This is a genomic window from Burkholderia sp. BCC1977 (genome assembly GCF_905339595.1).
GTDB lineage: Bacteria > Pseudomonadota > Gammaproteobacteria > Burkholderiales > Burkholderiaceae > Burkholderia.
Window position 1 is genome coordinate 1 of sequence record NZ_CAJPGQ010000035.1, and the last position, 82,923, is coordinate 82,923.

At 68.1% G+C, this 82,923-nt stretch carries 76 protein-coding genes and 1 pseudogene; 47 read left to right on the top strand and 30 right to left on the bottom strand.

Annotated elements, in window-relative coordinates; all coding sequences use genetic code 11:
- Positions 1 to 289: 289 nt before the first annotated feature.
- Positions 290 to 1,678, bottom strand: a complete 1,389-nt coding sequence (locus U5771_RS25010; protein WP_322026441.1) for an MFS transporter — start codon at positions 1,676 to 1,678, stop codon at positions 290 to 292.
- Between the two features lie 330 nt (positions 1,679 to 2,008).
- Here U5771_RS25010 and treA point away from each other — a divergent pair, with 330 nt between their 5' ends.
- A complete protein-coding gene (gene treA, locus U5771_RS25015) occupies positions 2,009 to 3,730 on the top strand; it encodes an alpha,alpha-trehalase TreA (RefSeq protein WP_322026442.1) in 1,722 nt (573 codons plus the stop codon).
- Between the two features lie 91 nt (positions 3,731 to 3,821).
- Here treA and U5771_RS25020 read toward each other — a convergent pair whose 3' ends face one another.
- Positions 3,822 to 5,312, bottom strand: coding sequence for a carbohydrate porin (locus U5771_RS25020; RefSeq protein WP_322026443.1), 1,491 nt, complete (start codon positions 5,310 to 5,312; stop codon positions 3,822 to 3,824).
- Positions 5,313 to 5,423: 111 nt separating this feature from the next.
- A complete protein-coding gene (locus U5771_RS25025) occupies positions 5,424 to 5,693 on the bottom strand; it encodes a hypothetical protein (protein WP_322026444.1) in 270 nt (89 codons plus the stop codon).
- 1,066 nt (positions 5,694 to 6,759) lie between these two features.
- On the opposite strand from U5771_RS25025, the gene U5771_RS25030 reads away from it, so the two are divergent.
- Positions 6,760 to 6,897: a hypothetical protein gene (locus U5771_RS25030; protein ID WP_322026445.1), complete on the top strand. Its 138-nt coding sequence runs from the start codon at positions 6,760 to 6,762 to the stop codon at positions 6,895 to 6,897.
- Positions 6,898 to 7,004: 107 nt separating this feature from the next.
- A complete protein-coding gene (locus tag U5771_RS25035) occupies positions 7,005 to 8,651 on the top strand; it encodes an Nramp family divalent metal transporter (protein WP_322026446.1) in 1,647 nt (548 codons plus the stop codon).
- Positions 8,652 to 8,758: 107 nt separating this feature from the next.
- Here the strand turns inward: U5771_RS25035 and U5771_RS25040 are convergent, their stop codons facing one another.
- Complete coding sequence (locus U5771_RS25040; protein WP_322026447.1) at positions 8,759 to 9,664, bottom strand: helix-turn-helix transcriptional regulator; 906 nt, start codon at positions 9,662 to 9,664, stop codon at positions 8,759 to 8,761.
- A 280-nt stretch (positions 9,665 to 9,944) separates the two neighbouring features.
- On the opposite strand from U5771_RS25040, the gene U5771_RS25045 reads away from it, so the two are divergent.
- The 15 genes from U5771_RS25045 (at position 9,945) to asnB (ending at position 26,317) form a co-directional block, all read left to right on the top strand.
- Positions 9,945 to 10,778 (top strand): helix-turn-helix transcriptional regulator, encoded by an 834-nt coding sequence (locus tag U5771_RS25045; RefSeq protein WP_322026448.1) that lies wholly within the window; start codon positions 9,945 to 9,947, stop codon positions 10,776 to 10,778.
- A 238-nt stretch (positions 10,779 to 11,016) separates the two neighbouring features.
- Positions 11,017 to 13,230 (top strand): type III secretion system export apparatus subunit SctV, encoded by a 2,214-nt coding sequence (gene sctV / locus U5771_RS25050; protein ID WP_322026449.1) that lies wholly within the window; start codon positions 11,017 to 11,019, stop codon positions 13,228 to 13,230.
- Positions 13,227 to 13,505: a type III secretion system export apparatus subunit SctS gene (gene sctS / locus U5771_RS25055; protein ID WP_006751731.1), complete on the top strand. Its 279-nt coding sequence runs from the start codon at positions 13,227 to 13,229 to the stop codon at positions 13,503 to 13,505. The genes sctV and sctS overlap by 4 nt, the downstream gene beginning before the upstream one ends.
- On the top strand, positions 13,505 to 15,553 hold the full coding sequence (gene sctC, locus U5771_RS25060) for a type III secretion system outer membrane ring subunit SctC (protein WP_322026450.1): 2,049 nt from the start codon (positions 13,505 to 13,507) through the stop codon (positions 15,551 to 15,553). Before sctS ends, sctC begins: the two co-directional genes overlap by 1 nt.
- Positions 15,534 to 16,901 carry a type III secretion system inner membrane ring subunit SctD gene (sctD, locus tag U5771_RS25065; RefSeq protein ID WP_322026451.1) on the top strand — a complete coding sequence of 456 codons (1,368 nt, stop codon included), beginning with the start codon at positions 15,534 to 15,536 and terminating at the stop codon, positions 16,899 to 16,901. The genes sctC and sctD overlap by 20 nt, the downstream gene beginning before the upstream one ends.
- A 151-nt stretch (positions 16,902 to 17,052) precedes the next feature.
- Positions 17,053 to 17,262: a hypothetical protein gene (locus U5771_RS25070; protein WP_059468365.1), complete on the top strand. Its 210-nt coding sequence runs from the start codon at positions 17,053 to 17,055 to the stop codon at positions 17,260 to 17,262.
- Between the two features lie 124 nt (positions 17,263 to 17,386).
- On the top strand, positions 17,387 to 17,869 hold the full coding sequence (locus U5771_RS25075) for a hypothetical protein (RefSeq protein WP_322026452.1): 483 nt from the start codon (positions 17,387 to 17,389) through the stop codon (positions 17,867 to 17,869).
- A gap of 53 nt (positions 17,870 to 17,922) precedes the next feature.
- On the top strand, positions 17,923 to 18,807 hold the full coding sequence (gene sctJ / locus U5771_RS25080; RefSeq protein ID WP_322026453.1) for a type III secretion system inner membrane ring lipoprotein SctJ: 885 nt from the start codon (positions 17,923 to 17,925) through the stop codon (positions 18,805 to 18,807).
- Positions 18,804 to 19,544 carry a SctK family type III secretion system sorting platform protein gene (locus tag U5771_RS25085; RefSeq protein WP_322026454.1) on the top strand — a complete coding sequence of 247 codons (741 nt, stop codon included), beginning with the start codon at positions 18,804 to 18,806 and terminating at the stop codon, positions 19,542 to 19,544. Before sctJ ends, U5771_RS25085 begins: the two co-directional genes overlap by 4 nt.
- Complete coding sequence (gene sctL, locus U5771_RS25090; RefSeq protein ID WP_322026455.1) at positions 19,526 to 20,155, top strand: type III secretion system stator protein SctL; 630 nt, start codon at positions 19,526 to 19,528, stop codon at positions 20,153 to 20,155. The genes U5771_RS25085 and sctL overlap by 19 nt, the downstream gene beginning before the upstream one ends.
- On the top strand, positions 20,152 to 21,537 hold the full coding sequence (gene sctN, locus U5771_RS25095) for a type III secretion system ATPase SctN (protein WP_322026456.1): 1,386 nt from the start codon (positions 20,152 to 20,154) through the stop codon (positions 21,535 to 21,537). Before sctL ends, sctN begins: the two co-directional genes overlap by 4 nt.
- Positions 21,530 to 22,234, top strand: coding sequence for a hypothetical protein (locus U5771_RS25100; protein WP_322026457.1), 705 nt, complete (start codon positions 21,530 to 21,532; stop codon positions 22,232 to 22,234). The genes sctN and U5771_RS25100 overlap by 8 nt, the downstream gene beginning before the upstream one ends.
- Complete coding sequence (sctT, locus tag U5771_RS25105) at positions 22,228 to 23,037, top strand: type III secretion system export apparatus subunit SctT (RefSeq protein ID WP_322026458.1); 810 nt, start codon at positions 22,228 to 22,230, stop codon at positions 23,035 to 23,037. Before U5771_RS25100 ends, sctT begins: the two co-directional genes overlap by 7 nt.
- 24 nt (positions 23,038 to 23,061) lie before the next feature.
- Positions 23,062 to 24,093 carry an EscU/YscU/HrcU family type III secretion system export apparatus switch protein gene (locus tag U5771_RS25110; RefSeq protein WP_322026459.1) on the top strand — a complete coding sequence of 344 codons (1,032 nt, stop codon included), beginning with the start codon at positions 23,062 to 23,064 and terminating at the stop codon, positions 24,091 to 24,093.
- A 256-nt stretch (positions 24,094 to 24,349) separates the two neighbouring features.
- Positions 24,350 to 26,317: an asparagine synthase (glutamine-hydrolyzing) gene (asnB, locus tag U5771_RS25115; protein WP_322026460.1), complete on the top strand. Its 1,968-nt coding sequence runs from the start codon at positions 24,350 to 24,352 to the stop codon at positions 26,315 to 26,317.
- Between the two features lie 70 nt (positions 26,318 to 26,387).
- Here the strand turns inward: asnB and U5771_RS25120 are convergent, their stop codons facing one another.
- The 4 genes from U5771_RS25120 to U5771_RS25135 all read right to left on the bottom strand — a co-directional run bounded on the left by U5771_RS25120 (position 26,388) and on the right by U5771_RS25135 (position 29,871).
- Entirely contained in the window at positions 26,388 to 27,182 is a 795-nt protein-coding gene (locus U5771_RS25120) for a lytic transglycosylase domain-containing protein (protein WP_322026461.1), read from the bottom strand.
- Positions 27,179 to 27,853, bottom strand: a complete 675-nt coding sequence (gene sctR / locus U5771_RS25125) for a type III secretion system export apparatus subunit SctR (protein WP_044847619.1) — start codon at positions 27,851 to 27,853, stop codon at positions 27,179 to 27,181. Before sctR ends, U5771_RS25120 begins: the two co-directional genes overlap by 4 nt.
- A gap of 3 nt (positions 27,854 to 27,856) precedes the next feature.
- Entirely contained in the window at positions 27,857 to 29,029 is a 1,173-nt protein-coding gene (gene sctQ, locus U5771_RS25130) for a type III secretion system cytoplasmic ring protein SctQ (RefSeq protein WP_322026462.1), read from the bottom strand.
- A 443-nt stretch (positions 29,030 to 29,472) separates the two neighbouring features.
- A complete protein-coding gene (locus U5771_RS25135; RefSeq protein ID WP_322026463.1) occupies positions 29,473 to 29,871 on the bottom strand; it encodes a winged helix-turn-helix domain-containing protein in 399 nt (132 codons plus the stop codon).
- A gap of 435 nt (positions 29,872 to 30,306) precedes the next feature.
- Between U5771_RS25135 and U5771_RS25140 the strand changes: the two genes are divergently transcribed.
- Positions 30,307 to 31,509, top strand: a complete 1,203-nt coding sequence (locus tag U5771_RS25140; protein WP_322026464.1) for a Fic family protein — start codon at positions 30,307 to 30,309, stop codon at positions 31,507 to 31,509.
- Between the two features lie 110 nt (positions 31,510 to 31,619).
- Here U5771_RS25140 and U5771_RS25145 read toward each other — a convergent pair whose 3' ends face one another.
- Complete coding sequence (locus U5771_RS25145; protein ID WP_322026465.1) at positions 31,620 to 33,830, bottom strand: xanthine dehydrogenase family protein molybdopterin-binding subunit; 2,211 nt, start codon at positions 33,828 to 33,830, stop codon at positions 31,620 to 31,622.
- Between the two features lie 2 nt (positions 33,831 to 33,832).
- A complete protein-coding gene (locus U5771_RS25150) occupies positions 33,833 to 34,294 on the bottom strand; it encodes a (2Fe-2S)-binding protein (protein WP_322026466.1) in 462 nt (153 codons plus the stop codon).
- A gap of 179 nt (positions 34,295 to 34,473) precedes the next feature.
- On the opposite strand from U5771_RS25150, the gene U5771_RS25155 reads away from it, so the two are divergent.
- The 7 genes from U5771_RS25155 to U5771_RS25185 all read left to right on the top strand — a co-directional run bounded on the left by U5771_RS25155 (position 34,474) and on the right by U5771_RS25185 (position 42,686).
- Complete coding sequence (locus U5771_RS25155) at positions 34,474 to 35,400, top strand: AraC family transcriptional regulator (protein ID WP_322026467.1); 927 nt, start codon at positions 34,474 to 34,476, stop codon at positions 35,398 to 35,400.
- Between the two features lie 1,907 nt (positions 35,401 to 37,307).
- A complete protein-coding gene (locus U5771_RS25160) occupies positions 37,308 to 37,631 on the top strand; it encodes a hypothetical protein (RefSeq protein WP_322026468.1) in 324 nt (107 codons plus the stop codon).
- A gap of 108 nt (positions 37,632 to 37,739) precedes the next feature.
- The gene (locus tag U5771_RS25165; protein ID WP_322026469.1) at positions 37,740 to 38,330 is read left to right on the top strand and encodes a hypothetical protein; all 591 of its coding nucleotides are present in this window, start codon (positions 37,740 to 37,742) and stop codon (positions 38,328 to 38,330) included.
- A gap of 75 nt (positions 38,331 to 38,405) precedes the next feature.
- Complete coding sequence (locus U5771_RS25170; protein ID WP_322026470.1) at positions 38,406 to 38,678, top strand: hypothetical protein; 273 nt, start codon at positions 38,406 to 38,408, stop codon at positions 38,676 to 38,678.
- Between the two features lie 44 nt (positions 38,679 to 38,722).
- A complete protein-coding gene (locus tag U5771_RS25175; RefSeq protein ID WP_322026471.1) occupies positions 38,723 to 40,411 on the top strand; it encodes a chemotaxis protein CheA in 1,689 nt (562 codons plus the stop codon).
- Between the two features lie 156 nt (positions 40,412 to 40,567).
- Positions 40,568 to 41,152 (top strand): hypothetical protein, encoded by a 585-nt coding sequence (locus U5771_RS25180; protein ID WP_322026472.1) that lies wholly within the window; start codon positions 40,568 to 40,570, stop codon positions 41,150 to 41,152.
- 112 nt (positions 41,153 to 41,264) lie between these two features.
- Entirely contained in the window at positions 41,265 to 42,686 is a 1,422-nt protein-coding gene (locus U5771_RS25185; RefSeq protein ID WP_322026473.1) for a sigma-54 dependent transcriptional regulator, read from the top strand.
- 57 nt (positions 42,687 to 42,743) lie between these two features.
- Here U5771_RS25185 and U5771_RS25190 read toward each other — a convergent pair whose 3' ends face one another.
- Entirely contained in the window at positions 42,744 to 43,235 is a 492-nt protein-coding gene (locus U5771_RS25190; RefSeq protein ID WP_322026474.1) for a hypothetical protein, read from the bottom strand.
- A gap of 376 nt (positions 43,236 to 43,611) precedes the next feature.
- Between U5771_RS25190 and U5771_RS25195 the strand changes: the two genes are divergently transcribed.
- Positions 43,612 to 44,289: a response regulator transcription factor gene (locus U5771_RS25195; protein WP_322026475.1), complete on the top strand. Its 678-nt coding sequence runs from the start codon at positions 43,612 to 43,614 to the stop codon at positions 44,287 to 44,289.
- Positions 44,290 to 44,413: 124 nt separating this feature from the next.
- Here U5771_RS25195 and U5771_RS25200 read toward each other — a convergent pair whose 3' ends face one another.
- Entirely contained in the window at positions 44,414 to 45,967 is a 1,554-nt protein-coding gene (locus U5771_RS25200; RefSeq protein WP_322026476.1) for a methyl-accepting chemotaxis protein, read from the bottom strand.
- Between the two features lie 254 nt (positions 45,968 to 46,221).
- Between U5771_RS25200 and panE the strand changes: the two genes are divergently transcribed.
- From panE to U5771_RS25240, 8 genes are all read left to right on the top strand, one after another.
- The gene (gene panE / locus U5771_RS25205; RefSeq protein ID WP_322026477.1) at positions 46,222 to 47,160 is read left to right on the top strand and encodes a 2-dehydropantoate 2-reductase; all 939 of its coding nucleotides are present in this window, start codon (positions 46,222 to 46,224) and stop codon (positions 47,158 to 47,160) included.
- Positions 47,161 to 47,469: 309 nt separating this feature from the next.
- The gene (locus U5771_RS25210; RefSeq protein WP_322026478.1) at positions 47,470 to 48,429 is read left to right on the top strand and encodes an AraC family transcriptional regulator; all 960 of its coding nucleotides are present in this window, start codon (positions 47,470 to 47,472) and stop codon (positions 48,427 to 48,429) included.
- Between the two features lie 118 nt (positions 48,430 to 48,547).
- Complete coding sequence (locus tag U5771_RS25215) at positions 48,548 to 49,513, top strand: substrate-binding domain-containing protein (protein WP_322026479.1); 966 nt, start codon at positions 48,548 to 48,550, stop codon at positions 49,511 to 49,513.
- Between the two features lie 61 nt (positions 49,514 to 49,574).
- Complete coding sequence (locus U5771_RS25220; RefSeq protein WP_322026480.1) at positions 49,575 to 51,095, top strand: sugar ABC transporter ATP-binding protein; 1,521 nt, start codon at positions 49,575 to 49,577, stop codon at positions 51,093 to 51,095.
- Entirely contained in the window at positions 51,082 to 52,095 is a 1,014-nt protein-coding gene (locus tag U5771_RS25225) for an ABC transporter permease (protein WP_322026481.1), read from the top strand. The genes U5771_RS25220 and U5771_RS25225 overlap by 14 nt, the downstream gene beginning before the upstream one ends.
- A 46-nt stretch (positions 52,096 to 52,141) precedes the next feature.
- Positions 52,142 to 53,230, top strand: coding sequence for an alcohol dehydrogenase catalytic domain-containing protein (locus U5771_RS25230; protein WP_322026482.1), 1,089 nt, complete (start codon positions 52,142 to 52,144; stop codon positions 53,228 to 53,230).
- 31 nt (positions 53,231 to 53,261) lie between these two features.
- Positions 53,262 to 54,809 (top strand): FGGY-family carbohydrate kinase, encoded by a 1,548-nt coding sequence (locus U5771_RS25235; RefSeq protein WP_322026483.1) that lies wholly within the window; start codon positions 53,262 to 53,264, stop codon positions 54,807 to 54,809.
- A complete protein-coding gene (locus U5771_RS25240; RefSeq protein ID WP_322026484.1) occupies positions 54,806 to 55,564 on the top strand; it encodes an SDR family oxidoreductase in 759 nt (252 codons plus the stop codon). Before U5771_RS25235 ends, U5771_RS25240 begins: the two co-directional genes overlap by 4 nt.
- Before the next feature lie 433 nt (positions 55,565 to 55,997).
- Here U5771_RS25240 and U5771_RS25245 read toward each other — a convergent pair whose 3' ends face one another.
- The 5 genes and pseudogenes from U5771_RS25245 to U5771_RS25265 form a co-directional block, all read right to left on the bottom strand.
- Complete coding sequence (locus tag U5771_RS25245) at positions 55,998 to 56,582, bottom strand: nucleotidyltransferase family protein (protein ID WP_322026485.1); 585 nt, start codon at positions 56,580 to 56,582, stop codon at positions 55,998 to 56,000.
- A gap of 361 nt (positions 56,583 to 56,943) precedes the next feature.
- Positions 56,944 to 57,177, bottom strand: a pseudogene (locus U5771_RS25250) (type II toxin-antitoxin system Phd/YefM family antitoxin); the annotation flags it as partial.
- Between the two features lie 33 nt (positions 57,178 to 57,210).
- On the bottom strand, positions 57,211 to 57,894 hold the full coding sequence (locus U5771_RS25255; protein WP_322026486.1) for a Fe2+-dependent dioxygenase: 684 nt from the start codon (positions 57,892 to 57,894) through the stop codon (positions 57,211 to 57,213).
- Positions 57,891 to 58,646, bottom strand: a complete 756-nt coding sequence (locus U5771_RS25260; protein WP_322026487.1) for a tetratricopeptide repeat protein — start codon at positions 58,644 to 58,646, stop codon at positions 57,891 to 57,893. The genes U5771_RS25255 and U5771_RS25260 overlap by 4 nt, the downstream gene beginning before the upstream one ends.
- A gap of 3 nt (positions 58,647 to 58,649) precedes the next feature.
- Positions 58,650 to 60,893 carry a TonB-dependent siderophore receptor gene (locus tag U5771_RS25265; RefSeq protein ID WP_322026488.1) on the bottom strand — a complete coding sequence of 748 codons (2,244 nt, stop codon included), beginning with the start codon at positions 60,891 to 60,893 and terminating at the stop codon, positions 58,650 to 58,652.
- 322 nt (positions 60,894 to 61,215) lie between these two features.
- On the opposite strand from U5771_RS25265, the gene U5771_RS25270 reads away from it, so the two are divergent.
- Both U5771_RS25270 and U5771_RS25275 read left to right on the top strand, forming a co-directional pair.
- Complete coding sequence (locus U5771_RS25270) at positions 61,216 to 61,455, top strand: FitA-like ribbon-helix-helix domain-containing protein (protein WP_322026511.1); 240 nt, start codon at positions 61,216 to 61,218, stop codon at positions 61,453 to 61,455.
- Positions 61,452 to 61,871 carry a type II toxin-antitoxin system VapC family toxin gene (locus U5771_RS25275; RefSeq protein ID WP_322026489.1) on the top strand — a complete coding sequence of 140 codons (420 nt, stop codon included), beginning with the start codon at positions 61,452 to 61,454 and terminating at the stop codon, positions 61,869 to 61,871. Before U5771_RS25270 ends, U5771_RS25275 begins: the two co-directional genes overlap by 4 nt.
- 147 nt (positions 61,872 to 62,018) lie before the next feature.
- Here U5771_RS25275 and U5771_RS25280 read toward each other — a convergent pair whose 3' ends face one another.
- The gene (locus U5771_RS25280) at positions 62,019 to 63,314 is read right to left on the bottom strand and encodes an aspartate carbamoyltransferase (RefSeq protein WP_322026490.1); all 1,296 of its coding nucleotides are present in this window, start codon (positions 63,312 to 63,314) and stop codon (positions 62,019 to 62,021) included.
- A gap of 234 nt (positions 63,315 to 63,548) precedes the next feature.
- Between U5771_RS25280 and U5771_RS25285 the strand changes: the two genes are divergently transcribed.
- Positions 63,549 to 63,683, top strand: coding sequence for an entericidin A/B family lipoprotein (locus tag U5771_RS25285; protein WP_059449563.1), 135 nt, complete (start codon positions 63,549 to 63,551; stop codon positions 63,681 to 63,683).
- Positions 63,684 to 63,778: 95 nt separating this feature from the next.
- Here the strand turns inward: U5771_RS25285 and U5771_RS25290 are convergent, their stop codons facing one another.
- From U5771_RS25290 to U5771_RS25300, 3 genes are all read right to left on the bottom strand, one after another.
- Positions 63,779 to 64,327 (bottom strand): permease, encoded by a 549-nt coding sequence (locus U5771_RS25290; RefSeq protein WP_322026491.1) that lies wholly within the window; start codon positions 64,325 to 64,327, stop codon positions 63,779 to 63,781.
- A 143-nt stretch (positions 64,328 to 64,470) separates the two neighbouring features.
- A complete protein-coding gene (locus U5771_RS25295; protein WP_322026492.1) occupies positions 64,471 to 65,430 on the bottom strand; it encodes a DMT family transporter in 960 nt (319 codons plus the stop codon).
- Positions 65,431 to 65,618: 188 nt separating this feature from the next.
- Positions 65,619 to 66,413 (bottom strand): AraC family transcriptional regulator, encoded by a 795-nt coding sequence (locus U5771_RS25300; RefSeq protein WP_322026493.1) that lies wholly within the window; start codon positions 66,411 to 66,413, stop codon positions 65,619 to 65,621.
- 170 nt (positions 66,414 to 66,583) lie between these two features.
- Here U5771_RS25300 and U5771_RS25305 point away from each other — a divergent pair, with 170 nt between their 5' ends.
- A complete protein-coding gene (locus U5771_RS25305) occupies positions 66,584 to 67,417 on the top strand; it encodes a molybdenum cofactor biosynthesis F family protein (protein ID WP_322026494.1) in 834 nt (277 codons plus the stop codon).
- Complete coding sequence (locus tag U5771_RS25310; RefSeq protein WP_322026495.1) at positions 67,414 to 68,223, top strand: SDR family oxidoreductase; 810 nt, start codon at positions 67,414 to 67,416, stop codon at positions 68,221 to 68,223. Before U5771_RS25305 ends, U5771_RS25310 begins: the two co-directional genes overlap by 4 nt.
- Positions 68,224 to 68,295: 72 nt before the next feature.
- Here U5771_RS25310 and U5771_RS25315 read toward each other — a convergent pair whose 3' ends face one another.
- Positions 68,296 to 68,973, bottom strand: coding sequence for a dihydrodipicolinate reductase (locus tag U5771_RS25315; protein ID WP_322026496.1), 678 nt, complete (start codon positions 68,971 to 68,973; stop codon positions 68,296 to 68,298).
- A gap of 355 nt (positions 68,974 to 69,328) precedes the next feature.
- Between U5771_RS25315 and U5771_RS25320 the strand changes: the two genes are divergently transcribed.
- On the top strand, positions 69,329 to 70,042 hold the full coding sequence (locus tag U5771_RS25320; RefSeq protein WP_322026497.1) for an SDR family NAD(P)-dependent oxidoreductase: 714 nt from the start codon (positions 69,329 to 69,331) through the stop codon (positions 70,040 to 70,042).
- A gap of 33 nt (positions 70,043 to 70,075) precedes the next feature.
- Here U5771_RS25320 and U5771_RS25325 read toward each other — a convergent pair whose 3' ends face one another.
- Positions 70,076 to 70,486, bottom strand: a complete 411-nt coding sequence (locus tag U5771_RS25325) for a RidA family protein (protein ID WP_322026498.1) — start codon at positions 70,484 to 70,486, stop codon at positions 70,076 to 70,078.
- Between the two features lie 88 nt (positions 70,487 to 70,574).
- On the opposite strand from U5771_RS25325, the gene U5771_RS25330 reads away from it, so the two are divergent.
- Positions 70,575 to 70,784: an oxidoreductase-like domain-containing protein gene (locus U5771_RS25330; protein ID WP_415859431.1), complete on the top strand. Its 210-nt coding sequence runs from the start codon at positions 70,575 to 70,577 to the stop codon at positions 70,782 to 70,784.
- Between the two features lie 69 nt (positions 70,785 to 70,853).
- Here U5771_RS25330 and U5771_RS25335 read toward each other — a convergent pair whose 3' ends face one another.
- Positions 70,854 to 72,314: an MFS transporter gene (locus U5771_RS25335; protein ID WP_322026499.1), complete on the bottom strand. Its 1,461-nt coding sequence runs from the start codon at positions 72,312 to 72,314 to the stop codon at positions 70,854 to 70,856.
- Between the two features lie 161 nt (positions 72,315 to 72,475).
- Between U5771_RS25335 and U5771_RS25340 the strand changes: the two genes are divergently transcribed.
- From U5771_RS25340 to U5771_RS25355, 4 genes are all read left to right on the top strand, one after another.
- On the top strand, positions 72,476 to 73,348 hold the full coding sequence (locus U5771_RS25340; protein ID WP_322026500.1) for a LysR family transcriptional regulator: 873 nt from the start codon (positions 72,476 to 72,478) through the stop codon (positions 73,346 to 73,348).
- A 777-nt stretch (positions 73,349 to 74,125) separates the two neighbouring features.
- Complete coding sequence (locus U5771_RS25345; RefSeq protein WP_322026501.1) at positions 74,126 to 74,599, top strand: type VI secretion system tube protein Hcp; 474 nt, start codon at positions 74,126 to 74,128, stop codon at positions 74,597 to 74,599.
- A complete protein-coding gene (locus U5771_RS25350; RefSeq protein ID WP_322026502.1) occupies positions 74,596 to 74,985 on the top strand; it encodes a DUF3592 domain-containing protein in 390 nt (129 codons plus the stop codon). Before U5771_RS25345 ends, U5771_RS25350 begins: the two co-directional genes overlap by 4 nt.
- Positions 74,986 to 75,065: 80 nt before the next feature.
- Complete coding sequence (locus tag U5771_RS25355) at positions 75,066 to 75,557, top strand: hypothetical protein (protein WP_322026503.1); 492 nt, start codon at positions 75,066 to 75,068, stop codon at positions 75,555 to 75,557.
- A gap of 138 nt (positions 75,558 to 75,695) precedes the next feature.
- On the opposite strand, the gene U5771_RS25360 is transcribed toward U5771_RS25355, so the two are convergent.
- Positions 75,696 to 76,595 (bottom strand): LysR family transcriptional regulator, encoded by a 900-nt coding sequence (locus U5771_RS25360; RefSeq protein WP_322026504.1) that lies wholly within the window; start codon positions 76,593 to 76,595, stop codon positions 75,696 to 75,698.
- Between the two features lie 99 nt (positions 76,596 to 76,694).
- On the opposite strand from U5771_RS25360, the gene U5771_RS25365 reads away from it, so the two are divergent.
- Complete coding sequence (locus tag U5771_RS25365; protein WP_322026505.1) at positions 76,695 to 77,675, top strand: NAD-dependent epimerase/dehydratase family protein; 981 nt, start codon at positions 76,695 to 76,697, stop codon at positions 77,673 to 77,675.
- Between the two features lie 77 nt (positions 77,676 to 77,752).
- Here U5771_RS25365 and U5771_RS25370 read toward each other — a convergent pair whose 3' ends face one another.
- The 5 genes from U5771_RS25370 to U5771_RS25390 all read right to left on the bottom strand — a co-directional run bounded on the left by U5771_RS25370 (position 77,753) and on the right by U5771_RS25390 (position 82,788).
- Positions 77,753 to 78,454, bottom strand: coding sequence for a DUF2848 domain-containing protein (locus U5771_RS25370; protein WP_322026506.1), 702 nt, complete (start codon positions 78,452 to 78,454; stop codon positions 77,753 to 77,755).
- 49 nt (positions 78,455 to 78,503) lie between these two features.
- Entirely contained in the window at positions 78,504 to 79,823 is a 1,320-nt protein-coding gene (locus U5771_RS25375; protein WP_322026507.1) for an MFS transporter, read from the bottom strand.
- A gap of 88 nt (positions 79,824 to 79,911) precedes the next feature.
- Positions 79,912 to 80,598: a DUF4286 family protein gene (locus U5771_RS25380; RefSeq protein WP_322026508.1), complete on the bottom strand. Its 687-nt coding sequence runs from the start codon at positions 80,596 to 80,598 to the stop codon at positions 79,912 to 79,914.
- A 99-nt stretch (positions 80,599 to 80,697) separates the two neighbouring features.
- Positions 80,698 to 81,774, bottom strand: a complete 1,077-nt coding sequence (locus tag U5771_RS25385) for a LysR family transcriptional regulator (RefSeq protein ID WP_322026509.1) — start codon at positions 81,772 to 81,774, stop codon at positions 80,698 to 80,700.
- Positions 81,775 to 81,996: 222 nt separating this feature from the next.
- Positions 81,997 to 82,788, bottom strand: a complete 792-nt coding sequence (locus U5771_RS25390; protein ID WP_322026510.1) for an SDR family oxidoreductase — start codon at positions 82,786 to 82,788, stop codon at positions 81,997 to 81,999.
- Positions 82,789 to 82,923: the final 135 nt, after the last annotated feature.

Here is an 82,923-nt window from a genome sequence, read left to right on the forward strand (position 1 = left end):
CGCGCACGCGACGCGTCTGACAATGGTTGACAGATGCGCGGCGCGACTTTCCCTATAGTGCAGTCATGGCGCGACGAAACACGCGCGCAATGATTCGGCTTCCGACGCACATATGTCCATGGCACGCAGGAAGCAGATCCGGGATTCTCAACCCCCAACGAGAGACCCGTAGCCCTGAGCGGACATCCATGCGGCTGTGCACCGGCCCCGTGTGGATGTCCGCTGATTTTTTTTGTAGTCCGATTTTTCCGCCGCCTGCCTGTTCCCCGCCAGCCCGTTCATTGCCGCTTCATTGCCGCCTGCCGCGCGCGACGTCGTCGCCGGCGCCGGGCGGCAGCCGCCGCGTGATCGGAATCGACGCGAACGAACACAGCCCGACCACCACGAACGCGGGCCAGAAATCCGACCACACCATCGTCTGATGCCCCTGCAGCCAGTGCGACACGTGCAGCACGAGGCCGGCGACCGTCACGCCGAGCCCGAGGGACATCTGCTGCACGACGCTGCCGAGGCTCGTCGCGCGGCCTGCATCGGCCTGCGAAATATCTGCGTAGATCATCGAATTCAGGCTCGTGAACTGCAGCGCGGGGAAGATGCCGCCGACCAGCACGATCGTCCAGATCGCCCAGGTCGCCATGCCGGGATGGAACACGCCGTAGGCGGCGATCGCGAGCCCGGCGAACGCGGCGTTGTAGATCAGCACCGTGCGAAAGCCGAAGCGGCGCAGCGTATGGGTGGCCGTCGAGCGGCTCACCGCGCCGCCGAGTGCGGACGCGCAGGTGATCAGCCCCGAGTGGAATGCGCTCATCCCGAGGCCTTCCTGCAGCGCGAGCGGCAGCAGGAACGGCACCGCGCCGAGGCCGATGCGGAACAGCGAGCCGCCGACCACGCTCGCGTGGTAGGTCGGGATCTTCAGGAAACTGAGGTCGAGCACCGGACGCGCCTTGCGGCGCGCGTACGGCACGTAGAGCGCGAGCATCGCCGCGCCGGCCGCGCACATCAGGATCGCGTTGCCGCGCGACGTGAGCGAGCCGTCGATCAGCGTGAGGCCCATCAGCAGCAGCGCGGCGCCGCTCGCCGACAGCAGGAAGCCGAACCAGTCGAGCGGGCCGGGATCGGCCTCGTGCGTGTTCGCGATGTGCTTGCTCGCGAGGTAGATCCCGTAGATGCCGATCGGCACGTTGATGAAGAAGATCATCCGCCAGTGCAGGTAGGTCGTGATGAAGCCGCCGACGAGCGGCCCGACCGTCGGCCCGAACAGCGCGGGAATCGCGAGGTAGTTCATCGCGCGCACGAGATCGGAGCGCGGCACCGCGCGGAAGATGATGATCCGGCCGACCGGCACCATCATCGCGCCGCCGACGCCCTGCACGAAGCGCGCGAACGTGAGCACGCCGAGGGAGTTGGAGGCCGCGCACATCAGCGAGCCGGCGACGAAGATGCCGATCGCGGTACGGAAGACGGCGCGCGCGCTGAAGCGGTCGGCCAGCCATCCGCAAATCGGGATGAAGACGCCGAGGCCGACCACGTAGGCCGTGATCGCAATGTTCAGTGTGACGGGATTGTGCCCGAAGTCCCTCGCCATCGCGGGCAGCGCGGTGACGATGATGTTCGCGTCGACGCTTTCCATGAACAACGCACAGGCAACGATGAGCGGTGCTAGAAAGACGGGCGACATGGGCAGGGCGCGCGGTAAAGGCGCCATTATGCCCACAATGTGGTCGTTGCGTCACGCGAGACAACGCTTGTTCCGCATGTTGCAACAGTCGTTCCTGTTAGCGCATGTGAAAGAAGAGACGACCGGGTTGCCGGGCGCGGCCCATGACATGACACATGACGTGCGTCTCCCGGCCCGGCCGCGAAACTTGCGTGCGATGCGCGTTTCGTGCGAAAGTCGGCACTCATCTGTGGAATACAACGACGCGCATCGATCGACGGCCATCGAGACGAGCGCCCGCGCGAACGAGACCCCTGCGATCCACTCACCATCGAAAGGAGGGGACACGTCATGACGTCACGTCGTGCCGCATCGACCGCATCACATTCCGCATCACATTCCGTATCGCATCCGTCCGCGCCGCGTCTGCGCTGGGCCGCCGTCCTCGCCGTCGCTTACCTCGCCGTCGCCGGTTGCGCCGCACAGGCCGACAGTGCGAATCAGGCCGCGTTGCAGGCGGCCAGCCAGTCCGCCGCGCCTGCCACGGCGACGCTCGCGAGTCCGGCTTCCGGCACGCTGCTGCCGCCGCCGAGCCAGCTCTATGGCGACCTGTTCGTCGCGGTGCAGACGGCACAGCTCTACCCCGACCAGAAAACCTTCGTCGATGCGACGCCCGATACCGATCCCGCGACGATCGTGCAGTTGTATCGGCAACAGAAGTCGCAGCCGGGTTTCTCGCTGAAGGCGTTCGTCGACCAGCACTTCACGCCGCCGCCGGAAGGTGGGGTCACGCCGCCCGCGAACCAGACGCTGCGCCAGCACATCGACTGGCTGTGGCCGCAGCTCACGCGCACCAGTGCGACGGTGCCGCCGTACAGCTCGCTGATTCCGATGCCGAAGCCGTACGTGGTGCCGGGCGGCCGCTTCCGCGAAGGCTATTACTGGGATACCTATTTCACGATGCTCGGGCTGCAGGTGTCGGGGCGCGAGGATCTCGTCGACGACATGCTCGACAACTTCGCGCATCTGATCGACACGATCGGCCACATCCCGAACGGCAACCGCACCTACTACGCGAGCCGCTCGCAGCCGCCGTTCTTCGCATACATGGTCACGCTCGCCGCGCAGGCCGAAGGCGACAAGGTCTACCAGAAGTACCTGCCGGCGCTGCGCAAGGAGCATGCGTACTGGATGCAGGGCGAAACCGCGACGCCGCGCGGGCAGGCCGCGCGCCACGTGGTCGCGATGCCGGACGGCGCGCTGCTGAACCGCTACTGGGACGCCAGCGACACGCCGCGCGACGAGTCGTATCTCGAGGACGTGACGACCGCGAAGGCCGTGCCGGATCGCCCCGCGAACGAGGTGTACCGCGACCTGCGCGCAGGCGCCGAAAGCGGCTGGGACTACAGCTCGCGCTGGTTCGGCGACGGCAGGACGCTCGCGACGATCCGCACGACGTCGATCGTGCCGGTCGATCTGAACAGCCTGATGTTCCATCTCGAGACGACGATCGTGAAGGGCTGCACGGTCACGCGCGACTTCGCGTGCGTCGCGGACTTTTCCGGACGGGCCGCGCGGCGTGCGGCCGCGATCAACCGCTATCTGTGGAACCGTCGCGGTTATTACGGCGACTACGACTGGCAGTTGCGCAAGCCGCGCGACGGCGTGACGGCCGCCGCGCTGTATCCGCTGTTCGCGGGTGTCGCGTGGCCCGAGCGCGCGAAGGCGACCGCGCGCGAGGTACGCAAGACGCTGCTGCAGCCGGGCGGCCTCGCGACGACGACCGAGAACACGGGCCAGCAGTGGGATGCGCCGAACGGCTGGGCGCCGCTGCAGTGGATCGCGCTCGACGGGCTGCGCCGCTATGGCGAGCCGGCGCTCGCGAAGGACATCGGCACGCGCTTCCTGTCCGACGTGAAGCATGTGTATGCAACCGAAGGCAAGCTCGTCGAGAAGTACGTGGTCGAGGGCGCCGGCGCGGGCGGCGGCGGGGGCGGCGAATATCCGCTGCAGGACGGCTTCGGCTGGACCAACGGCGTCACGCTGAAACTGCTCGGGCTGTACGGCGAGTGACGCGCGGCGTGCGTTGCACGCAGGCACGTGAACGAGCACGGGCCGGATCGCCGCGCGAGCGGCAGTCCGGCCCGTGTCGCATGCGCGGGTGTCAGAACGTGATCGTCGTGCGCACGCCGACCACCGTTTCGTCGCCGATGCGCGCGCCGGCCGCGTTCGGGTTCGGAATGCCGCCGCCCGGCCGGAAGAAGTGCTGCAGGTCGGCCTGCAATTGCCACCACGGCGTGACCTGGTACTGGTAGGTCGCCTCGATCACCGTTTCCGCACGGCGCACCGGATAGCCGGGTGTCGTATACGTGCCGGTGTCGCCGTCGAGCGCCCGTGCATGCGAGCCGATCTTCGTGTAACCGACCGCGATGCCGGCCGTATCGTTGTCGCGGCCCTTGAACGGCGCCTTGAGCGTCACGCCCGCATTCGCCGCGAAATCGACGACGTTACGATCGCCCGGCGCGCCCATCACGCGCGCGAACACGCCGACCGAGCGCGGGCTGTCCGCCGACGGCCGCCATACCATCTGATCCGCGACCGCATAGAAACCGTAGTTGCCGCGGTGCGTGGCGGGCATCCCGTTGCTGGCCGGATTCGCGAGCGACAGCCCGTCGGTGCCGATGCGCGGATCGTTCGCGTGCTGCGACTGATACCAGAAGCCGAGCTTGTACGTGCCCGGCAGGCCGGCCGGTTGCGGGGCCTTCGGATCGGCGGGCGATGCGTTCAGCGCGTACTGGAGTTCGCCGATCACGAATGCGCCGCTGCGCAGGTTGAAGTTGGTGCCGTGCGCATTCAGCGCCTGCGGGTCGCCGTCGCTGCGGCCGGCCGGGTTGCCGTCGAACACGCCGACCATCGCGGTCCACGCGTCGGCCGGCTTCACGCGCAGCCGCACGCCGAGCGACGACAGCGGATACGCGGGGCCGCCGGCGGGCAGGTCGGCCGCCGGCAGCACGGGCCAGCCGAACGTCGCGTTCATGAACGTCGCCGCGTACTGGCTCACCATGAATTCCTGGTCGACGCTCTGCTGGCCGACCTTCACGTCGGCCTTGCCGTCGAGGAACGCCTGCTGGTACCAGAGCTCCCACAGCCGCGTGGTCGAATTCGCCTCGATGCCGGTCGCGGTCTGCAGCGTCTGCAAATAACGCTGCGTGAGGTTGGTGCCGTGGATCTGCAGCGCTGACACGTTGAAGGTGCCGCCCGGCAGCCCGATCGCCTTCTCCGTATCGACGTTGAAGCCGAATTGCGTGAGGCCCTGATAGGCGCCGCCGCGCTGCGTGCCGCCCGCGGCGTTGTACAGGTATTCGCTGGTTTCCTGCAGGTTCAGCGTGACGCCATGATCGCCGAGCACGTCGCGCAGGCCGCCCATGTTGCCGAACAGGTTCGAGCGCTCCCAGAAACCGGTGGGAGCGGGCGCGGCAGCATCGGCGGCCTGGGCGGGAGCGGCGGCAGCGTCGCTGGCGCCGGCCGCCGGTTCGGCCGCGGCGGCCGGCGTCGACGACTGCGCGAACGCGGGCGCGGCGGCGAGCGACAGCAGCAGCGTCGCGAGCGCGTCGAGGCGTGGTTTGCGCAGCGCGGGTTCGAAACGATTCTTCATGTTGGCTCCGTTGTTTGATTGATTAGTTAGGCTGAAGAAGGGGTGGTGTGAGGCGATGGCACGGGGGCGGGCGGTGCGTGGGCGCATCGCTGCTCCGCGCCGCGCCGCCGGTTACGGCAGCCAGCCGCCGATCCGCCATACCTGCGCGAAGCCGAGGCGTGACGCGGCCGTGCAGAGCAGCGCGACGAGCGCGACGGCGGCCGCCATCGCACCGGCCAGCATCCAGTCGAGCGGGCGCGGTGCCGTCGGCAGGTGCGCGAGCGCGCTGCCGCGCCAGTTGCCGAACGTGTGGACGAGCGGCGAAAAGGCCGAAACGAACGCGCGGTCGCACGCGACGTGAGCGAGACGCTTGAGTCTGACCGCGAACGATTGAAAGAACATGACGACCCTCCGTCCGGTCCGGCGCATGCCGGACGACGTGATCGAACGCGGGGGCATGACGCGACCTGCGATCGGCGATTGGAACGTAACGGAGCGTGCGACGGACGAACCGGCGATGCCGGCCCGGGGGCGCGCGCTAACCCGGCGAATGCGAGCTAGCGGCGAATGACATGCGTCTGGCTGCTATCTCGCGATGGCTTGGCCGGCCTGGACCGGCATCGAACTGCAACTGGAGCATGTGTCCACGGAGGGACTCCCGTGATGAATTGGGGCGGATTGTAGTCGGGAGCTTTGCTGCGGTGCAAGCAAAAAAGCGGCGGCGTTGCGCATATCGCACCGGCGGCGCCACCGCGCCGCAGGCCGCCCGATGCCCGCTACGACCGCCCGCCGGCGGCGCGCGGCGACTGTTGTTCGCACGCATCGGCGGCGCAAGCCCGCCGGCGCGTTGAAAGGTTGCGGCGCGTCATTGCGGGCGCGAATCTTTCAGTGGGCGGATAGCGGAAAAAATATTCCCCGGAGGACGCTTCAAAGGGTTGACTTCCGTTTCGGCCGGTCCATAGAATCCGCCATCTTCACTCTTGGGGCCGCCGCCTTGGACGCCTGCAGTAGTCGATCTTCGAACGAAGTTTCCGCCTGAGCGACCGACGTCCGCGCCTCATCGAAGCCGCCGTTTGTCATCCAGGCAAACGGTGCGCGCAGCAGTATTCCGCAGTAACCCCCTACGTGCACCCTGATTCGCGCCGGTCAGCGTGATGCGTTCGCGCATGCGCCGTCCGGTTTCGCCGCCGCCCGGCGCGCGGCCGCGTTCGCGCATGCGTTTCGCATGCACCCGAACGGCGGCCCGCTCTCCGTGCGGCGGTCAATCGTGTTCTCCGGAACACCGCACAGGAGCCGCCATGAACGACAGTGACAGTTGTCCCTTATGCCCGTTGCACCAACAGACCCTTTTGAACCCGGGTCGCAGGGACACTCCGGCCGACTAGCCTGACACGTCGTTCAGGCCCCGGACTGGCCCCGCGCCCACCACGCGGCCGGCGCGCATGCCGTCGCCGCCAGGAGCCAGACCATGAACTTCGGCCTTCTGCTGTCGAATCTTCCGCACGTCACGGAATCGCGTCCGCACTACGACGCGATGCTGATGCTCGACGCCCGTCCTCGGGTGTTCTCCCGTTTGTTCGCCCGGTTGAAATCGCTGCTCGACTGAACCGAAACGCCGAGCGCGTCTCGGCATGCGCGCACGGACACCGTCCGCGTGCGTATTCCAAGACCACACGCTTGCCGGATAAAAAAACCAGCCGTACGGAATTCATCATGTCCACGCCATCCAACGTCTCTCCACCGATCGCCGTCGAACGCAGCGCCGTGCTCGACGAAGCCCACCTGGGCGACATTCGCGGTGCGCTCGGCACCATCGCGCATCACGACACCGCCGCACGCGGCACGTGGTGGGCGCGCCTGCGCACGCTGCTGGCGATCATCGGCCCCGGCCTGATCGTGATGGTCGGCGACAACGACGCCGGCGCATTCGGCACGTATACGCAGGCCGGCCAGAACTACGGGACGACGCTGCTGTGGACGCTGCTGCTGCTCGTGCCGGTGCTGTACGTGAACCAGGAAATGGTGCTGCGCCTCGGCGCGGTCACGGGCGTCGGTCATGCGCGCCTGATCTTCGAGCGCTTCGGCAAGTTCTGGGGCGCGTTCAGCGTGATCGACCTGTTCCTGCTCAATGCGCTGACGATCGTCACCGAGTTCATCGGCATCACGTTCGTGCTGGCTTTCTTCGGGCTCCCGAAGGTCGCGGGCGTGTGCGTGGCGGCCGCGCTGACGATGGCGGCGGTGAGTACCGGCGACTTCAGGCGCTTCGAGCGGTTCGCGATCGTGCTGTGCGTGCTGAGCCTGCTGCTCGTGCCGGTGCTCGTGTCGATCCACCCGCCGGTGGCGCAGATGTCGCGCGACTTCTTCGTGCCGAACTGGCCCGCGCACGCGAAGCTGTCCGACGTGATGCTGCTGGTGATCGGCATCGTCGGCACGACGGTCGCGCCATGGCAGCTGTTCTTCCAGCAGAGCTACGTGATCGACAAGCGCATCACGCCGCGCTTCATGAAGTACGAGAAGGTCGACCTGTGGATCGGCATCGCGTTCGTGCTGATCGGCGCGGTCGCGATGATCGGCTTCAGCGCCGCGCTGTTCGGCGGCCATCCGGAAGCGGGCGGCTTTACCGACGCGGGCGGCGTGATCGCGGGCCTCGAGCAGTATGCGGGTCGCACGAGCGCGACGCTGTTCGCGGTCGCGCTGCTCGACGCGTGCATCATCGGCGCGGCGGCGGTGTCGCTGTCGACCGCGTACGCGATCGGCGACGTGTTCAAGATTCGTCATTCGCTGCATCGCGGCGTGTCCGATGCGAAGGGCTTCTATCTCGTCTACTTCGCGATCGTCGCGGCCGCTGCCGCGCTGGTGCTGATCCCGGGCAGCCCGCTCGGCCTGCTGACCGAAGCGGTGCAGACGCTCGCGGGCGTGCTGCTGCCGAGCGCGACGGTGTTCCTGCTCGTGCTGTGCAACGATCGCCAGGTGCTCGGCCCGTGGGTCAACTCGACGAAGCTCAACATCTTCACGGGCGCGGTGATCTGGGTGCTCGTGCTGCTGTCGATCATCCTGACCGCGTCGGTGATGTATCCGGACATCAGCGGAGAAGCGATCGTCGACGTGCTGGTCGGCGGCACGGTGCTCGCGATTGCCGGTTATCTCGCGACGGTGCTGATCCGCCGCAACAAGCGCGTCGTCGAGCCGGGCATCGATCGCGCGCTGCGCGCCACGTGGCGCATGCCGCCGCTCGACACGCTCGAGCCGCAGAACATGACGGTCGCGACGCGCGTCTGGATGGCCGTGCTGCGCGGCTATCTGGTGATCGCGGTCGGTCTCGTGATCGTCAAGGTCGTGCAGATGACGCTGCTGAAATAACGGCGCGTTTGCCAGGAAGCGGCGCCGGACCCGGCACCGCGCCGCAACCCGCACATGCCGGCCCGCGAGGCCGGCATGTGCGTTTACGCGGGTTCGTCGCGCGCGCGTCAGATCAGTTCGAGCTTCGACGTCAGGTACGTGAGCTGGATCCGGTTCGCGACGCCGAAGCGCTTGCGCAGCTTGCGCAGGTGATAGTCGACGTTGTGCGCGCTGGTGTCGAGGCGCCGGCCGATCTCCTTGTCGGATGCACCTTCCGCGATGCCCAGCAGCAGTTCCTGCTCGAACGGCGTGAGCCCGTTCACCGCGCGTTCGCGCGACGTCGCGATCAGTTGCGGCGACGCGAACTTGTGCACCGACAGCCCGATCGACAGCGCCTGCTCGATCGTCGCCGGCGTGATCCATTCGCGCGTGCGGCGCGGGGCGGTGAAGCTCATGAACGCGTGCAGCCGCGTGCCGGGCACGGCCATCGAATACATGATGCCGCTGCACATCCCGTCGTCCTGCATCGTCCGCAGGAAGCCGTCGAGCGCGGCCGGCGTCACGCACGGGCCGCCGTCGCGCTCGCGATGTTCGCGGCGCAGCTGCTGCAGGTCCCACACGATCGGCATGTTGCACACGCGCGCGTCGAGCGTGCGCGGATCGATGTCGTGATGGTTGTGCCGCACGTAGTCGCCGCGATAGGTGGCCGGCGTGAACGCCTCGTGCAGGTAGAGACTTTCGACGCGCTCCCGCGAGAATTCGAGCGCGAAATACGCGAACGTCGAGAAGCCCGTCAGGTGCAGCAGGCTGGCGACGATCCGGTTGCGTTCGGCCGTGCTCTGCGCGTGCGCGAGCGTATCGGCGACGCCGAGCTTCGGCGCGTGCGGCTGCGCGATGTCGCCGCGCTTGACGTCGTCGCACCAGACGACCTGCACCGGGCGCTCTCTCGACGCGTCGGTGCAGGCGGCCGTCCGCCGGGGCGGACGGGACAAGGTTCGGGCGACCGCTTCTTCTTGCAATGCAATATCGGACATGAGCCATCCCTCGGAATCGACGCGCATCGCGTCGCGGCAGCCGTGTCGTGCACGGCGCTCGCGACGAGGCGGTCGAGCATCTTTATGATATGCGCCGATCGTCATCCAGACGAAACGCGGGGGCATTGTACAAAAATGCCTGTGTGCGCGTAATATGCCGTAATACTAATTCGGGCGAAAGGTTCATATTCGCGCCGATATAGCGACGACCAGAAAATCATAAAGAAAAGACCAAATCGTGACGGGGCAGGTTCACATATTGGGAAGGGGTGGGCTCCTCATGACATATGCTGACGGCGCGCCACGCGTCGAGTGGTTCTCGCAAGCCGATATCGCGGCCGCTGCCGCTTATTCGAAAGAAATTCATGCGTTCGAGCGCGACGTTTTTACCGGCATTCAAATTGCGCCCGGTAAATCCGACTCGACTCCCGTCGATTTCGCCCAATGCCATGCGCGATTGCGGCAAATCGGTTTCAGCACGCTCGGCTACGGTGCATACGAGATGATCGGGCGGCGCATCCTGTGCGCGCATCTGCTGCGCGACCTCGCGCCCGCGACGTTCATGCAGCCGTATATCGAGGGCATGCTCTACGAGAGCGACCCGCGTTTCGCGCAGGTGCGGCAGAGCGGCTTCCCGGTCGCGTGGCGGCTCGACGAGATCGAGTCGGCCGCGCAGGGCAGCGGCGACCGCAAGGTGCTCGCGCTGGCCGGCCATCTGCGTGCGCATGCGATGAACAGCGGGGTAATCTTCAGCCTGTCGGCGCCGCGGCTCGACCTGCGCGTCGCGGTGAACGTGACGTCGGAAGCCCACGGCACCGAGTGGATCGACGATCGCGTGATCGGCGGCGCGCTGTCGGTGAGCCTCGCCGTGCATCGCGTCGCGCTGCCGTTTCTCGAGGCGCGCATCGCGCGCATGCGCGGCTTCTCGCTCGGCGACGAGCAGCAGCAGGTGCTCGAGCGCCTCGTGCACGGGCTGTCCGACCAGGAGATCGCGAGCGCGCTGCGCACGTCGCTGCACAAGGTCGGTCACCATATCCGTTCGCTCGAAAAACTCTTCAACGTCCAGAATCGCGCGCAGCTCGCGTATCTCGCCGCACGCCGTCTGGAGTCCTGACCCTGTTTGCCCGCGCGGCGCCCGCCGCGCGATGGAAGCGGTTCCGGCGAGGTGCGCGCGCAGGCGCCGCCGGGTTTCGTAGTCCGATCCGATCGTCACCGGAAAACTGCCGCGACGCTACGAGGCGCATCCGTTTCCATGCGGTTTCGCGTCGCTACACTCGTCCCATTCAACGGTCCGCGCGACGCGGGGCATGACGGCCCGCGCCCGCCGGCGACAACGACAGGACGACGGCACGATGGCAGAACCGAAGGCGCTCCCTCGCGACTGGCAGCGGATCTTTTCCGCCGGCCGCAGCGTGTCCGGGCGACGTCTCGGGGCATCGCCGCGCGCCGACCTGTTTCTCGCCGCGTTCATCGTGTCGGTGGTCGCGCTGTTTATCCTGCCGCTGCCGCAAGCCGCGCTCGACGGGATGATCTCGCTGAACCTCGCCGCGAGCGTCGTGCTGCTGACGGTGTCGACCTACGTGCCGTCGGCGGTCAGCTTTTCGTCGTTTCCCGCGCTGCTGCTGTTTACGACGCTGTTCCGGCTCGCGCTGAACATCGCGTCGTGCAAGCTGATCCTGCTGCACGCGAACGCGGGCCACGTGATCGACGCATTCGGCCGGCTCGTGGTCGGCAACAACGTCGTGGTCGGCGGCGTGGTGTTCCTCGTGATCGCCGTCGTGCAGTTCATCGTGATCGCGAAGGGCTCGGAGCGGGTCGCCGAAGTCGGCGCGCGCTTCTCGCTCGACGCGATGCCGGGCAAGCAGATGAGCATCGACGCGGATCTGCGCGCGGGCATCATCAGCGCGGACGAAGCGCGCGAGCGCCGCGAGAAGCTCGAACAGGAATCGCAGATGCACGGCGCGATGGATGGCGCGATGAAGTTCGTGAAGGGCGACGCGATCGCGGGCCTCGTGATCGCGTTCATCAACATCGTCGCGGGCATCGCGGTCGGCACGCTGATGCACGGGATGGATATCGGCGAGGCGCTGCAGCGCTACGCGATCCTGACGGTCGGCGACGGAATGGCGTCGCAGATCCCGTCGCTGCTGGTGTCGATCGCGGCCGGCATCGTGACGACGCGCGTCGCGACGCGCGACACGCGGCAGCGCCAGCTCGGCGAACAGCTGGGCGAGCAGCTCGGCGCGCATCCGCGCGCGCTGCTGATCGCGGCGCTGGTGCTGGCCGGCTTCCTCGTCGTGCCCGGTTTTCCGAAATGGTCGTTCGCGCTGATCGCGTTCGGCCTCGGCGCGTTCGCCTTCACGCAGTTGAAGCGCAAGACGACCGCACCGAGCTTCAACCTGATTCATATCGCGGGCCGCATCGGCGCGACCGACGACGGGCAGCCCGCGAAGGTGTCGCATGCGGCGGGTGTCACGTCGCTGATCGCGGTGTCGCTGTCGGACGACCTGCGCACGACGCTGAACCTCGCGCAGTTGCAGACCGCGCTGTCGAGCGCGAAGGCGCGCGTCGACGCGGATATCGGCACGGTGTTTCCGCGCATCACGCTGAACGACGACGAAGGGGCGGCGGCCGGCACGTACCGGATCTATCTGCAGGACGTGCTCGCCGCGCATGGCGCGCTGAAGCCGGGCTGGCTGCTGTGGGACGGCGTCGCGCCGCTGCCGGAGCGTGCGGAGCGCCAGCCGGCCGAGGCGTTCGGCCCGTTTGCCACCGCGCTGTGGATCAAGCCCGACGGCGCGGCGCCGGACGGCAAGTGGCTGACGAGCGAAGGCGCGCTCGCCGCGCACGTCGAGCAGATCGTGCGCCAGCATGCGGACGAGCTGCTCGGCATCCAGGAAACCCAGGCGCTCGTGCATCTGGTGCGCCGCGAGCACCCGGAACTCGTCGGCGAACTGACGCGGCTCGTGCCGCTGCAGCGCGTGACCGAGGTGCTGCGCCGGCTGCTTGCCGAACAGGTGCCGATCCGCAACCTGCGCGTGATCTTCGAGAGCCTGATCACGTGGGCGCCGAACGAGCCGGATGACGTGATCGCGCTGGTCGAGCTGGTGCGCGTCGACCTGCGCCGGATGATCACCGATCGTCATGCGGGCGCGACGCGGCAACTGCGCGTCGTGCTGTTCGAGCAGAACCTGCAGGAGCGGATCGAGAACGCGGTGATGCGCACGAAGCAGGGCAATTTCCTCGCGCTGTCGAGCGCGATCAAGCAGGACATCGGCGAACAGGTCCGCGCGATCGTGCAGGCCGCGACGGCGGCGCAGGCGGCCGGCTCCGGCGGTCACGGCAACCCGCAAGGCGCCGCGCGGCTCGCGGTGATGGTCGCGCTCGGCGCACGCCGCTACGTGAAGACGATCCTGCAGCCGGTGCTGCCGGAACTCGCGGTGCTGTCGTACCAGGAGGTCGAGGAGGACGTGCAGCTGCATACGGTCGGCTGGGTGAAGAACCCGCCCGACGACGGCACGCTTGGCGCGGGCGCCGGCGTGCGTGCGCCGGGCGTCGCGCAATGACGAGCTCGACGATCCTCGACCTGACCCGGCAGGCGCTGATGCTGGTGCTGCTGCTGTCGTTGCCGATCGTGCTGATCGCCACCGTCACGGGCCTCGTCGTCGCGATCCTGCAGGCCGTCACGCAGGTGCAGGACGCCAACATCGGCATCGCGGTGCGGCTGATCGCCGTGATGGTCGCGCTCGTGCTGCTGTCGGGCTGGCTCGGCAGCGAGGTGCTGCGCTTCGCGCAGCAGGCGCTGGAACGCATGTTCGTTTCTTCAACAGGAGTGCTTTGATGCGTCGACGCGTCGCCCCGATCCGGTCTCAACCGCGCCGCCTGCAACGGGCCGCGCTCGCCATGTGCGCGACCGCGCTGCTCACGGCCTCGCTGTGCATGACGGTCGCGCAGCCGGCGCGCGCGGCGGACCTGCGCTGGCGCAACAAGCCGTTCACGATCGTCGCGAACGGCAAGAAGATCGGCGACTTCATTCGCGAGCTCGCATCGTCGCAGGGCGTGACGGCCGTGGTCGACCCGAAGGTCGACGGCGTGATCAGCGGCCGCTTCTCGGGCACGCCGCAGCAGACGCTCGACACGATCTGCTCGACCTACGGGCTCACGTGGTACTACGACGGCTCGTTCCTGTACGTCGATCCGGCCGACCAGTCGCAGACGCAGATGATCCCGATCCCGCCGAACGCGGCCGGCGAGATCGGCCGCGCGCTGCAGGCGATGCAGATTCCCGACAAGCGCTACACGCTCGTGATCAACGACCGCGCGAACAGCGTGTACGTGGCCGGCCCGCGCCGCTACGTGGAGCTCGTGCGGCAGGCGGTCGGCTCGGTCGGCGATCCGTCGGCGAACGGGGCGCATGCGGACATCCGCGCGTTCCGGCTCAGGTACGGCTGGGCGTCCGACTTCACGATCAACCGCTCGGGCAAGGAAGTGACGGTGCCGGGTGTCGCGACGATCCTGCGCCGGCTGTTCGGCAAGGGCGGCGGCACGAACGAGCTGCCGTCGAGCACGCCGCTCGGGCAGGCCGCGCGTCAGGTGAAGCTCGGCTCGGGGCTGACGATCGCGGTGCCGCGGCTCGACTTCCCGGACATCTCCGGCGGCCCGCGTCAGGGCGGCTATGGCGGTGCCGACGGCGCTGCCGGCGCTGCTGGTGGTTTCTCGCCGTTCTCGAATGGCGGCGGCGACACGCTGCCGCAGATCGTCGCCGATCCGGCGATCAACGCGGTGATCGTGCGCGACCTGCCGGAGAACATGTACCGCTACCAGTCGCTGATCAACCAGCTCGACGAGCGGCCGCGCATCGTCGAGATCAACGTGACGATCATCGACATCAACGAGGATTCGCTCGACAGCCTCGGGATCGACTGGCGCCTGCACACGACGCACGGCGACGTGCAGATCGGCAACGGCCAGAACCCGCTGAACGGCAACACGCAGTTCAACGGCGCCGGCAATCCGCCGCTGACGTTCGGCGTCGGCGCGTCGGAGACGGGGCAGACCGGCACCTTCATGCCGACCGGCATCGCGCTGACCGCGTCGATCGGCGGCTCGCTGCGCAACTACCTCCTCACGCGCGTGAACGCGCTCGCGCAGAAGGGGCAGGCGCAACTGCGCTCGAAGCCGAAGGTGCTCGCGCTCGACAATACCGAGGCCATTCTCGAGAACCTCACGCAGTTCTACGTGCAGGTGCAGGGCTATCAGGATTCGTCGCTGTACAGCGTGACGACCGGCACCAGCATCAAGGTGACGCCGATGATCGTCGACGAGGCGATCCGCAACGCGGCCGCCGTCTCCGGCAATCCGCAGAGCGTGATGATGTCGATCGACATCCAGGACGGCAACATCGTGCCGGGGCAGGCCGTGTCGAACGTGCCGGTGATCCAGCAGCGCAACATCGTCACCAAGACGATGATCGACGAAGGCAAGAGCCTGCTGATCGCGGGCTTCAACGACGACGAGGTGCGGCTGAACAAGAGCGGCGTGCCGTGGCTGTCGGACATCCCGCTGATCGGCAACCTGTTCAAGTACACCGACAAGTCGGGCAACCACATGGAGCGGTTCTACCTGCTGACGCCGCGCGTGGTGACGACCGCGTCGATGTACGCGCCGGACGGCTCGCCCGTGAACCCGGGCGCGGACGGGGCGGCCGGTTCGAACGGCACGTCGATGTATCGCCCGCCGGACAACGACATCGCGGTGCCGCTCACGCCCGCGCCGCTGCCCGGCACGAAGTTCGGCCCGCCCGCGCTGCCGCCGCCGCCGAAGGATTCGGCGGCGCAGCCCGTGGCGACGACCGCAGGAGCGTCCACCCATGTCGACGACCATCATTGACCCGCACGGCGACGGCGCATTGTCCGGCGGCACGGCGGGTGGTGCCACCGGTTCGGCCGGGTCGGCCGCGCTCGCATCGCCGTGGAACCTGTGCTTCCTCAGCGGGCCGATGTACGGCCGCACGATGTCGCTCGCGCGCGGCGCGAACTGGGTCGGCACCGCGGCCGACTGCGAAGTGATCCTGCCCGATCGCGAGATCGGCGCGAAACAGGTGTGCCTGCAGGTCGGCGCGCTTGCGGTGACGGTGCAGAACCACGGCGGCGACGGCGGCGCACCGGTGCTGTTCAACGACGAGCCGCTCGGCGCCGGCCGCCGCTCGCTGACGCCGCAGGACGTCGTGACGGTCGGTTCGATCCGGCTCGGCATCGCGCGTCACGCGCAGGCAAGCGTCGCGGTGCCCGACGAGGCCGACGCGCCGGCCGCCGCGCGCGAGGCCGCGTGGCTCGGCTGGCTCACCGGCGGGCTGCGCCGTCTCGGCAGCCGGCGGCTCGTGATCGCGGTCGTCGCGCTGTGGATCGGCGTGCTGCTCGGCGCGCTCGGTTACGGCTTCGTCGCGTGGTCGGGGCGCCTGCCGTGGCAGCACGAGTCGGTGCTCGCGCGCACTCACCGGCTGCAGCAGTTGCTGCATGGGTATCCGGAACTCGCCGTCGCGCCGCGCGACGACGGCGTGATCGTGTCGGGCTACGTGAGCGATCCGGCCGGGCGGGAACGCGTCGCGCAGATCGTCGCGGGCGTCGACAACGCGGCGCTCGGCAACCTCTACGTGGTCAGCGATCTCGTCGCGACCGCGCAGACGTATTTCAGCGACACGGCGCTGACGGTCACTTATCTCGGCCGCGGCCGGATCGAACTGACGGGGGCGGCGGAGCGCGCGCAGATCGAGCCGCGCATCCGCAACTACATGAAGGATGCGCGCCCCGCGCTCGAGGTGGTCGACGACGTGCGCGACGCCGATGCCGCCGCGCCGCGCACCGCGACGACGCTCGGCGGCGTCGCGGGGATTCCGGAAATCACGACGGTATTCGCGGGCGACGGCGATCAGCGCTATATCGAGACGGCCGACGGCAGCCGCTATTTCGAGGGTGCGCGGCTGAAGGAAGGGCCGACCGTCGTGTCGATCGGCCCGGACGAAGTGGTGTTCGAACGCAACGGCCAGCGCATCACGATGCCGCTCGGCGGCGCATCCGCGAGCGTGCCCGGGCGGGCGCCGGCGCCGCCCGTGGCGCCGCTCGCGAGCGGCGCGGCGGCCGGCGTCGCGCAGCCGGTGCCGGGGCCGACGCTGTTGCCGGAGGCGCCGGCGGTACCGGCGGTTGCCGCGGCCGGCGCATCGAAGGAAGCGGCGCGCTAGCGTCGCGACAGGACCTGCGCATCGCGTGTCGCGCGGTGCGCGCATTACGCGACACGCCGCGCGCATGCGGCGCGTCACGTCGCCGGCGGGGCATGGGGCCGCCGCCGGAAGCGGGACGAAGTTCACTGACGTTTACGTAAAGGAGCGAAACATGAGTACCCCCCCGACCGGTGCCAACAACACCAACCAGGTCCAGCAACAGGCGGACGACCTGACCAAGACGCAGCTCGAACTGACGAAGATCAACTTCCAGGTCCAGCAGTCGACCGCGACGTTCGAAACCAGCAACGCAGTGACCGCGCAGGAAGGGACGGCGAACGCCCAGGTTGCGCAACACCTGAGTTCCGCCGGCCGCGCATGACGCCGGTCGCCGGCCGTGCCGCGCGACGCCAGATGCCGGAGCCGCCCGTGACGGGCGTCCGGCGGGGCGTGTGTGCGTGCCGGCCGGCTCGTTTCCGGCGCTGCCGGTCAAGGAGGACACGATCATGTCGGTAACAGGCGTAGGCGCGGCACCGCCGGGCGCGGCCGCGCTCGCGGGCGCCGTGCAGCAGGCGGGCACGGCGTCCGATCCGGCGCAGGTGCGCCAGTTCGATGCGTTGATGCAGCCGGGTGCGGCGCCGGCCGCGCCGTCGGCGTCGGGCGTCGCGATGTCGCGCGCGCCGGCCGATGCGGCGCCGGCGGTGCAGATGACGCCCGCGACACCCGCGCAGGCAAACCATGCGTCGCTCGTCGAGCGCTTGCGCACGTACGGCAACGATCTCGACACGCGGTACGCGAACATCGACAAGCATCGCACCGAGATGCTGACGTCGATGGCGGACAACCGCAGCGATCCGCTGATGACGATGGTGCAGGCGATGGATTTCCAGTGGACGGCGACCACCACGATTTCCGAATACCAGTTGAGCCTGTCGGTCGCGCAGGCGGCGAACGGCTTCACGCACACGGTGCTGAAGACGCAGGAGTAGCGAAAGCCGGTGCGTGTGCCTGAACCGGCCGCGCGCCCTGAAGCGGACAAACGATGACGACGATCGATTCGACGCCGCGCATGCATGCGTGGCGCAGCCGGGCGGCGCGTGCGCTGCTCGCGGGACTGCTCGCGCTGCTGGCCGGCTGCCAGAAGGAGCTTTACTCCGGCCTGTCGGAGCGCGACGCGAACCAGATGGTCGCCGTGCTCGGCGACGCGGGCATCAGCGCATCGAAGGACAACGACGCGCGCGACACGTCGGATCGCAACGCCTGGCAGGTGAGCGTCGCGGACGGCGACATGCAGTCGGCGCTCACCGTGCTGCAGGCGAACGGGTTGCCGAAGCCGAGCTACGCGAGCCTCGGCGAGCTGTTCCAGAAGCAGGGGCTGGTGTCGACACCGGCCGAGGAGCGCGTGCGCTACCTGTACGGCGTGTCGCAGGACCTGTCGCGCACGCTGCAGGACATCGAGGGCGTGGTGGTCGCGCGCGTGCAGGTCGTGATTCCGGAGAACGATCCGCTCGCGGACAAGATCAAGCCGTCGTCGGCGGCCGTATACATCCGCTACCGGCCCGGCGTGGACCTGCGCGCGATGGCGCCGATGGTCAAGGATCTCGTTGCGCACAGCATCGAAGGGCTGCAGTACGACAACGTGTCGCTGTTCCTGCAGCCGGCCGCCGCGCGCGCGACGCGCGTGGACGGGATCGGCAGCGCGGTGTCGGACCTCCTGCGGCTGCGCTCGCCGCTCGGCTGGCTGGTGTTCGCGCTGATCCTGCTGACCTGCGCGGTGATCGCGCTGTCGGCCGCGCGGCGCGGGATGTTCGGTGCCCGGCTGGCCGGGTTGGTCGGCACGCCGCGCGGTGCGAACGGCTCGGGCGGCGGAACCGCGCAATCGGGCGGCAGCCTGCGCACGCCGGACGGCGCGCGCGACGGCGCATGAGCGAACACGCCGCGCTGCCGCCGGGCGCCACGCCCGACGCCGCGCCGCTGCCGTGGCTGCAGCCGCTCGCACTGCCGCCTGCCGGGCGGCGCGCCGCGTTTCACGCGCTCGTCTGCGAATTCAACCTGCGGCCCGACCGCTATCTGCACGTGACGCGCGTGCCGGCCGACTGGCCCGCGCGTTACCGCTCGCCCGACGCATTCGGCCCCGCCGGCCGCAAGCTGCTTGCGCGCCACCTGCTCGACGCGAACGGCGTGGCCGGGCACCACGATTTCGACGTCGCGAATCCGTGTGCGCGGCTCGCGCTGTTGCCCGGCGCGGCGCTCGAGCAGCTCGCGTCGTATGCGGGGCTGCTGCTGCATCGAGGCTGGCTGCGCGACGCGCTGACCGTGCGCCGCATTCGCGCGGAAGTCGCGGCGAAGCTCGGCGGCGACGCGCTGGCGCTCGCGCTCGAGCGCGCACCGGAATTCGTCGCGCTCGCGGACACGCTCGAACCGTGGCGTGCCGACCCGGCGGCGCTGCCGGCGCTGATCCGTGCGCGCGGCGGGCGACTGCTCGCGGATTTCATCGGCGTGGCGGGCGACGCGGTCGCGTGGCGCGCGCGCCTGAAATTCAACCGCACGATCGACGACGAAGCGCCGTACTGGCTGAATCGCGCGCAGCGCGACCAGTTCGGCGAATTGCTGTTCCTGTTTCTGATTCCCGAGAGGCTTGCGTCATGGGACTGGCTTTTCTGATCACGAGCGACAACCTGCAGCTGCTGTCGGAGCGCAAGGTGCTCAAGGAGCGCGAATACGCGGCACTGCTCGATGCGTCCGCGGTGATCGCGACCGCGCGCGACGAGGCCGCGCGCATCGTCGCCGATGCGCAGCGCGAATTCGACAAACGCCAGGCGGCCGGCTACGACGAAGGGATGCGTCGCGCGCAGCACGAGCATGCGGCGCAGGCCTATACGCAGGCGCTGGCCGCCGCGCGCACGATGGAGTCGATGAAGGATTCGATGGCCGACATCGTCGTGAAGGCCGTGCGCGCGATCGTCGGCGAGATGGGCACGCAGAAGCTGTACGAGGCCGCGCTCGCGCGGATCGCGCCGCTCGTGCGCGACGAAGCGTTCCTGATCGTGCGGGTGGCGCCGGGGCGCGCGGACGAGATGCGCGACGCGCTCGAGCGCGCGTTCGCGGGCCAGTCGAACCGGCAACGGATCCGCATCGTCGAGGATGCGCAGCTGGAGCGTCACGCCTGCACGGTCGAGACGCCGTCCGGGCGCATCGACGCGAGCCTCGACCTGCAGATCGACGCGCTGCGCCAGGCGATCCGCCGCGACGCGCTGAAGGGCACGACGCGATGAACGCGCCGCTCGACGAGCCGCAGCCGAACGGCTGTGAAAGCGACGACGATGGCGCGCCGTTCGATCGCGGCCGCCTCGTCGGCGAGCTCGATGCCGGGCTCGCGTTCTTCTCGCCGGTGTCGGTGCAGGGTCGCGTCAATCACGCGGTCGGGCAGATCCTCAACGCGACCGGCATCCGCGCGCGGCTCGGCGAGATCTGCGAGTTGCGCACGCCGAACCAGCCGACGCTGCTCGCCGAAGTGGTCGGCTTCTCGCGTCAGACCACGCTGCTCACCCCGCTCGGCGACGTGGCCGGCCTGTCGCCGGAGACAACCGTCGTGCCGTCGGGGCGCGAGCACGTCTTCCCGGTCGGCGAAGCGCTGTTCGGCCGCGTGCTCGACGGGCTCGGCCGGCCGCTCGACGATCGCGGGCCCGTGACGGGGGCCGCGTGGGTATCGACGCAGCAGGACCCGCCGAACCCGCTGGCGCGCAAGCTGATCGACACGCCGTTTCCGACCGGCGTGCGCGTGATCGACGGCCTGATGACGCTCGGCATCGGCCAGCGTGTCGGCATCTTCGCGCCGTCCGGTGTCGGCAAGAGCACCTTGCTCGGGATGATCGCGCGCGGCGCGCAGGCCGATGTGAACGTGATCGCGCTGGTCGGCGAACGCGGCCGCGAAGTGCGCGAGTTCATCGAGCACAGCCTGTCCCCCGAGGTGCGCGCGCGCTCGATCGTCGTCGTGTCGACCTCCGATCGTCCCGCGATGGAGCGCGTGAAATCGGCACTGGTGGCGACCGCGATCGCCGAGCACTTCCGCGATGCGGGCAAGCGCGTGCTGCTGCTGGTCGATTCGCTGACGCGTTTCGCGCGCGCGCAGCGCGAGGTCGGCCTCGCGAGCGGCGAGCCGCCGACGCGGCGCAGCTTCCCGCCGTCGACGTTCGCCGTGCTGCCGCGCCTGCTCGAACGCGCGGGGCAGGGCGCGACGGGCTCGATCACCGCGCTTTACACGGTGCTCGTCGAAGGCGATGAGGAATCCGATCCGATCGCCGAGGAAGTGCGCTCGATCCTCGACGGCCACATCGTGCTGTCGCGCAAGATCGCGCTCGCGAACCGCTATCCGGCGATCGACGTGCTCGCGAGCCTGTCGCGCGTGATGCCGCTCGTCGCGAGCCGCGCGCACCAGCAATCGGCCGCGCGCGTGCGCGAGCTGATCGCGAAGTACCAGGAAATCGAGCTGCTCGTGCAGATCGGCGAGTATCGCGAAGGCAGCGACCGGCTCGGCGATCTCGCGCTGCGGGCGCGCGATGCGATCGGCGCGTTCTGTGCGCAGGCGTCGCATGAAGACGTGCGCTTCGACGCGCAGCTCGCGAAGCTGACGAAACTGGCGAACGACCATGTCTGAAGCCGACGACCGGCTCGTGCTCGCGACACTCGCACGCCTGAAGCGCGTGCGCGAGATGCGCAGCCAGATCGCGCGCGTCGCGGCCGCGCGCCAGCAGGGCATCGCCGCGCAGAGCCGGCGCGCGCTCGACGCCGCGCATGCGCAGCTCGCGCAGCAGGTCGCCGCGAAGGCCGCGATCCAGACGCGGCTCGCCGACGACGTGCGCGAGGCGCGCGCGCTGCAGAACGCGGCGGCCGATACGCGCACGTTCGACCGTCATATCGGCGTCGCGAACGCGTCGGTCAGCGAGGCCGCGCACCTGCACCGCGATCACGCGGCGACGCTCGCCGACCTGCAGCGCGCCGCGCGCAAGGCGAAGGCCGCCGAGGACAAGCTCGACAAGGCCGGAGAAAAGGCGCTGCAGGCGCGCGCCGCGCGGGTCGAGCGCGACGCCGACGAAGTCGCGGATGCGCATGCGGTGCGGCGCTTCGCGACGGCCGGGGTGTGGGCCGGCGACGCGCCGGGGCACGCCTCGGGGCAGCCTGGCATGGCCGCCGAGTTCGATGCGGAAATGGTGTCGAGATCGGCGGATGCAGCCGCGGCAGAAACGGCAGACACGGGCGCAGCGGCCGGCGACGTCGACCCGAGCGGCGCAACTGTCCCGGCCGCCACCGTCGACGACCCGGTGCCACCCGTCGCCGCGGAGCGCCGATGCTAGACCACGCGGCGAACTTCAACGACATCGCCGGCATGCTGCGTCCGCTGCTCTACGTGATGCCGCGCCTGCTGCCGATCATGTTCGTCGTGCCGGTGTTCAACGAGCAGATCATCACGGGCCTCGTGCGCAACGGGATCGCGGTCGTGATCGCCGCGTTCGTCGCGCCGGTGATCGACCCGGCGCAGGTCGCCGCGCTGCCGTTCCTGATGTGGTGCCTGCTCGTCGCGAAGGAGGCGGTGGTCGGCATGCTGCTCGCGGGTGCGTTCAGCGCGGTGCTGTTCGCGATCCAGGGCGTCGGCTACCTGATCGATTTCCAGACCGGCAGCGGCAGCGCCGCGTTCTTCGATCCGATGGGCGGGCACGAGGGCGGCCCGACCTCGGGCTTCCTCAATTTCGTCGCGATCGCGCTGTTCGTCACCGCGGGCGGCCTGCAGGTGCTGGTGCAGCTGTTCGCGCAGTCGTATGCGTGGTGGCCGATCGGCTCGCTGGGCCCGGATTTCTCGTCGATGCTGCAGACCTTCGTCGTGCGGCAGACCGACACGATCTTCGAATGGATGGTGAAGCTCGCCGCGCCGGTGATCATCGTGCTGGTGCTGGTCGAGCTCGGCATCGGCCTCGTCGGGCGCGCGGTGCCGCAACTGAACATCTTCGTGTTCGCGCAGCCGCTGAAGAGCGCGCTCGCGGTGCTGATGATGGTGTTGTTCCTGCCGGTGGTGTACGCGTCGCTGCATGCGCTGCTGAGTCCCGACAGCGGGCTGATGGCGCTGCTGCGTGCGCTGTTCGCCGCGCACGGCGGCGCGTGACGGCCGGCCGGAACCGGAGCGCCCATGGCCGAAAAGAACCAGCAGCCGACCGCGAAGCGCCTGCGCGAGGCGCGCCGGAAAGGCGACGTGCCGAAGAGCGCGGAGACGATCTCGTCGGCGTTCTTCGTCGGCGTGTGCGTTGCGCTCGCGGTGGGGCTCGGCACGCTGTTCGCGCGGCTGCAGGCGCTGTTCCGGCTCGTGTTCGATGCGGCCGGCGCGGCCGATCCGTCCGCGCGGCTCGCGGTGCTGATCGACGGCGCCGCGCGCGACTGGGCGCTGCTGTCGGCGCAGATCGTCGCGGCCGGGCTGCTGGCCGGCCTGCTCGCGGGCTTCGTGCAGGTGGGCGGCGTGATGGCGTGGAGCCGCCTCGTGCCGCAGCTGTCGCGGCTCAATCCGGCCGAGGGGCTGAAGAACCTGTGGTCGATGCGCAATCTCGTGAACCTCGCGAAGATGCTGCTGAAGACCGTGCTGCTGGTCGCGACGCTCGGCTGGCTGATCGTCGCGTCGCTCGACCCGGCGGTGCAGTCCGGCTTCACGCGGCCGATGTCGATTCTCGCGCTGATCGTGAAGCTGCTGATGCTGCTGTTCGGCTGGGCCGCGCTGATCTATATCGTGATGGCGCTGATCGACATCGTGCACCAGCGGCGCGAGTTCAGCCAGAAGATGAAGATGTCGATCGAGGAAGTGCGGCGCGAGCACAAGGAGGACGAAGGCGACCCGCACATCGAGGCGAAGCGCCGGCAGCTCGCGCGCGAAGCGCAGTTCTCGTCGCTGCCCGACCGGATCGGCTTCGCGTCGGTGGTCGTCTATTCGTCGAGCGTCGCGGTCGCGCTCTATTACGGCGGAGTCGGCACGCTGCCGTGGGTGCTCGCGCGCGGCGAGGGCGAGGCGGCCGAACGGATCGTGCGGCTCGCGCGCGACGCGCTGCGCCCGACGCTCGCGAACGCCGGCCTCGCGCAGGCGCTGTACGACAGCACGCCTGAAAAGGGCACGATCCAGCAACAGCATTTCCGCGAGGTCGCGCAGTTGCTGAAGTGGGCGACCGGCGCGGCCTGACGCGCGCGATCTGTCGGGGCCGGAACACCGGCATGCGTGCGGTTCACCGACGCATCGTGATCCGGACCTGTTTCTGATTCGCCAGGCCGATCGCGCGTCGTGCTTGACGCCGTTTTTTTTCTGGGTGAGTCCGACATTCACCCATGAATTATTGCTGATTTATTTCTTCGTAAGATGGCTCGACCGTCGGCCGGACGGCGGGCCGCGAGGTGGCGCCGCCGCTGACGGAACTGGTCAACAGGGGCAGACAAATCAAATGTGCGGAATCGACGGCTTTCTGAATAGCGTCGCCTTCGATGAGGAGACAGCGCGCGGCACGCTCGCGCGAATGACGGCGAGCCTCGCGCATCGCGGGCCGGACGGGCAGGGCCTCTGGGTCGACCCGGAAGCCGGTATCGCGCTCGGCCACCGGCGGCTTGCGATCGTCGATCTGTCGGTCCACGGCCGGCAGCCGATGGCCTCCGCGTGCGGTCGCTACGTCATGGTCTTCAACGGCGAAATCTACAACCATCGCGAGTTGCGCGCGGAGCTCGAGCGCGCGGGTCGCGCACCGGCGTGGCGCGGCCACTCCGACAGCGAGGTGCTGATCGCGGCGATCGTCGCGTGGGGCGTCGAGGCGACGCTGCGGCGCGCGACCGGCATGTTCGCGTTCGCGCTGTGGAATCGCGCGTCGCGGGTGCTGACGCTCGCGCGCGACCGGATCGGCGAGAAGCCGCTCTACTACGGCCGGATCGGCGACGCACTGGTGTTCGCGTCCGAGCTGAAGGCGCTGCGCGGGTATCCGGGCTTCGACGGCACGATCGATCGCGACGCGCTGTGCCTGTACCTGCGCCAGTCGAGCGTGCCCGCGCCGCATACGATCTATCGCGGCATCAGCAAGCTGCCGCCGGGCACCTTCATCCAGTTCGAGCATGCGCGCGACACGCCGCGCGTGCGTGCGTACTGGACGCTCGAGCAGGCGATCGAAGCCGGCCGCGAGCAGCCGTTCGAGGGCAGCGCCGACGAGGCCGTCGGGCAGCTCGACGTGATCCTGCGCCAGGCGGTCGCGCGGCAGATGGAAGCCGACGTGCCGCTCGGCGCGTTCCTGTCGGGCGGCATCGATTCGTCGGCGATCGTCGCGCTGATGCAGGCGCAGTCGGCGAACCCGGTCGACACGTTCACGATCGGCTTTCACGAGGCCGGCTACGACGAGGCCGGCTATGCGAAGGCGGTCGCGCGCCATCTCGGCACGCGGCATACCGAGCTCTACGTGACGGCCGACCATGCGCTCGGCGTCGTGCCGAAACTGCCGACGATCTACGACGAGCCGTTCTCCGATGCGTCGCAGATTCCGACCTTCCTCGTGTCGGAGCTGACGCGCCGGCACGTGAAGGTGAGCCTGTCCGGCGACGGCGGCGACGAGCTGTTCGGCGGCTATACGCGCTATTTCCTGACGCCGCGCCTGTGGCGCAAGCTGCATCGCGTGCCGGCGGCGGTGCGCGCGCGAATCGCCGCCGCGCTGCATGCGCTGCGCCCCGATCATGCGGACCAGCTCGCGGCGGTCGCACAGGGCGCATGGGGCGGCGTGGAAGCGCGCGAATCGGCGACCCGCATCGGCGACCGGCTGCACAAGCTCGGCCATGTGATGACGGCCGAGAGCCGCATCGGGCTGTACCGGCTGCTGATGTCGTCGGTGCATCATCCGGAGCGCCTCGCGCTTTCCGGACAGGAGCCGCCGACGCCGCTCGATACGGTGTCCGCGTGGCCCGCGAACCTGAGCTTCGCCGAGCAGGCGATGGCGATCGACACGCTCACCTACCTGCCGACCGACATCCTCGCGAAGGTCGATCGTGCGGCGATGGCGGTGAGTCTCGAGACGCGCATGCCGTTCCTCGATCATCACGTCGTCGAATTCGCGTGGCGCGTGCCCGCGGCGGTGCGCTTGCCGGAAGGGCAGTCGAAGGCGCTGCTGCGCCGGCTGCTGGACCGGTACGTGCCGTCGGCGCTGATCGACCGGCCGAAGCAGGGCTTCTGCGCGCCCGTCGATCACTGGCTGCGCGGCGCGCTGCGCGACTGGGCCGACGCGCTGCTGCAGCCGTCGCGCCTGCGCGACGAGGGCTTCTTCGACGCGCAGGCGGTCGATCGTTTGTGGCGGCAGCATCAATCGGGCCGGATGAACTGGCAGCACCAGCTGTGGACGGTGCTGATGTTCCAGGCGTGGCTGGAACATCAGCGCGCCGCATGAAGCGGGATCACGCGGCGAGCGGTGTCATGCCCTCCATGTCGTGCACGTCATCCCGGCGTCGTGCCGCCGCTCACTGATCGAGACATCGCACGCACAACCGCTTCGCCTGGCTCGCCGACAATCCGCGGCACATCATCACGACCGGGCGCGCATGGCACGACGGCGCGTCGGCGGAGGCCGCGGGCGACGCGAGCCTGCGCGCGTGTTCCGGCGGCGTGGTCGCGGCCGCGTCCATGCGCCGTTGTCGCGCGGGCGGCGGCGTATCGCTTACCACCGGAATCGGCTCGACGCCGCCTTCGCGCGCATTGCGCTGCGCGCTCGCGACGACGCGGCTCACATAGCCGCTCGAGAACCCGGTCGTGAAGTTGCCGCTGTAGTAGCACGACAGCGCCGCGCGCAACGCGGCCTGCGCGGGGCGGCCGGTGTTCGACGAGCGCGCGAAGCATTCGGTCAGGATCGCGCCGCCCGCGCGCAGGTTGCGGCACGGTTCGAACATCGTCGTGTCGTCGAGGCCGTATTTCGCGAAGTTTCGTTCGTTCACCTGAGCGAGGCCGACGCTGTAGCTGAAGCCGCGCGCGGCGAGCGCGCCCGCGGTCGCGCGCGCTTCGTCGAGCGACGCGGGCTGGCGCGTCAGGTGGCCGCCGACCACGCCGATCGCATACGGATTGAAACCGGATTCGGTGCGCACCAGTGCGGCGAGCGTGTCGGGATCGACGTTCGGCGCGCATGCGTGCGCGAGCTGCGCGAAGCCTGCGGCGCTGCCTGCCGCGTGCGCGTCGAGCGGCTGCATGCCCGCGCAGGCGAGCACCAGTGCGATCAGCGCGCACAGGCGCGCGACGCCGCCGCGCAGGCCGTGCGCGCTCATCCCGCCCCCGCCACGCGATACGACAGCACGAGCCCGTGCACGAGCAGCGACCAGCCGTCGAGCGCGACGAACAGCAGCAGCTTGAACGGCACGGAGATCGTCGTCGGCGAGATCATCTGCATCCCGAGCGCGAGCAGGATGTTCGCGACCAGCAGGTCGACCACGATGAACACGATATAGATCACGAAACCGATCTGGAACGCCTTGGTCAGCTCGGCGAGCGTGAAGCTCGGCACCAGCACGAGCAGGTCGTCGTCCTTGATGCCGTCCGCGCGGTTCTTCGGCCAGACCGACGTCGCCGTGCGTACGAAGAATTCGCGGTCGCGCTGCCGCGTATGCGACACCAGGAAATCCTTGACCGGCGGCAGCGCGGCATCGGCGAGCGCGCCGATGTCGGCGGTCGACAGCTGCCCCGACGCGTCGAAGTGGCGCGCCTGCAGCGCGTCGCGGATCGACATCCCGACCGGGGCCATGATGAATAGCGACAGGATCAGCGCGATGCCGTTCAGCACGAGGTTCGGCGGCACCTGCTGGATCCCGAGCGCGGAGCGCAGCAGGCCGAGCACGACCACGAGCTTCGTATAGCTCGTCACCATCAGCGCCGCGAACGGCGCGATGCCGAGCGCGGCGATCACCGCGATCAGCGCGACCGGATTCGGCAGGCTGCCCATCGTTCAGCGCTCGCGCGGCGCGGGCTGCGTCAGCGTGACGACGCGCACGCCGAGCTTCTGGCCGACCGCGATCAGGTGACCGGTGCCGATCAGCATTCCGTTCGCGACGAGATGGATCACGCTCTGGTTGATGCCTTGCTGCAGTTCGATCACCGCGCCGGGCTGCAGCGCGCCGAGCTCGCCGAGCGGGATCGACGCGGGCGGCAATTCGAAACGCAGGTCGACCGCGAGGCCGTCGAGCGAGCGCGGCGCATCGTCCGGCGACGCATCGTGCGCGGTCGCGGGCGGAATGTCGGTGCGGGTCGGTTCCAAAGGCATCTCCCTGATTCGTTCGACGGTCAGCCGGTTGCCCGACGGCCGTCCGGTGATCTCCCATGCCGGTGCGGCCGGCACTCGCGCGACGCACAGCAGGTTCTGCTCGTGCGCGCGCCAGCGCTCGATCGCGATGATGTCGCCGGCGACGACGTCGGCCAGCTCGGCCATCGTCAGCTCGGTCCGGCCGATCTCGAACACGAGCGGCACCGGCAAGCTCGCATACGCGGCGCGCGTGTCGGGCCGCGCGGCCGGCGGCGTCGCGAAGAACACCGCGAGCGCGTCCGGCGCATCGAACAGCAGCGCGCCGTGGCAGCGCCATGTGCCGTCGGCGCGACCCAGCTCGAAGCGCAGCGCGGCCGGCGCGGTGCGCCACGTGGGCACGCTCGCCGGCGGTGGCAGCAGTTCCACGCGCTGCCGCGTCGCGGCCTGCAGCACGGCCGCGAGCGGTGCGGCGAGGTCGGCGAGCAGCGCCGCGCGGATCACGGCCGGCACGGCCGGGTCGGCCGCGTCGCCGAGCCATGCGGTTTCCGCGACCGGATCGATCCACAGCGTGCCGGCGGCCGGGCCGATGACGAAGCGGTACGCGTGCGCGTCGGCGGCCGGTTCGGCATCGACACGCCAGCGCACCACGTACGCGTGCTCGCCGAGCGTGACCGGCACCGCGGCCGTCGCGCCGTACGCATGCGACAGTCCGCGCGCGGCGGCGGCGGACAGGCGCGGCAGCCAGGGCGACGCGTCGAGCGCGACCGCGGCCGGCGGGGGCGGGATGGCGGGCGCGGCGGCGGCCGGGGTGGCGGCGGCGGGCGGGGCCCGGTTCGCGGCGTCGCCGGCGTCGGCATTCGTCAGGGACAGCGCAGGCACGGCGGGATCGGGGCGGATTCGGCGTTGGTTCGACGGGTGGTTGTGACCGGCGGCGCGGGGGGCGCGCGGCTGCTGCGTCGATTGTAGGGACGGCGCCGGCCGCGTGCCGCGCCGGAATCCGTAGTCGCGTCCAGCGCGGGGCCGCGCGGGCGATGGCCAGCTACGAAGCCCGTTGCGGGGTGGGGGCGGCGTGGAAGCGCGATGGTGTGACGGTGTGGGGGTGTGGCGATGCGGTGGCGTGGGGCGTGGCAGCGTGGCGGTGCGGCGACGTGGCCGCGATCGACGGCGCGCGCGCCTGCCTGCGACTGCCGCAAAGGTGACCGCCGCCCGAAGGCGTCGGACGTATCGCGGCGGGGCAGGCGTGCCGTGCCGCGAGACGCTGCACGTCAGGCGCGGCGCGTCGGGGGAACTTGCCGGCGCGTCGCGCGGTGAGCCGCTACGCGTTACGCGTAGTCGGCGGCCAGCGCCTGCTGCGGCGCGGCGCGCAGGATGGGCGCCGCGTCGTGGCGCTCGACGTGCGTCATGGCCGCGCCGAACAGCACCAGCCGGTAGCCGACCGCATAGATCGGGATGATCCGCAGGTTCTTGTCGTGATCGAGCTGCAGCTTCGAACGGATGCGCGAGATATGGGTGTCGAGCGTGCGCGACGACACGCCGAGCTCGCGGCCCCAGACCGCTTCCTGGATCGCTTGCCGCGGCACGATCTTGTTCATGTTGTCGAGCAGGAATTCGACCACATCGAATTCACGCGGCGTGACGTCGACGACGGTATTGTCGATTTCGATCGTGCGGCGCACGAAGTTGATTTTTATGTTGTCGATGTACAGGTATTTGCAATCCATGTTGGCCCTCGCATGTCCGTAAAGGAGTGTTTGCGGGTCATGTACCGCAACTTCCGGGCCAGGATGGGCTGTCAGGAATCGACGGGCGGTGGGGGCGGGGCGGGCGGCGCGCCAGCCTTGAATCTAAAAGAATTTTTAACGCGGGACGCGCGGCGGGCTTCGGAAGGGTCGGAGCAACATTGAAGGATTGTTACGTAGCATCGGGCGGGAACGTTACGGACGTTACGGGCGGCGTTACGTGGCGATGAGCCGATGACTAGGCCGCCGCCGCTGCGTTGCGTGGCGCAAGTTAGAGCAAAAATAAACTCTACATGAAACCCTACATAAGACCCGACTCGATTTGGAGGAAAGACCATATAAATCATGGATATAAGCAGCTATAATTGGCGACATCAAACCCTACATTGAACCCAACATGGAACCTTACGGCGAAGCATGACGACCGTTGCTACCTTCGAACCGCTGTTTCCCGAGGACCGGGTCCTCGATCCGCTGCTTGATCAGGCCGGGCAACTCGTCGATTCATCGCGGCGATTGCTCGCAGTGCGGGATACGCCATTGGCGCGAGCGCTTGTTCCCCAGTTGCGCGCGATGAATTCGTATTACACGAACAAGATCGAAGGTCAGCATACGACCCCTGCCAAGATCGAGGCCGCGCTTCATCGGGATTACTCGTCCGACATCGTCGAGCGCAAGAAGCAGCGCTTTGCGGTCGCGCACATCGCAGCGGAAGCGGTGCTCGAGGAAGAATGGGCCACCCTTCCGGTTGCCGCGCTGTTTGAGTCCGCGCGGATTTCAGCCATCCACGAACGGTTCTTTTCCTGTTTGCCTGTGGATGAACGACTCGCCGAAGACGGACAAGTCATTGTTCCGGGCGAGTTTCGGCGGTCGGATGTGACAGTCGGACGCCATCTGGCCCCGGAGCCGGAGATGATCGAGCCGTTGCTTCGGGCCTGGGCGGCACGTTACGCCCGTATTCGCGCGAAGGAATATCAAGTGATCGGGATCGCTTGCTCGCATCATCGTCTGGCGTGGGTACACCCGTTTATGGATGGTAACGGCCGGGTGGCGCGTCTGCATTCGCATCTGGGGCTACGGGCCGCCGATCTCACTCACGGGCTGTGGTCGCCGCTTCGCGGGTTGGCGCGCGAGCATGAGCAGTATTACGCGAGGCTAAGCGAAGCTGATCAGACTCGACGCAACGATCTGGACGGCCGGGGCAACCTGTCTCAGGAGGGGCTCGTCAGGTTCGCGCGGTTCTTTCTGGACTGTTGCGAGGATCAGGTCGGATTCATGGTCCGTATGACGGAATTCGACGGGGTGACGGGGCGCATGCTGGATCTGCTGCGGTACCTGGAATTCAATCCATGGAGCATCCGTTCGGAAAAATCGGTCATCAAGGCGGAAACCGCAGCATTGGCCATGGAGTTCGTGGCACTGCGTCGCGCCGTAACGCGCGCGGAATTCACGCAGATGCTTGGAGTGAGCGACGTGTTGGCGCGCCGCATCGTTCGATCGCTGCTCGATTTCGGGCTTCTGACTTCTCCTTCGCACCGCGGTGAGCTTTCCTTCGGGTTGCCGCTTGCGGCACTTCGATTTCTTTTCCCGAGGCTTTGGCCGGAAGTCGAACAGGACTGAGCGATCCAGGGCCATCGCGTCGCGGGCCGCGGGTGGCAAGCGCAGTACACGATACCGGCCGCGCAACGTCCCCGTCACGCGGCCGGCCTGGCGTTTCGCCCTTGCGCTTGTCAAGCCTTCGCGGTGTCGCCCGAGTCGAACGGCAGCACGTAATGCCGCTTTCCGGTCGCCGCGAAGATCGCGTTGGCGACCGCCGGCCCGACCGGCGCGACGCCCGGCTCGCCGACGCCGGTCGGTGCCTCGGCCGACGGCACGATATGCACCTCGACCTTCGGCATCTCCGCCATCCGCAGCACGTGATAGCCGTCGAAGTTGCGCTGCTCGACGCGGCCGTCCTTCAGCGTGATCGCGCTGTGCAGCGCCGCGCCGAGCCCGAACCCGATGCCGCCTTCCATCTGCGCGGCGACGATGTCGGGGTTGATCGCGATCCCGCAGTCGACCGCGCACACCACGCGCTCGACCTTCACCTTGCCGTCGGCGTCGACCGACACCTCGGCCACCTGCGCGACATAGCTCTTGAAGGCCTCGGCCACCGCGATCCCGCGCCCGCGACCCTTCGGCAGCGGCTTCGCCGGATCCCAGCCGGCCTTCTGCGCGGCCAGTTCGAGCACCGCGCGCATCCGCGGCTCCTTCGCGAGCAGGTCGCGGCGGAACAGGTACGGATCCTTGCCCGCCGCGTGCGCGGCTTCGTCGACGAACGCCTCGACCGCATAGGCCGTGTGCGAACTGCCGACCACGCGCCACCACAGCACCGGCACGCCGACCTTGGCGGTGGTGAGTTCGACCGACACGTTCGGCACTGCGTACGGCAGGTTCGCCGCACCCTCGACCGACGTCGCGTCGATCCCGTTCTTCACCATGAACGGCTCGAACGGCGTGCCGGCGAGGATCGACTGGCCGACGATCCGGTGGCGCCAGCCGACCAGTTTGCCGTCCGCGGTCAGCCCCGCGTCGAGCTTGTGGAAGTACATCGGGCGATAGAAGCCGCCCTGGATGTCGTCCTCGCGCGTCCACTGCAGCTTGACCGGCTGGCCGTCCGCGCCGAGCGCCTTCGCGATCGACACGGCCTCGACCACGTAGTCCGACCACGCGTTCGCGCGCCGGCCGAAGCTGCCGCCCGCGTACAGCGTGTGGATCTGCACCTGCTCGGGCTTCAGGCCCGCGACCCTGGCGGCGTTGCCCTGGTCAACCGTCTGGAACTGGTCGCCGGCCCAGATCTCGCAACTGTTCGCCGTCAGCTTGACGACCGCGTCGAGCGGCTCCATCGGCGCGTGCGCGAGATACGGGAATTCGTACGTCGCGCTGATCTTGCGCGTTGCGCCCGCGATCGCCGCGTCGGCATCGCCGTCCTTGCGGGCCGGCGCGCCGGGCTTCGCGGCGAGCTGCCGGTACGCGCGCATGATCTCGTCCGAGCCGCGCTTTTCGGCGTTCGTTTCGTCCCACTCGACCTTCAGCGCGTCGCGGCCCTGCTTCGCGGCCCAGAAGCCGTTCGCGACGACCGCGACGCCGCCCGGCACCTGCACGACCGACACCACGCCCGGCACGGCCTTCGCGGCCGTCGCGTCGAACGACTTGACCGTTGCGCCGAAGCGCGGCGGGCGCTGCAGCAGCGCGACGCGCATGCCGGGGAAGGTGGTGTCGAGCGTGAAATGCGCGGTGCCGTTCGACTTGGCCGACGCGTCGACGCGCGGAATGCGATGGCCGATCAGCTTGAAGTCGGCCGGTTGCTTCAGCGTGACCTTGTCGGGCACCGGCCGTGTCGCCGCGTCGGCGACGAGCGTGCCGTAGGCGGCCGTCTTGCCGCTCTTCGCATGCGTGACGACGCCGTTGGCGGTGGTCAGCTCGCCGGCCGGCACCTTCCAGCGCACCGCCGCGGCCGACACGAGCATCGCGCGGGCCTTGCCGCCCGCTTCGCGCAATTGCTGCCACGAGTTCGCCATCGCCGAGCTGCCGCCCGTGCCCTGCATCGTGCCGAACGCGAGGTTCGCATAGCGCTTCGCATCGGCCGGCGCGCTTTCGACGCGCACGCTCGACCAGTCGGCGTCGAGCTCCTCGGCGACGATCGTCGCGATGCCCGTGTACGCACCCTGGCCGAGTTCGACGTGCTTGGCGATCACGGTGACCGCGCCGTCCGGCGTGATGCGCAGGAACGCGTTCGGCGCGAAATCGGCGGCGGGCGCCGTCGCGGCGAGCGCGCGGCGGCCGAGGCCGGCCCATTCGAAGCCGATCGTCAGGCTGACGGCGGCCGCGGCGCCCGCGGCCTTCAGGAACGTGCGGCGCGACGGTCGCACCGAACCGGGGTTGTCGAGTTCGATCGTCATGGTCAGGCTCCCAGCGTCGCGGCCGCGTCGTGGATCGCGGCCCGGATCCGGGCGTAGGTCGCACAGCGGCAGATGTTGCCGTTCATCGCGGCGTCGATGTCCGCGTCGGTCGGCTTCGGGTTCTGTTCGAGCAGCGCGGTGGCCGACATGATCTGGCCGGACTGGCAATAGCCGCACTGCGGCACCTGCAGCTTCACCCAGGCGGCCTGCACGGCCTGCGCGGGCTTGCTCTGCAGGCCTTCGATCGTCGTGATGTGCTTGTCCGCGATGCCGGCGAGCGGCAGCACGCACGAGCGCACGGCCTGGCCTTCGAGATGGACGGTGCACGCGCCGCACTGCGCCATGCCGCAGCCGAATTTCGTGCCGGTCAGCCCCGCGTGCTCGCGGATCGCCCAGAGGACGGGCATCGACGGATCGGCGTCGAGCGTGACACTCTTGCCGTTCAGGACAAACGTGGTGGGCATTTTTTGTCTCCGTGGGGAAAACCCGGCATGCGCCGGATCAGGTGGCAGTGTGCGCGACCGGTCGATCTTTACGTCTACCCAATCCTGCAAATTTATTGAACAATCCTGCAAATCCAGGCGCGGCGGCGAGCGATTCGCTATGCTCCCGCGATTCACGGAAATGAAGCGAGGCATCCGTCATGGACATGACCGATATCGCGGCGTCGCGCGAATCCGCGCGGCGCGAACTGGTGTCGCTGATCGGCCGTTTCGCGCCGACGGACGGCTCCCACTCGACGGCCGTGCCGGCACTGATGCTGCACCGGCACGGGCATCCGGTCGATCTCGGCTGCGGCGTGTCGCGCGCCGCGCTCGTGATCGCCGCGCAGGGCGCGAAGCGCGTGATCGTGGGCGGCCAGGCCTACGAATACGACACGCGGAATTGCCTGATTACGTCGATCGACTTGCCGATTCTCTCGCGCGTCACGCAGGCGTCGCCCGACGCGCCTTACCTGTGCCTGTCGCTCACCCTCGATCTGCAGCGCATCGTCGAACTCGCGGCCGAGATGCGGCTGCCCGAGCCCGATGCGGGCCCGGAAGGCGAGGGCATCGAGCTCGCCGAGTTGACGCCGCCGCTGCTCGATGCCGCGCTGCGGCTGTTGCGGCTGCTCGATACGCCCGCCGATATTCCGGTGATCGCGCCGCTGATCGAAAAGGAGTTGCTGTACCGGCTGATGACGAGCGGGCAGGGCACGCGGCTGCGGCACATGGCCGTCGCGAGCAGCCAGACGCATCGGATCGCACGCGCGATCGAATGGATCCGCGATCACTATGCGGAGCCGATGCGCGTCGACACGCTCGCGCAGGCGGTCAACATGAGCGTGTCGTCGCTGCACCATCACTTCAAGCACGTGACCACGCTGAGCCCGCTGCAATACCAGAAGCAGCTGCGGCTGCACGAGGCGCGGCGGTTGCTGTTGCGGCAGGGGGGGGACGTCGGGTCGGTGGCCGCGACCGTCGGCTACGAAAGCGCGTCGCAGTTCAGTCGCGAATACAGCCGGCTGTTCGGCGCGCCGCCGATGCGCGACGTCGTGCATCTGCGCAAGAAGGAATTGCTCGGCACCTAGCGGCGGGGCCGGTCAGGTCGACTGCATCGGCATCGACTTCGTCGCGCGATGCGCGGCTCGCCGGAACCGGATGGCACGCAATCGGCGTGCCATGGATGCCGCACGCAGGTGCGACAGGGCAGTGGACTACGCGGCCGCGCCGCGCACGGACTTCTGTTTCACGCATGCATCCCGGGGTCGGGCGAACCGATGCGGCGAATGCCGGCAGGATGCGAACCGACTGGCCGAAACGCGCAAAAAAAGTCGCGCCACGGCGCACTTTCTGCATGGATCGCGCGTTGCACGACGATGTTTCAGCGATGAGATTCGCGGCCGATATCGATTTGAAAACGTTTCTCGCGCGTAGCGCGTGTCGTCATCCGTCGGTTGGCGCACGATGATTGTCGGTATTGAATGTCGGCGAATTGAAGGAAGGCAGTAAAAATCGATAAAGCGTGTTCAAGGCTTCATGGCGCACGTGCTGTCGTTTTTTCCGATATGCGGCGTGAAAGCCGTGACGGTCCACGCCGCATTTACCGCTTTTTTCCGCACGCTCGCATTGTCGTACGACGTTTGATCCTGTCGGTATTTTCACGGATGAATCAATTGCGGGTCGCGACGGCTGGTTCGCACGTCCGGAACCGTCGCGAGGTCGGCCGCGCGGGCGCCGCCGAACCGGATGCCGCGCGCTTCGATTCGCGATTTTTCGGGCACGGGAACGCTGTCGAACGGGCCGCGGCAGGCGGTTTTCCGCGGCCGAAGTGCACCTCGGCCGGCATGTGAGACGGTGCACTTCTCAAGTATGAAACATCCGTTCGACACCCCCTTGCACGGGGCCCCGTGGGCCGCATTCGTCCGTCTTTCCGGCATTGCTTCCCGGCATTCAATGATCGGCGCATGCTGCCGACCGTTATCGCGATACATTCCTGAAACAAAAAGTGCGATTCCCGGGATAGGGCCGGGCGTCGCGGACGATATGCGTTGCGCAACCATTGGTGGAATCACGCATGGCATGCCGTTTGCGATATTCGACGCACCGGCGAGCGGCCGACCTGATGCAACAAAGATGGGGGGCAGCCAGCTCGTCAATAAGCAGTCGGGGAAATGACAATGAAGACCAAGAGCAGCAGCGTGATCCGCGCGTGGTTTGCGCAACAGTGGGGTAGTCGGACAGCTTGGGGGATGACTCGCGACGCAGTGCCAGCTTCGCGGATCCCTCGTTGCCGGTTTCGCGGCTTCCGCGCGGTGCACGCGCTGGAAGGTCCGTCGCGCCGCACGGCAATCGGCCGACAGCGGTGCCCGCCCTCATTCAGTTCCCCCGGATGGACCAGGCTGTTCGTGCCGGACAGCTTGGCGTCGATTCTTCTTCGACCGTGCAGGGTCGTATCGATTGCGCCGGGCATTTGCCGGTGCTGGCTGGACTAGCTCGAACGCCCTTCGGCCGGATTGCCCGGAAGATCTTTGATCCGTAGCTCAGGGAGATGCGATGCCACCTGACTGTAATGCAGGCTCGTTATCGCCGCGATAACGCATACGTTCTCGACGGCGCTGCATTTGCGGTGGACCACACTATTCACGCAGTTTCGATCGCTGAAGCGGGTGCCATGTGCCGGCATGCCGCGACAGTGAATTTCGAAAAAAACTGATCCCGGATGGCGGATGCCTGTTTACGGGTGCGTGAGACGACTTGTTTTCCGATAATTAAAAAATCGATGATCATTGTCGAGAATTCATATAGAAATTTCGGAAAACTAAAAAACAAGAAACTTGAATTCTGATGACCAGGAATTACATGGTCTCGGATTAGATATGACTCGATTTTTGGTATTTAGATAGTGATCCTTATTTTTGAGGATTGCTCAAGGCAGGGAGGTTGAAGGCGTGCAGCTTCCCTCGCTTGTTCCGTCCACGCCGTTTTGGAGTCGACCATGAAGAAGCTTCTGATTGCAGCAGCAGTGATGGCGGTTTCGGGTGCAGCGTTCGCAGCGAGCGGCACGGTTTCGACCAGCAATTCGTCGAGCGGCGGCCAAACCATGGCCGGGGTTGTCGGGTTCGGTCACTTTACCGCGACCGATTCGGGCGCAGCACTCGGCGCAGCCGGTGCAACGGCCGGTGGCGGTGCGAGCAGCTCGATCTCGTACACGACCCACACCAACACGTCGACGGTGGGCGGATTCGGTTTCGGCGGCGCACAAGCCGGCGGCTCCAGCGGCGCGAACGCCGGCGCGACCGGCTGGACGATCCACTACTAAGCCGCGGCGCATAGCGTTCGTCATTGGCTGGCAGTGCGGATGCCGGGCTTCGCTCGCGAGACGGGCCCGGCGCCGGACAGCCGAACTTCCTCACAGCAAGGAATTGCCATGAAAGCCAACGTCTTTTTAGCGGCAGCGCTCTCCGCCTTGTCGTCAGCCGTGCTGGCGGCAGGACCGACGACCTTCAACCAGACGCAGTCCGTCGCGGCAGGCGTGTCCGGTTCGGTGCTGGTCGGCACCGGCAGCTATACGAGCAATTCGAATTCGGTAGCGGGCGCAAACGCTGGAAGTACCGTGACACCCGCTGGATCCGCCGGCACGGCATCCGCCTATCACAACTCGACTTCGACGGCCAGCGGTTCCGGCTCGAACGGGGGCGCGTTCGCGGCAGGCGGCGGTATCGGTGCCGCAGGCTCGTTCGGTGGAACCGGCAACACGAGCGAGAACGCGAATGCCCTGTCGGGAGGGGTGACCGCCACGATCGTACTGGGCGCGAACCACTACACGGCAACGGGTGCGAACGACAACGGCATTGCCAACGCGGGTGCCGCCGGCATGACGGGCAGTGGCGGGTCGGGCACGATCGCCGGCTCGAATCACTACAACTCGTCCACCGTGTGGGGCACCGGCCCGGCCGGGTCGCCATCCGCATCGGGCGGCAGCCTGGGCAGTTCCGGCGCGACTGCAAGCAGTCCTTAATGGGGTGTTGGGGGGGCCAGTTTCCCAGCGATGCTGGTCTCTTGCCTCGCCTTGTCGACATCGTAAGGAGTTGGCATGAAGCAGAAACTGATTGCCGCCGCTCTGATGCTCGCGTCTCTGACGGCATATGGCGCTGACCGTGCTGCCGAGGACGTGCAATCAAATTTGCAGACGTCAAACCCTACAACCAACCCGTCACCACAACAAGCGCTTTCGTCGGGCAGTGCCATTGGCGCGCCGGGCTCCCAGCCATGGCCGGGAATGTCGGGCGGCTCGTGGTCCCAGCTGGGTAGCGGCTGGAAGCAGTTCGGGGAAGCGGGCAAAGCTGAACGCATTCAGGGGAATTAATACGGTTGCCTGGGTGGGAGGTCAAACCTCGTCCGGAGATTGAAATGAACAGCAACAAGATCAGAGTGGCGTGTGCGGCAATGTTCGCGATGGCCACGATGGGTGCCCAGGCGCAAACCGCCGACTCGACGTCAAGCGCGCAGTCCTCGACGTCGTCGACGGCCATCAGCCAGGGCGGCGGCTCGAGCATGAACACGAACGTCACCAGTTCGCGCGGCGGCAACGCCACCAGTTCCAGCACGAGCGGCGTGCGCGGCAGCGGCAACTCGACCGTGCAGGTCAACGTGACGATGCCGTCTTCCACGAGCGGCGGCTCGAACGTGACGCCGCAGAGCGCGAGCGCGCTCGCGGCCGGCGCGCCCGGCTCCAGTCCGTACAACACCCAGTCGGCGGAAAACGTCAACTATTCGGGTACCCAGACGATCAAGACGAACCCGGCGATCCAGGCGCCAGGTCTCACGACCACGCTGTCCGATACCTGCATGGGATCGGTGAGCGTCGGTGTGTCGTTCCCGGGCTTCGGCGCGACGGGCGGCACGACCCTGGTCGACCAGGCGTGCGTGCGTCGTCTCGACGCGCGTGAATTCCGTGCGATGGGGCTGACCGACGTCGCGCTCGCGCTGCTTTGCCAGAGCGATGCGAACCGGCGTGCAGTGGAAGCGACCGGGCACCTGTGCCCGGGCACGACCGCGCCGCTCGCGCGCTCGAACGTGGCACCCGCGGCCGAAGCCACCGTGGCCGACGACGTGAAGTATCGCGATCCGCTCGTACGCAACCGCATGGGCCTGCCGCCGCTCGACGCCGCCGCGCCCGTGCAGGCGCGCCCGGTGGCGACGACCGCGGTCCAGGCGCCGCCGATCCCGGTGCCGGTGCCGTCGATCGCCGCGCCGGCCGTCGGTGCGGTGCCTGCCGCGACGCAGGCGGCCGCCGTGAAGGCGTCGCAAGCGGCTGCCGTCGTGCCCGCCGCCGCCGCATCGGTTGCCGCGGCAGCACCAGCGGTGAGCGCTGCGCCTGCCGTTGCACCGGCAGTGATGAGCGCGGTGCCGGCTGTCGCACCGGCCGCGGTGAGTGCCGCGCCCGCCGTTGCACCGGCCTCGATGAGCGCGGTGCCGGCTGCCGCCATCGTTGCAGCGCCGGCCGTCGCGGACAAGGCGCTGGAACAACCCGCGCTGGTGGTTGCCGACAAGGCGCCGGAATCCGCACCGGCCGCAACAGGCACCGCGGTGCAAGCCGCTGCGGCACCGGTGGTCGACACGAAGGTACCGGAACCCGCGCCGGCGGTTGCCGACAAGGCGCCGGAACCCGCGCCCGCGGCAACCGACACCGCAGCGCAAGCCCCGGTGGCACCGGCAGTCGACACGAAGGCACCGGAACCCGTGCCTGCGGTCGCCGACAAGGCCCCGGAACCCGCACCGGCTGCAACCGACACCGCGGCGCAAGCCGCGGCAGCACCGGCCGTCGACGCTGCAACGTCAGCGCCCGCGGTCGAGGCGAAGGCTGCCGAGCCGGCACCGCTGGCAGCAGCCGAAGCGCCCGCACCGGAGGCCGCACAGCCCGCCGCAGCGGCCGCCGCCGACACGCCGGCCGTCGATGCGAAGGCGACGGATACGGTCGAATCCGCTGCCGCGCCCGCACCGTCCGCCGACATGCCGGCGGCGGTTGACCAGCAGGCCGCTCCGGCCGCGCCGGTGACGCCGGCTCCGGCCGTCATCTCGACGAGCACGTCGTCGTAAGCCCGCGGGCAGGGCGTCCGCGCGACCGGATTGCCGGTTGCACGGGAGCCGCCGGAATTCGCTGCGCGACGCACGGCGCAAGCTGGAAGGGTGTTGGTCCCCTCCCCGAGGTCAACACCTCTTTTTGCCTGACGAGGGTACAAGGAGGCCGCAATCATGAGGATCTTTTGGGGCGCTCTGCTGCTGGTCGGCACACAAGCCGCTGCGCAGTCGGTTTTTCAGAACCCTGCGGTCTTTGTCATCCTGGGCGAGCAGACCCTCGCGAATGCCGCGAGCGTCGAGCAGGCGCTGACGACGCTCGGCCGCCCGGACAACACGGCATGCGTGCCGATGATGATGGTCGGCGATCCACAGACGATTTACATGGTGCCGGAGGCAGGACACGCACCGTCGTGGCAATCGCCGGGGTACGGTCGCGGCGCGCCGTTCGAAGCGCGCAACGGGCCGACCGCGACCGGCAAGACGGTCGGCGCGATGCAGCACGCGGAGGACATGCAGACGCAGCCGTGGAGCGACAGCAGCGCGATCACGCAGAAGATCGCCGGCGAGTCGAGTCTGTCCGCGTCGGCGCGGGTCAGCGACTGGCAGCGCAAAGGGCTGAACACGATCGAGACGGCGCCCGCGACGGAAGTGACGGTGAACGGCAAGACCTACCGTACCTATCGCGAGGACCTCAACCAGGTCGCGCGGCCCGTCGTCGAACCGCAGATCTACACGCAGCGTGTCGTGTTCTGCCGATGACGAAACGTTCCCGAGCGGACAGGCCGGCAGCGCCGTGCGCGGGCAGGGAGGCCCGCCGCGCACCGTCTCGCGCCGCCCGCTCGGCCAGACAACCCCATGCGGCGAGGCCATCGTGAACCATTGCTGCCCGATCAGACTGTCAGGCCCGCAGGAGGGCGAACGGGCCGCATGCCCGCCGCCGTTCGTCGCGGTCCGGCGTCACCCTACCGTGCTGGCGCGCCCGCTCGTGTATCTGTCGCAGCATCCCGACGCGGGGCTCGTCGACTGTCTCGCGTCGCGCGGCTGGAATGTGTGGCGTGCGAAATCCGTTGCGGACGCACTCAAACTCGTGAAGTCGAACCGCCTGCATGCGGGCATCGTCGATTTCGGCGACTTCGCGTCGCCTGACGCCGCTGCGTTCGAGGCGCTGCTGCGCGATCCGCGGATCGGCTGGGTCGCGCTCGCCGACCGCGAGCGGCTGCGCGACGCCACCGTCGCGCGCCTGATCCGCCAGTGCTGTTTCGACTACGTGCGCAATGCGACGGCCTACACGACGATCGGTTATCTCGTCGGCCATGCGTACGGGATGCTGAAACTGGCGGAAAGCGATCCGGCCGTCGATGCCGCGCCACCGGGCGGCACGATGATCGGCGCGTGCGATGCGATGCGCCGCCTGTTCGCGACGATCCGCAAGGTCGCGAACACCGAAGCCACCGTGTTCATCGCCGGCGAATCAGGCACCGGCAAGGAGTTGACCGCGTCGGCAATCCACCAGCATTCGTCGCGCGCCGACGCGCCGTTCGTCGCCGTGAATTGCGCGGCGATTCCGTCGACGTTGCTGCAGGCCGAGCTGTTCGGTCATGAACGCGGCGCGTTCACCGGCGCGCATCAGCGCAAGATCGGCCGCATCGAGGCCGCGCACGGCGGCACGCTGTTTCTCGACGAAATCGGCGACATGCCGTTCGAGAGCCAGGCGAGCCTGCTGCGGTTCCTGCAGGAGGGCAGGATCGAGCGGCTCGGCGGGCACGCGTCGATTCCGGTGGATGTGCGGATCGTGGCCGCGACTCACGTCGATCTCGAGTCCGCGATGCAGGCGGGACGGTTCCGCCCGGACCTGTACTACCGGCTGTGCGTGTTGCGCATCGACGAGCCGCCGCTGCGCGCGCGCGGCCGCGACATCATGCTGCTCGCCGACCACGTGTTGCGGCGCTATCGCAGCGAGAGCTCGCACCGGATTCGCGGCTTCATGCCGTGCGCGATCGCGGCAATCCACAACTACGCGTGGCCCGGCAACGTGCGCGAGCTGATCAACCGGATCCGCTTCGCGATCGTGATGACGAACGGCCCGCTGATTTCGGCCGTCGACCTCGAACTGAACCAGTACACGTCGCGCCGGCCGCCGACGCTCGCGGAATCGCGCCAGTGGGCCGAGCGCCGCACGATCGAGGAAACGCTGTTGCGGCATCGGCACCAGCATGTCGACGTCGCGGCGGAACTCGGTATCTCGCGCGCGACGCTGTACCGCCTGATGACCGCCCACGGCCTGCACGGCTGACGCCGGTTGCGCTCGCGCGGCATGCGGCCGGCGTCGCGCGGCCACCGGCCCGTGGCGTCAGGCCGGCCGTTCGAAGCCCGATTCGACCCAGCGTGCGGCGCTGGCCTTGTTGAGCTTGAATCCGGCGGACACCTTCGCGTCGGCCAGCAGTTCGCCGTACGGGTCGAACGCCTTCAACTGCGCATACGGCTCGAACTCGTCCGGCACGATGTCGAGCGTGACCGACACCTCCTGTCCGTCGCCGTCCTGCACCGTCACTTCCTTGTGCAGCATCGCGCGGCGCTGCTGCTCGTGACGCATCAGCACCTCGGTCGCGGTCTTCACCAGCGTGCGGAACGCGTTCGCGTCCATCGGCTTCGGGTTCTTCTTGTCGCGACCCATCGTCCACGGGCCGACGAGCGCGGGCTCGGCTTCGCCGTCCTTGATCATCTCGACGGCCCAGCCGTCGTCGTCTTCGTTCTTGATGATGCGGGCCGTCCAGCCGTTGTCGCGCCAGAGGCCGTCTTCGTGGATGGTGGTGTCGTCGGATTGCAGATCGGATTCGGTCATGGAGGAAGCGCGGAGTACGGGCCGCCGGCGAACGGGCGGGGCGCGCGGCCGGGAACGGCGCGCTGCCCCTGGTCGGTCGCCCGGTGTGGCATGCAAAGGCCGCAATTTTACCCCGCGGGCCGTCCGCGCGGTCCGCGCCACCCGCAACGTCGGCCGTCCGGCCGACCCCGGCTGCCGCCGAACGGTCGGACCGGCGCAAATATCAAACTCGTATTACGTTTCCGCAGGCCAATCTATACGCCGTCCGATATCCCGGCCGGGCGCCGCTTCCTAGAATAGCGATCGGGATAAAAATATCCCGACTGTCGAATCAACGCCGATCCGGCCGCGCACGCATTCCGCGTCGCGCGGCCCGGCGAACCTTCTGGAACTGCGCATGGGGAAATTCAGTATTCGCACTGTTTTCGCGTACGACTGGCCGCTGACGCTCGCCGGCATGGAGCACATTGCCGGCGACGCGTGCGCGATCGATCTCGTCGGCGTTTCCCGGACTCCGGGCGAACTGGTCGAGGCGCTCGGCAGCCTCGACTGCGACATCGTGCTGGTCGACTATGCGATCCGCGGCGACGTGCAGATGGACGGTCTCGCGCTGCTCGACTGGCTGCACCGCACCCGCCCGAACGTCGGGATCGTCGCGCTGGTCGGGAACGAGAATCCGGTGATCTTCCGCTCGATCCTCGCGCAAGGCGGCGCGAGCCTCGTCAGCAAGTTCGACGAAGTCGGCCACATCGTCACCGCGATCCATTCGAGCTACAGCGGCGGGCGCTATCTGTCGCCGCTCGTCCGGCGCGCGCTCGATGCGCTCGCCGAACACGACCAGCCGCCGGTGAAACTGTCGACGCGCGAGATCGAGGTGATCCGCCTCTATCTGGCCGGCGTGCCGATCAAGACGATCGCGCAGCGGTTGAACAAGGGCAAGCAGACGGTCAGCGCGCAGAAGATCAGCGCGATGAAGAAACTCGGCGTGACCAACGACATCGAGCTGGTCCAGCGGGCGGCCGGGCTGGGGTTCGGTGGTACCCGGGCCGTGAGCCGGCCGGGTGGCGCGGGGTAGGTGCGGAAGAGACGTGGGAGGAGCGTGGGTCGGGCAGGGGCCGGCAGCGCGCGTTGCCGGCCCGTCAGGCGGAATCCATCGGAACCCGTCGGAATCCGGCGGGATTCCGACGGATGACGCGACGTCACGCCGGCAACGCGAACCGCGTGACCGCGTCGCGCAGCGCTTCGGCCTGGTCGCGCAGCGAATGCGCGGCGGCCGCGGCTTCCTCGACGAGCGCCGCGTTCTGCTGCGTGACCTGGTCCATCTCGCCCACCGCACGGTTGACCTGCTCGATCCCCGCGCTCTGCTCGCGCGACGCATGGCTGATCTCGTCGAGGATCTCGTTCACGCGCCGCACCGACTGCACGATCTCGGCCATCGTCTCGCCCGCGTGCGTGACGAGCGTCGCGCCGTGCTCGACGGTTTCGTTCGACGACACGATCAGCGACTTGATCTCCTTCGCGGCCGTCGCCGAGCGTTGCGCGAGCGAGCGCACCTCGGCCGCGACCACCGCGAAGCCGCGGCCCTGTTCGCCCGCGCGCGCCGCCTCGACGGCCGCGTTCAGCGCGAGGATGTTGGTCTGGAACGCAATCCCGTCGATCACGCCGATGATGTCGCCGATCTTGTGCGAGCGGCCGGTGATCTCGTTCATCGTGCGCACGACGTCGTCGACCACCTGGCTGCCGCGCGTCGCGACCTGTGCGGCCTGGCCCGCAAGCGTGGCGGCCTGGGCGGCGCTGTCCGCGTTCTGCTTCACGTTCGCGGTCATCTGGTCCATGCTCGACGCGGTCTGCACGAGCGCGGCGGCCTGTTCCTCGGTGCGCTGCGACAGGTCGGTGTTGCCCGACGCGATCTCGCTCGCGCCGACGTTGATGTTCTCCGTGCCCATCCGCACGCGCGACACCATGTCGATCAGCCCGCTCTGCATCGTATGCAACGCATGCAGCAGGCTGCCGCGGTCGTCGTGCTTCACGTTCACGCGTGCGGTCAGGTCGCCCTGTGCGATGCGCTGCGCGGCGTCGAGCGCCACTTCGAGCTCGCCGCCGAGGTTCGCGCGTACGCTTTTCAGCACGAGCACCATCACGGCGGTCGCGATCGCGCCGAGCACGGCCGTCATCGCGAGCCAGCGGCCGACGCTCGCGAGCACGGCCGAACGCACGTCGTCCATGTACACGCCCGTCACGAGATACCAGTCCCACGGCGCGAAGCGCTGCACCGCGCTGGTCTTGTCCTGCGGCTTGTCCGCGCCCGGCTTCGGCCACAGATACTCGACGAAACCCTTGCCGCCTTCCACGTTGCCGGCCTTCACGATCTCGACGAACAGGTGCTTGCCGTTCGGATCCGCGAAATTCGACACGTCCTTGCCGTTGAGCTCGGTCTTGATCGGATGCATCACGATCGCCGGCTTCGAATCGTTGATCGAGATGTAGCCGTCGGTGCCGTAGCGCATCGCGGCGATCGCCTCGAGCGCCTTCTGCTTCGCATCGGCTTCCGGCAAGGCGTTCTGTTGCGACAGCTTGTAGTAGTGGTCGGCGACGCTCGTCGCCTGCGCGACCAGCGATGCAAGCTGGTCGCGGCGGTCCGTGATCATCGACGCGCGGGTCTGCCACGCGCCGATGCCGGCGATCACGAGCAGGCCGAGCCACAGGATGACGATCATCGAGGCGAGTTTCTGGTTCAGGGAAAGGGTGCGCATGGGTAGTGAGGTCGGTCGAACAAGCGCGCCGGGACGGCGTGACGGGATAACTCTTTGACGGCTCGCAACGAACCTTGCCGTAGTCGGGAAATCCCTTGGAAGCGGCAGCGGCTCGATACCATCGAGCGCGATGCGGGCGTCTATGCATATACATATTCGGCGTCGCTATACTGTCGGGCGATGGCGGCTGCGCGTCGTGCCCGGACGGTCGGGCGCGGGGCGGCGGCGTCGAACGAACCTGAAAGGAGGCAACGATGCGAATTCTGGTGGTGGGAGCCGGCGCGGTCGGCGGATACTTCGGCGGCCGGCTCGCGGCGGCGGGGCGCGACGTGACGTTCCTGGTGCGCGACGGCCGCGCGGCCGCGCTCGCGCGCGACGGGCTCCTGATCCGCAGCCCGCGCGGCGACCTGACGCTGGCGAACGTGCCGACGGTGCGCGCGAGCGATACGGCCGCGCCGTTCGACCTCGTGCTGCTGAGCTGCAAGGCCTACAGCCTCGACGATGCGATTGCGTCGTTCGCGCCGTTCGTCGGGCCGTCGACGCTGATCCTGCCGATGCTCAACGGGATGCGCCATCTCGACGTGCTGCGCGACCGGTTCGGCGCCGCGCAGGTGCTGGGCGGCCTGTGCGTGATCGCGGCGACGCTCGATCGCGAGCAGCGGATCGTGCACCTGAACGATACGCACGGGCTGTCGTTCGGCGAACTCGACGGCGGCGAATCGGCGCGCGTGCGAGCGGTGGCCGACGTGCTCGGCGGCGCGGGCTTCGATGCGACGCTCAGCGACGACATCGCCGCGCGGATGTGGGACAAGTGGGTGTTCCTCGCGACGCTCGCGGCGAGCACGTCGCTGTTTCGCGGTTCGATCGGCGACATTCTTGCCGCGCCGGACGGCCGCCGCCTGCTCGAGACGATGCTCGACGAATGTAGCGCCATCGCCGCGCACAACGGTTACCGGCCCGATCCCGCCGCGGTCGAGCGGATGCAGCGGATGGTGCTGACGCCGTCGCCGCTGACCGCGTCGATGCTGCGCGACGTCGAGAACCGCGCGCGCGTCGAAGCCGATCACGTGATCGGCGATCTGCTTGCGCGCCGCGACCCGCAGGCGGCGGATGCGCTGTCGCTGCTGCGGATCGCATACAACCACCTGAAGACGTACGAGGTGCGTGTCGCGCGGGAAGGCGCGGCGGCATAACCGCGGCAGCGGCCGCCGTCGACCCGCATGGCGGGGTGCGCCCGGCGGCCGAACGCCTGCGGGCGCGTATTTCCCGCCGTCGTTCGACCGACCGGGTTCCGCACTGCACAATTTTGCGGTCAGCGGCCATTTCCACCCGCAAACCGCAAAAAAGTATCGAAAATCAGGCGTAAAGTTGGTGGAGCCGCGCGCGCGATCGACCTACATTGCTTTCCATGCGACCGGTCGCGTTGCCGCACGACTCACGCGGCGCACGAGGCCAACCGCCGAACGGCCCGGCCAGCGAGACATGGGAATGGAGACGCCAGGATGATGCATCCCGATCTGGAAGTGGTCGACGTGCGACGCGACGAGTCGTTCAAGGTCTGGTCGCACGGCTATCCGTACCGCACGATCCGCTGGCATTTCCATCCCGAATTCGAGCTGCACCTGATCGTCGCGACGCGCGGCAAGTATTTCGTCGGCGACCATATCGGCTCGTTCGGCCCCGGCCATCTCGTGCTGCTCGGCCCGAACCTGCCGCACAACTGGGTCAGCGACATGGCCGAAGGCGAAACCGTCGAGCGCCGCAACCTGGTGATCCAGTTCGATCCGTCGTTCGTGCGCCGCTGCATGGACGCGTTCCCCGAATGCCGCGATGCGCAGGCGCTGCTCGACGACGCGCGGCGCGGCGTCGGCTTCGACGACGACACGAGCGCCGCGATCGCGCCGTTGTTCGACGAACTGCTGACCGCGCGCGGGATGCGCCGCATCGCGCTGTTCATGACGATCCTCGAGCGGTTGTGCGGCGCGACCGAACGCACGCTGCTCGCGAGCCCCGCGTACGACCAGGCGCACGTGACGCCGACGCGGCTCAGCCACGCGCTGTCGTACATCGGCAAGAACCTCGCATCCGAGCTGCGCGAATCCGATCTCGCGCAACTGACCGGGCAGAGCGTCAGCGCATTCTCGCGCGCGTTCCACCGTCATACCGGGTTGCCGTTCGTCCAGTACGTGAACCGGCTGCGCATCGAATCCGCATGCCAGATGCTGCTCGCCGACGATGCGAACATCACCGACATCTGCTTCCAGGCCGGCTTCAACAACGTGTCGAACTTCAACCGCCAGTTCCGCGCGGTGAAGGGAATGGCGCCGTCCGAATTCCGCGCGCTGCAGCGTCTGAATGCACGCAGCCGCGAACTCGCGCTGCACGCGGCGCCCACCGGCAACCCGATGCCGCCGCGCGTGGTCACGCCCGGCGCGCCCGCGCTCGTGCCGCAGCCGGGATGATCGAGGGGCGTTCGCCCGCCTGACTTTTCCTTGCCGTTTCACCCAGCCGATCGTGCCGTTCCCGTCGCGAGGGGCTCGCTTACCCACGAAAAAACCGCACATCACCGGAGACACCGTCATGACCCACGCATCGCCCGTCTTGTCGCCCGCTTCATCCGGCCGCCGCGCCGCCCGCTATGCCGCCCGCCTCGCGGCCGTTGCCACGGCCGCGGTCGCAGCCCTGTTCCCGATGGCCGCGCATGCCGCGCCGCTGCGGATCGGCATGACCTTCCAGGAGCTGAACAACCCGTACTTCGTGACGATGCAGAAGGCGCTGAACGACGCGGCCGCGTCGATCGGCGCGCAGGTCGTCGTCACCGACGCGCATCACGACGTCAGCAAGCAGGTGAGCGACGTCGAGGACATGCTGCAGAAGAAGATCGACATCCTGCTGGTGAACCCGACCGATTCGACCGGCATCCAGTCCGCGATCACGCAGGCGAAGAAGGCCGGCGCGGTGGTCGTGGCCGTCGACGCGAACGCGAACGGCCCGGTCGATTCGTTCGTCGGCTCGAAGAATTACGACGCGGGCGTGATGTCGTGCGAATACCTCGCGAAGGCGATCGGCGGCAGCGGCGAAGTGGCGATCCTCGACGGCATTCCGGTCGTGCCGATTCTCGAGCGCGTGCGCGGCTGCAAGGCCGGGCTCGCGAAATTCCCGAACGTGAAGCTGGTCGACACGCAGAACGGCAAGCAGGAACGCGCGACGGCATTGTCGGTGACGGAGAACATGATCTCGGCGCATCCGAACCTGAAGGGCATCTTCAGCGTGAACGACGGCGGGGCGATGGGTGCACTCGCCGCGATCGAGGGATCGGGCAAGGACATCAGGCTGACCAGCGTCGACGGCGCGCCGGAGGCGATCGCGGCGATCCAGAAGCCGAACTCGAAGTTCATCGAGACGACCGCGCAGTTTCCTGCCGACCAGGTGCGCATCGCGCTCGGCATCGCGATCGCGCGCAAGTGGGGTGCGACGGTGCCGAAGGCGATTCCGGTCGACGTGAAGGTCGTCGATCGCGGCAATGCGAAGGGGTTCAGCTGGTGAACGACGCGCAACGCGAAGCGAAGGGGGCCGCACGGCCGACGCCCTTCGCAGGGAGCCGCCGATGGACACGATACTGACGCTCAGCCACATCACGAAACGCTTTCCGGGCGTGAAGGCGTTGTCCGACATTCATCTCGAGATCGCGCGCGGCGAGATTCACGCGCTGCTCGGCGAGAACGGTGCCGGCAAGTCGACGCTGATGAAGATCCTCTGCGGGATCCACCAGCCGGATAGCGGCACGATCGAGATCGACGGCAGCGCGCGGCATTTCGCGAGTTATCACGACGCGGTCGCGGCCGGCGTCGGCATCGTGTTCCAGGAGTTCAGCCTGATTCCGCACCTCGATGCCGTCGACAACCTGTTCCTCGGCCGCGAGCTGCGCACCCGCTGGGGTGGGCGCGATCGCGCGCGGATGCGGCGCGTTGCCGCCGGCATCTTCGCGCGGCTCGGCGTGACGATCGATCTCGACGCGCCGCTGCGCACGCTGTCGGTTGCGCAGCAGCAGTTCGTCGAGATCGGCAAGGCTCTGTCGCTCGACGCGCGCATCCTGATCCTCGACGAACCGACCGCCACGCTCACGCCGGCCGAGGCCGCACACCTGTTCTCGATCATGCGCGAACTGAAGCGGCAGGGTGTCGCGATGATCTTCATCTCGCATCACCTCGATGAAATTTTCGCGGTGTGCGACCGCATCACCGTGCTGCGCGACGGCCAGTATGTCGCGACCACGGATGTCGCGCGTACGGACGTCGAGCAGCTGGTGCGGATGATGGTCGGACGTCGGCTCGCAAGCAGCTTCCCGCCCAAGCCCGCGCGGCCGGCCGATGCGCCCGCCGTGCTCGAAGTCGACGCGCTGCAGATCGAGCGCGACGGCCCGGTGAACCGCTTCGCGCTGCATGCGGGCGAGATCTTCGGTTTCGCGGGCCTGGTCGGCTCGGGCCGCACCGAGACCGCGCTCGCGGTGATCGGCGCGACGCGCGCGCACCGCAAGGACGTGCGCGTGCGCGGCGCGGCGGCGAAGCTCGCCGATCCGGCCGACGCGCTGCGCGCGGGCATCGGCCTCCTGCCGGAAAGCCGCAAGACGGAAGGGCTCGTCACGTCGTTCTCGATTCGCGACAACATCTCGCTGAACAACCTCGGCAAGTACCGGTCGATGCGCTGGCTGATCGATCGCCGCGGCGAGGCGCGCACGACGCACGACGTGATGCGGCGCGTCGGCGTGAAGGCGCCGTCGATCCACACCGAGGTCGCGACGCTGTCCGGCGGCAACCAGCAGAAGGTCGTGATCGCGCGCTGGCTGAACCATCACGCGACCGTGCTGATCTTCGACGAGCCGACGCGCGGCATCGACGTCGGCGCGAAAGCGGAAATCTACGGGCTGATGCGCGAACTCACCGCGCGCGGCTACGCCATCATCATGATCTCGTCCGAACTGCCGGAGATCGTCGGCATGTGCGATCGCGTCGCCGTGTTCCGGCAGGGCCGCATCGAGGCGACGCTCGAAGGCGACGAGATCGATCCCGACACGGTCATGACCCATGCCACGGCCGGCACGCGAGGAGCGACCCATGAACCTGCCTGACTCTTCTTCCACGCCTTCCACGACGCTTGCGGCCGCGGCCGCGGCTGGGGAGGCGCCGCCGCCGCGCGCGAGGTGGGCGCAACTGCGGCGCTCGACGCTGTTCTATCCGCTCGTCGGCCTGATCGTCGTGTGCGTGGCGATGATGATCGCGAGTCCGAGCTTCCTGTCCGCCGCGAACCTCGAGAACGTGCTGCGGCAGGTGTCGATCAACGCGATCATCGCGGTCGGCATGACCTGCGTGATCCTGACCGGCGGGATCGACCTGTCGGTCGGCTCGGTGATGGCGCTGTCCGGCACGCTCGCGGCCGGGCTGATGGTCGCCGGCGTGAATGCGGCTGCCGCGCTCGGGATCGGCATCGCGGTGGGGTTCGGATTCGGTTTCCTGAACGGCGTGTTCGTCGCGTTCGCGGGGATGCCGCCGATCATCGTCACGCTCGCGACGATGGGCATCGCGCGCGGCCTCGCGCTGATCTATACGGGCGGCTATCCGATCGACGGGCTGCCCGACTGGGTCGCGTTCTTCGGCAGCGGCAAGGTGCTCGGCATCCAGGCACCGGTGCTGATCATGCTGGTGGTCTATGCGATCGCGTGGCTGCTGCTCGACCGGATGCCGTTCGGCCGCTACGTGTATGCGATCGGCGGCAACGAGCAGGCGACGCGGCTCACCGGCGTGCGCGTCGCGCGCGTGAAGCTGATCGTCTATACGCTGGCCGGGCTCACGTCCGCGCTCGCCGCGATCGTGCTGACCGGGCGCCTGATGAGCGGGCAGCCGAATGCCGGCGTCGGCTTCGAACTCGATGCGATCGCGGCCGTCGTGATGGGCGGCACGTCGATCTCCGGCGGGCGCGGCGCGATCCTCGGCACCCTCGTCGGCGCGCTGCTGCTCGGCGTGCTGAACAACGGGCTGAACATGATCGGCGTGAACCCGTATGTGCAGAACGTGATCAAGGGCGGAATCATCCTGCTCGCGATCTACATCAGCCGCGAACGGTCGCGGTAACGATCCATTCCTCAGACATCCGAATCATCAACGGAAGAGACAACTCATGACGACACCCGAAGCCCAGCCGCGCATGACCGCGGTGGTTTGCCACGGCCCCGAGGATTACCGCGTCGAACAGGTCGCGAAGCCGCGCGCGGGCGCGAACGAACTCGTGATCCGCATCGCCGCGTGCGGGATCTGCGCGAGCGACTGCAAGTGCCATACGGGCGCGAAGATGTTCTGGGGCGGCCCGAGCCCGTGGGTCAAGGCGCCCGTGATTCCCGGCCATGAATTCTTCGGCTACGTGGAAGCGCTCGGCGACGGCGCGGCCGAGCATTTCGGCGTCGCGCCGGGCGACCGCGTGATCGCCGAGCAGATCGTGCCGTGCGGCAAGTGCCGCTACTGCAAGTCGGGCCAGTACTGGATGTGCGAGGTGCACAATATCTTCGGTTTCCAGCGCGAGGTTGCCGACGGCGGGATGGCCGAATACATGCGCATTCCGCCGACGGCGATCGTCCACAGGATTCCGCCTGGCGTGTCGCTCGAGGATGCGGCGATCATCGAGCCGCTGTCGTGCGCGATCCATACCGTGAACCGCGGCGACCTTCAGCTCGACGATGTCGTCGTGATCGCGGGCGCGGGCCCGCTCGGGCTGATGATGACGCAGGTCGCGCACCTGAAGACGCCGAAGAAGCTCGTCGTGATCGACCTGATCGACGAGCGGCTCGAACTTGCGCGGCAATACGGCGCGGACGTGACGATCAACCCGAAGCGCGACGATGCGCGCGCGATCGTCCGTGCGCTGACCGACGGTTACGGATGCGACGTGTACATCGAAACCACCGGCGCGCCGGTCGGCGTGAACCAGGGGCTCGAACTGATCCGCAAGCTCGGCCGTTTCGTCGAGTTCAGCGTGTTCGGCGAGGACACGACCGCCGACTGGTCGATCATCGGCGACCGCAAGGAGCTCGACGTGCGCGGTGCGCATCTGGGGCCGTACTGCTATCCGGTCGCGATCGACCTGCTCGCGCGCGGACTCGTCACGTCGAAAGGCATCGTCACGCACGGCTTCGCGCTGGAGGACTGGGATGACGCGATCCGCGTCGCGAAATCGCCCGAATCGATCAAGGTGCTGCTGAAGCCGGCCCGCTGAACGCCGGCCAGTGCGCCTCACCGGAGACATCATGGAATACGTCATAGGCGTCGACATCGGCACGCAGAGCACCAAGGCGCTGCTCGTCGACCGGCACGGCACGATCGTCGCGCGCCGCTCGGCCGGCTACCAGCCCGACACGCCGCGCCCGCTGTGGGCCGAGCAGTGGCCGCAGGTGTGGTTCGACGCGGTGCTCGACTGCATCGCCGGTTGCGTGAGCGACGCGCGCGCGCACGGCGTGCCGGCCGACGCGATCCGCGCCGTGTGCGTGAGCAGCCTGTACGGCGGCTCCGGCATTCCGGTCGACCGCGACATGCGGCCGCTCCATCCGTGCCTGATCTGGATGGACCGGCGCGCGACCGCGGAAGTCGACTGGGTGAACCGGAACGTGAACGTCGAGCGGCTGCGCGTGATCACGGGCAACGGCGTCGACAGCTACTACGGATTCACCAAGATGCTGTGGCTGCGCGAGCAGCGTCCGGACGTGTGGGCGAACGTGCGCTATTTCCTGCCGCCGAACGCGTACGTGATCTATCTGCTGACCGGCGAAGTCGCGGTCGACCACAGTTCGGCCGGCAACATCGGCGGCGTGTACGACGTCGCGCGCCGCGAGTGGTCCGACGATGCGCTCGACATGCTCGGCATCCCGGCGACGATGATGCCCGAGCGGCTCGTCGAATCGACCGATGTCGTCGGCGGGCTGCTGTCGCAATGGACGGAACAGCTTGGCCTGCCGGCCGGCACGCCGGTCGTCGCGGGCGGCGTGGATGCGGCCGTCGCGACCTTCGCGGCCGGCGCGACGCGCACCGGCCAGCACGTCGCGATGATCGGCACCAGCATGTGCTGGGGCTACGTGAGCCGGCACGTCGATGCGCGGCACGGGCTCGTCAGCATGCCGCACGTGTTCGACGGGCAGCGCGACCTGTACGTGTTCGGCGGCGCGATCACGGCCGGCGCGTCGGTCGCGTGGTTTCGCGACCAGTTCTGTCATGCGGAGATCGATGCGGCGCGACTGCTGCCGCACGGCGATCCGCACGTGCTGCTCGAGGAAGCGGCCGAAAGCGTGCCGCCCGGCGCGGACGGCGTGCTGTTCCTGCCGTACCTGATGGGCGAACGCAGCCCGGTGTGGGACGCGAAGGCGAGCGGCGCATTCATTGGACTGAGCCTGGCACATACGCGCGCGCACCTGTATCGCGCGGTGCTCGAAGGCGTCGCGTTCGCGCTGCGGCACAACATCGAGGCCGGCCGGCGCGGCGCGGCGGCGCTGGACGACCGGTTGATCGTCGTCGGCGGCGCCGCGCATTCGGCGCTGTGGATGCAGATCATCGCGGACGTGACGGGGTTTCCGGTCTGGACGATCGAGCAGGACGTCGAAGCCGCGATGGGTGCCGCGCTGCTCGCGGGCGTCGGCGCGGGGCTGGTGTCGCACGACGACGCGCAGGGCGGCTGGGCCACGCTCGTCGAACGCGCGCGACCCGATGCGGGGCGCGCGAAGGCGTATGCGGCGCGCTTCGCGCTTTATACGGCGCTGTATCCCGCGCTCAGGCCGATCATGCACGAACTGCGCACGTCGTCATGAGGACCCGATTCGATTTCGGCGGCTCAAGGGTGCTCGTCACCGGTGCGTCGAGCGGGATCGGGCGCGCTTGCGCGGTTGCGCTGGCGCATGCCGGCGCGCGGGTCGTCGCGGCGGGGCGCGACGCGGCCGCGCTCGCGTTGCTGGCCGGCGAGATCGCATGCGAAACCTTGCACATCGATATCGGCGGCGACGAACACGCGATCGATGCCGCGCTCGCCGGGCACGACGCGTTCGACGGGCTCGTCAATTGCGCGGGGATCGCGTCGCTCGAACCCGCGCTCGAGGTCAGCGCGACGCATTTCGATCGCGTGATGGCCGTCAATGCGCGCGGCGCGGCGCTCGTGGCGCGGGCCGTCGCGCGGAAGATGATCGAACGCGACGGTCGGGGCGCGGCACGTGCGCGGGGCAGCATCGTCAACGTATCGAGCCAGGCCGCGCTCGTCGGCTTGCCCGCGCATCTGAGCTATTGCGCATCGAAGGCGGCGCTCGACGCGGTGACGCGGGTGCTGTGCATCGAACTCGGCGCGCACGGGATTCGCGTGAACAGCGTGAACCCGACCGTCACGCTCACGCCGATGGCGCAGTTCGCATGGCGCGAGCCGGAGAAGCGCGCGCCGATGCTCGCGGCGATTCCGCTCGGGCGCTTCGCGGAGCCGGACGAGGTGGCCGAGCCGATCCTGTTCCTGCTCAGCGACGCGGCGTCGATGATCAGCGGGGTGTCGCTGGCCATCGACGGCGGGTATACGGCGCGGTAAGGGGCGCTGGCGGAGATACCGGCACGGCAGGCGGCTGCCGTTTGTCGGGGCGAGTGCCGGAGCAGGGCCGATGGCGCGGGCGGATGCGGCTAAACAGGATCCTTGCTCGGCGGTCCGTTGGGCTGCTGCGGGTTGTCGTGAGGATGCCCCGGCGGCGGTGGCGACAGCGGATCGTCTTCCGGATCGCGGTTCGGGTCGGCCGGGGGCTCGGGCATCGGGGTCGTGTGGTCCATGGGGAACTCGCGCAATGCGTGACGGCGGTGGCGCGGCGGGCGCGTCTCGTCTCCGTTATAGGCAATCGGGCGGGGGTTTGCAGCGGGATTCTCGCGGCGGCATGCGGATTGCCGGCGATATGCGCACCTCTGCAGATATCGCGCGGGATCGCACGGCGACAGGCGTCCGTCATGTGCGGCGCGGCCGGCGCGCGTCGATGTCAGCGTAGATCGGCGGGCGTATCGACGTCGCGCAGGATGCCGGGATCGTCGACCTCGAGCAGGTTCACCGGCGCGTTGGCGAACAGCGCGCGGGCGCCCGTATCGCCGTCGAGCGCGGCCAGCGCATCGTAGTGGTGCGCGGCGAAGCCGACCGGATGGCCGCGGACGCCGCGGTGCACGGGGGCGACGATCGATGCGTCGTCGGCGTCGAGGGCGCGTGTGACCGCTTCGTAGGTGGACGCCGCGATCCACGGCATGTCGCCGAGCGCGACCAGCCAGCCGGTCGCTTCCGGCGTGGTGCGGACACCGGCTGCCAGGCTTGCACCCATGCCGCGCATCGCGTCGGGCGCATAGACGACCTGGCAGCCGGCTTCGTTCAGCAAGATCGCGAGTTTTTCGGCGCCGGGGCGCACGACGGCGATCACCTCGGCCGTGGCCGCCGCCAGGTGACGGGCGGCCGCGACCGCAACCGGCGTGCCGTCGGGAAGCCGCGCGAGCAGCTTGCTGTGCAGACCGCTGGGGTCGAAGCGTTGACCGAGACCGCCGGCGAGCAGGACGCCGGTGGTGAGTGACGCATAGGACATCGGCGCGGGGGGAGGGAGGCAGGTGGCCCGATTGTGCGGGAGCGGGCGGGGATCGGCAAGTGCGGATGTTACCGACGCGGGGGTGGTGTCGTCGGAAAGAATGTCAGCGGACGCGTTCGTCGAGCATGGTTTGCTCGACGGGGCCGTATATGGAGTGCGATTCTCGTTGCGCCACGGTGCAATGGCGCTCGCTGAACGACTACTGCTGCCGTTCCGACGGGTAATGAGTGAGGGCGGTGCCGGTGAGTGCGGTGCACCGCGCGTGGTCGGTCGTGGGCGATTTGATTGGATGAATCGCCGATACGCAGTGGGCCGATGGCCTATGTGCTTCGGGTTGGCCCATGCGTATCGAGCATGATCGCCGCGACACCTCGCAGTCATCGTCCGCAATTGGATCGAGAGACGTGTCGTAACGCTTGACCGAGTCGCGCAATATGTCCGATGGCCGGGTGTCGCGCGCCTGATTCGGCCGAATTTCCGGCGTCGGCTTGCCGTGGTCGGTCACGATGCGGTCTTCGCCCGACGTATCGACGAGCCGGACGTATTCGAGTGCGCGAACCTCGAATTCGGATGCCGAAACGGGAGTGTGTGACATCGTGATTTCCGGACGGGCGGGGGGTGACCCACTCTATGCATCCGCCCACTTCCTCAACAGGTTGTGATAAATCCCCGTCAATGAAATGACCAGCGGATCCTTCGCGCCTTTTTCCGCCGACAACGCCTGAATCTGCGTATCGAGCTGAAACAGCAGCGTGCGGTCGCCGTCGTCGCGCACCATGCTCTGGATCCAGAAGAACGACGCGACGCGCTCCCCGCGCGTAACAGGCGTGACGTGATGCAGGCTCGACGCCGGATACAGCACGAGATCGCCCGCCGGCAGCTTCGCGCGATGCACGCCGTACGTATCTTCCACGCACAGCTCGCCGCCGTCGTACGCGTCCGGTTCCTCGAGAAACAACGTCGCCGACAGGTCGCTGCGCACGCGAAAATCCGTGCCGCGCAGCAGCCGGATTGCATTGTCGACATGCGTGCCGAACGTCTCGCCGCCTTCATAGCGATTGAACAGCGGCGGAAACACCTTCAACGGCAGCGCCGCCGAAAAGAACAGTGCATGCCGCGCCAGCGCATCCTGGATCGCATCGCCGACCGCGCGCGCGACCGGCGAACCTTCCGGCAACTGCCGGTTGCGTTTCGCGAGCGCCGACTGCGCGCCGGACGTCGCGTTGCCGTCGACCCAGTCGGCGGCATCCAGCATCTCGCGGCATTGCGCGACCTGCGCCTTGGTCAGCACGCCGGGGATATGAAGCATCATGATTCGAATTCCATGCCCTGAGACGGCAACTGCAGCGCCGCCGCGCGCAATGCAGCGAGCGGCGACGAGGCAAGATACGCGCGCATCTTCGCGACGAACGCGGGGGTAGCGGTGGCCGGCACGCGTGCGAGCCAGACGAGGGCTTCGTCGATACGCCCGCGATCGGCGAGCAGCCGCGCATAGTTGAACTGGCCGCGGAAATCGCCGGCCTCGGCGGCGCGACGATAGTGGTCGAACGCGGCGTCGGCATCGACGGCCACGACCCAGCCGTCCTCGTAGAAGCCGCCGATCAGGTTGATCGATTTCGCATGGCCGAGCGCGGCTGCGCGTCGGAACCAGTCGAGCGCGGCGGCGCGATCCTCGTCGACGCCGTTGCCGAGCGCGAGCGCCGTCGCGTAGTTGTACATGCCCCAGTCGAGCCCGGCCTGCGCGGCGAGCCGGTACCAGTACACGGCCACCTGAGCGCACGCGGCCGTCCCCCAACCGAACTCGTAGCAGCGGCCGAGCATGTTCATCGCCATCGGGTGGCCGGCCCGCGCCGCATGCCGGAACCAGCCGCATGCGGCGGCCGGATCGCGCGCGACGCCGTGCCCGTCGAGCAGGTACTGCCCGTAGACGGCCTGCGCGTCGACGATGCCGTTATCGGCGGCCGCCGCGACCCACGCGGCGGCGCGCTCGGGCGGCCCGGCCAGGATGTCGGCGAACGCGCGCGGCGACACCGACGCGAGCGCCTTCAGCGAGACGGCCTCCATCGATCAGTAGCGCGCGTTCAGCGTGACGAACGCGGAACGGCCCGGTGCGATCGACGCGTAGTGTGCCGGATACGCCTGATCGAAGTACGTGCGGTTGAACAGGTTGTTCACGTTCAGCTGCAGGTCGAGCTTCTTGTTGATCCGGTACTGCGCCATCGCATCGAAGCGCCAGTACGACGGCACCGCACGCAGGTTCGCAGGATCGCCGAACACTTCCGACATGTAGAACGCGCCGCCGCCGACGGTGAACTTCGGCGTGACGTCGTAGTTCGACCACATCGTCAGGCTGTGCTTCGGCGTGTTCGGGAACCGGTTGCCGTTGTTCGCGGCATCCTTGCCGTTGTCGCGCAGCGCGCTCTTCATGTACGTATAGCCGCCGAATACCTGCCACTGCTTCGTGATCTGCCCCGCGACACCGAGCTCGAGACCCTGCACGCGCTTGTTGCCGACCATCGCGTACTGGTTGTTCGGCAGCGTCACGCGCGCATTCGTCGTGTCGATCTGGAACAGTGCGGCGGTCAGCGACAGCTTGTCGTTCAGCACGTTCCACTTCGTGCCGAGCTCGATGCTGCGGTTCTTCTCGGGGGCCATCTGATCGGCGTTCGGGCCGACGCCGCCGCGGCCCGGCGTGAGCGACTGCGTTTCGCTGCCTTCGCCGAGCAGCATGCCGGCCGGCGTCGACGACGTCGCATACGACGCGTAGATGCTGCCGTTCTGCGCGGGCTTGAACACGAGGCCGGCTTGCCAGTTGAAGAGCGTGTCGTCGCGCGTGGTGGTCTTGCCGCCGTTCGCCTGGGTGTCGGTGAAGCGGGTCGAGTAGTCGTCGACGCGCACGCCGGCGTTCACCTGCCAATGCGGCGTGAGCTCGATCGTGTCGAAACCGTAGATCGACTTGGTCGTGGTGCGCGCATGCGCATAGTCGTTGTTGCGCGTGACGGAACCGGCCCACGGATCGTTCGGATTCGGCGACCACAGGCTCGTGCAGTTGTAGCCGGACGGCGCGCCGATGCCTTTCTGGCAGATCGTGCCCTTGTCGGTCGCGACCGTGTACGAATCGCGCTTGCCCCATTCGCGCGACAGCTCGATGCCGGTCGTGAAGCTGTGCTTGAACGGGCCGGTACGGAATTCGCCGAACAGTTCGGTCAGGTTCGCGAGGCTGTTGATCGAGCTGTTGCGGTTGTTGTTGCGGCGCCAGACCTTGCCGTTGACCACGTTGCCCTGGCTGTCGTCGGGCTGCGTCCAGATGTAGTCCTGCGTCGATTCCGTGTAGCGCGTGGTGTTGCGCACCGTCAGATTCGGCGTGATGTCGTGCTCGATCTTGATCGTGCTGATGTCCGACGTGGTCTTGCGGAAGTCGCGGTCGATCAGGCCGTAGAAGTTGTGGCGGTCGACGGGCGCCGGGTAGATCGTGCCGACGTTCGCGGGCTTGTTCGACGTCGTGTAGAAGTACGGAATGCCGCCGTCGGGCATGTCGTCGGTCGACAGGTGGTAGTAGCTCGCGGTCACGCGCGTCGGCGTGCCGAGGCCGAACGCGATCGACGGCGCGACGCCCCAGCGCTCGTTGTTGACGACGTCGCGGCCGGCGACGTCGTTGTTGTGGCTCATCAGGTTCAGGCGGAACGCCGCGTGATCGGCGAACTGCCAGTTGCCGTCGGCCGTGAAGCGGCGATAGCGGTCGGTGCCGAAACCCGCGCTCGCGGCGGCCGACGTGCCGAGGTGCGGCGCCTTCGTGATCAGGTTGATGCTGCCGCCCGCGCCGCCGCGGCCGCCGTACGCGCCGTCGGAGCCCTTGGTGATCTCGACGCGCTCGGTGTTGAAGATCTCGCGCGTGGTCGCGCCCGTGTCGCGCATCCCGTCGACGAACATGCTGCCCTGGGTGTCGTAGCCGCGGATGAACGGACGATCGCCGAGCGGGTTGCCGCCTTCGCCGGCGCCGAACGTGATGCCGGGCACGGTGCGCAGCGCTTCGGTCAACGTTGCCGCACCGCTGTTCTGGATCAGCTCCTGCGGGATCACGGTCACCGACTTCGGCGTGTCGACGAGCGGCGCGGTGAATTTCGTGGATGCGGAAAAGTCGGCCTTGTAGCTGTGCTCGGCCTTGCCCTGGACCTCGATCGGCGCGAGATGGCCTTCGGTGCTGACCGGGGCGGGCGGCGGCGTGCCGTCGGCGAACGCAGGGCTCGCGGCGAGCACGCTGCACAGGGTGGTGAATTTGCCGAGCTTCTGCTCTTCAGGACGGGACTTCATGGTGCGCTTCGACCTCGCAGTGTGGCCCCGGGAACGACGCACTACGGAAATGTGCATGCCGCCGGGAATTATTACAGTTTGTTTTCAGCCGGCATTCTATGTAATTTCTTGTTAAATGAGAAGCGTTCTTGTTCGCATTTCATCTGGAAATGTTGACGAATGTTGCAGAGGGCTTGAAGGCTTGCGGGGCGGGGGAATATGGCCGAATGGCCGAGTGTGAAGGGCTTGGCAGGCGGGCTACAGTGGTTGCGTCTTCATTCGTTCCAAGTGACAGCATGGTGATAAAATGACTGCATTGAAAGCAAACGTGGTGAGGCGCATCATGCCCGTGATCACTGTCCGAAATTTGCCAGACGAGGTGCATCGCGCGCTTCGAATCCGTGCGGCGCAACATGGCCGCAGTACCGAAGCCGAGGTGCGCGACATCCTCGAGCAGGCCGTTCGGCCCGGCGGGCGGCCCAAGCTGGGAACGCTGCTGGCCGACATCGGGCGAGCGGCCGGCGGCATCGATTTCGAGGTTCCGCGCGACCGGTCGCCAACCGATCCGATGAGCTTCGAATGATCCTGGTCGATACCAACGTCATTTCCGAGCCGCTGCGGCGCGAGCCGAGCGTGGCCGTGATCGAATGGCTCGACGCGCAGAACGTCGAGACGCTGTTCCTTGCCGCGATCAGTCTTGCCGAAATGCGATTCGGCGTGGCCGCCTTGCCGGAAGGTCGAAGGCGGGACTGGCTGCACCAAAGCATCGAACAGCGTGTCGTGCCGCTGTTTCGCGGCCGGATCCTGCCGTTCGACGATGAGGCGAGTAAAGCGTATGCAAGCCTTCGTTCGAAGGCTCGTGCTGCCGGCAACGCGATGGCGTCTGCCGATGGCTTTATCGCCGCGACTGCCGCGGCGAACGGCTTGATCGTGGCCACGCGCGATGTCGCGCCGTTCGAGGCGGCGGGCCTGCGCGTGATCGACCCGTGGGCCCGCTAACGCCCGGCCGGCTGCTCCCGCATCTCCCGCATCTCCCGCGTCGAAAATGAAAACGCGCCGTGCAAGACGGCGCGTTGTGCGTGGCTTCGGCGCGCGGCCCTTGACCTGAGGCAATCTCAAGTCCAGCCGCGCGACACCGGATGCGGGTCAATCGATCCCGTGAAACACCGCATCCTCCGGCCCGAGGTACGCCGGCGGGCGCCACGTCGCGTCGCGCATCGAATGCTGGACGAGATTCTCGACGCCGAGCAGCACCGCGAAGATCGCCATGCGCACCGGAATGCCGTTGTCGGTCTGCCGGAAGATCGCGAGGCGCGGATCGCGGTTCAGGTCGACCGACAGGTCGTTCGCACCGGGCCGGCTGTCGCGCGGCAGCGGGTGCATGATCAGCGTGTCGGTCTTGCAGACGGAGTCGACGAGCGCCTGGTTGATCTGGAAATCCGGCGTATAGCCCTCGAACGACTCGTCGGTGAAGCGCTCCTTCTGGATCCGCGTCGCATAGACGACGTCCGCGCCGCGCAGGCCGGCCGCGAGGTCGTTCGTCTGCTCGATCACGTGGCCGTTCGTCGCGATCTGGTCGATGATGTACGCGGGCATTTCGAGCGTCGGCGGCGACACGAGCGTGAACTTCAGCCCGCGGTACAGCGCGAGCAGCTTGACGAGCGAGTGCACGGTGCGGCCGTATTTCAGGTCGCCGACGAGCGCGATATGCGCGCCGTCGACGATCTTGCCGAGCCGCGAGAACTCGCGCTGGATCGTATAGAGATCCAGCAGGGCCTGGCTCGGGTGCTCGCCCGGGCCGTCGCCGCCGTTGATCACCGGCAGGTTGGTCGCGCGCGCGAATTCGGCAACCGAGCCTTTCTCCGGGTGGCGGATCACGAGCGCGTCGACGTAGCCGGCCATCACGCGGCTCGTGTCGTAGATCGATTCGCCCTTGGCCATCGACGAGAACGTGAAGCCGGTCGTGTCGCACACCGAGCCGCCGAGCCGGCAGAAGGCCGCGCCGAACGACACGCGGGTGCGCGTGCTGGCCTCGAAGAACAGGTTGCCGAGCACCGCGCCTTCGAGCACGCGCGAGATCTTGTGGCGGCGCGCGATCGGCTGCATCACGTCGGCGACGCGGAACAGCGCCTCGACCGAATCCCGCGAGAACTGGTCCACGGAAATCAGCTGCGGCTTGCCTTCGAACAGGAATTGCTTCGCGAGCCCCTGTTTGTCTACGCTTTGCGTATAGTCTCCACCATCCGGCGCCGAGCGTTCGACGATTTCCGACACGAAGCGCTCGACGATCTCGGGCATCCCGCGCGATTCCTGCGAGTCGTCGGGCAACAGCCACGTGTCCAGCGCACGGCGGCTTACGCCGATGCGGTTCGCGAACGCTTCGCGGGTCATGTTGAGGCGGCGCATCGCGTCGCGCAGGAAGGCTTGCTGGGGAACGGTCATCGGCGGCACCTGATGAGAAATATACGCGGTGCGTATATTAGTTCGCGGGTGGCCGAAGTCAAGGAAAATCTGCTCGAAGCGTCTGTATAGCCTGCGTGACACCGGCTCGGTCAACACTGGCGCGCGGCGGTTGTCTCCGTATAATCAGGTCAGGCCCCGTGTCCTGCGCGCCGCAGGGCGCCACGCCGCATACGATTCGCCCGGTCGGGCATGTTGACTCGAAGGAGAATGAGCATGACGCGTACGATTGCTGCAGTGCTGCTGGTGGTGACCGCCGCGCTCGCGGGTTGCAATACCGTTGCAGGCATGGGACAGGACATTTCGAAGGGTGGCCAGGCAATCAGCGATACGGCTGAGAAGGCCAAGTAAGCCGCCGGGTTCCGGAATGCAGAAGGCGCCGGGCCGTCCCGCGATTGCGGGGCGGCCCGGCGCCTTTTTCATGGTGCGCGGTGAAGGTGGCGGCGTCAGGCGCTTTCCACGAACGCGTAACGGCCTTCGACCTTGCGCGGCGTGAACCAGCCGAAGTCGGGGAACAGCCGGTTGCGGACGAACCATACGTAGCCGACCAGGATGACCGTCACCGCGAGCGTCGGCAGCGCGGCCGACGGATCGCGGCCGAGATCGGCGATGGTCTTCGGGAGTTGCAGCAGCGACAGAATGATGAACGCGTGATACGCGCCGACGCGATGGGTCGCGAAGCCCCAGATGAACAGCAGCGACAGCGGCACCGTCAGTGCGAGGAACAGCACCGCGGCAACCATGCTGAGTCCGTCCACCAGGAGGAGATAGGCGAGCGCGAGGCTGATCGCCAACTGCGCGATGCCGAGCGCGATCAGGACCCGGGTATGCACCTTGTTCTTCCTGCACAGCGCGGGATCGGGGCGCGACGCGATCAGGCGCGCGAGCACGCGATCCTTGAGGCCCTGTCCGGCCAGCGCGGCCAGCACGTCGGCTTTCCTCGTGCCCGCGGACAGCAGCGCCGCGATTCTTGTCTTGGCTTCCTTCTTGTTCATGGCGATGCGAATTATTGTTCGGTGGTTGTCGAATGGCCCGGCCACGCGAATATTGCATCTTGCACGACAGTGCGCAACGATTTTGCCGCGTGCGGACACATTCCTACAGTCGTCGCTCACGCCGATCACGCAGCTCACGCCGCTCAATCGATGACGGTCAATGTGGGTGCCGCCGGTTGCACTGGCGACCTCGACCGTGCGTCCGTTTCGCGTGATGGCGTTTCGCGCCGCCGCGTCGCCCCCACCAGCATCCCCGCGACGACCAGCGCGATACCGAGCAGTCGCGTGCCGCCGAGCGTCTCGCCGAACAGCGCGACCGCGAACAGCACGGCCGAGACCGGCGCGACCGCCGTGAACAGCGCGGCTTCGGTGCCGCTCGTGCGCGCCGAACCGGCATACCAGCACAGATAGCCGAGCACGGTCGGCACCAGTGCGTAGTACGCGATCGCCGACACCGCGCCGACGTTCCAGCCGGTCGCCAGCGCGTGCCATTCGAACGCGGCCGGCACCAGCGCGAGCACGAAGCCGAGGCCCGACATCGCCGTCGACAGCGCGAGCGGCGGCAACGGCGCCGACAGCCGCCGGTTGAGCAGGATGAACACGGCCTCGCATGCGACGGCGGCCAGCACCAGCGCGTCGCCGGCGAGCGTCCGGAGCGACGGCATGGCGTGGCCGGGCGCGAACGTGACGAACAGCACGCCGGCGGTGGCAAGCGCGGCCGCGCCCCAGTCGCGCGGCGTCTGCCGCTCGCGCAGCACGACCGCCGCGATCAGTGTCGACATCGCCGGCAGCGTGCCGAGCATCACGCCGGCATCGACGGGCGACGACAGCTTCGTTCCGCTGATCAGCAGCACCGTATAGCCGACACCGCCCGCCGCGGCCTGGACGACCAGCAGCACGGCGTCGCGTGCCGAGATGCGCGGCCATCGCATCCGTTGCACACGCATCAGTGCGAACAGCAACGGGGTTGCGATCAGGAAGCGCAGCGCGGTGGCCGCGAACGGCGGCAGGCCGTCGGCCGCGAGCCGGCTCGCGATGACGGTGCTGCCGACGCCCGCCATCGCGGCGGCAAGATAGAGATAGCCGATCAGTCGTGTTTTCATGCGCCGCATCATCGCGTGCGGCGGTGTGCGCGTCTTGAACGAAATTGCAGCGGCGTCGGTGAGCGGAGCGGCACGGCGTGATGTGTTTCAGGATGACCGGTCACGCCGCCATCCAGAGCCGTTGCCGCCGAACGGAAACGATCGACATCGTCGCGCAGCTGGCGGCCGCGCCGGGACCGCGAAGCCCGTCAGCCCGCCTGCGTGAATCGTCCCGGCGTGATCCCGAACTGGCGCGCGAACGCGCGTGTCAGGTGGCTCTGGTCGGCAAAGCCGGCTTCGGCCGCGGCATCCGCGATCGGCCGGCCGCTCGCGAGCAGGGCGCGCGCCAGCCGCGTGCGCGACTGCACCAGATACGCGTGCGGCGTGATGCCGAGTTCGCGCGCGAACCCGCGCAGCAGCTGGAAGCGGCTCACGCCGCTCAGGCCGGCGAGTTCGGCCAGCGAGACGGGGGCGGCGGGCGCCGCATCGAGCCGCTCGCGGGCCACGCGGATCGCCGGCGCGACGCCTGTGGCCGGCCGCGCGCGGTTCGAATGCCGCGCGAGCAACCCGGCGACCAGCGTCACGAGCGCCTCGTCGCGGGCGAGCGGCGGCGCCTCTCCTGCGACGATCCGTGCATGCAACCGGCCGAACGCGGCCGCGAGCCGTGCGTCGCGCACGGCCGGATGCGCGAGCTCGACACCGCCGAGGCCTTCTTCCGCCGCGACGCCCGCGACCAGCGCGGGTGCGAGGTACAGCATCCGCCAGCGCCGGCCCGTGCCCGTCTCGATCGGCATGCCGTCGTGCATCTCGCCCGGATTGACCATGATCGCGTCGCCGGCCAGCGCGTCGACCTGCCCGCGACCGCTCCAGGACCGGTGCGCGCCGCTGACGATCACGCCGACCCCGAATTCGTCGTGCGCGTGCCGCGGAAACGTGCGGTCGGACTCGAGGCTGATCGCCTCGATGCCTTCATCGGTCCGACGGTAATGGGTGACACGGTGCATGGGCGCTCCTCGCGCCGGCAGCGGCGCGGATCACGTGCACTGTAGCGCGTTCCGGCGCCGCGCGCCCTTCATCCTTTTGGCCGATACCGCGCGGCGCGCGCAGCCCGCACCATGTGCACATGAGCAGCGTACACGGCCCGCCGGGCCTGAAGCTGCGCAGGAGACGGCAGGTGGAACGACAGGATCCGGTATTCATCCAGGTTGGCGCGCTCGCGGACGGCTTCGCGCCGGACGCGAACATCCTCGCGCCCGTGAACGCGCTCGTCGGGCGGTCGGTGGCCCTCGGCGACGCAGCGGGCGCATGGCGCGTCTATACGTTCGAGGCGGGCGCGCTGCAATGGCGCGACGCGGCGACCGACACGGGCGGCCGTGCGCCGTGCCGGGTCACGCGGCTGCGCGACGACCTGTACTTCGTCGACTACATCGATCCGGTGGCGCGCGCGACGTCGGTCAGCCTCGTGATCGACGTCGGCAACGGCGTGTGGACGTCGGTGATCGGCACGCTGCCGACCGAAGTCGATACGCACATCGACGCGTTCACGAGGGTCGCGCGCGGGCTGCCGCTGACGGGCGTCGACGCGGCATTCCGGCACGGCGCGCTCGGCGGCCATGCGCAGCCGGGCCCGCTGCACGGGCCCACGCGCGAACTGATCGGCAAGCGGACGATGTACCGCTACAGCCCGACCGAATGCTACGAGCACATCTACCTGAACGAGAACTTCTACGCATGGCAGTGCCTGCAGGGCGTCGAAGGCGGGCTGGCGGACGTGGATCGCTGCCATTACTTCAGGATTGCAGAGCAACTGTATCTGTTCGTGTGGCGCGAGAAGGTGGTGCCGACGCTCGGCGTCGTGCTGATCGACCTCGCGCAACGCAAGACCGACGGCAAGATCTTCGGCTATCAGGGCGGCGATTTCGGCACGCTGTCGAACTTCCCGATCGGCGCGCATGCGCAGGTGCTGAACGAAACCGTGCATCCGCTCGGTGGCGGGGCGCAGCAATGAACGCCGTGCCGGGCAGCGGCCGTCTGCGCGCGGATTTCAGCGGACGCGTCGTGCTCGTCACGGGCGCCGCGCAGGGGATCGGCGCGGCAATCGCGCGCCGTTTCGCGGAATCCGATGCGTTCGTCGCGCTCGCGGATCTCAACGGCGATGCCGCTGCCGGGCAGGCGGACGCACTCGCCAGCGCGGGTGGTGATGCGCGCGCGTATCGTGTCGACGCCGCGAGCCGCGACGAACTCGGCGCGCTCGTCGCGGCGGTCGAGCGCGACGGCGGCCGGCTCGACGTCGTCGTTCACAATGCCGCGTACTTCCCGCTGACTCCGTTTGCGCAGATCGACGAGCCGATGCTCGAGCGCACGCTGGCGGTCAACCTGTCGGCGCTGTTCTGGCTCGCACAGGCCGCGCTGCCGGCATTCGAGCGTGCGGGAGCGGGGCGGCTGCTCGTGACGTCGTCGGTGACCGGGCCGCGCGTCGTCTATCCGGGGCTCGCGCATTACGCGGCGTCGAAGGCCGGCGTGAACGGCTTCATCCGCGCGGCGGCGCTCGAACTCGCGTGCCGCAACGTGACGGTCAACGGCGTCGAGCCGGGGATGATCCGCACGCCGGCGGCCGGCAATCTCGGCGATGCGGCGGTCGCCGCGCAGATTGCGCGCGACATTCCGCTCGCGCGGCTGGGCGAGCCAGAGGACATCGCGAACGCGATGCTGTTTCTCGCGTCGGCCGATGCGGCGTACATCACCGGTCAGACGATCGTCGTCGACGGCGGCGCGACGTTGCCGGAGAGCGGGGCCGTGCTGGGCGACGGGTGAGAGCCGCGTGCGCGATCGCGGCCGTCGAATGCACGGGCGGGGCGTCGTCGCCCGACCCGCGCACCGTCGCGCCTACAGCCAGCCGTTGTGAATGAACTCCACGATCGAGTATCGGCGAGGTTCGAGTTCGTGCTGCCGGACGGCCTCGACGATTCGCGACACGCCATCCGCGTAAGGCGACGCGCCGTACACGCGCGATTCGAACTGCAGGCTGCATGCGCCGTCCTCGATGCGGATCCGGTGGAACGCATGGCGGCCGAGCTGATCGTCGGGAATCTGCAGGGCGTCGCGCTGTTCGCCGGGGTCGCGCACGGAGCGGATGTCCTGGGCCGGAACGCCGAGCGACTGACCGATACCGACCGCGGTGCCGGGCACGGACGTCTTGCTGGCCTGGTGCGATTCCGTCACGCTGATGTGGCAGTCGCGAAACAGATGGCCGCTGGTTTCCAGCATGCTCATGAACTTGAGCATCAGGATGTTCGTATTCGGACAGAGCACGACGGGGAAGGCATGCGATCCGGCTTCGAGCTCGGAGCCGGTGGACAGTTCGACGAGCGGCGAGCCCGTTGCGCGGCAGAATTCGATCGCGGCAGGCAGCTCGCGACCGGATCCGGCGTGCACGACGATCGAACGCGTCTGGTCGCGCGCGTGGTCCGACCAGGCCATCACGCGACAGATTGCCGGATCGAGCCGGTGCGAGCCGAGCAGTTCGGTTGCCAGCTTGCCGGTGCCAACGACGAGTACTTGCATGGGATGGGCGGGTTGAGGTTCGGGTTTGGGGAGACGGAAACGGCGCGGGCCGTTCAAGGGCACGGCGCGCTCACGGGGCACCGCGCGGCGCACCGTGAGCGCGCATTATGCACGGTCGTCCGCCGCCCACCGCTCGCTGTCCACCATCCACCATCCACCGTCATGCGCGGTGTGCGCCTTCACGGCTGCGGATCAATCGAGCGACCGCGTCGGTGGTGACGCGTTTGTTGCCGTGCGCACGGAAGCGTGAACGGCGCTACGCTGTCGAAACGCCGGCCAGGCACGTCCGTGTCGCGGCCCGCATCGCCCCGAACCGCGTATCATCCAATCCCCCTCGACCCAGGAGAGCACATCGATGGAACACGACCTGAAAGGCAAGGCAGTCGCGATCACCGGCGGATTCGGCCATCTCGGCGTCGCCACGGCCGCCTGGCTCGGCCAGCGCGGCGCGGGCGTCGCGCTGATCGGCCGCGGCGCGGCGCCGGATGCGCAGGCGTTGCCCGGCGTGCCGGCCGACGCGCTGCGCATCGGCGGCATCGATCTCGTCGATCCGCAGGCGGCTGCGCGTGCGCTTGAAACCGTGAATCGCGAATTCGGCCGGGTCGACGCGCTGCTGAACATCGCAGGCGCGTTCGTGTGGCAGACGATCGCCGACGGCGACGCGGCCACGTGGGACCGCATGTACGAACTGAACGTGAAGACGGCGCTGAATGCGTCGAAGGCCGCGCTGCCGTATCTGGTGGCGAGCCCGGCCGGCCGCATCGTCAACATCGGCGCGGGCGCGGCGTTCAAGGCCGGCGCCGGGATGGGCGCGTATGCGGCCGCGAAGGCGGGCGTCGCGCGGCTCACCGAGGCGCTGGCGGCGGAACTGCTCGATCGCGGCGTGACCGTGAACGCGCTGCTGCCGAGCATCATCGACACGCCGCCGAACCGTGCGGACATGCCCGATGCGGATTTCACGCGCTGGGTCCGGCCCGAACAACTCGCGGCGACGATCGGGTTCCTGCTGTCGGCCGACGCGCAGGCGATCACCGGCGCATCGATTCCGGTGAGCGGTCGCGTAGCGTAGCGGGGGGGCCGGCTATCGCACTCGAGTACGACGTCAGGGCATGCGAAAGCGCGCACGCGGAATTTCCGCGATCGCCGCGATTTCGATCAGCAGATCAGGACGGTAGAGACGCTCGACCTGGACGGTCGTCGTCACGGGATAGGGTTCGGCGAAGAACGTCTTGCGGATGTCGCCGGCCTGCATGAACGCGTCGATGTCGGTCGCGTAGTGAACCAGCGAGATCACGTCCTGCATCTGCCCGCCCAGCGCGGCGAGCACGTCGCGAATGTTGTCGAGCGTTTGCCGGACCTGTGCGCGCATGTCGCCGGCACCGACGACGTGCCCGTCCCGGTCGAGTGCGACCTGCCCCTTCAGATGAACGATCCGGCCGTCGCCCTGGATCACGGCCATCGAGAAGGCGCCGAACGGCGCCCAGAGGTCCGGCGGATTCACTGCTTCGGCCATGGCGCGACTCCGGTCTGTCGGGTGTGGATGCGCGGCTGCGTGCCTGCATGCCGCTGACCGTCACCTTATACTGGGCGTTCGACATCATGTGACTGAAGCCGTGACCAAGCCCGCCTCCGTGGATACGCTCGCCGACGATCCGCGTCCGACCCCGCCCGAACAACCCGAACTGGAAGACTGCTGCAACAGCGGCTGCTCGCCGTGCGTGTTCGACCTGTACGACGAAGCGCTCGCGCGCTATCGCGTCGAACTGGCCGAATGGGAAGCGCGGTACGCGCAACGCAAGTATCACCCGTGAGTCCGATGCCGGCAGGCCGCCGCGCATGCGCCGATTCGCTGCCGGCGAGGTGTGCCCGGGCCGGCGTCGTCACGCGGTGGCCCGCACCCGCCGATGCATCGGCCCCAACGCGGCCGACAACGCGACGCATACCAGCAGCACGGCCGCCAGCGCCCACATCGCCGTCCTGAACCCCTGCACGTAGTCGAGCGCACCCGGCTGCGCGCCGAGTCGCGCGAAGAACAGCCCGCCCAGCGTCGCGGCGCCGACGGCCGCGCCGATCTGCAGCATCGCGGTGACCATGCCGGATGTGACCCCGGCGCGCGCCGCGTCGACTTCCGCGAGCACGATGCGCACGATCGACGGCAGCACGAGGCCTTGCCCGATGCCGATCGCCACGATACCCGCATGGAAGCCCGGGCCGGGCGCGTGTTCGCCGGCCAGTGCGGCGGCGGTCGCGACGCCAGTCGCGAGCATCGCGAAGCCGAGCGTGAGCACGCGATAGCCGCCGAACCGCTCGACGAGGTGCGGCATCAGCAGCGGGCTCGCGAGGAAGCCGATGCCGAGCGGCAGGATCGCCAGCCCCGACGCGAGCGGCGACCAGTTCAGGCAGCCCTGCAGATAGATGCCGTAGCTCAGGAAGAACGCACTCAGCATGTAGAACAGGAACGCGAGCGTGAGCCCGAGCGCGACGACCGGGTTGCGCAGCAGGCGCACGTCGAGCAGCGGATCGCGGCCGCCGGCGAGCCGGCGCGCTTCGACCGCCAGCAGCGCGCCGAGCATCGGCAGCGCACCGACGACGCACGCGATCATCCACAGCGGCCAGCCCGCCTCGCGCCCGTGCGTGAGCGGATAGACCAGCATCAGCAGGAACAGCGACAGCAGCACCGTGCCGGGCACGTCGATGCGCTGGCCGCGCGGCGGCCGGCTTTCCGGGATGAAGCGCCAGCTGCCGAGCAGCGCGAGGATGCCGATCGGCACATTGACGAGGAAGATCGCGCGCCAGCCGAGCCCGAACGGATGCAGGCTGATCAGTGCGCCGCCGCCGAGCTGGCCGATCACGGCCGCGAGGCCGAACACGAAACCGTAGAAGCCCATCACGCGCACCTGCTCCTGCGGGCTGAACACGCTGCGGATCGTCGCGAGCACCTGCGGCGCGAGGATCGCGGCGAACAGGCCCTGCAGCACGCGGCCGCCGACCAGCACCGCGCCGCTGCCGGCGAGCCCGCACAGCGCCGACGCGACGACGAAGCCGGCCATCCCGATCATGAACATCCGCCTGCGGCCGTACAGGTCGCCGAGACGCCCGCCGGTGATCTGCACGACCGCGTTCGCGCACGCGTAGGCCGACACGACGAGCTGCAGCTCGGCCGGCCGCGCGCCGATGCCGTCGCGAATGGCCGGCAGCGCGAGATTCACGATGAAGTAGTCGAGCGGCGGCAGAATGGCGCCGACCAGCAGGACCACCAGCGCCCAGCCGTGATGGCTGCGCGGCGGTGCCGCGGCGGCCGCGCCGGCCGGCACGCAGGGGGCAAGGGTGTTGTCGGTCATGAACGAAGGTCTGGAAGAATGAGGGCCGCAACGCATGCCGAATCCAGTCGAAACGGGCTTCAGGCCGGCCGTTGAACCGATATTCTGCGGATCGCCGATGAATCGGAAAAGCGGGAATTGGTGGTAGCATCCATCGGGTTATTCGATGGATGGAGGGGGCGATGCGCGGTTTCGACCTGGATCAATTACGCACGTTCGCGGCGGTGGCGGATGCGGGCAGCCTTACGGCGGCCGCGCCGCTGCTGCATCTGTCACAGTCGACGGTCAGCGAGCAGGTGCGCAAGCTCGAGTCGCGCGCCGGCGTGCCGCTGTTCGTGCGCAGTAAGCGCGGCGTCGAGCCGACGCCGGCCGGCGCGCGCCTGCTGCAGCATGCGCGGCGCATCGTGGCGCTGAACGAGGCCGCGTTCGACGAAGTGCGCGGGCAGGCGATCAAGGGCGAGCTGCGCGTCGCGATCACCGACTACTACCGGACGCATGAAGTCGCGGGTCTGCTCGCGCGGTTGCGCGAGTGCTACCCGCAACTGAGCCTGCACGTGAGCGCGATGAAGAGCGCGGAGATCGAAGCTGCCCATGCGCGCGGGCAGATCGATCTCGGCGTCGTGATGAACCTGTCGAGCGGCCCGTTCCGGCCCGCGTCGGCCGATACGCGCTGGGTGCTGCGGCGCGAGCCGCTGTCGTGGGTCGCGTCGCCCGCGCTCGCCGAGCAGTTGCCCGAGCCGTTGCCGCTCGTGTTGCTGCCGGACGACTGCATGATGCATCAGATCGCGGTGCGCTCGCTCGACGCGCAGCACGCGCCGTACGTGCTCGTGCACAGCGCGTCGGGCGTCGCGGGGCTGCAGTCGATGCTGGCGGCGGGGCTCGGCGTCGGCTGCCTGTGCACGTCGGCGATTGGCGAGGGGCTCGTGCGGCTCGGCGCGAAATATCGGCTGCCGGCGCTGCCCGACGCGGTGTTTTCGCTGACGCCGCCAATGCCGGGTGAACGCGAGACGGTCACGCAAGCGCGCGAGGTGCTGTCGCGGCAGTTGCTGATGTGAAGCGGCTTCGAGCCGGGTGACGGTTCAGGCTTGCCGGTCTGAAATGCGTAAGCCCGCACGTTTGGTTCGGCGGGCCGGACATCTGCCGCACGCTTTCTTCTCAATGCGCGAGGCGGTGGCAGGGGCGGGTGGCCGGCCGGATTGGGCTTCAACTGCAGTCTGCCACCCGCGTCATCGTGTCTACTCACTCGTATCTGCCTCACTGGATTGACGGGCTACGCCTGAATACAGGGAGGCGAAGTCCGACCCAAGGTCACGATTCACCGGCGATGATTGCCGAATAAAAAGATATGAGGTTGCCGAATTAGATTAATCGCTCGAATGCGGCACTGATCCACTCCAACACTTGAATCGACTGCATGTGACGTACGTCGGGCGCATCGACGCAACGGCCTGCACTGTCATTGGCTGCGACCTGATCGAAGTCGATCTATTGGAGGCTGCGATCTCGGTCGCATCATGTTGTCGAGCAGTGCAGGTCCGAAGATTGTTCGAATCCAGATGTCCCATGTCCGTCGTGCTTGTCGTGCCAACCGGTGCAATGCAGTGAGCTGCCGATCAACTGCCGGTGCGCACCGATTGGCGCGGGTGGATTTCGAGCCGGAGCATGGCTTGCTTGTGAAGCTATTGCGATGATTTCACATTCGCCCATCCATTCTGTCGCTATCTTTTGTCTCGACAATATTGAGATGAATGGGAGCGGCGACATGGTAGTGTCGTGCGATTTGACTATTACGGATTTGTCAAATTTTGGGCGTTGTTGTGTCTGGAGGCACCATGTCGGATATGTTTGTCAAGATTGATGGGATTTCTGGTGAATCGCAGGATGAGTTTCATCGGGACGAGATTCAAATAGATGGATGGAGATGGAAGATATCTCAGCAATCGTCGATGTTTTCCGGGTCGGGTGGTGGGGCTGGTAAGGCAACAATTAGCGATCTGGAATTTATTCATCAAATTGATCGGGCAAGTCCTAACCTTATGCGCTATTGTCTGACGGGGCGGCATATTCCTAAGGTCGTGCTGACGGCCAGAAAGTCTGGTGGAACACCGTTGGATTTCCTGAAAATTACAATGGAAGATGTCGTGATCACAGAGGTACAGCCGATTGTTGCTGAAAGCAGCTATTGTGAGCACGTGAGTCTTTCATTTTCGCGAGTCAAGCAAGAATACACTTTGCAGGGCAGCTTGGGTGGAAGCGCAGGGACCGTCACGGCAAGCTTTGACATCAAAGAGAACCGAGATCGATGAAGCGACGAAATTATTTTGCGTTGGTGATCGGAGGTGTTCTCGCTCTCGTAACGGCCTACTGTGTAATTTCGAATATTCATTTCCTCTCGACCTCGGAAGTTGCTACCGGAAAGGTGGCTCATTTCGAATTCGGTAAGCACCATCCTGTGATTGCATTCGATGTGCACGACGGACGGCATTACGAAATTTCAGTGAGCTCATGGTGGAATTTGGAGATCGGTCAATCCACGCAGGTACGTTACTACCGCGACGACCCGGAAGGGTCGGTAACGATTGACACCTTTGCGGATCACTGGGATTACATATTGCTATTGGCATTTCTGGTGATAGTTACTTTGATCGCGGGATTTCGGGGTGTGCAGTTTAGAGAGGATCTCGAAAAATGATTTTAAGAAGGAGTCAGTGGAAATTTAATACAAGTGCTGGTTCCACGGCTGGTTATGGTCCATTCAACTCCGAGGCTGGTATGTTTGCGCTCAGCGATGTTCAAGGCGAATCGCATCGATATGTTTACGCTGGATTTGGAATCGGAAGGTCCGTTGCTTTGGCTTCACTTGTCAAATTTTCAAAATTATCTCTTCCGAGAATAGTGATAAAGAATGATTCCTTGAGCGGTACGGGGGCTACCGCCGAATTTATAAGTACTGGCAGACTTTTCCTGACGGATTCGTTCAAAGGTGTAGACCTGACGGACCCCAAGAGTCTCGAAGGCGGGACAGTCTACTTCCAAGGAGCCGGAGGTTACCTATTTGGCGGTGCGGGCTCGTTAATGCTGCTCGGCCTCAATCGATCCCTGCTCATGATGGGCATCGCAAAGCCGGACTTCATTGGTATGGCGATCAGAAGGGCGCCAGCGGCGCTGTGGGTGGCCGGCTTTAATGAAGGGTTGCAAGATGCGGTGGGATATTCGTACATGTTTGGCCACCTTGATTACAAGGGCTTGTACAACGCCGAATAAGGAAATCGTTGCGTTGACCGCGCGCGTTCTGCTCAGGCAGCCATGGATTGTCCGAACCGGAGGGGGGCAGTGACGCAGGCGAGAGAGGTGCTGGCGAGGCAGTTGCTGGTGTGACGCGGCATTCCCTGCGTGCAACCGTTACACTTGCTCGCCGTCGACATACTCAAGCAACCCTCGCACCAGGACATCGAACGTTGCCCGGCAACGCGGGCTCGTCCGCAGATCCTCGTGCATGACCACCCAGGTTTCCAGTTTCATCGCAGGCCCGTCCGGCAGCACGCGCACGAGCCGCGCGTCGCGTTGCGCGAGCCGGTTCTGGCAGAAGCCGATCCCGTAGCCCGCGCGCATCATCGCGAGCTGCGCGAGATTGCTGTCGGTGCGCAGCGCGAACGCATCGCGCTTCCACAGCGGCATCCCGCGCCCCGCGGCGCGGATGAACGGCGTGACCGTATCGAAGCCGATCAGCGCGTGATGGGCGAGTTCGTCCGTCGATGACGGCGTACCGTTGCGCGCCAGGTAGTCGTCGCGCGCATACAGCCCGACTTCCAGCTCGCCGATGCGCCGCGCGACGAGTGCGTCCTGCGCGGGCGGCGCCATCCGGACCGCGATGTCCGCCTCGCGGTTCAGCACGTCCTGGATGCGGTCGGTCGGCACCAGTTCGATCACGAGCCCCGGATGATCGCGCCGCAACTGCGCAAGCATGGGCGGCAGCACCTCGACCGCGATCACGTCGCTGGCCGAGATCCGCACGGTGCCGCGCACGCCCGCGCCGTGGCTTGCGGCCGCGCGCTCGAACGCGGCCGCCGCGCTGCGCAGCGCCTCGGCGTGACCGCGCAGCGCGAGCGCCGCCTCGGTCGGCAGCAACCCCGACGGCGAGCGCGTGAACAGTGTCTGGCCGAACGCGGCTTCGAGCGCCGCGACGTGGCGGCCGGCCGTCGGCTGCGTGATGCCGAGCGCGCGCGCCGCGCCCGACAGCGAGCCTTCCGTCAGCACGGCGAGAAAGGTGCGGTAGCGTTCCCAGTTCAGATCGATAGCCATGCATAAATGTATAGCCGATCGATTGGGTTCGGCAATTCCTTGTTAGGCGGCGCCGCGCCAGAATGCGTGCGGACAACGGTTCATTCACGGAGAACGGCAATGACGGCGAACGCAGGCGGGACGCAACGACAGGCACTCGTGCTGGGCGCGAGCGGAGGCATCGGCGGCGAGGTCGCGCGTCAGTTGCGCGATGCGGGCTGGCAGGTGCGCGCGCTCAAGCGCGGGCTCGACGCCGAGACGGTGGAGCGCGACGGGATCGCGTGGCTGCGCGGCGACGCGCTCGACCGCGAGGCGGTGGTTCGCGCGGCGCGCGGCTGCAGCGTGATCGTGCATGCGGTGAACCCGCCCGGCTACCGGAACTGGCCGACGCAGGTGCTGCCGATGCTAGACAACACGATCGCGGCGGCGACGGTGGCGCAGGCGACCGTCGTGCTGCCGGGGACGGTCTACAACTATGGCCCCGACACGTTTCCGGTGTTGCGCGAAGAGGCGCCGCAGCAACCGCTGACGCGCAAGGGCACGATCCGCGTCGAGATGGAGCGGCGGTTGCAGGCGGCGACCGCGCAGGGCGTCCGGACGATCATCGTGCGGGCCGGTGATTTCTTCGGGGCGCACGCGGGCAACAACTGGTTCGGGCAGGGGCTGGTCAAGGCCGGGCGGCCCGTCGCGGCCATCAGCGTGCCGGGCCGGCCGGGCGTCGGCCATCAATGGGCGTACCTGCCGGACGTCGCGCGCACGATGGTCGAGCTGGTCGAGCGACGCGACACGCTGGAGCCGTTCGCGCGCTTCCACTTCGGCGGTCACTGGGACGCGGACGGCACGCAGATGGCCCAGGCCGTGCGCCGCGTCGCGCAGCGGCACGGATTGCGGCCGACGGTGCGGCGTTTCCCGTGGTGGCTCGTGTGGGTCGCGGCGCCGTTCGTCACGACGATGCGCGAGATGCTCGAGATGCGCTATCTGTGGCGCGAGCCGCTCCGGATGGACAACGCGCGGGTGACGGCGGTGCTGGGCCGCGAGCCGGCGACGCCGCTCGATACGGCGGTGGAGGCGACGCTGGCCGGGCTGGGGTGCTTGCGATGACGGCGCGCGCTGAGGGCGGGTGACGGGCCCGCATGCGGGTCATGTCCTTGATTGCCCGTGCGCCCGCCACCGCTCCATTACGCGACGACCGGCAATACCTCGACCGCATAGCGGTGCCGCAGGCTGCGCCCGAGCACCGGATCGTGGAGTTCCATCTCGAACGCCTCACCGTCGCCCATCGCCGCGATCGCGCCGTGCACGGCGACCGTGCCGCCGAACATCGCGCAGCGCGCGGGCATCGTGCGCCGGTCGTCGAAGCGGTGCCACAGCGCATCGGGCGCAAGCAGCCCGCTGACGGCGCCGTGCTGATACGCGACGCGCGCCCCGCCGGGCTTGACCAGCCACGAACGCATCTCGATCGCGTCCCAATGCTCGGCAACGTCCGCATGACGCCACGCATCGCGGCCGAGCGGCTTCGCGCACACCTGCTTCGACACCGCGACGCCGTAGGCCTCGACTTCCCGATCCGTATGATCGGAACCGACCGTCACCAGCGTGCCGACCGGGCTGTCGATCAGCACGCACTCGATCTCGCCGCCCGAGCGCGCGCCGAGCACGCCGATCGACGGCGCCTGCGTGAGCAGCGCGGACGACACGCGATAGAAGCACGGCGTGGTCGACGGCGGCGCGACGCCGAGCGTCGCGAGTTCGTCGATGTGCGCGCGGATCGCGTCCGGATCGCGGCCGGCCCAGCCGGCGATCACGACGCGTTCGATCTTGACGTCGACAGGGGCGGGTGCGCCTTGCAGGGACATCACGTTGAACGACAGGGCTGGCATGCGGGTATCCGTTTGAAGTGCGAATGAATGAAACGATCGGCCGGGAGGCTCAATCCGCGAGCGGCCGGTGCGCGGTCTCGCGCGCGGCCAGCAGCGCGATCGACGTGACGACGAGCGCCGCGGTGACGTACAGCGACACGGCCGTCGTCGTCCCCGTCTGGCGGAACAGCGTGGCGATCACGAGCGGTGCGAAGCCGCCGCCGACGATGCCGGCGAGCGTGTAGGCCAGCGACGAGCCTGCATAACGCACGCGGGTCGGGAACTGTTCGGTGACGAACGCGCCTTGCGGGCCGTACATCACCGCATGGATCACGAGGCCGATCGCAACCGCCGCGACGATCGCACCCGGCCGCGCCGAATCGAGCATCGTGAAGAACACGAACGCCCATACGATCCCGGCGAGCGCGCCGGCGAGATACACCGGACGGCGTCCGAAGCGGTCCGACAGCGCGCCGAACATCGGCACCGCGAGCGCGTTGCAGGCCGTGCCGACCATCACGGCCGTCAGCGCGACCGGGCGCGACAGGTGCAGCACGGTCGTCACGTAGGTCAGCGTGAACACGACGATGAGTGCGTACAGCACGTCGGAGCCGATCCGCGAGCCGCCGGCGATCAGCAGGCGCCGCCAGTGGCACTTCAGCACTTCGGCGACAGGCACGTCGGCAGTTGCGTGCGATTCGGCGAGCTGCTCGAACTGCGGCGTTTCGTCGACGCCGCGCCGCAGCCAGAAACCGAACACGACGAGCAGCGCGCTGGCCGCGAACGGCACGCGCCAGCCCCACGACAGGAAGGCGTCGGACGTGGTGGAGAGCGTCACGAGCGCGATGCAGCCGGTGCCGAGCAAGGTGCCGAACGACGGGCCGACCTGCGTCCACGACGCGGACAATCCGCGCCGTTTCTGGTCGCCGTGCTCGACCGACAGCAGCACCGCGCCCGCCCATTCGCCGCCGAGCGCGACGCCCTGCACGAAGCGCAGCGCGACGAGCAGGATCGGGCTCAGGATGCCGGCCTGTGCATAGGTCGGCAGCGCGCCCATCAGCGCGGTCGTGACACCCATCAGCACGAGCGTGAGCATCAGCACCGCACGGCGGCCGATGCGGTCGCCGAGGTTGCCGAACACGAAGCCGCCGAGCGGACGCGACACATAGCCGACCGCATAGGTCGAGAACGCGAGGATCGTGCCGGCCAGCGGATCGACCGACGGAAAGAACAGGTGGTTGAAGACGAGCGCGGCGAGCGTGTTGTAGATCGTGAAGTCGTACCACTCGAGCGACGTGCCGATCATGCTCGCGGTCGCGAGTCGGCTGTTGCGGACGCGGCGGGGCGCGTGGGCGGCGGGCTGGGCGAGAGTGCTCATGGTGTCGGGCATGTCGTGAAGGAGGACAGGGTGACGCGCGGGGCCGATGCGCCGGCCGCGTGCGGATAACGGACGACGCGGCCGGCGGCGCCGTCGGCGTTCAGGCCGGCAGCGCGGCGGCGGCCGGTTTCGCTTCGGCGTCGCGACCGGTAGCCGGCAGCGGCGCGGCGGCGCGCCACAGCAGGTCGAAGGTGCGCACGTCGTCGTGACCGGCAATGGCCGCGGCGACGCGGCGCGTGGCCACGGCGTCGCTGCCTTCGATCAGGACGAGCGCGTCGGCGACCGGGCGCGCGGCCGCCTCTGCACCGATCGGCGCGGACAGGTCCGGCGCGGTGCGGAACAGCCGGGTCGCGTGGATGCCGGGTTCGCGCAGCGCCGCGTCGAAGCGTTCGCGCAGGTGCGGCACGTCGATGCGCTCGGGCGGCAGCACGAACAGCGCGAGATGCATGCCTTCGCCGTCGCCGGCCTCGATCGTCAGGTCGCCGACACGCCGCTGCGTGCCCGTCATGCGCTCGAAGTTCGCGAGCGACCAGGCGGTCTGCTGCGTGAACGCGCGCCGGTAGGCATCGCTGCGGAATACGTCGAGCGTGTCCGTCACGTACATCGCGAGGTACTTGCGCGGGCCGCCGTCGGTCGCGCGAAACCGCCGCGCATGCGTGAAGCCGGGAATCGCGACACGCTCCTGCATGTGTTCGCGGTCGTACCACGCGTTGAAATCGGCTTCGTGCGCGGAGTCGATATCCGTCCAGACGCAGAGCTGGCCGTGCGGAAGGGAAAGACGGGACATTGCGGGTTCCTTGTGACGGGGTGTGTCAGGAACCGCAGTGTCCCGAAGACGGGCCGTGGCCGTCCAACAAGAAAACAAATTCGCGGTGAACAGGTTTTCTTATGAGCGGCGCGGCCGGCGTTTCGCCGGGGTGGCGGGCGATGCGGATTTCGGCGTGTGTTGCGCCGGCGCGGGTTGGGTTTTTTTCGCCGGGCGGGCGGGGGACTTGCCGACGATGTCGGTCTTGGTCTTGGTCTTGGTCTTGGTTTCGGCCTCGGCCTCGGCCTGTGCCGATGCGGCGGGCTTCGCACGACTGGCAGCCGCCGGCATCGCGCGCGCGACTTCGCTCGCCAGTTCCGCGATGCGCGCGGCGACCGGCAGGCCCTGCGTGCGATACGACGCGACGAGCGGCAGCGCGGGGAATTCGGGTTCGACGTCGAGCAGTTCGAGCGCGCCTTCCTGCAGTTCGCGTCCGATGATCGCGGGCGGCAGCGCGGCCACGCCGAAGCCGTCGGCGACGAGCCGGATCATCGCGGCGACCGACGTGATGCAGTTGATGCTGGCCGGCCGTTCGACGGCCGCGAACAGCCGCTCGATCGTCGCGTGCGGCCCCGAGTGGCGCGAGAAGCTGATGATCGGGTACGCGGCAAGCCGCGCGACGTCGAGCCGTTCGCCGCCGAGCCCGAGACGCGGGCTCGCCGCCCAGCGCACCGGAAATTCGCACAGCGGCAGGTTCGTGAAGTCGGGGCCCGGCACCGGGTCGGTCTGCAGGATCAGGTCGACGCCGTCGGTGCTCAGCAGGCGGATCAGGTGCAGCGTCGTGTCGCTCGTGATCTCGACGTCGAGGCGCGGATAGCGCTCGCGCAATTGCGCCATCAGCGCCGGAAACCAGCTGTGCACGATCGACTCGATCACGCCGATCCGGATCAGGCCCGCGTCGCTCGCCGCGTCGATGTCGCGCCGCATCTCGCTGTCGAGCCGCACGATCCGCTCCGCGTACGCGAGCATGCGCCGGCCCGCGGGCGTGAGCGTGGCCGAGCGCGTGTTGCGGTCGAACAGCCGTACGTCGAACGCCTCTTCCAGCGACGCGATGCGGCTCGACACGGCGGCCTGCGTCGTATGCAGTTTCTCGGCCGTGAGCCGGAAGTTCTCCAGCTTCGCGAGCCAGACGAAGGTTTCAAGAAACCGGATGTTCATCGAATTCCGATCGGTGAGGCAGTGCCGCGCGGCGGCGGCGGGATCGGTCGATGTTAGCGGATTTCCGGGGCGCGAAACGAGTGGGGCGGGGTGCGTGCGTCGGGCGAGGCGACGGGTGGTCGCGTGCCGGAGGGCAAGCGCGGCCGCCCGTCACGATGCACACGTGGGCAATGCGTTCCCGTGCAGCGAAGATGCGTCGTGCGGACGGCGTCTCCCCATGCATCAAAGCGTGTCGAACGCGAGCGTCGGCACATCGACGACCATTGCGCCGCCGTCGGCGACGAGCGTCGCGCCGGTCACGAACGACGCGTCGGGGGAGGCCAGGAACGCGCACACGGCCGCGATTTCGTCCGGATCGGCCGCGCGCCGCAGCGGCACGTCGGCACTCACGCGTGCATACGCGCCGTCGAGCGTGTCGCCATGCGCGGACATCAGCGGTTCCATTTCCGCGTCGGCCATCGGCGTGCGGACCCAGCCTGGGCACACCGCATTCGCGCGCACGCCGTGCGGCCCGTAGTCGCGTGCAAGCGATCGCGCAAGCCCGAGCAGCGCATGCTTGCCGACCGTATAGCCGCATACGCCGGGCCCGGCGGCCAGCGCGGCGATCGACGCGACCAGCACGATGCTGCCGCGCTGCGCGATCAGGTCGGGCAGGCACGCGCGTGCGCTGACGAACGCGGTGTCGAGGTTCGCATGCATCGCGTCGCGCCATTGCGCGTCGTCGGTTTCGTCCGCGCGGCCGAGGCCGTGGCCGCCCGCGCACGCGACCAGCGCATCGACGGGGCCGAACCGCTCGGCGATCTCCGGCAGGAAGCGCGCCCAGTCGGCCGTGCTCGCGGCGTCGCCGGCGAGCGCGAGGCCGCCCGTCTCGGCGGCGAGTGCGTCGAGCGGCGCCCGACGCCGTCCGATCAGTACGACCCGATCGCCGCGGGCGGCGAAGCGGCGCGCGCACGCAGCGCCGATGCCGGTGCCTGCGCCGGTGATCGCGATCGTACGGGGGTGCGGGTGTGTCATGTCGTGCTCCGGAAGGGTGTCGTTGCCGGTCACTTTAGGCGGCGCCGACGCACGCGGGTATCCGCCGAAAGGATGAACGCGAACCGGCCGGACGGTCGAGGGCCGTGCCCGGCACCGGGCCGACCGCAAGATCGC

Excerpts from the sequence above, each read along its gene's own strand:
- U5771_RS25010 (WP_322026441.1), bottom strand. The coding sequence starts at position 1,678 with ATGTCGCCCGTCTTTCTAGCACCGCTCATCGTTGCCTGTGCGTTGTTC.
- sctD (WP_322026451.1), top strand. The coding sequence starts at position 15,534 with ATGTCGACGACCATCATTGACCCGCACGGCGACGGCGCATTGTCCGGC.
- U5771_RS25035 (WP_322026446.1), top strand. The coding sequence starts at position 7,005 with ATGTCCACGCCATCCAACGTCTCTCCACCGATCGCCGTCGAACGCAGC.
- U5771_RS25265 (WP_322026488.1), bottom strand. The coding sequence starts at position 60,893 with ATGAAGTCCCGTCCTGAAGAGCAGAAGCTCGGCAAATTCACCACCCTG.
- U5771_RS25235 (WP_322026483.1), top strand. The coding sequence starts at position 53,262 with ATGGAATACGTCATAGGCGTCGACATCGGCACGCAGAGCACCAAGGCG.
- U5771_RS25325 (WP_322026498.1), bottom strand. The coding sequence starts at position 70,486 with ATGGCCGAAGCAGTGAATCCGCCGGACCTCTGGGCGCCGTTCGGCGCC.
- U5771_RS25140 (WP_322026464.1), top strand. The coding sequence starts at position 30,307 with ATGACGACCGTTGCTACCTTCGAACCGCTGTTTCCCGAGGACCGGGTC.
- U5771_RS25170 (WP_322026470.1), top strand. The coding sequence starts at position 38,406 with ATGAAGCAGAAACTGATTGCCGCCGCTCTGATGCTCGCGTCTCTGACG.
- U5771_RS25350 (WP_322026502.1), top strand. The coding sequence starts at position 74,596 with ATGAAGCGACGAAATTATTTTGCGTTGGTGATCGGAGGTGTTCTCGCT.
- sctT (WP_322026458.1), top strand. The coding sequence starts at position 22,228 with ATGCTAGACCACGCGGCGAACTTCAACGACATCGCCGGCATGCTGCGT.
- U5771_RS25315 (WP_322026496.1), bottom strand. The coding sequence starts at position 68,973 with ATGCAAGTACTCGTCGTTGGCACCGGCAAGCTGGCAACCGAACTGCTC.
- U5771_RS25230 (WP_322026482.1), top strand. The coding sequence starts at position 52,142 with ATGACGACACCCGAAGCCCAGCCGCGCATGACCGCGGTGGTTTGCCAC.
- sctC (WP_322026450.1), top strand. The coding sequence starts at position 13,505 with ATGCGTCGACGCGTCGCCCCGATCCGGTCTCAACCGCGCCGCCTGCAA.
- panE (WP_322026477.1), top strand. The coding sequence starts at position 46,222 with ATGCGAATTCTGGTGGTGGGAGCCGGCGCGGTCGGCGGATACTTCGGC.
- U5771_RS25210 (WP_322026478.1), top strand. The coding sequence starts at position 47,470 with ATGATGCATCCCGATCTGGAAGTGGTCGACGTGCGACGCGACGAGTCG.
- U5771_RS25215 (WP_322026479.1), top strand. The coding sequence starts at position 48,548 with ATGACCCACGCATCGCCCGTCTTGTCGCCCGCTTCATCCGGCCGCCGC.
- U5771_RS25300 (WP_322026493.1), bottom strand. The coding sequence starts at position 66,413 with ATGCACCGTGTCACCCATTACCGTCGGACCGATGAAGGCATCGAGGCG.
- sctL (WP_322026455.1), top strand. The coding sequence starts at position 19,526 with ATGGGACTGGCTTTTCTGATCACGAGCGACAACCTGCAGCTGCTGTCG.
- U5771_RS25320 (WP_322026497.1), top strand. The coding sequence starts at position 69,329 with ATGGAACACGACCTGAAAGGCAAGGCAGTCGCGATCACCGGCGGATTC.
- U5771_RS25100 (WP_322026457.1), top strand. The coding sequence starts at position 21,530 with ATGTCTGAAGCCGACGACCGGCTCGTGCTCGCGACACTCGCACGCCTG.
- U5771_RS25285 (WP_059449563.1), top strand. The coding sequence starts at position 63,549 with ATGACGCGTACGATTGCTGCAGTGCTGCTGGTGGTGACCGCCGCGCTC.
- U5771_RS25085 (WP_322026454.1), top strand. The coding sequence starts at position 18,804 with ATGAGCGAACACGCCGCGCTGCCGCCGGGCGCCACGCCCGACGCCGCG.
- U5771_RS25120 (WP_322026461.1), bottom strand. The coding sequence starts at position 27,182 with ATGAGCGCGCACGGCCTGCGCGGCGGCGTCGCGCGCCTGTGCGCGCTG.
- U5771_RS25390 (WP_322026510.1), bottom strand. The coding sequence starts at position 82,788 with ATGACACACCCGCACCCCCGTACGATCGCGATCACCGGCGCAGGCACC.
- U5771_RS25245 (WP_322026485.1), bottom strand. The coding sequence starts at position 56,582 with ATGTCCTATGCGTCACTCACCACCGGCGTCCTGCTCGCCGGCGGTCTC.
- U5771_RS25045 (WP_322026448.1), top strand. The coding sequence starts at position 9,945 with ATGACATATGCTGACGGCGCGCCACGCGTCGAGTGGTTCTCGCAAGCC.
- U5771_RS25260 (WP_322026487.1), bottom strand. The coding sequence starts at position 58,646 with ATGGAGGCCGTCTCGCTGAAGGCGCTCGCGTCGGTGTCGCCGCGCGCG.
- U5771_RS25355 (WP_322026503.1), top strand. The coding sequence starts at position 75,066 with ATGTTTGCGCTCAGCGATGTTCAAGGCGAATCGCATCGATATGTTTAC.
- U5771_RS25025 (WP_322026444.1), bottom strand. The coding sequence starts at position 5,693 with ATGTTCTTTCAATCGTTCGCGGTCAGACTCAAGCGTCTCGCTCACGTC.
- sctJ (WP_322026453.1), top strand. The coding sequence starts at position 17,923 with ATGACGACGATCGATTCGACGCCGCGCATGCATGCGTGGCGCAGCCGG.
- U5771_RS25225 (WP_322026481.1), top strand. The coding sequence starts at position 51,082 with ATGAACCTGCCTGACTCTTCTTCCACGCCTTCCACGACGCTTGCGGCC.
- U5771_RS25255 (WP_322026486.1), bottom strand. The coding sequence starts at position 57,894 with ATGATGCTTCATATCCCCGGCGTGCTGACCAAGGCGCAGGTCGCGCAA.
- U5771_RS25270 (WP_322026511.1), top strand. The coding sequence starts at position 61,216 with ATGCCCGTGATCACTGTCCGAAATTTGCCAGACGAGGTGCATCGCGCG.
- U5771_RS25275 (WP_322026489.1), top strand. The coding sequence starts at position 61,452 with ATGATCCTGGTCGATACCAACGTCATTTCCGAGCCGCTGCGGCGCGAG.
- U5771_RS25365 (WP_322026505.1), top strand. The coding sequence starts at position 76,695 with ATGACGGCGAACGCAGGCGGGACGCAACGACAGGCACTCGTGCTGGGC.
- U5771_RS25380 (WP_322026508.1), bottom strand. The coding sequence starts at position 80,598 with ATGTCCCGTCTTTCCCTTCCGCACGGCCAGCTCTGCGTCTGGACGGAT.
- U5771_RS25360 (WP_322026504.1), bottom strand. The coding sequence starts at position 76,595 with ATGGCTATCGATCTGAACTGGGAACGCTACCGCACCTTTCTCGCCGTG.
- sctS (WP_006751731.1), top strand. The coding sequence starts at position 13,227 with ATGACGAGCTCGACGATCCTCGACCTGACCCGGCAGGCGCTGATGCTG.
- U5771_RS25335 (WP_322026499.1), bottom strand. The coding sequence starts at position 72,314 with ATGACCGACAACACCCTTGCCCCCTGCGTGCCGGCCGGCGCGGCCGCC.
- U5771_RS25135 (WP_322026463.1), bottom strand. The coding sequence starts at position 29,871 with ATGGATTGCAAATACCTGTACATCGACAACATAAAAATCAACTTCGTG.
- U5771_RS25310 (WP_322026495.1), top strand. The coding sequence starts at position 67,414 with ATGAACGCCGTGCCGGGCAGCGGCCGTCTGCGCGCGGATTTCAGCGGA.
- sctV (WP_322026449.1), top strand. The coding sequence starts at position 11,017 with ATGGCAGAACCGAAGGCGCTCCCTCGCGACTGGCAGCGGATCTTTTCC.
- U5771_RS25070 (WP_059468365.1), top strand. The coding sequence starts at position 17,053 with ATGAGTACCCCCCCGACCGGTGCCAACAACACCAACCAGGTCCAGCAA.
- sctN (WP_322026456.1), top strand. The coding sequence starts at position 20,152 with ATGAACGCGCCGCTCGACGAGCCGCAGCCGAACGGCTGTGAAAGCGAC.
- U5771_RS25160 (WP_322026468.1), top strand. The coding sequence starts at position 37,308 with ATGAAGAAGCTTCTGATTGCAGCAGCAGTGATGGCGGTTTCGGGTGCA.
- U5771_RS25280 (WP_322026490.1), bottom strand. The coding sequence starts at position 63,314 with ATGACCGTTCCCCAGCAAGCCTTCCTGCGCGACGCGATGCGCCGCCTC.
- U5771_RS25155 (WP_322026467.1), top strand. The coding sequence starts at position 34,474 with ATGGACATGACCGATATCGCGGCGTCGCGCGAATCCGCGCGGCGCGAA.
- U5771_RS25020 (WP_322026443.1), bottom strand. The coding sequence starts at position 5,312 with ATGAAGAATCGTTTCGAACCCGCGCTGCGCAAACCACGCCTCGACGCG.
- U5771_RS25345 (WP_322026501.1), top strand. The coding sequence starts at position 74,126 with ATGTCGGATATGTTTGTCAAGATTGATGGGATTTCTGGTGAATCGCAG.
- U5771_RS25200 (WP_322026476.1), bottom strand. The coding sequence starts at position 45,967 with ATGCGCACCCTTTCCCTGAACCAGAAACTCGCCTCGATGATCGTCATC.
- U5771_RS25030 (WP_322026445.1), top strand. The coding sequence starts at position 6,760 with ATGAACTTCGGCCTTCTGCTGTCGAATCTTCCGCACGTCACGGAATCG.
- U5771_RS25385 (WP_322026509.1), bottom strand. The coding sequence starts at position 81,774 with ATGAACATCCGGTTTCTTGAAACCTTCGTCTGGCTCGCGAAGCTGGAG.
- U5771_RS25195 (WP_322026475.1), top strand. The coding sequence starts at position 43,612 with ATGGGGAAATTCAGTATTCGCACTGTTTTCGCGTACGACTGGCCGCTG.
- sctR (WP_044847619.1), bottom strand. The coding sequence starts at position 27,853 with ATGGGCAGCCTGCCGAATCCGGTCGCGCTGATCGCGGTGATCGCCGCG.
- U5771_RS25165 (WP_322026469.1), top strand. The coding sequence starts at position 37,740 with ATGAAAGCCAACGTCTTTTTAGCGGCAGCGCTCTCCGCCTTGTCGTCA.
- U5771_RS25220 (WP_322026480.1), top strand. The coding sequence starts at position 49,575 with ATGGACACGATACTGACGCTCAGCCACATCACGAAACGCTTTCCGGGC.
- U5771_RS25190 (WP_322026474.1), bottom strand. The coding sequence starts at position 43,235 with ATGACCGAATCCGATCTGCAATCCGACGACACCACCATCCACGAAGAC.
- treA (WP_322026442.1), top strand. The coding sequence starts at position 2,009 with ATGACGTCACGTCGTGCCGCATCGACCGCATCACATTCCGCATCACAT.
- U5771_RS25370 (WP_322026506.1), bottom strand. The coding sequence starts at position 78,454 with ATGCCAGCCCTGTCGTTCAACGTGATGTCCCTGCAAGGCGCACCCGCC.
- U5771_RS25180 (WP_322026472.1), top strand. The coding sequence starts at position 40,568 with ATGAGGATCTTTTGGGGCGCTCTGCTGCTGGTCGGCACACAAGCCGCT.
- U5771_RS25240 (WP_322026484.1), top strand. The coding sequence starts at position 54,806 with ATGAGGACCCGATTCGATTTCGGCGGCTCAAGGGTGCTCGTCACCGGT.
- U5771_RS25040 (WP_322026447.1), bottom strand. The coding sequence starts at position 9,664 with ATGTCCGATATTGCATTGCAAGAAGAAGCGGTCGCCCGAACCTTGTCC.
- U5771_RS25150 (WP_322026466.1), bottom strand. The coding sequence starts at position 34,294 with ATGCCCACCACGTTTGTCCTGAACGGCAAGAGTGTCACGCTCGACGCC.
- U5771_RS25375 (WP_322026507.1), bottom strand. The coding sequence starts at position 79,823 with ATGCCCGACACCATGAGCACTCTCGCCCAGCCCGCCGCCCACGCGCCC.
- U5771_RS25175 (WP_322026471.1), top strand. The coding sequence starts at position 38,723 with ATGAACAGCAACAAGATCAGAGTGGCGTGTGCGGCAATGTTCGCGATG.
- U5771_RS25110 (WP_322026459.1), top strand. The coding sequence starts at position 23,062 with ATGGCCGAAAAGAACCAGCAGCCGACCGCGAAGCGCCTGCGCGAGGCG.
- U5771_RS25295 (WP_322026492.1), bottom strand. The coding sequence starts at position 65,430 with ATGAAAACACGACTGATCGGCTATCTCTATCTTGCCGCCGCGATGGCG.
- U5771_RS25290 (WP_322026491.1), bottom strand. The coding sequence starts at position 64,327 with ATGAACAAGAAGGAAGCCAAGACAAGAATCGCGGCGCTGCTGTCCGCG.
- U5771_RS25145 (WP_322026465.1), bottom strand. The coding sequence starts at position 33,830 with ATGACGATCGAACTCGACAACCCCGGTTCGGTGCGACCGTCGCGCCGC.
- U5771_RS25340 (WP_322026500.1), top strand. The coding sequence starts at position 72,476 with ATGCGCGGTTTCGACCTGGATCAATTACGCACGTTCGCGGCGGTGGCG.
- asnB (WP_322026460.1), top strand. The coding sequence starts at position 24,350 with ATGTGCGGAATCGACGGCTTTCTGAATAGCGTCGCCTTCGATGAGGAG.
- U5771_RS25075 (WP_322026452.1), top strand. The coding sequence starts at position 17,387 with ATGTCGGTAACAGGCGTAGGCGCGGCACCGCCGGGCGCGGCCGCGCTC.